This window comes from Candidatus Palauibacter sp. (assembly GCF_965208055.1).
Lineage (GTDB): Bacteria > Gemmatimonadota > Gemmatimonadetes > Palauibacterales > Palauibacteraceae > Palauibacter.
Window position 1 is genome coordinate 2758181 of the sequence record NZ_CBDBNY010000004.1, and the last position, 115343, is coordinate 2873523.

Annotated in this window: 104 protein-coding genes (2 of these 104 running past the window's edge); 54 read left to right on the forward strand and 50 right to left on the reverse strand. The window is 68.7% G+C overall.

Features of this window, described 5'->3' with window-relative positions; translation table 11 throughout:
• The 6 genes in view from sufU to sufC are tightly spaced (at most 49 nt apart) and all read right to left on the reverse strand, a layout consistent with a single transcriptional unit that may run on beyond the window.
• Positions 1–118, reverse strand: partial view of a Fe-S cluster assembly sulfur transfer protein SufU gene (sufU, locus tag ACOGXI_RS12240; RefSeq protein ID WP_419939125.1) — the 5' end (the start) only. Its footprint begins 380 nt before the window's first position; the window shows 118 of its 498 coding nt (coding positions 1–118); the start codon lies at positions 116–118; its stop codon lies beyond the left edge, outside the window.
• A gap of 4 nt (positions 119–122) precedes the next feature.
• Positions 123–1472, reverse strand: a complete 1350-nt coding sequence (locus ACOGXI_RS12245) for a cysteine desulfurase (protein WP_419939126.1) — start codon at positions 1470–1472, stop codon at positions 123–125.
• 29 nt (positions 1473–1501) lie between these two features.
• On the reverse strand, positions 1502–1813 hold the full coding sequence (locus tag ACOGXI_RS12250; RefSeq protein WP_310784786.1) for a non-heme iron oxygenase ferredoxin subunit: 312 nt from the start codon (positions 1811–1813) through the stop codon (positions 1502–1504).
• On the reverse strand, positions 1810–3141 hold the full coding sequence (gene sufD / locus ACOGXI_RS12255; protein WP_419939127.1) for a Fe-S cluster assembly protein SufD: 1332 nt from the start codon (positions 3139–3141) through the stop codon (positions 1810–1812). Before sufD ends, ACOGXI_RS12250 begins: the two co-directional genes overlap by 4 nt.
• A gap of 49 nt (positions 3142–3190) precedes the next feature.
• Positions 3191–4606 carry a Fe-S cluster assembly protein SufB gene (sufB, locus tag ACOGXI_RS12260; RefSeq protein WP_419939128.1) on the reverse strand — a complete coding sequence of 472 codons (1416 nt, stop codon included), beginning with the start codon at positions 4604–4606 and terminating at the stop codon, positions 3191–3193.
• Between the two features lie 32 nt (positions 4607–4638).
• Positions 4639–5412: a Fe-S cluster assembly ATPase SufC gene (sufC, locus tag ACOGXI_RS12265; RefSeq protein ID WP_419939129.1), complete on the reverse strand. Its 774-nt coding sequence runs from the start codon at positions 5410–5412 to the stop codon at positions 4639–4641.
• Between the two features lie 235 nt (positions 5413–5647).
• Between sufC and ACOGXI_RS12270 the strand changes: the two genes are divergently transcribed.
• The 4 genes from ACOGXI_RS12270 (at position 5648) to ACOGXI_RS12285 (ending at position 10465) form a co-directional block, all read left to right on the forward strand.
• A complete protein-coding gene (locus tag ACOGXI_RS12270) occupies positions 5648–6682 on the forward strand; it encodes a zinc-binding dehydrogenase (RefSeq protein ID WP_419939130.1) in 1035 nt (344 codons plus the stop codon).
• The gene (glpD, locus tag ACOGXI_RS12275) at positions 6679–8415 is read left to right on the forward strand and encodes a glycerol-3-phosphate dehydrogenase (protein ID WP_419939131.1); all 1737 of its coding nucleotides are present in this window, start codon (positions 6679–6681) and stop codon (positions 8413–8415) included. Before ACOGXI_RS12270 ends, glpD begins: the two co-directional genes overlap by 4 nt.
• A 543-nt stretch (positions 8416–8958) precedes the next feature.
• Positions 8959–9105, forward strand: a complete 147-nt coding sequence (locus tag ACOGXI_RS12280) for a hypothetical protein (RefSeq protein WP_419939132.1) — start codon at positions 8959–8961, stop codon at positions 9103–9105.
• A 103-nt stretch (positions 9106–9208) separates the two neighbouring features.
• Positions 9209–10465 carry a DUF3179 domain-containing (seleno)protein gene (locus ACOGXI_RS12285; RefSeq protein WP_419939133.1) on the forward strand — a complete coding sequence of 419 codons (1257 nt, stop codon included), beginning with the start codon at positions 9209–9211 and terminating at the stop codon, positions 10463–10465.
• Positions 10466–10524: 59 nt separating this feature from the next.
• Here the strand turns inward: ACOGXI_RS12285 and ACOGXI_RS12290 are convergent, their stop codons facing one another.
• From ACOGXI_RS12290 to ACOGXI_RS12305, 4 genes are all read right to left on the reverse strand, one after another.
• Positions 10525–11724 carry a hypothetical protein gene (locus tag ACOGXI_RS12290; protein WP_419939134.1) on the reverse strand — a complete coding sequence of 400 codons (1200 nt, stop codon included), beginning with the start codon at positions 11722–11724 and terminating at the stop codon, positions 10525–10527.
• A gap of 28 nt (positions 11725–11752) precedes the next feature.
• On the reverse strand, positions 11753–11989 hold the full coding sequence (locus ACOGXI_RS12295; protein ID WP_419939135.1) for a hypothetical protein: 237 nt from the start codon (positions 11987–11989) through the stop codon (positions 11753–11755).
• Positions 11990–12085: 96 nt separating this feature from the next.
• On the reverse strand, positions 12086–14794 hold the full coding sequence (locus ACOGXI_RS12300) for a DUF5916 domain-containing protein (protein WP_419939136.1): 2709 nt from the start codon (positions 14792–14794) through the stop codon (positions 12086–12088).
• 126 nt (positions 14795–14920) lie between these two features.
• On the reverse strand, positions 14921–15895 hold the full coding sequence (locus ACOGXI_RS12305) for a tetratricopeptide repeat protein (protein WP_419939137.1): 975 nt from the start codon (positions 15893–15895) through the stop codon (positions 14921–14923).
• A gap of 166 nt (positions 15896–16061) precedes the next feature.
• Here ACOGXI_RS12305 and ACOGXI_RS12310 point away from each other — a divergent pair, with 166 nt between their 5' ends.
• From ACOGXI_RS12310 to ACOGXI_RS12325, 4 genes are all read left to right on the forward strand, one after another.
• On the forward strand, positions 16062–16349 hold the full coding sequence (locus ACOGXI_RS12310) for a DUF4342 domain-containing protein (RefSeq protein WP_419939138.1): 288 nt from the start codon (positions 16062–16064) through the stop codon (positions 16347–16349).
• Between the two features lie 170 nt (positions 16350–16519).
• Positions 16520–16984, forward strand: coding sequence for a hypothetical protein (locus ACOGXI_RS12315; protein ID WP_419939139.1), 465 nt, complete (start codon positions 16520–16522; stop codon positions 16982–16984).
• Positions 16969–19188 carry a TonB-dependent receptor gene (locus tag ACOGXI_RS12320; protein ID WP_419939140.1) on the forward strand — a complete coding sequence of 740 codons (2220 nt, stop codon included), beginning with the start codon at positions 16969–16971 and terminating at the stop codon, positions 19186–19188. The genes ACOGXI_RS12315 and ACOGXI_RS12320 overlap by 16 nt, the downstream gene beginning before the upstream one ends.
• Before the next feature lie 3 nt (positions 19189–19191).
• Positions 19192–21393, forward strand: a complete 2202-nt coding sequence (locus ACOGXI_RS12325; protein WP_419939141.1) for a PQQ-dependent dehydrogenase, methanol/ethanol family — start codon at positions 19192–19194, stop codon at positions 21391–21393.
• A 27-nt stretch (positions 21394–21420) separates the two neighbouring features.
• On the opposite strand, the gene ACOGXI_RS12330 is transcribed toward ACOGXI_RS12325, so the two are convergent.
• The 8 genes from ACOGXI_RS12330 to ACOGXI_RS12365 form a co-directional block, all read right to left on the reverse strand.
• Positions 21421–21837, reverse strand: coding sequence for a DUF6941 family protein (locus tag ACOGXI_RS12330; RefSeq protein ID WP_419939142.1), 417 nt, complete (start codon positions 21835–21837; stop codon positions 21421–21423).
• 91 nt (positions 21838–21928) lie between these two features.
• A complete protein-coding gene (locus tag ACOGXI_RS12335; RefSeq protein ID WP_419939143.1) occupies positions 21929–22597 on the reverse strand; it encodes a zf-TFIIB domain-containing protein in 669 nt (222 codons plus the stop codon).
• Positions 22598–22613: 16 nt separating this feature from the next.
• Complete coding sequence (locus ACOGXI_RS12340) at positions 22614–23063, reverse strand: hypothetical protein (RefSeq protein ID WP_419939144.1); 450 nt, start codon at positions 23061–23063, stop codon at positions 22614–22616.
• A gap of 21 nt (positions 23064–23084) precedes the next feature.
• Positions 23085–24578, reverse strand: a complete 1494-nt coding sequence (locus tag ACOGXI_RS12345; RefSeq protein ID WP_419939145.1) for a sodium:solute symporter family protein — start codon at positions 24576–24578, stop codon at positions 23085–23087.
• Positions 24578–24802, reverse strand: a complete 225-nt coding sequence (locus tag ACOGXI_RS12350; RefSeq protein ID WP_419939146.1) for a hypothetical protein — start codon at positions 24800–24802, stop codon at positions 24578–24580. The genes ACOGXI_RS12345 and ACOGXI_RS12350 overlap by 1 nt, the downstream gene beginning before the upstream one ends.
• A gap of 88 nt (positions 24803–24890) precedes the next feature.
• Positions 24891–26054 (reverse strand): hypothetical protein, encoded by a 1164-nt coding sequence (locus tag ACOGXI_RS12355; RefSeq protein ID WP_419939147.1) that lies wholly within the window; start codon positions 26052–26054, stop codon positions 24891–24893.
• Between the two features lie 19 nt (positions 26055–26073).
• Entirely contained in the window at positions 26074–26313 is a 240-nt protein-coding gene (locus ACOGXI_RS12360) for a hypothetical protein (RefSeq protein ID WP_419939148.1), read from the reverse strand.
• Positions 26314–26392: 79 nt separating this feature from the next.
• Positions 26393–27670, reverse strand: coding sequence for an amidohydrolase family protein (locus ACOGXI_RS12365; protein ID WP_419939149.1), 1278 nt, complete (start codon positions 27668–27670; stop codon positions 26393–26395).
• 178 nt (positions 27671–27848) lie between these two features.
• Between ACOGXI_RS12365 and ACOGXI_RS12370 the strand changes: the two genes are divergently transcribed.
• Positions 27849–28379 (forward strand): nuclear transport factor 2 family protein, encoded by a 531-nt coding sequence (locus ACOGXI_RS12370; RefSeq protein WP_419939150.1) that lies wholly within the window; start codon positions 27849–27851, stop codon positions 28377–28379.
• A gap of 91 nt (positions 28380–28470) precedes the next feature.
• Here ACOGXI_RS12370 and ACOGXI_RS12375 read toward each other — a convergent pair whose 3' ends face one another.
• Positions 28471–32214: an FG-GAP-like repeat-containing protein gene (locus ACOGXI_RS12375; protein WP_419939151.1), complete on the reverse strand. Its 3744-nt coding sequence runs from the start codon at positions 32212–32214 to the stop codon at positions 28471–28473.
• Between the two features lie 133 nt (positions 32215–32347).
• On the opposite strand from ACOGXI_RS12375, the gene ACOGXI_RS12380 reads away from it, so the two are divergent.
• The 5 genes from ACOGXI_RS12380 (at position 32348) to ACOGXI_RS12400 (ending at position 36831) form a co-directional block, all read left to right on the forward strand.
• Positions 32348–32938 (forward strand): DinB family protein, encoded by a 591-nt coding sequence (locus ACOGXI_RS12380; RefSeq protein WP_419939152.1) that lies wholly within the window; start codon positions 32348–32350, stop codon positions 32936–32938.
• 47 nt (positions 32939–32985) lie between these two features.
• Complete coding sequence (locus ACOGXI_RS12385) at positions 32986–33480, forward strand: hypothetical protein (protein ID WP_419939153.1); 495 nt, start codon at positions 32986–32988, stop codon at positions 33478–33480.
• A 39-nt stretch (positions 33481–33519) separates the two neighbouring features.
• Positions 33520–34998, forward strand: a complete 1479-nt coding sequence (locus tag ACOGXI_RS12390) for an SDR family oxidoreductase (RefSeq protein ID WP_419939154.1) — start codon at positions 33520–33522, stop codon at positions 34996–34998.
• Between the two features lie 84 nt (positions 34999–35082).
• On the forward strand, positions 35083–36429 hold the full coding sequence (locus ACOGXI_RS12395) for an ATP-binding protein (RefSeq protein ID WP_419939155.1): 1347 nt from the start codon (positions 35083–35085) through the stop codon (positions 36427–36429).
• A gap of 48 nt (positions 36430–36477) precedes the next feature.
• Positions 36478–36831 carry a hypothetical protein gene (locus ACOGXI_RS12400; protein ID WP_419939156.1) on the forward strand — a complete coding sequence of 118 codons (354 nt, stop codon included), beginning with the start codon at positions 36478–36480 and terminating at the stop codon, positions 36829–36831.
• An 11-nt stretch (positions 36832–36842) separates the two neighbouring features.
• Here the strand turns inward: ACOGXI_RS12400 and ACOGXI_RS12405 are convergent, their stop codons facing one another.
• Both ACOGXI_RS12405 and ACOGXI_RS12410 read right to left on the reverse strand, forming a co-directional pair.
• A complete protein-coding gene (locus ACOGXI_RS12405; protein WP_419939157.1) occupies positions 36843–37229 on the reverse strand; it encodes a type II toxin-antitoxin system VapC family toxin in 387 nt (128 codons plus the stop codon).
• Positions 37230–37231: 2 nt separating this feature from the next.
• Entirely contained in the window at positions 37232–37468 is a 237-nt protein-coding gene (locus tag ACOGXI_RS12410) for a type II toxin-antitoxin system Phd/YefM family antitoxin (protein WP_419939158.1), read from the reverse strand.
• Between the two features lie 205 nt (positions 37469–37673).
• On the opposite strand from ACOGXI_RS12410, the gene ACOGXI_RS12415 reads away from it, so the two are divergent.
• Complete coding sequence (locus tag ACOGXI_RS12415; protein WP_419939159.1) at positions 37674–38180, forward strand: DinB family protein; 507 nt, start codon at positions 37674–37676, stop codon at positions 38178–38180.
• 33 nt (positions 38181–38213) lie between these two features.
• Here ACOGXI_RS12415 and ACOGXI_RS12420 read toward each other — a convergent pair whose 3' ends face one another.
• From ACOGXI_RS12420 to ACOGXI_RS12440, 5 genes are all read right to left on the reverse strand, one after another.
• A complete protein-coding gene (locus tag ACOGXI_RS12420; RefSeq protein ID WP_419939160.1) occupies positions 38214–38570 on the reverse strand; it encodes a hypothetical protein in 357 nt (118 codons plus the stop codon).
• A gap of 94 nt (positions 38571–38664) precedes the next feature.
• Positions 38665–39810: an amidohydrolase family protein gene (locus ACOGXI_RS12425; RefSeq protein WP_419939161.1), complete on the reverse strand. Its 1146-nt coding sequence runs from the start codon at positions 39808–39810 to the stop codon at positions 38665–38667.
• 58 nt (positions 39811–39868) lie between these two features.
• The gene (locus ACOGXI_RS12430) at positions 39869–40609 is read right to left on the reverse strand and encodes a creatininase family protein (RefSeq protein WP_419939162.1); all 741 of its coding nucleotides are present in this window, start codon (positions 40607–40609) and stop codon (positions 39869–39871) included.
• A 128-nt stretch (positions 40610–40737) separates the two neighbouring features.
• Positions 40738–41106 (reverse strand): BlaI/MecI/CopY family transcriptional regulator, encoded by a 369-nt coding sequence (locus ACOGXI_RS12435; RefSeq protein WP_419939163.1) that lies wholly within the window; start codon positions 41104–41106, stop codon positions 40738–40740.
• Positions 41107–41163: 57 nt separating this feature from the next.
• A complete protein-coding gene (locus ACOGXI_RS12440; RefSeq protein WP_419939164.1) occupies positions 41164–42768 on the reverse strand; it encodes a M56 family metallopeptidase in 1605 nt (534 codons plus the stop codon).
• A 249-nt stretch (positions 42769–43017) separates the two neighbouring features.
• On the opposite strand from ACOGXI_RS12440, the gene ACOGXI_RS12445 reads away from it, so the two are divergent.
• The 3 genes from ACOGXI_RS12445 to ACOGXI_RS12455 all read left to right on the forward strand — a co-directional run bounded on the left by ACOGXI_RS12445 (position 43018) and on the right by ACOGXI_RS12455 (position 50256).
• Positions 43018–46278 carry a VPS10 domain-containing protein gene (locus tag ACOGXI_RS12445; protein WP_419939165.1) on the forward strand — a complete coding sequence of 1087 codons (3261 nt, stop codon included), beginning with the start codon at positions 43018–43020 and terminating at the stop codon, positions 46276–46278.
• Positions 46279–46480: 202 nt separating this feature from the next.
• A complete protein-coding gene (locus ACOGXI_RS12450; protein ID WP_419939166.1) occupies positions 46481–49330 on the forward strand; it encodes a M14 family metallopeptidase in 2850 nt (949 codons plus the stop codon).
• 35 nt (positions 49331–49365) lie between these two features.
• Complete coding sequence (locus ACOGXI_RS12455) at positions 49366–50256, forward strand: glycosyltransferase (protein WP_419939167.1); 891 nt, start codon at positions 49366–49368, stop codon at positions 50254–50256.
• 4 nt (positions 50257–50260) lie between these two features.
• Here the strand turns inward: ACOGXI_RS12455 and ACOGXI_RS12460 are convergent, their stop codons facing one another.
• From ACOGXI_RS12460 to ACOGXI_RS12470, 3 genes are read right to left on the reverse strand one after another with little or no spacing between them, the layout of a single operon-like run.
• Positions 50261–51076 (reverse strand): glycosyltransferase, encoded by an 816-nt coding sequence (locus ACOGXI_RS12460; protein WP_419939168.1) that lies wholly within the window; start codon positions 51074–51076, stop codon positions 50261–50263.
• Entirely contained in the window at positions 51073–52023 is a 951-nt protein-coding gene (locus tag ACOGXI_RS12465; RefSeq protein ID WP_419939169.1) for a sulfotransferase domain-containing protein, read from the reverse strand. Before ACOGXI_RS12465 ends, ACOGXI_RS12460 begins: the two co-directional genes overlap by 4 nt.
• Entirely contained in the window at positions 52020–53708 is a 1689-nt protein-coding gene (locus tag ACOGXI_RS12470; RefSeq protein WP_419939170.1) for a hypothetical protein, read from the reverse strand. Before ACOGXI_RS12470 ends, ACOGXI_RS12465 begins: the two co-directional genes overlap by 4 nt.
• A gap of 161 nt (positions 53709–53869) precedes the next feature.
• On the opposite strand from ACOGXI_RS12470, the gene ACOGXI_RS12475 reads away from it, so the two are divergent.
• The 6 genes from ACOGXI_RS12475 to ACOGXI_RS12500 all read left to right on the forward strand — a co-directional run bounded on the left by ACOGXI_RS12475 (position 53870) and on the right by ACOGXI_RS12500 (position 61176).
• Entirely contained in the window at positions 53870–54796 is a 927-nt protein-coding gene (locus ACOGXI_RS12475) for a sulfurtransferase (RefSeq protein ID WP_419939171.1), read from the forward strand.
• Positions 54797–54856: 60 nt separating this feature from the next.
• The gene (locus ACOGXI_RS12480; RefSeq protein WP_419939172.1) at positions 54857–56398 is read left to right on the forward strand and encodes an FG-GAP-like repeat-containing protein; all 1542 of its coding nucleotides are present in this window, start codon (positions 54857–54859) and stop codon (positions 56396–56398) included.
• A 2-nt stretch (positions 56399–56400) separates the two neighbouring features.
• Positions 56401–56820 (forward strand): peptide-methionine (R)-S-oxide reductase MsrB, encoded by a 420-nt coding sequence (msrB, locus tag ACOGXI_RS12485; RefSeq protein WP_419940199.1) that lies wholly within the window; start codon positions 56401–56403, stop codon positions 56818–56820.
• Positions 56821–56860: 40 nt separating this feature from the next.
• Positions 56861–59149 carry a multicopper oxidase domain-containing protein gene (locus tag ACOGXI_RS12490; protein ID WP_419939173.1) on the forward strand — a complete coding sequence of 763 codons (2289 nt, stop codon included), beginning with the start codon at positions 56861–56863 and terminating at the stop codon, positions 59147–59149.
• A gap of 10 nt (positions 59150–59159) precedes the next feature.
• On the forward strand, positions 59160–59393 hold the full coding sequence (locus ACOGXI_RS12495; protein WP_419939174.1) for a ChpI protein: 234 nt from the start codon (positions 59160–59162) through the stop codon (positions 59391–59393).
• Positions 59394–59727: 334 nt separating this feature from the next.
• On the forward strand, positions 59728–61176 hold the full coding sequence (locus tag ACOGXI_RS12500; protein WP_419939175.1) for an amidohydrolase family protein: 1449 nt from the start codon (positions 59728–59730) through the stop codon (positions 61174–61176).
• A 66-nt stretch (positions 61177–61242) separates the two neighbouring features.
• On the opposite strand, the gene ACOGXI_RS12505 is transcribed toward ACOGXI_RS12500, so the two are convergent.
• Positions 61243–61659: a Fur family transcriptional regulator gene (locus tag ACOGXI_RS12505; RefSeq protein WP_419939176.1), complete on the reverse strand. Its 417-nt coding sequence runs from the start codon at positions 61657–61659 to the stop codon at positions 61243–61245.
• A complete protein-coding gene (locus ACOGXI_RS12510) occupies positions 61623–62051 on the reverse strand; it encodes a MerC domain-containing protein (protein ID WP_419939177.1) in 429 nt (142 codons plus the stop codon). The genes ACOGXI_RS12505 and ACOGXI_RS12510 overlap by 37 nt, the downstream gene beginning before the upstream one ends.
• Positions 62052–62361: 310 nt before the next feature.
• On the opposite strand from ACOGXI_RS12510, the gene ACOGXI_RS12515 reads away from it, so the two are divergent.
• Together ACOGXI_RS12515 and ACOGXI_RS12520 are read left to right on the forward strand one after the other, a co-directional pair.
• Entirely contained in the window at positions 62362–63522 is a 1161-nt protein-coding gene (locus ACOGXI_RS12515; protein ID WP_419939178.1) for a tetratricopeptide repeat protein, read from the forward strand.
• A 5-nt stretch (positions 63523–63527) separates the two neighbouring features.
• On the forward strand, positions 63528–64535 hold the full coding sequence (locus ACOGXI_RS12520) for an SDR family oxidoreductase (protein WP_419939179.1): 1008 nt from the start codon (positions 63528–63530) through the stop codon (positions 64533–64535).
• Between the two features lie 54 nt (positions 64536–64589).
• On the opposite strand, the gene ACOGXI_RS12525 is transcribed toward ACOGXI_RS12520, so the two are convergent.
• The 4 genes from ACOGXI_RS12525 to ACOGXI_RS12540 form a co-directional block, all read right to left on the reverse strand.
• On the reverse strand, positions 64590–64997 hold the full coding sequence (locus ACOGXI_RS12525; protein WP_419940200.1) for a type II toxin-antitoxin system VapC family toxin: 408 nt from the start codon (positions 64995–64997) through the stop codon (positions 64590–64592).
• A 5-nt stretch (positions 64998–65002) separates the two neighbouring features.
• Positions 65003–65245, reverse strand: a complete 243-nt coding sequence (locus tag ACOGXI_RS12530; protein ID WP_419939180.1) for a type II toxin-antitoxin system Phd/YefM family antitoxin — start codon at positions 65243–65245, stop codon at positions 65003–65005.
• A gap of 148 nt (positions 65246–65393) precedes the next feature.
• Positions 65394–67604 carry a DUF5916 domain-containing protein gene (locus tag ACOGXI_RS12535; RefSeq protein WP_419939181.1) on the reverse strand — a complete coding sequence of 737 codons (2211 nt, stop codon included), beginning with the start codon at positions 67602–67604 and terminating at the stop codon, positions 65394–65396.
• Between the two features lie 77 nt (positions 67605–67681).
• Positions 67682–68668, reverse strand: a complete 987-nt coding sequence (locus ACOGXI_RS12540; RefSeq protein WP_419939182.1) for a threonine ammonia-lyase — start codon at positions 68666–68668, stop codon at positions 67682–67684.
• A gap of 192 nt (positions 68669–68860) precedes the next feature.
• On the opposite strand from ACOGXI_RS12540, the gene ACOGXI_RS12545 reads away from it, so the two are divergent.
• From ACOGXI_RS12545 to ACOGXI_RS12565, 5 genes are all read left to right on the forward strand, one after another.
• Positions 68861–70210: a sodium-dependent transporter gene (locus ACOGXI_RS12545; RefSeq protein WP_419939183.1), complete on the forward strand. Its 1350-nt coding sequence runs from the start codon at positions 68861–68863 to the stop codon at positions 70208–70210.
• A 21-nt stretch (positions 70211–70231) separates the two neighbouring features.
• Positions 70232–71317, forward strand: coding sequence for a prephenate dehydrogenase/arogenate dehydrogenase family protein (locus tag ACOGXI_RS12550; protein ID WP_419939184.1), 1086 nt, complete (start codon positions 70232–70234; stop codon positions 71315–71317).
• A 145-nt stretch (positions 71318–71462) separates the two neighbouring features.
• Positions 71463–73907 carry a DUF1592 domain-containing protein gene (locus tag ACOGXI_RS12555; RefSeq protein ID WP_419939185.1) on the forward strand — a complete coding sequence of 815 codons (2445 nt, stop codon included), beginning with the start codon at positions 71463–71465 and terminating at the stop codon, positions 73905–73907.
• Positions 73908–73962: 55 nt separating this feature from the next.
• Positions 73963–75363 (forward strand): DUF1552 domain-containing protein, encoded by a 1401-nt coding sequence (locus ACOGXI_RS12560; protein WP_419939186.1) that lies wholly within the window; start codon positions 73963–73965, stop codon positions 75361–75363.
• Positions 75364–75399: 36 nt separating this feature from the next.
• Positions 75400–77367 (forward strand): ankyrin repeat domain-containing protein, encoded by a 1968-nt coding sequence (locus ACOGXI_RS12565; protein ID WP_419939187.1) that lies wholly within the window; start codon positions 75400–75402, stop codon positions 77365–77367.
• A 15-nt stretch (positions 77368–77382) separates the two neighbouring features.
• On the opposite strand, the gene ACOGXI_RS12570 is transcribed toward ACOGXI_RS12565, so the two are convergent.
• From ACOGXI_RS12570 to ACOGXI_RS12610, 9 genes are all read right to left on the reverse strand, one after another.
• Positions 77383–77736: a type II toxin-antitoxin system HicB family antitoxin gene (locus tag ACOGXI_RS12570; RefSeq protein ID WP_419939188.1), complete on the reverse strand. Its 354-nt coding sequence runs from the start codon at positions 77734–77736 to the stop codon at positions 77383–77385.
• Entirely contained in the window at positions 77733–77987 is a 255-nt protein-coding gene (locus ACOGXI_RS12575; protein ID WP_419939189.1) for a type II toxin-antitoxin system HicA family toxin, read from the reverse strand. Before ACOGXI_RS12575 ends, ACOGXI_RS12570 begins: the two co-directional genes overlap by 4 nt.
• A gap of 84 nt (positions 77988–78071) precedes the next feature.
• The gene (locus ACOGXI_RS12580; protein ID WP_419939190.1) at positions 78072–78479 is read right to left on the reverse strand and encodes a VOC family protein; all 408 of its coding nucleotides are present in this window, start codon (positions 78477–78479) and stop codon (positions 78072–78074) included.
• A gap of 37 nt (positions 78480–78516) precedes the next feature.
• On the reverse strand, positions 78517–79920 hold the full coding sequence (locus ACOGXI_RS12585) for a hypothetical protein (protein WP_419939191.1): 1404 nt from the start codon (positions 79918–79920) through the stop codon (positions 78517–78519).
• A 35-nt stretch (positions 79921–79955) separates the two neighbouring features.
• The gene (locus tag ACOGXI_RS12590) at positions 79956–80798 is read right to left on the reverse strand and encodes a hypothetical protein (protein ID WP_419939192.1); all 843 of its coding nucleotides are present in this window, start codon (positions 80796–80798) and stop codon (positions 79956–79958) included.
• Positions 80795–81709: a creatininase family protein gene (locus ACOGXI_RS12595; protein ID WP_419939193.1), complete on the reverse strand. Its 915-nt coding sequence runs from the start codon at positions 81707–81709 to the stop codon at positions 80795–80797. The genes ACOGXI_RS12590 and ACOGXI_RS12595 overlap by 4 nt, the downstream gene beginning before the upstream one ends.
• A 139-nt stretch (positions 81710–81848) precedes the next feature.
• The gene (locus ACOGXI_RS12600; protein ID WP_419939194.1) at positions 81849–82343 is read right to left on the reverse strand and encodes a hypothetical protein; all 495 of its coding nucleotides are present in this window, start codon (positions 82341–82343) and stop codon (positions 81849–81851) included.
• Positions 82344–82382: 39 nt separating this feature from the next.
• Entirely contained in the window at positions 82383–83651 is a 1269-nt protein-coding gene (locus ACOGXI_RS12605; protein ID WP_419939195.1) for an ImmA/IrrE family metallo-endopeptidase, read from the reverse strand.
• Between the two features lie 196 nt (positions 83652–83847).
• On the reverse strand, positions 83848–84135 hold the full coding sequence (locus ACOGXI_RS12610) for a thermonuclease family protein (RefSeq protein ID WP_419939196.1): 288 nt from the start codon (positions 84133–84135) through the stop codon (positions 83848–83850).
• Positions 84136–84451: 316 nt separating this feature from the next.
• Between ACOGXI_RS12610 and ACOGXI_RS12615 the strand changes: the two genes are divergently transcribed.
• From ACOGXI_RS12615 to ACOGXI_RS12630, 4 genes are read left to right on the forward strand one after another with little or no spacing between them, the layout of a single operon-like run.
• The gene (locus ACOGXI_RS12615) at positions 84452–85429 is read left to right on the forward strand and encodes an MBL fold metallo-hydrolase (RefSeq protein ID WP_419939197.1); all 978 of its coding nucleotides are present in this window, start codon (positions 84452–84454) and stop codon (positions 85427–85429) included.
• Positions 85426–87537: an amidohydrolase family protein gene (locus ACOGXI_RS12620; protein ID WP_419939198.1), complete on the forward strand. Its 2112-nt coding sequence runs from the start codon at positions 85426–85428 to the stop codon at positions 87535–87537. Before ACOGXI_RS12615 ends, ACOGXI_RS12620 begins: the two co-directional genes overlap by 4 nt.
• The gene (locus ACOGXI_RS12625; protein ID WP_419939199.1) at positions 87534–88298 is read left to right on the forward strand and encodes a cytochrome c biogenesis protein CcdA; all 765 of its coding nucleotides are present in this window, start codon (positions 87534–87536) and stop codon (positions 88296–88298) included. The genes ACOGXI_RS12620 and ACOGXI_RS12625 overlap by 4 nt, the downstream gene beginning before the upstream one ends.
• Positions 88299–88336: 38 nt before the next feature.
• On the forward strand, positions 88337–88849 hold the full coding sequence (locus ACOGXI_RS12630; RefSeq protein WP_419939200.1) for a TlpA family protein disulfide reductase: 513 nt from the start codon (positions 88337–88339) through the stop codon (positions 88847–88849).
• A gap of 3 nt (positions 88850–88852) precedes the next feature.
• On the opposite strand, the gene ACOGXI_RS12635 is transcribed toward ACOGXI_RS12630, so the two are convergent.
• Positions 88853–89197, reverse strand: a complete 345-nt coding sequence (locus ACOGXI_RS12635; RefSeq protein WP_419939201.1) for a peroxiredoxin family protein — start codon at positions 89195–89197, stop codon at positions 88853–88855.
• Positions 89198–89206: 9 nt separating this feature from the next.
• Positions 89207–89449, reverse strand: coding sequence for a hypothetical protein (locus ACOGXI_RS12640; RefSeq protein ID WP_310777596.1), 243 nt, complete (start codon positions 89447–89449; stop codon positions 89207–89209).
• A 146-nt stretch (positions 89450–89595) separates the two neighbouring features.
• On the opposite strand from ACOGXI_RS12640, the gene ACOGXI_RS12645 reads away from it, so the two are divergent.
• From ACOGXI_RS12645 to ACOGXI_RS12655, 3 genes are read left to right on the forward strand one after another with little or no spacing between them, the layout of a single operon-like run.
• Positions 89596–91071, forward strand: a complete 1476-nt coding sequence (locus ACOGXI_RS12645; RefSeq protein WP_419939202.1) for a serine hydrolase domain-containing protein — start codon at positions 89596–89598, stop codon at positions 91069–91071.
• A gap of 6 nt (positions 91072–91077) precedes the next feature.
• Positions 91078–92334, forward strand: coding sequence for a pyridoxal phosphate-dependent aminotransferase (locus tag ACOGXI_RS12650; RefSeq protein ID WP_419939203.1), 1257 nt, complete (start codon positions 91078–91080; stop codon positions 92332–92334).
• A gap of 23 nt (positions 92335–92357) precedes the next feature.
• The gene (locus ACOGXI_RS12655; RefSeq protein WP_419939204.1) at positions 92358–92885 is read left to right on the forward strand and encodes a rhodanese-like domain-containing protein; all 528 of its coding nucleotides are present in this window, start codon (positions 92358–92360) and stop codon (positions 92883–92885) included.
• A gap of 36 nt (positions 92886–92921) precedes the next feature.
• On the opposite strand, the gene ACOGXI_RS12660 is transcribed toward ACOGXI_RS12655, so the two are convergent.
• Both ACOGXI_RS12660 and ACOGXI_RS12665 read right to left on the reverse strand, forming a co-directional pair.
• The gene (locus tag ACOGXI_RS12660) at positions 92922–94457 is read right to left on the reverse strand and encodes a S10 family peptidase (protein ID WP_419939205.1); all 1536 of its coding nucleotides are present in this window, start codon (positions 94455–94457) and stop codon (positions 92922–92924) included.
• Between the two features lie 13 nt (positions 94458–94470).
• Complete coding sequence (locus tag ACOGXI_RS12665) at positions 94471–95319, reverse strand: aldolase/citrate lyase family protein (RefSeq protein WP_419939206.1); 849 nt, start codon at positions 95317–95319, stop codon at positions 94471–94473.
• A gap of 104 nt (positions 95320–95423) precedes the next feature.
• On the opposite strand from ACOGXI_RS12665, the gene ACOGXI_RS12670 reads away from it, so the two are divergent.
• Positions 95424–96524: a histone deacetylase gene (locus ACOGXI_RS12670; protein ID WP_419939207.1), complete on the forward strand. Its 1101-nt coding sequence runs from the start codon at positions 95424–95426 to the stop codon at positions 96522–96524.
• A gap of 156 nt (positions 96525–96680) precedes the next feature.
• On the opposite strand, the gene ACOGXI_RS12675 is transcribed toward ACOGXI_RS12670, so the two are convergent.
• Positions 96681–97721 carry a DUF933 domain-containing protein gene (locus tag ACOGXI_RS12675; protein WP_419939208.1) on the reverse strand — a complete coding sequence of 347 codons (1041 nt, stop codon included), beginning with the start codon at positions 97719–97721 and terminating at the stop codon, positions 96681–96683.
• A 29-nt stretch (positions 97722–97750) separates the two neighbouring features.
• Here ACOGXI_RS12675 and ACOGXI_RS12680 point away from each other — a divergent pair, with 29 nt between their 5' ends.
• On the forward strand, positions 97751–98170 hold the full coding sequence (locus ACOGXI_RS12680; RefSeq protein WP_419939209.1) for a DUF6165 family protein: 420 nt from the start codon (positions 97751–97753) through the stop codon (positions 98168–98170).
• Between the two features lie 51 nt (positions 98171–98221).
• Here ACOGXI_RS12680 and ACOGXI_RS12685 read toward each other — a convergent pair whose 3' ends face one another.
• Entirely contained in the window at positions 98222–100006 is a 1785-nt protein-coding gene (locus ACOGXI_RS12685; protein ID WP_419939210.1) for a hypothetical protein, read from the reverse strand.
• A gap of 89 nt (positions 100007–100095) precedes the next feature.
• Here ACOGXI_RS12685 and ACOGXI_RS12690 point away from each other — a divergent pair, with 89 nt between their 5' ends.
• From ACOGXI_RS12690 to ACOGXI_RS12755, 14 genes are all read left to right on the forward strand, one after another.
• Positions 100096–101376 (forward strand): branched-chain amino acid ABC transporter substrate-binding protein, encoded by a 1281-nt coding sequence (locus tag ACOGXI_RS12690; RefSeq protein WP_419939211.1) that lies wholly within the window; start codon positions 100096–100098, stop codon positions 101374–101376.
• Between the two features lie 62 nt (positions 101377–101438).
• Complete coding sequence (locus ACOGXI_RS12695; protein ID WP_419939212.1) at positions 101439–102617, forward strand: cytochrome P450; 1179 nt, start codon at positions 101439–101441, stop codon at positions 102615–102617.
• Between the two features lie 21 nt (positions 102618–102638).
• On the forward strand, positions 102639–102875 hold the full coding sequence (locus ACOGXI_RS12700) for a ferredoxin (protein ID WP_419939213.1): 237 nt from the start codon (positions 102639–102641) through the stop codon (positions 102873–102875).
• Between the two features lie 15 nt (positions 102876–102890).
• A complete protein-coding gene (gene panB / locus ACOGXI_RS12705; protein WP_419939214.1) occupies positions 102891–103757 on the forward strand; it encodes a 3-methyl-2-oxobutanoate hydroxymethyltransferase in 867 nt (288 codons plus the stop codon).
• 4 nt (positions 103758–103761) lie between these two features.
• Positions 103762–104574, forward strand: a complete 813-nt coding sequence (locus tag ACOGXI_RS12710; RefSeq protein WP_419939215.1) for an SDR family oxidoreductase — start codon at positions 103762–103764, stop codon at positions 104572–104574.
• A gap of 15 nt (positions 104575–104589) precedes the next feature.
• Positions 104590–105573: an NADPH:quinone reductase gene (locus ACOGXI_RS12715; RefSeq protein ID WP_419939216.1), complete on the forward strand. Its 984-nt coding sequence runs from the start codon at positions 104590–104592 to the stop codon at positions 105571–105573.
• Positions 105574–105576: 3 nt separating this feature from the next.
• Positions 105577–106809 carry a hypothetical protein gene (locus ACOGXI_RS12720; protein ID WP_419939217.1) on the forward strand — a complete coding sequence of 411 codons (1233 nt, stop codon included), beginning with the start codon at positions 105577–105579 and terminating at the stop codon, positions 106807–106809.
• Positions 106810–106952: 143 nt separating this feature from the next.
• Positions 106953–107294: a PadR family transcriptional regulator gene (locus ACOGXI_RS12725; protein ID WP_419939218.1), complete on the forward strand. Its 342-nt coding sequence runs from the start codon at positions 106953–106955 to the stop codon at positions 107292–107294.
• A complete protein-coding gene (locus ACOGXI_RS12730) occupies positions 107287–107991 on the forward strand; it encodes a hypothetical protein (protein WP_419939219.1) in 705 nt (234 codons plus the stop codon). Before ACOGXI_RS12725 ends, ACOGXI_RS12730 begins: the two co-directional genes overlap by 8 nt.
• Positions 107984–108733 carry a hypothetical protein gene (locus ACOGXI_RS12735; RefSeq protein ID WP_419939220.1) on the forward strand — a complete coding sequence of 250 codons (750 nt, stop codon included), beginning with the start codon at positions 107984–107986 and terminating at the stop codon, positions 108731–108733. Before ACOGXI_RS12730 ends, ACOGXI_RS12735 begins: the two co-directional genes overlap by 8 nt.
• A gap of 105 nt (positions 108734–108838) precedes the next feature.
• Positions 108839–111343 carry a DUF1592 domain-containing protein gene (locus tag ACOGXI_RS12740; protein ID WP_419939221.1) on the forward strand — a complete coding sequence of 835 codons (2505 nt, stop codon included), beginning with the start codon at positions 108839–108841 and terminating at the stop codon, positions 111341–111343.
• The gene (locus tag ACOGXI_RS12745) at positions 111343–112734 is read left to right on the forward strand and encodes a DUF1552 domain-containing protein (protein ID WP_419939222.1); all 1392 of its coding nucleotides are present in this window, start codon (positions 111343–111345) and stop codon (positions 112732–112734) included. Before ACOGXI_RS12740 ends, ACOGXI_RS12745 begins: the two co-directional genes overlap by 1 nt.
• The gene (locus ACOGXI_RS12750; protein WP_419939223.1) at positions 112734–114515 is read left to right on the forward strand and encodes an ankyrin repeat domain-containing protein; all 1782 of its coding nucleotides are present in this window, start codon (positions 112734–112736) and stop codon (positions 114513–114515) included. The genes ACOGXI_RS12745 and ACOGXI_RS12750 overlap by 1 nt, the downstream gene beginning before the upstream one ends.
• 73 nt (positions 114516–114588) lie before the next feature.
• A protein-coding gene (locus ACOGXI_RS12755) for an acyl--CoA ligase (RefSeq protein WP_419939224.1) crosses the window boundary here: on the forward strand, positions 114589–115343 show its 5' end (the start). The gene runs 778 nt beyond the window's last position; the window shows 755 of its 1533 coding nt (coding positions 1–755); its start codon is at positions 114589–114591; its stop codon lies off the right edge, out of view.

The following is a 115343-nucleotide window of genomic DNA, read 5'->3' on the forward strand; positions in this document are numbered from 1 at the left end:
GCCCCTTGTTACGAGGCTTCCGGTAGTGATCGAGGATGACTTCCTGGTACAGCTGGTTGAGCGACGAAGGGATCTCCCGGTCGATGGTCCCGGGCGTCCTCGAACGGGGTTCGATCATGGGTTCAGGCGATGCCGCCGAAGACTTCGGCGGCCAGGGCGAGGCCATCGCACAGCGCGTCGATCTCCTGCGGCGAATTGTAGAAGTAGAAGCTCGCCCGGGCCGTGGCGCTGATCTCGAAGTGGTCCATCAGCGGCTGGTTGCAATGATGTCCGGCCCGGATCGCGATGCCCCGCTGGTCGAGGATCGTGGAGAGGTCGTGCGGATGTACGTCGCCGTACGTGAAGGAGAAGACCGCGGTCCGCTCTTCGCGCGGGCCGTACAGGCGAAGTCCCTCGATCTCGTCGAGTCGCTCAAGAGCGGCGCGCTTCAAGGCGTCCTCATGCGAAGCGATCGCCTCCGACCCGAGGTCCGCGAGGAAACGGGCGGCTTCGCCGAAGCCCACGACGCCCGAAATGTTGGGCGTTCCGGCCTCGAACTTGTGCGGAACCTTCGCCCAGGACGATCCCTCGAGCTTCACCTCCGAGATCATCTCGCCCCCGCCCTGGTACGGAGGCATCTCCTCCAGGAGTTCGCGTCTGGCCCACAGCGCCCCGACGCCGGTGGGACCGCACATCTTGTGGCTGCTGAACGCGTAGAAGTCGCACCCGAGCTTCGCCACATCGGTGAGCATGTGGGGTGCGGCCTGCGCGCCGTCGATGAGCGTCAACGCGCCGGCGGCGTGCGCCCGGTCCACGATCTCCCGGACCGGATTGACGGTCCCCAGGCTGTTGGAGACGTGTGTACAGGCGACGAGCCGGGGTCGCGTTGCGAGGAGCCGGTCGAGGTCGTCCAGGTCGAGGGTGCCCTCGGGCGTTACGTCGACGAAGCGGAGATCGCACCCCGTACGGCCCGCGAGCAGTTGCCACGGCACGAGGTTCGAGTGGTGCTCCATCTTCGTGAGCACGATCTCGTCGCCCGCGCCGATGAACGCGTCCCCCCAACTCGCCGCGACGAGGTTCACCGCCTCCGTCGTGCCGCGCGTGAAGACGATCTCCGCCGGGTCCCCCGTACCCGCATGCGCCGCCACCGCGCGGCGCGCGCCCTCGTAGGCCTCCGTCGCCTCCGCGCTGAGTTGATGCACGCCGCGATGCACATTGGCGTGCTCCTCGCGCAGGTAGCGCTCGACCCGGTTCAACACGCGGAGCGGCTGCTGTGAACTCGCCGCGTTGTCCAGGTAGGCCAGGGGGTGGCCGTTGACGTCCCGCGAGAGAATGGGAAACTGTGCCCGGATCGCCGCGAGATCCCAGCCGCCATCCTCCGAAGCCTCACCCGAGTCGCCGCGGTCGGCGGCCGCGGAGGGACTCCCGGTCGCAAGCATGCCCGTCGCGTGCCTCGTGTCCGTCAGCGCCGCCGTCTCCGCCGTCTTCGCCATCGGGGCCCCGGTCCTCGGCTGGGTTCCGCTCAGCCGAGGTCGACCTGAATGTCGTCCCCGTCGATCCGCACATCGAAGCGCCGGACCGGCATGACCGCCGGGAGCGCCCTCGGCGCGCCGGTCGCAAGGTCGAAGCGCGCCCCGTGGAGGAGGCAGGTGATCTCGCCCGCCTCGACTTCGCCGTCCGAGAGCGGGAACTCCTCGTGGGAGCAGCAGTCCTCCAGCGCGTAGACCTCGCCCCCGCTCCGGATGAGGGCGATCGCCAGGTCTTCCGCCATCACGCCGCACGTTCCGTTCTCCGGCACGTCGTCAACCCTGGCCACCGTGACGAATCGGCTCATAGCCCGATCTTCTCCTCGATCGCTTCGCGCACGCGCGCTCGCACCCCCTCCATCGGAAGGCGCCCCAGCACCTCGTCGAAGAACCCGAACACGAGCAGGCGCTCGGCCTGGCGCCGCGTGAGGCCGCGGCTCATCAGGTAGAAGAGTTGCCCGTCCTCCACCTGTCCGATCGTGGCCCCGTGCGAGCAGCGCACATCGTCGGCTTCGATCTCCAGGTTGGGAAGCGCGGAGGCATGAGAGCGCTCGCTCAGCAGCAGGTTGCGGTTCGTCTGGTAGGCGTCCGTGAGCTGGGCGCCCTTGTCGACCCGGATCAGCCCGCGAAAGACGCTCGAACCCGCGTCCGTCAGGGCCCCCTTGAACAGCAGGTCGCTGTGCGCGTGCGGCGCCGCGTGATGCTGCAGCGTGTGGTGGTCGAAGTGCTGGTCGGAGTCGCCGAACCAGAGGGCGAGCATCTCGCTGTCGCTCCCGGGGCCGTCGAGACGGCTCGTGACGTCCGCCCGCGACAGGTCGCCGCCCAGCGCCACATTGAAGGTGACGACACGCGAGTCGCGGCCCGCGACGACGTGCTGCGTCGAGAACCGCTTCACGCCCCGGCCGAAGCGCTGGAGCGCGACGTAGTCGATGCCCGCGCCCCCCTCCCCCGTGATCGTCGCTCCGTGAAGCGAGACCGTCTCCGCATCGAGGTCGTCGGAGAAGAACTCGTCGATGACCGCGGCCCGGGCGCCCGACTCCCCGTACACGAACGAATGAGCCGAGGAGAGCGTCCCCGCCCGTTCGACGATGTGGAACGCGTGGATCGGCGCCGGCATCTCCACCCCGCGCGGCACGTAGAGGAAGTAGCCTCCGCCCAGGAGTGCGAGGTGCAGCGCCCAGAGCTTCTCCTCCGCGGGGCCCGGTTGCGCCTCGAGCAGCGCGCGCCTCAGCACCTCCGGATGCCGATCCGCCGCGTCCCGGATCGACGACAGGACCACGCCGCTCCGCGCCACCTCGGGTTCGAGTTCGAGATGCGCGACCCGCCCCTCCCGCAGCACGACGACGCCCGCGCGCTCGCCGGAGCGTCCGAGCACCTCGCGCACGTCCGCCGACAGCGTTTCCGCCGTTGCGGGCGCCGGGACCACCGGCGTGAGCGCTTCGAAGCCGACCTTCGTGAGGTCCGTGTACCGCCATTCCTCCGACTTCTTCGTCGGCCAGGGAAGGGAGGTGAACCGCGCCCATGCGGCGGCCCGCGCCGCCGCGATCACGTCCGGCTCCGTCAGCCCGCCGGAAAGCGTATCGAAATCCGCCGCGGCCAGCGTCGACTCCGCCGGCCCGGCCGTTATCGTGCTCATATCCTGAGAACCCCTCGTCGTCTGTGTCAGGGAGTGGGAGTCCGGGTCGCTATCCGACCGACCCTTCCATCTCCAGCTCGATCAGCCGGTTCAGTTCGATCGCGTACTCGAGCGGCAGCTCTTTGGCCACCGGCTCGATGAAGCCGCGTACGATCATCGCCATCGCCTCCGCCTCGTCGAGCCCCCGACTCATCAGATAGAAGAGCTGCTCGTCGCCGACTTTCGAGACCGTGGCCTCGTGTCCGATCGACGCGGTGTTCTCATCGATCTCGATGTAGGGGTAGGTGTCCGTCCGCGACCGCTCGTCGAGCAGCAGGGCGTCGCACTCGACGTTGGACTTCGCGCCCACGGCGCCGTCATACACCTTGCACAGTCCGCGGTAGGAGGAGCGCCCGAGGCCCTTCGAGATCGACTTCGAGGTGATCTGGGATGTCGTGTTGGGGGCGGCGTGGATCACCTTGCCGCCCGTGTCCTGGTGCTGACCGTCCCCCGCGTACGCGATGGAGAGGATCTCGCCGTGCGCCCGCTCTCCGACCAGGTAGCACGACGGATACTTCATCGTGAGCTTCGAGCCCAGGTTCCCGTCGAGCCACTCCATCTTCGCTTCCTCGTGCACGAGCGCCCGCTGCGTGACGAGGTTGTACATGTTGTTCGACCAGTTCTGGATCGTGGTGTACCGGAAGCGCGCGCCCTTCTTGACCACGATCTCGATGACGCCGGAGTGGAACGAGTCCGTCGAGTAGACCGGCGCCGTGCAGCCCTCGATGTAGTGGGCTTCCGCCCCCTCCTCGCAGATGATGAGGGTGCGCTCGAACTGGCCCATGCGCTCGGCGTTGACCCGGAAGTAGGCCTGGAGCGGGATCTCCACCTTCACCCCCTTCGGGATGTAGACGAACGACCCGCCCGACCAAACGGCCGAGTTGAGCGCGGCGAACTTGTTGTCATGCGTGGGGACGATGGTCGAGAAGTACTGCCGAAACAGATCCGGGTGCCTGGCGAGCCCATCCTCGATCGACTCGAAGATCACGCCCTGCTCCTCCCACTGCTCCTTCAGCGAGTGGTAGACCATCTCGGATTCGTACTGGGCCCCGACCCCGGCGAGCGCCTTCCGCTCGGCCTCGGGAATCCCGAGCTTCTCGAACGTGTCCTTGATCTCCTGCGGGACATCGTCCCAGGACCGCTCCATCTGGTCCTGCGGCTTGAGATAGAAGTAGATCTCGTCGAGCGTGTCCTCGAGCCTCGAGAGATCGCCGCCCCACTTCGGCATCGGCTTGGAGTAATAGACCTCGAGCGCCTTGAGTCGGAACTCGAGCATCCACTCCGGCTCCTCCTTGTGATGCGAGATCTGTCGGACGATGTCGCTGGAGAGGCCGGGGACGGCCTTGAAGACGGGCTTGTCCTCCGTGACGAATCCGTACTTGTACTCGTCGAGTCCGAGTCCGCTGATCGTCTCGTTCCGGGGCATGTCAATTCCTTCCTTTACGGGCCTTTACGGCCTCAGACCGCTGCCACCGCCCGGTGGAGCCAGTCGTAACCCTCGGCCTCCAGCTTGTCGGCGAGCGAAGCGCCGCCGCTCTCCGCGATGCGGCCCGCCATCATCACGTGTACTCGATCCGGCCGGATATAGTTCAGGATCCTCTTGTAGTGCGTGATGAGCAGGACCCCGAGCGCCTCGTCGGCTTCGGAGAGGCGGTTCACGCCGCTCGCCACGATCTTGAGCGCGTCGATGTCGAGTCCGCTGTCCGTCTCGTCCAGGACCCCGAGCGCCGGCCGAAGCACGGCCATCTGCAGGATCTCGTTCCGCTTCTTTTCGCCGCCGGAGAAGCCATCGTTCAGATACCGGGCGGCGAAGCCCGGATCCATCTTCAGCATCTCCATCTTCTCCGTGAGCGTGCGCTGGAACCCGAACACGTCCATCTCCTCGCCCTCGCCCAGCCGCGAGTTCACGGCGGTGCGCAGAAAATTGGCGATCGAGACGCCCGGAACCTCCGCCGGATACTGAAAGGCGAGAAAGATCCCCGCGCGACTCCGTTCGTCCGGCTCCAGCTCGAGGACATCCTCCCCCTCGAACAGGATCTCGCCGGCCGTCACTTCGTAGGCGGGGTGGCCGGCGATGACCTTGGCGAGCGTGCTCTTGCCCGAGCCGTTGGGGCCCATCAGCGCATGCACCTCGCCGCGCTCGAGATCCAGGTCGACGCCGCGGAGGATCTCTCCGTCCTCGCCTTCGACCTTCGCCCGGAGTCCGCGTATCGACAGAAGCGGTTCTGACATTCGTGTCCTCTTGTGTTGCAAAAGGCCGGTCACCCAGGGGCGCCGGCCTGGAACCACAGCGATCAATTCAAGATGAACCGATAACGATTATCGGCCGGACAACGTACGCGGCGCGCGGCCCCTTATCAAGCCTTGTTGAGACCCGTTCTCAACTGTTGCCCTTCCTGTCACCGTCCATTCCGGAGGGGTCGGCGGCCTCCTGCACCGGTCGCGGCGCGACCGTAGGTTGGCGGCCATGAAAGCGGCCTACTTCGAACGACACGGGGGACCCGACGTCATCCGCGTCGGAGACCTGCGCGAGCCGACGGCAGGCCCCGGCGAGGTGGAGATCCGCGTGCGCGCGGCGGGCCTCAACCACCTCGACCTCTGGACGCGGCGCGGCCTGCCCGGACTCACGCTGAAGATGCCGCACATCGGCGGGTCGGATGTGGCGGGCGAGATCACGGCGGTCGGGGATGGCGTGGAGGACTGGGACCCCGGCGACCGGGTCGCGGTGAACCCCGGCCTCTGGTGCGCCCGCGCCGACTGCGAGTGGTGCGTCCGTGGCGAGCATCCCCTCTGCGCTTCGTACCGCATCCTCGGCGAACACGTACCCGGTGGCTTCGCCGAGAAGGTTGCGATCCCGGCGCGCAACCTGGTCCGGCTCCCGGACGGTTTCCCGTTCGCGACCGCGGCCGTCGCCCCGCTCGTATACCAGACCGCGTGGCGCGGACTCTTTTCGCGAGGACGGCTGGCGCCGGGAGAGACGGTCCTCGTCACCGGAGCGTCGGGCGGTGTCTCGACCGCCGCGATCCAGATCGCGAAGCACCACGGGGCGCGCGTGTTCGCGGTCACGAGCGGACCCGCGAACGTGCGGCGCGTGGAAGCGCTGGGAGCGGACCTCGCCATCGACCGTCTCGAGGAGGACTTCTCGCGGCGGGTCTGGGCGGAGACGAAGAAGCGCGGCGTCGATCTCGTCCTTGACAGCGTGGGCGCGGCGACGTGGGAGGGGTGCGTTCGCGCGCTGGCGCGCGCGGGCAGGATGGTCGTCTACGGCGCCACGACGGGGCCGCAGGGCGCGCTCAACATCGCACGACTGTTCTGGAGTCAGACATCGATCATGGGGACGACGATGGCGACGCGCGCCGAGTTCGAAGCCGTGATGGGGCTCGTGCTGGACGGGACTCTCACGCCGGTCGTCGACGACGTGTGGCCGCTGGACCGGGCGCGCGAGGCCCACGAGCGGCTGGAGGCGGGGGGAGTCTTCGGGAAGCTCGTCCTCGAGCCGTGACCCCGGCGGCTCCGGGGCGCGCCGAGCGGTTCCGGACCCTCGCGGAGACCGCCTTCGACATCCTCGTCATCGGCGGCGGCATCTCCGGCGCGGCCGTCGCGCGTGACGCGGCCCGCCGCGGTTTTCGCACCGCTCTCGTCGAAGCCGCGGATTTCGCGTGGGGCACGAGCAGCCGTTCCTCCCGCCTCGTGCACGGCGGCCTGCGCTACCTGGAGCACTTCGAGTTCGACCTCGTGTTCGAGGCGAGCCAGGAGCGGCGGACCCTGCTTCGCATCGCGACCCACCTCGTCCGGCCGCTGGAGTTCCACTTTCCGATCTTCCGGGACGGTCGCATCGGCCGAAGGAAGCTGGACGCGGGGATGTGGCTCTACGACGCGCTCTCGCTGTTCCGGAACATCGAACGCCATCAGATGCTCGATGCCGAGACCATGCTCGCCCGCGAACCGGGGCTGCGCGCCGACGGGCTTCTCGGCGGCGCGCGCTACTTCGACGCCCAGGTCGACGACGCACGGCTCGTCGTCACGACCATCGTGGCGGCCGTCGAGGCCGGCGCGACCGTGGTCAACCGGGCCGAGGTCGTCCGCATCGACGCCTCGGACTGGCCGGGCCACCGGGCGCTGGTGAGAGATGCGGAGAGCGGACGGGAGGTGACAGTCGACGCCCTTGCGATCGTCAACGCCTCCGGCGCGTGGGCCGAACAGGTGCTCGACCGCGTCACCGCGGGCCTGCGGGGGGCCGGCCCGGGAGACGACCCGGCGTCCGCTGTGCGCATCCGTCCCTCGCGGGGAACGCACATCCACGTGGCGCGCGAACGAGTGGGGCACTCCGGCGCCCTGATCTTCGAGGCTCCCGGGGACGGCCGCGTGATGTTCATCCTGCCGTGGCGGGAGGACCTGACCCTCATCGGCACCACGGACGAGTTCTTCGACGGCCGCCCGCAGGACGTCGCCGCCACCCCCGGGGATATCGGGTATCTGCTCGAGGCCACCCGCCACCTGCTCCCCGCATCGAAGCTGGGACCGGAGGATGTGATCAGCGCCTGGGCCGGCCTGCGGCCGCTCGTCGCGCCGCCCGCGGAGGGCGCCGAGAAGGGCGCCGACGAGGGCGCCGTCTCGAGGGAGTTCGAGGTCCATCGGCATCCCCCGGGCGTCTTCACGCTGAGCGGTGGAAAGCTGACTTCTCACCGGCACATGGCCGAGGAGACGATGGATCGGGTGCAGGCGTTCCTTGCGCCGGCCGGCGTGAAGGCGCTTCGGAAGGTGGATACGGACAAGGTGCCGCTCCCCGGCGCGCGGTTCCGGGATCTGGACGCGCTCCGCGGCCGGATCCGGGCGCGTGCCCGCGCGCAGGGACTCGAGCGCGCTTCCGCCGACCGCCTGACGCGCGCGTACGGGACGAGAGCGAACCGGGTGCTCGACCTCGTCGAGCGAAACCCGCGCCTCGGCGAGAGGGTCATCGCGGAGAGGCCGCACCTTCTGGCCGAAGCGGTGTATGCGGTGCGGAGCGAGATGGCCCTTCACGTCGAAGACATTCTGTTTCGGCGGATGCGGGTCGGCCTCGAGACGCGCTCCGGGACGCCGGAGGCGGCGCGCCGCGTCGCCGAAGTCGTGGCCCCGGAGCTGGACTGGACGGGCGAACGGAAGGCGGAGGAAGTGAAACGGGCGCTGACATTCAGGGCGGTGGACGACGGCGCGATCCGCGAACTGGCGGCCCGCGCGCAGGGGGTCCGCTGAACGGGCCGCCTTTCCGGTCGGGCCGCACTCTTTCTCCGCTTGTGTGGCTCGCGGCGGCCTGCGCCCCGGCCGACGACATCTCCGATTCGTCCGCTGTCCCGCCGGATTCCGTGCCGCCCGACGCCGTCGCGGCGGTCGCGCCGCTCCCGGGCGAGGGCCCGACGCGCGAATACCGGATCCTCCTGGTCAATCCGCTCGAAACCGATGCGCACGTCTTCGCCGCCGCCGGCGCCGGGAGCGTGGTGCTCGATACCGTGCCCCGCCGCGATTCGGTCCGTGTGAACATTCGGGTGCGCGCCGGCCTCGTACGCCTCGAGGCACGTGATGCGGGAGGCCTGGTCCTGGCGGAGATCGACCTCGCGCTGGCACGGGACACCCTCAACCGCTGGGTCATCGACGGCGACGCCTCCGCCCGACCTGTCACCATCGGGCCGCAGAGTTCGTTAATCGGCAGGGAGGCCCTATATTGTGGGAGCGATCTGTGTCGGGATTCGGCGTTAGATGCGGCGTTAGGTGCAGGGACGATGGGGGAGGGGGGACGCCATGAAGAAGTTCAGGATCGCGCTGGCGCTCGTCGCGAGTATCGCGATGATCGTCGTCGGGCAGCGTCAGGTGGGCCAGAAGGAAGTGCGGACGCAGAAGGCCGACATCCAGGGAGTCGACTCCGACAACGAGGCCTTGTTCATCTAGCTGCTGGCCGACGGCCGGCGGCCTCGCCGGTCCTTCCGTCTGAAGAGCCGTCGGGCACTCTCGCGTCGGACGGTGACGGAGCATGACAGGTGCGAGGCGCCGGATGAGTCCAGCCAAGTGTAGTGTGGCCCGGCGGATCGGCCTGCGTCGTCGTGCGCTCCGAACCGCCCTGGTGCTCCCTGCGGTGGGGTTCGCCGCATGCACGGGAGAGAGCTTCGGCCCGCTGACCGGGTTCTCGAACTGCTCGCTTCCGCTCACGAACTTCACGGACGCCGGTGTCGAGCGCTCGAGCATTCCGGCGCTCACGAACCCGGAGGTCGCCACCAGGCTCATCGCGCCCCACGTCGGTTACGTCAATCGCAGCGATCTGGTGATCGGCCTCGAGTTCAACAGCCAGCCCCTCGCCATACCCCTGAAACTCCTCTGGTATCACGAAGTTCTGAACCTGCAGGCCGACGTCGACTCGACCGTTGCGGGTGCGACGGGAGAACGGCTCACGGTCACCTATTCGCCCCTTACGGGGTCGGTCAGCGTCTTCGATCCCGAGCCGAGCGGCACGCCCGACTTCGCCGTGTCCGGCTACGTGCTCGACAACAACCTCGTGATGGACGATGGCTCCGGGACGCTCTACCCTCAGTTGACGCGCTCCGCCACCTGCGGCCCGCAGGACGGCATCAGCCTGAAGCGCGTTCCGTATGAGTTGATGGTGTACGGGGCCTGGCTCCAGGTCTTCCAGGACACCTGGATCGCCACGCGCGTGACGGGGCACGACTTCCTGTACACCCTCTACCCGTACGGGAACTATCGGGACCCGGACAACGCATCGCTCTTCTATCCGACGTCCGCCCCGATCGACTTGCGACGAAGGCCCAAGGAGCGCGTGGTCGGAGTCCCGTCGGGGACCGGCGGCTACGCGTTCGCCATCTCGGACCTGAGAGAGGTGGCGGCGCGGGACCAGGAAGGGCAGAACTTCACTGTCTGGGCCGCGAGTGCCAGGGTCGGCGGCGAACCCGTGGTCGCCTTCTGGAACTCCATCGCGCAGAGCGCGCGGATCTACCATGCCCGCGTCAACGGGCGGTCTCTCACGTTCGAAGTCATCGACGGTCGCCGACAGGACGTGGAAACGGGGAGCGTGTGGAACTTCGGCGGCGAGGCCGTGGCGGGCCCGCTCGACGGAGAAAGGCTCGAGCCTCATCCCGAGGCGTACCACGCATTCTGGTTCGCCTGGGCGGCGTTCCAGCCGGACACGGAGGTGTGGGTTCCCCCGATTCCTCTCACCGGCTCCGCGGACTTCGTCCCCGCGGACGACGCGACGCTGCTGCCGCCGGATCCGGATCTGATGAGACGGCGGCCGCGCTGAGTCGCACGGCCGCCGCGGTCCTTCGAGGTCGGTGTGGCCCGCCGGTCAGCGCGTCCCGGTCAGCGCGTCCCGGGCAACGCGGGCATCGGATATTTCTCGAGCCAGGCGAAATCGAATTCGTCGCTTCGCACCAGGTAGGCGCTTGCCGCGCCGAAGGTGACGAGGCGCCGATCCTCGGGCAGTTCCACCCGGGCGACTCGCTGCCCGCCCGCGTCGAACACATCGTACAGGTGCGGCTCGCCCGCGGGCACATGACGCCGGACCCACGCCCGGCCTTCCCCATCGACCGCGACCGCCCCGGCCGGGATCACCGGCTTCACGTCGGGCCACTCGAAGTCGGAGGGATCCGCGGCGCTCGAGCCTGAAGGCGCACGGCTCATGGACATCCGCATCCCGCCGCCGTCGTCCGTGGCCTCGACGCGCAAACCTCCTCCGAGGCCCTCGATCCACTCATCCTGGTCCGCCCGGCGCACGCGTACCGGTTCGTAGGCGATCTCGGGCCCCCGCGTGACCCCGCCCGCCGGATCCATCCACTCGAGCCGGTAGCCGTCCGCGCGGGCGATCGCCACCCGGCCGTCCCAGGCCACGTTCCACGCATCCTGGTTGGAGAACGGCACGGGCCGGATGTTCACGCTGCGGTTGTTGGCGTCACCCGACTCCACCCGCGTCTGTTCCGCCAGCCGGACCCGGCCGGCCTCGGAAATCTCGCCGGAGGCCGGATCGAAGCGCGCCACGGCCGCCGAATCCGACGTGCCCGTCATTCCGTCGAGTCGCCGCTGGAAGTAGATCCCGCCGTCGCGGTCGGTCCCCACCGGAATCATCATCGTCATCCCGGTATTCGGCGCCCCGTGCGCGATGGGCCACGTCTCGCCGAAGCTGAGGTCCGCCTCGATGCGGGTGAGCCGGGCGTTGCCGAGGTCGACGAGGAGCGTCCCGCCGTCCGGAAGGGGGAAGAGACCGTCCGGCGTCCGATATTCCTCCGGACCCTGACCCGTATTGGTCAGCGTGTCCGCGCCGCTCCCGGGCATCCACACGATGACCGCGGCGCCGAAGCCGTCCGCTATGAGTACGCGCCCGTCTTCGAGTTCGCGCACGCCACGCATGGAGCCGAGCCCGTCCTCGAAGGTCGCGGTCGCCGTCCCGAACGAAACCTGCGGCGCCTCCTGTGCCGCGGCCACGCCAGCCGCCCCCACGCCGGCCGCCGCCGCCAGCGCCAGCCCGACGCGGACCATGCCGGTGTTCGCTGCCGTCTTTGTCATCGTATTTCCTGCGGGTCTGCGGGTCCTGTTACCAGTTCTCTTCGGGCTCGTCCCATGTCTGGGCCCAGAAGTCGTCCTCCTCGGCCCTGACCGCCTCGAGATCCACCGGTTCGACGTCCTCCGCGTCCACGCGGCCCACCGTCTCGATGCGCTGCACGATTTCGTCCGTCACGCCGCTCCGGGTCTCGCGACGCAGCCGGCTGCGAAGCCTCCAGCCGGTCACCGCCACCAGCACCGCAAGCGCCATGAAAATGTAACCGGTCACCGTTTCTCACCGCTCTCGATTGCCGGCAGACTGGTTGTGGCCCCGCGGCAATACCCCGGCTACGCGAGCGCCGATGCCTCCGTTCGCGGCACCGCGCTAGAGCCCCAGCCAGTGTTCGAACTTGACCAGGAAGATATTGGTGGAGGGAATCCGCGCGAGGTCGGTCAGGTCGTCGCCGAAGCGGAACGAGCCATCGTTGACGAACGACTGCTGGTCGCGGCTCCAGACCAGGAACACGGTCGAACCGGGCCGATACTGCCAGCGCAGGACCAGGTTGGAGCGGAACGACTTCACGTTGAAGTCGGGATCGGCGAAGCCGAAGTCCGCCTTTCCGTCCCGGTCGGAGTCGACCTGGTAGAGCCCGTAGCCGTTCGCCTCCACCCGCCGGATCTCGTTGTCGCCGTACGTCCGGAAACGGTCGGAGAAGGCGGAAGCCCGCGGATCATCGACCTCCATGAAGCGGTCGTAGCTCCCCGCGCTCACGAAGGGCTGGGCGTAGAACTGAAGGGAGAGGTCCGGGCTGAACGTGTAGTTCAGGCGGGTCGTGATCGAGACCGTCTGCTGGCTCAGGCGAGCGAACACGTAGTGCGTCCCGTCCGACGCGCCGGGCCGCGAGACGAACTGCCACGCCCGATCGTTCCACTGCAGGCTCGGGCCGAAGTTCAACTGGAGACGACTCGACGGCTGGAGCATCACGTTCGGCGACAGGCCCAGGCGGCGGGTTGCGGTGCTGTACTCTCCTCCCGCGTTGAATACGGCTCCGAATCGCACCGGCTTCCGGGAGTCCGTGAACACGCCGCCCCAACTGCTCCACTGGCTGGGCTGGTAGAGGGAGGGCCCTCCGCGCAGCGCCGTGGTGGCGATTCCCGCCCACTCCTGGTTGAATCCGGCGAAGCCGCGCCAGAAGTTCTTGAGCTGGAAATTCCCGTTCACGTTGCCGCCCGTGAACTGCCGTTCGCCGCCGAAGGTCCAGCCGGACCACGTCGCCGCGTTCACGCCCCAGTTCCGAAACGGCCCCTGTGGCCGGAACTGCTGGTAGTTCACCCAGGCCGCCCCGACCCGGTAATCCGCGTTCTGCTGGAATCCGAGATCGTTGGATTCGAAGCCGGGCGACCGGTTCTCGCCGAACAGTCCGTAGCGCCAGTTCCCGCCTCCGACCTTCGAGAAGCTGATCGTCGACGTGCTGCCCGAGAGACGCGTGCGGGTGGGATCCAGTCCGTGCCTCGAGTCCGGGCTCTGGAAGTAGTGGACGGAGGAACGCTGGATGCGCGCGATCGCCTCCGGACTCCCGCTCACCGTGCTGCCGATCACGTGACCGTCGATCTGATAGTTTCCGTTCCCGAACCGGTGCCGGAAGTCGATCCCTCCCGTGTACGCATCGTCCGCCAGGAAGGCGAGCGGCCCCCCGTCACCCAGGCGCCGGTTCGTGGCGGTGGCGATGACGCCGACGGCGCTCTCTCCGTCGCGGAAGTCCTTGATGACCCGCGCCACGGCGTAGTTGGTCATCGGCTCCACGAGTTGCGCGCCGGATGTGCCCCCCGGCGAAACGAAGCGTGCGCTCTCGTTCGAGGTGAGGGCATCGAGGAACCCGATCGACCAGCCGTCCGCCGTCTTCCCGGACAGCTTCGCCGCTCCGAGAATGCTCGTCGCCTCCGGCACGTCGCGGTAGGCCGCCGGGCTCGTCACGGACCCCTGGGGCGTCCGTCCGATCCGGCGGCTGTAGAAAAGCGACTCGTTGTTGTCATCGCCCGCCCCGAAGGAAAAACCGAAGATGTCCGATCCCTCCTGGAAGAACGGCCGCTTCTCGGGAAAGAACGTCTCGAACGCCGTGAGGTTCACGACGGACGGATCCGCTTCGACCTGCCCGAAGTCGGGGTTGACCGTCACGTTCAGCGTGAGGTTCTCCGTGATCCCGTACTTCAGGTCTCCCCCCACCGTCTGGCGCAGGGCCGTGGCCGCGTGGAAGGGATCGTCAGCCGAGCCCGGCGTCCGCGTGGCCGAGGAGAGGACGTAGGGCCGCACTTCCAGGTTGCGGCGCGGCTGCAGACCCTGAAGGTCGCGCAGCGTGCCGAACGCGGACACGATCCGCGAGCGGTCCTCCGGCAGGGGCGACCACGTGCTCAACTCCTCCAGACGGGCGATCTCGCGCAGGAAGTTGATGCCCCACGTACTTCCGGCGTCGTCGGACGATCCGGCGAACCGGAGTTGCGAGAGGGGGATCCGCAATTCGGCCGTCCAGCCCGTTTCGTCCGTGCGCGTCGCGCTCTCCCACACCGCGTCCCAATCGCCGTCCTCCTGCGTATCGGAGAACATCAGCGCGTCGCTCTGGACGCCCGCCACGCTGACGGAGAAGCGGAACGCCGTGCGGTGATCGAAGTAGCTGTCGAACGCGACGGAAAACGCATCCGTCGTCACCTGCTCGTCGCGGCGCGCGAGCCGGCGGATGATCCCGTCGGGGTCGCGGTCGTGCATCCGCGCGCCGATGTAGATGGCGTCGTCCATGTAGAGGACGCGGACCTCGGTGCGCTCGCTCGCCGCCGCGCCCGGGTCGGGCTGGAACTGAATGAAGTCGGTGGCAACCGACGCCCCGTTCCACGCGGGTTCGTCCAGCCGTCCGTCGATCTGCGGCGGCTCCGTCGCCCGGACGGCCTGGAGCGCCGGGGCCGCGGCGGCCCGCGCGTGCGTCTCGCCGCCGATCGTCGAATCCTGTGCCGCAAGCGGCGCGGCCAGGCCCATCAACAGCACGAAAGCCGCCAACCGGCGCAGCGGGGCGGCGGAATCTATCAAGAACGAGGAGAACCCCAAGATGACCTTCCTTAAGCAGCCCGAACCCTGAAATGTGCGAATTAGGACGCGTCGAGCCGTCGAAAGGTTGCGGCCCGTCGCGTTCCTGACGGGAACGATGCCGGTGAGGAAAAAGTTGCAGCGGGGTCAGCCGCCCGCGCCGGCCTCCAGGCGGGCGATCTCCGCCTCGGACGCGATGTAGCCGAACCCCGCCCATCCGGAACCGTCGAGAATGCGGCGGTACATCTCCGCCGCCTGCGCCTCGCGGCCGTTGTAGAGGTGCCAGGTCGCGACGCCGTAGGCGACCGCCACGCCCGCCGGATCTCCGCTCGCGGGATCCCACAGATCGTCGGCATCGAGTTCCCCCTTGTACATGAGGAGGAGCCGGTGATAGCTGGTGTTCTCGATGACGTCGAGGTCCGCCGTCACCGGTTCGAGGACCGCCGCAGCCTCCGCGTCGCGGCCCAGACGGCGGAGCGCCATGTACCACCAGTGCGAGATCGCCACGAGCTGGTCGGGGTTCGTCGTCACCGCCCTGTAGTTCTCGTAGGACGGCAGCGCCCCCTCGAAGTCGCCCTGGAGGTAGCGGGCCAGCGCCAGGTGGTAGTGGATGTTCGACTGCAGCGTGCTCGTCGGTATGCCGCGTGCGTTGGGCTGGCCGTCCGGCTCGACCTCGTCCTCCTCGCCCCGGACCAGGTCGGCGGCGTGCGAAAGGTCCTCGATCGCCCGGTCGAACTCGCGCACGCTGATCCACCGGTGCCCGCGATGACGATACATCCGCCCATCGCCCGGGTGCTTCTCGATCCCCTCCGAGAAGATCTCGATCGCGTCGCGAAAGGCCCCCGTGTACCCGACGCGCCGGCCGAGCCAGATGATCGCGTCGGCGTCATCCGGATTCGCGTCGTAGTCCGCCCGGGCGACGTCGATGTCGCGCGCCTGCTGCGCCGCGACCTCCGCCGCCGCGGGGGACGGATAGAGCGGTTCGCCCAGGAGCGAGATCGCCTCCGCCCCCTCCGGGAGTCCGTCGCCGCCGGATGTTCCAGCCTCGTCCGCCGGCTCGGCACAGGCCGCGAAGCCGAGCGCGAGCGCGAGAGCGCCGAGTTTCGTTCGACAGCGTTTCATCGATATTCCTCGCTATGCCTGGTTCTTCCTCCGGAGAGAGGTTGCCGCGGCTCGCAAAACCCGGACCGGATGACGAGCGTACGGCGGACTGCCAGGATCCAACATCAAGCCAGACTCGCGGGCGCGCCGCAAGAGCAAGGCCGCAGGAGCTGCAGGAGAGGTGGACATGACCGAGGAACACAGGGTGCCGGGCGAGAACCTCGTCCGGAAGATCAAGGAGATCATCCGGGAGGGGAACGTCCGCCGCATCTCGATCCGGAACGAAGACGGAAAGGAACTCATCGAGGTGCCGCTCTCCATCGGTGTCGTGGGGACGTTGCTGCTGCCCGCCTGGGCGGCGATCGGCGCCATCGCGGCGCTCGTCACGAACTGCTCGATCGTCGTGGAACGCGAAGAACCCGAGGCGGAAACGGACCAATACCCGGTATCCACCGACCCTGAGGACGGCGGATAGAGCGGAGCGAACGCCGGCTGCCTCACGGCCATCGGTCTCGGCAACGCATTACTTGTCGACTACCTTGAAGAAGTGGTGTCGCCGCAGGGGCGCCACTCAACTTTGCGAAACGTGGAGTGCCGGCGGGCGGGGCGATTGCCCGGCTCGTGTATCAACGCACAGGAGGATTCATGAAGAGGCGTCTGCTCATGTTGTTCGTGCCGGTTCTCGTCGCCACGCTCGTCGCGGGCTGCGGCGGTGACGACACGGTGGATCCGGAGCCGCCCGCCGCCGAGGGGCTGCCCGACCTCTCGGGCACATACAATCTTGTCTCCCTGTCCGGCGTCCTCACAGGGGGGATTACCCTGGCGCCACCGGTTGCCGTGGGGACGTTCACGTTGGTACAGAACCCGGCTTCCGGGGACACCGCGACAGGGACCCTCACGCTGAGCATCACGGTGACCAACCCGCTCGATGGCTCGGTGATTCCCATCGAGGACCAGGGGACGTTCACGGTGCGCGCGGACGGGACCTGGGAGCAGACGGGACAGTTGGCACAGAACATCGGAACTTACTCGCTGGCGGGGAACGTCCTGACCGTCACGGTGACGGAGCCCCCGCCCAACGTGGGGACGACCGTTTGGCAGCGGCAGTAGCGGCAGGTACCCGCCGACGTCTCGCGACAGGCACCGCGCTCGTCTTCTTCTACACGCGCGCGGTGCTCGCCTCCTTCTACGCACGGGTGGCGCTCGCCTCGTTCTACGCGAGCGCTCCGCTCGCCGCCCAGGCTCAGGATGTGGTGCGCGGCCGCGTCCTGGACGCGGAGACGGGCGCGCCGCTCGCCGGGGCCACCGTCCTCATCCGCGACACCCCGTTACGTACGACGACGCGGCCCGACGGGGGCTTCGCGATCCCCTCACCGTCCGATGGCGCCTATACGCTGATCGTCGTCGCGGATGGCTTCCGCGCCTCCGAACGCCGGATCGAGCCCGATACGCCCGGAGAACTCAGCATCCTGCTCGAGCGCCGGATGTTCGACGTGCCCGAGTTGACCGTAACCGCGAGCCGCTCCGCCGCCCGGTCCGGCGAGGCCCCGGTAAGTGTCGCCGTCATGAGCGGCGACGAACTCGGCAACCGCGACATCGTGACGCTCGACGAAGCGCTTCCGTTTGCGCAGGGCGTGATCTTCAATTCCGGCCAGATGGACATCCGCGGCGCCACCGGTCTGGCGCGGGGTGTCGGAAGCCGCGTTCTCATGCTCCTCGATGGCCACCGCGTGCTCTCCGGTGTGGGCGCTTCCATCGATTTCAGCGGTCTGCCCGTGCTGGACGTGGATCAGATCGAGATCGTGAAAGGTCCACATTCCACGCTGTGGGGGACGAACGCCCTGGGCGGCGTCGTGAACGTGATCACGAAACGTCCACCGGCCGAGCCCCAGACCATCGTGCGCGGGTACTTCGGCCTCTTCGACACGCCGGCCCGACATTCGTTCACGGATGAGAGCCTGAGCAGGGAAGGGATCGCGCTCCAACACTCCCGCCGCCTCGGCGATGTCGGCGCCACCCTGTACCTTGCGCGCGAGGAATCGGACGGGTTCCGGCAGAACGGCGCGCTGGAACGCTGGCGGCTGCGGCTCAAGACCGTCTTCCCGGCGGAGTCCTCCAATCCGTGGGAGATCTTCGTCAACTGGAAGCGGAAGGACGAGGAGGAGTTCTTCACCTGGCTGTCGGCGGAGCGTCCGCTGGAGGTCGATCCGGCCGAACTCGGAGACTGGATTCGCACCGACGATCTCGTCCTCGGGGTGACGGCCAATCCGATCGTCACCCCGAAACATCGCGTGCAGGTGCGGCCGCACGTCTACCACGCGAGATCCCAGAACTATTTTCACGACAACGAGGATTTCCACCGCTCGACGCGCATCGGCACCGATGTTCAGTGGTCCTTGTTCCCCAGCGGGTCGCATTCGCTGACGATCGGGAGTGAGGGCGCGCGGACGGGTGTCCAGTCCAATTTCCTCGACCCCGCGCCCGAGGTGACGGACCTGGCCGTGTTCGCGCAGGACGAGATCGCTTTCTCCGACCGGGTTCGCGGCTCGGTGGGCCTGAGGCTGGACTACCACGAGGCCACGGCGGCGATGAAGGATGTCGTGCTCAACCCGAAGCTCGGCGTCGTCTATCAGGCGGGCGAGCGGGTGAGCCTCCGAGGATCCTTCAGCCGAGGCTACCGGTCACCGAGCGTGTCCGAGCAATTCACGTCGACGACCCAGTTCGGCTTTCGAGTCATCCCCAACCTCGAGTTGCGGGGGGAATCGGCCTGGGCCCGGGAGGTCGGCGCGACCGTGACGCTCACCGACCGCATATGGCTCGATGCGGGGTTGTTCTGGAGCGACTACACCGACCTCATCGAACCTTCGCCGGCGCCCAACAACGTGTTCGTGTTCCAGTTCCGCAATGTCGCCGAAGCCATGGTGCGAGGCGTCGACGCGGGCCTGCGCATCGGGGTGATCCCGGATCGCCTGGATTTCAGCACGAACTACACCTTCCTCGACACGGAAGACCATCGGAGCGGGCGCGCGCTCCCCTACCGTTCGCGGCACAACTTCACTGCGACCGCCACCGGCTGGAGGGGCGTCGTCGCCGTCGACTTCCGTCACCGGAGCCGCGTGGAGCAGGTGCTCGCCTTCCCGCTCGATGAGCGAAACGCCATCAGCCTCGTCGACCTTCGCGTGCGCACCCGGATTCTGGGGACCCGCGTGCAGGCGAAGATCGAGAACCTGTTCCAGATCAGTTACGTGAATGTGCAGGAACGGAGTCCGGGACAGAGCCGGAGCTTTCGCCTCACCGTAACCCCCCGCTTCTAGCCGTTGATTCGGCTGATTCGGCTGATTCGGCTGATTCGGCGCAAGCCGGGCGCCCGGCTGTCGGCCAGCGCACTGCTCACCGTCTGCGCACTGTCGGCGTGCGAACCGCCGCCCACCGAGAACGCCGGGAGCGGAGCCGGCCGCGTCACGCGGGATCGACTGCTGGCGACCGACACGGTCCCGGCGGAGTGGCTGACTTCCGGCCGCGATTTCGGGGAAACCCGGTATTCCCCGCTCGGACGCATTCACGTCATGAACGCGGTTGCCGTGGGTCTCGCCTGGGAGTACGAGTGGCGATCCCATGTCGGCTCCGTGCACTGGGGGCTCGAGGCCACGCCCGTCGTCGTTGACGGCGTGATGTACTCGCCCGGCCCCTGGGGCAGCGTCGCGGCACTCGACGCGGCGACGGGAGAACCGGTTTGGCGCCATGACCCCGATGTCGACCCGAGCTACACGCGAAAGGGCTGCTGCGGCCCCGTCAACCGCGGCCTCGAGGTGTGGGAAGGCCGCGTCTACATCGGCACCTTCGACGGCTGGCTGGTCGCGCTCGACGCCTTGACGGGCGAGGAGGTGTGGCGCGCCGACACCTTCATCGACCGGTCGCTCTCCTACACGAGCACCGGCTCGCCGCAGGTCGCCGGCGATGTCGTCGTCCTCGGCAACGCCGGCGGCGACTTCGGCGTGCGCGGGTACATCACGGCCTACGATCTGGACACCGGCGAAGAGGCGTGGCGCTTCTTCACGGTTCCCGGCGATCCGGCCGCCGGCTTCGAGCACCCGGAGATGGAGGCGGCCGCCTCCACGTGGGACCCGGACTCGGCCTGGGAGGGAGGACTCGGGGGCACCGTGTGGGGCGAGATGGCTTACGACCCCGTGCTCGACCTTCTCTACGTGGGGACGGGGAACTCCTACCCGTACCCGATCTGGCGCCGAAGCCCGTCGGGGGGCGACAACCTCTACCTCGTCTCCATCCTCGCCATCGACCCGAAGGCCGGCCGCCTCGTCTGGCACTACCAGACCGTGCCGGGCGAGATCTGGGACTACACCGCGACGCAGAACATCATCCTGAGCACGGTCACGATCGACAGCCGGCCGCGCGATGTCCTGCTACAGGCCCCGAAGAACGGCTTCTTCTACGTGCTCGACCGCGCCACGGGCGAACTGCTCCAGGCGGAGGACTTCGTGACCGTCACCTGGGCGCACGGCATCGATCCCGTGACGGGCCGGCCGATCCCGAACCCCGCCGCGGACTATCGCGACGAACCGCGAGTCGTCTTCCCGTCCTCCGCGGGCGGACACAACTGGCAGCCGATGTCCTTCAATCCCGAGACGGGCATCGCCTACATCCCCGCACGCGAGCAGGCCATGCTGTGGCGTTCGCTGGACGAGTTCAACCATCGTCCCGAGGTCGCGTACGAAGGCTTCACGGCCTCCTGGCCTCCGTTCCCCGAGGAGTTCGCGCACCTCGCGGAGGGTCTCCCGGATATCGGCCCGAACGAGTTTCTGCTCGCGTGGGACCCGGTCGCGGGGCGCGAGTTGTGGCGGGTGCCGCGCGGGAGCATGTGGAACGGAGGCACCCTCGTGACAGGCGGGAACCTCGTCATCCAGGGGACGGCCGTCGGCACGCTCGACTTCCACCAGGCCGACACCGGCGAACGGATCCACAGCATCCATCTCGGCAGCGGCGTGATGGCGGGGCCCATGACATACGAGGTCGACGGCGTGCAGTACATCGCGGTCATGGCGGGCTACGGCGGGCCGAGGGGCTCCGCCTATCCGCTCGGCTCGGCGGCGTACGACTACGAGAGCACGGGACGGCTGCTCGTGTTCAGGCTCGACGGCGGGGAGGTGCCGCTACCGCCCGCGCAGGTCGTGCCGACGACGCCGGAACCGCCGGATCTCGCGCTCGACGCGGCCCGAATCCGGCGCGGGGCGGAACTCTTCGGGGTCCACTGCCGCATCTGCCACCGGGCCTCGGACGAACATCTCTCCGCCTATCCGGATCTGCGCCGCATGGACGGCGGCGCGTGGGAGAGCTTCGACGCCGTGGTGCTTGGCGGCGCGCTCGCCGTGAACGGCATGGCGGGGTTCGGCGACCTGCTCTCGATGGAGGACGCGACCGCGATCCGGCACTACCTCACGAGCGAGCAGCGGCGCCTGTGGGAGGCGGAGTCGGCCGCCGGTACCGCGCCGGACGGCCGCTGACCCGTCTGTCCTTCAGTCTTCAGTCCTTCAGTCGGGGGCCGGCCCGGCGGGTCCCTCCGCCTTCGCCACGTCGAGTTCGACCGTCCGCTTCAGGTCCCGGTTGATGAAGATCGGAAACGTGTACCCGCCGTATTTCTGAAACGTCAGGTTGTTGATGCCCACGACGTGATTGAAGGTGGCCGCCTTCCCCGGCGGGGCCTGGACGGAGAAGCCGCCCGTCACCTTGAAGAGTTCCTGTCCGTCTTCGTCCATGCACCGGATCTCCAGCGCGTGCTGCCGGTCGGTTTCGGAGGGCTCGGCCCGGATCCTCAGGACCAGTTGCATGGACGGGTGGGTCACCGGCATGGCCCCGGCGTAGAGCGTGTCGAAGAGGCCCATGAGATTGAGCTTGCCATCGCTCGAGGTATTGGCGGCGTCGGCCAGTGTGGCCAGCACGATTTCCATTCGGCGGTTCTCCAGGGGGCGCACGGGTGCAAGGGGTTCGGCGGACTGGAAGTGTAACGGTTGGGGCGCCTCGGCGAATCCGGGGCGGGTGTCAGCCGAAGATGCCTCCCACGATTTCGAGGATCGCCTCGAACACGCTCCCCGCCGCCTCTCCCACGGCCTCGAGCGCGGCGGGCGCCGCTTCCGCCGCGCCCGCCACGGCGTGACCGGCGACGTGCGCGCCCACGAAGACGAGATCCGGCGCCCAGAAGAGCGTCTCGAACAGGACATCCGCGCCGGTGTCCGCGGTGCGCGCGACCGCGCCGTCGCGCCCCCGCCGCGCGACGAGCCGGTCCCTCTCCATCTCCCAGATCGCCTCAAGTTCATGGTGGTCGAACCACACGCCCTTGCACCGCTTGCACACATCGAGCGTGAGCGACGACGGGCTCACCTGCAGCATTCGCGTGTCGCAGGCCGGACAGTTCAGCCGCGTCTTCGCCCCGCAGGCGGCGCATTTCGGCGCGTCACGGTCGACGAAGGCGCGACACGTATGGCACTGGGCCCGGTGCCGCTCCTCCCGCGCCGGAATCCGCGCCCACAGCGACTCGGGCCGCTCGGAACGGAGGCGCTGCACCTCCCCCAACTCGAACCACATGCCGCCGCAACGGGCGCAATGGTCGAGCGTCAGCGGACCCGAGGCGTCTCCGGCCCCGGTCCCCAGAGATGTCTTCTCCATCTTGACCCCGAGGCAGACGGGGCACGGCCAGCGCGTCTCGCTCACGAGCACGGCCCTCCCGTCACGGCTCCAGAAGCCCGCGGGCGGTTTCCTTCTCCGACAGGTGCCGCACGTCGTGGAAGGTGTACACGAGCAGGCCCGAATCGGTGATCTCGATCTCGGCCATTTCCCGCGCCATCAGTTCGTTCAGAAGCTCCTCGGCCAGCGTCGTCGGCACCGCGAGTTCCCCGGCGACCTCGACCGCCGTCAGCCGCCCGCCGTGTCGCCCCGCCATCGTGAGGATCTCGGCCTCGAGGGTGTCGCGGCGGAGCTCTTCCCGCCGGCCTTCGATGCGGCGTCCGACCCCGAAGTGGCGCGCGAGGAGGAAGCTGCCGCCGGCGGCGGGCAGCCCGGCCGCGATGAAGAGCGCGAAGAGCGTCCTCAGCGCGAACGGATCGCTCGTCCGAAGGAACCCCACGAACACGAACAACGCCAGCGCCAGCAGAGCGACGCCTCCCACGCGGCCGCCCACGGCGTCAGCCCCCGACCGCGCTCACGCGGGGTCGCCCTCGTACACGAAGCGTTCGACCGCGCCGTGGATCCGCGACACGGTCACGTCGCTCGGCGGGAGCGTGAACCGGCTCACGACCCACGTCACGACGAAGTTCACCAACAGTCCCCACACGCCGCCGTGCAGGCCCAGAGGGTGGGGCACGAGGATGAGCGTGACGCACAGCGTCGTGAGGCCCGCCCCGATGCCCGCGATGACCCCGGCCTTCGTCGTGAGACGGCGGCTCGGGAAGCAGACGCCGAGGATCGCCGGCATCAGTTGCAGCGCCCCCGAGCCCGAGAGCGCCACGAGTTGCACGAGGAAATCGAACGTGCGCACGGAAAGGAAGTACCCGACGGCCAGGAGGGCCACGACGATGAGCCGGCCGATGAGGATGTAGTGATTCTGGCTCGCGCCGGTGCGAATGTAGCGCTGGTACACATCGCGCGTCAGCACCGTCATGTTCGCGTGCAGCATCGAGTCGAGCGTGGACATCGCCGCCGCCGTCGCGCCCGCCAGAATCGCGCCCGTGAGCCAGGGCGGGGCATACGCGAAAAGCATCTCCGGGAAGATCCGGTCGGGGATCGCGATGTCCGGCATCACGAGCGCGCCGCCCAGACCCACGAGCGCCGCCGGGATGTAGAGCGTCATGAGGTAGATCGGCGTCGTCGCGCCCAGCAGCTTGATCGTGCGGGCCGAAACCGCGGTGTAGTACCGGATGAGGAGGTGCGGCTGGAAGATGATCCCGAACGAGAGCACGACGATCATCCCGAACCACATCCCCGGCGTGAAGAAGCCCTCCGGCCCCGGCAGTGTGAGGAGGCCGGGGCGCTGTACCGCGACCTGCCGCCACAGCTCGAACGGTCCGCCGAAGAGCTTGAAGGCGAGGACCAGAGCGCCCGCCCACACGGCGATGTACATCCACACGCCCTGGATCACATCCGTCCAGTAGACCGCCCGCAGACCCCCCGCGATGAGATAGCCTGCGGCGACCACGAGCAGGATCAGCGTCCCCAGTTCGAACGAGATCCGATCGCCGGACGCGACCGACAGGATGTATCCCAGCCCCACCGCCTGGACCTGGATGTAGAGGATGGTGAACAGGACCGACACGATGGCGGTCACCACCCGCACCGCATCCGACTCGTAGAAGTCCGCCAGCAGGTCCGCCGGCGTGATGTAGCCGAACGTCTTCCCCAGCGCCCAGATCCGGCTCCCGAGCACGTAGGTGATCGCGCCGACGAGCACCGTCCACGCGCCCGCCGCCCAGAACCCGATCCCGTGCGTGTAGAAGAAGCCGCCGGAACCGAGGAAGGCGAACGCCGAATGGTAGGTGGCGACGACCGTCAGGTAGAGGACGATGAACCCGGCCTTGCGTCCGTAGAGGAGGAAGTCCTCCAGGTCCACGGACATGCGCCGGTTCGCGATCGCCCCGAGCACGATGGTCGCGAGCAGGTAGACGAAGATGAGGCCGGTCGCAACGACCCAGGCCTCCATCAGAGACCCCGCCTCTGCACCCGGATCAGAACGCCGATGAGAAGGACGTAGAAGACGAGCAGGTACACGTAGAGGAAGGGCATGCCCCCGATCCACGGCTCGACGCGGTTGCCGAGCCAGTACACGAGCGGTGGCTGCGTGAACGCGAACAGCACCAGAAAGAGGACGACGAGCCGGCGGCCCGTCGGCGTTCGCGGCAGAAAGTGCGACCGGAAGCGTGTCATGACCGCCAACCTAGCAGCCCGCTGCGGGGTTTTGCCACGGGCTGCCGACCGCTCGCCTGCGCCAGCGGCCAGCCGTGCGGGGCCGGCGTCAGCGGCCGGCGTCCTCGCCGACGATCGTCACGTCGAACCGGTCGAGCACGAGGTCGATCGGGTTCGCGATCGTGAGCCGGCCGTCGCCGGCGAAGAGCAGGGCGACCGGCTTGCGGTCGTCCGCGCCCGCGTTCCCGTCGCGGTCCAGATCGCGCGCCACGATCAGGGAGCCGGAATCGCCGCCCTTGCTGAAGTTGCAGCAGACCATGATCTGACCGACAAAGCGGGCCACCTGCGAACCGGCCGACCCGTAGGTCACGTTGATCGACGCGTTGACCGCCTCCACTTCCCCGACCGTGAGGCGCGTCGTCCGCCCGTACTTCTGGACCTGCAGCCCCGGCTTCGCCGCCATCGTCGTGCTTCGCGGCGACCCGTAGCCCCCCACCGGCGTCTCCGGCAGCACCTCGTCCGTGCGCGCGATCGCCGCATCGATCCGGTTGGACGCGAACGGCGACAGAGACACCGGCTCGAATGCCGCCAGCGTGGCGATCGCGTCTCCGGGATCCGCGCCGCCGTCCACGGGGCCCGGTTGCAGGAGATTGTCGCCCACCTGTCCCTCGCCGCCCGGCACGAACACGTGCCAGTTGCTGAGTGCGTATCGGCGCTCGCCATCGGTCACGACGGCGCCGATCGTACCCGCCGTGGAGCGTGTGTGCCCCGTGGACACGCCCATGGGCACCGGCCGATCGAAGCGTCCCGTGGGTACCGGTCCGTCGTCTCCTTCGTCCGCCGCCGTCGGAGCGACGGGTTCCGGCGGCAGAACGCGGAACGGGCCCGCCGGCGCGACGGCGACGGGGAAGAGACCGATCGCCTCCGGGATACTCTGGAGGCCACTGGGCCCCGGGGATGCGGCGGGGTCGACGAAGACCTTGATTGTCGGCATCCCCGCGTCGGTGAAGCCGATCCCCACGCCGACCACGCCCGGGACGGCGAGGAGCGTCGATTCGTAGTCGCTCTGAACCTGCATGGCGGCGGCGAGCAACTCCTGAGCGGAGAGGCCCGGGGGACGCAGCGGGGGCTGCGGCGGACGCGTGGGAAGTCGCGGGGGCGGCAGCGTCGGGGGCCGTACCGGCCAGGACGTCAGCGTCCAGTGAACGCCGACCCCCACGCACGTGACGACCGCGATGGTGATCGCAAGAACGAGGTTCCGGCGCGGGGTCATCGCCCGTCCTCTCCGCCCGTCACGCGCTGCCGGCCGATGGTAGCCCGTTCCCCTGCGTCCGGAACGGGCCCCCGCCGACCACCCGCACCGGGTGTCCGTCGTAGCGGTCCGGGATCGATTTCCGGGAAGAGGACCCGGAGAGGTAAACCTTCAGGCACGGGTCTCCGTTGTCGGCTCCGATGCCCACGGCGGACACGTCCTTGCGCGAAAGCAGCTTCTCGGCGAGTCGCTGCTGCGCATCTTCGATCGAGCGTTTCATGCGCCTCCTTACGAGAGCCTGGCTCCCGGAGTGTCGCTGTGACCGCAAATCGTCGCGCCGGCGGCGAAGGATCGCCGCTTCACGGAGTCTTCGCGAGCGGTCGGTGCCGGTAGACGATCCCGCCACGCATGACGAGCACCACATGCTCAAGGGCGCCGATATCCGCCGTCGGATCGCCCGCCACCGCGATCACGTCGGCTTCGAACCCCGGCGCGAGCGTGCCCACCGTCTCCTCGAGCTCCAGCGAAGCCGCCGCCAGGCTCGTGGCCGAGACGATCGCCTCCATCGGGTCCTGCCCGCCCTCACGCACCCGGTACGCCAGTTCCGTCCAGTTGCGCCCGTGCGCTCCGGCTACGGCGTCGGTCCCGAACACGATGTCGAGCCCCTCGACGTCGAGGGCCTCGCGGAAGGCGCCGAGCGCGGTCGGCACCGCCGCGCGCATCTGGCGGAACCCGTCTTCCGTGTAGTTCCCGATGCCCAGGTAGCGGTCCTGGTTCGCGAAGTAGTTCTCGAAGATCAGGTGCGTGTGCGGATCGTAGTAGAGACCGCGTTCGGCCAGGAGTTCGAGCGTCTCGCGGTCGAGAAGGGCGCCGTGCTCGATCTGCCGGCAGCCGGCGAGGGCCGAGCGCTGCGCGCTCTCGGGGCCGTGGGCGTGGACCACGGCGCGCAGTCCGTGCTCGCGGGCCCGGCCGCAGGCGGCGTCGAGCTGCTCCTGGCTCAGCGTGGGCGCGCCCCCGACCCTGATGCTGGCGGACCCGAAGATCTTGATCACGTCCGCGCCCGCCTCCGCCAGCGCGTCCACGCGGGCCCGGATCTCCTCCGGTCCGCCGCTCCCGGACGTGATGGGCCGGATCGAGGTCAGGACCCGCGGTCCCGGCAGCGATCCGCGCGCGATCGCGTCCCGGACCGGCACGTCCTCCGGTCCGCCCAGGCTCTGCACCGTCGTCACGCCGCTCGCGAGCATGTTCCAGGCGTTCTCCGCCGCGTACAGCACGCGATCCTCCGCCGTGTCCGTCGACTCCGCGCTGTGCAGCCGCCCCGTCTCCGCGTCGAAGTGCCAGCCGAGATGGACGTGGGTGTCGATGAGCCCCGGCAGCACGGTCGCCCCCGGGAGTTCATATACCACGGCGCCTTCCGTGGCCCCCTCGTCGGCGACGGCTTCGATCCGCCCGTCGCGCACCACGAGTTCCCGGCCCGTGAGCACGGCGCCGCGCCCGTCGAGGATCCGATCCGCACGGATCACCACCGCGTCGTCCGGACCCGCCGGCCGGAGACTCGAGGCGTCCTGTCCGGCCTCCGTCGCGCACCCGCTCGCGCCCGGGATCGCGAGGACCGCGATGGCGGCCGCTCGGGCCATCAGGGCCCTGTGGCTTCGCGTCGAATCAGTGGCGCATGGGGGCATGACATCCTCCGGAGCGTGAACAGGACACAGGATTCGAAGTCCCGGAGCGGGTTCAGAACACTAGTTGCTCGCGGTCGGCGCAGGTAGGATCACGCGACACCCACGGCCCCAGCCGCCCGACCCCGAGGAACCCATGTTGAACGTGATGAACAACTCCGGCCGCCGGCCGCGTCCCCCCCTGGCTCGCCTCGCCGTCTTCGTTTTCCTCATCGCGCCGACGCTCCCGGCCGCGCCCCTCGCCGGGCAGGATGACGCCCGGTCCGAAGTCTCCGCGATCCTCGATGCGCTCCACGACGCGGCCTCGGAGGCCGACTTCGACCGCTATTTCAGCCTCTACGCCGGCGAGTCCGTCTTCCTCGGCACCGACGCGACCGAGCGCTGGACGCGCGAAGAGTTCATGGACTACACGAGGGCCAGGTTCGACGCGGGCACGGGCTGGACCTACCACATGCTGGAGCGCCACATCGCCATCGCCCCCGGTGGGCGCACCGCCTGGTTCGACGAACGTCTCGAGAACGCCAACCTCGGCGAGACGCGCGGCAGCGGCGTGCTCGTGATGGAAGACGGGGGTTGGAAGATCGCGCAGTACAACCTCACGATCCCGATTCCCAACGAGATGGCGCGCGAGGTTGCCGAGCGGATCCGGGCGCTGACAGGCGGATGAGGCCGGCTCGAGCGGGACGGCGCCCGGGTCGTACGGGGCAGCCCCGCCCCGGCGGGCGGCTCCGGCTTCTACCGGCGGTCGGCTCCGGCTTCTACCGGCTACCGACCAGCGCGCCGCTGGCATCGATCGCGACCTCCAGCGGCGTCGGGGCTCCGAGAGGGGTCACCGTTTCCGAGCCGTTCGGCCAGCGCACCCACACGGCCGTCGGACTCGAGGCCGGATCCGCGGCGAGCCCCATGACCTGCACCGGGTCGTCCTGCGACCAGTAACCTCCGCCCGCGCGGACCTCGCGCAGCGGCCCGCGCCTCTCGCCGTACTCGATCCGGATCGCGCTGCCGATGGCGGCCGGATTCTCCTCGCTCCCTCTCAGCCGGACACGCAGCCCGGGCTTCGCGCCCCGGTTGCGGTACAGCTTCGTCCCGGCCCCGTTCTGGCTGATGAGCACGTCCACGCGCGCGTCGCCATCGTAGTCCGCGAAGGCCGCTCCACGCTGCTCGCCGTACACCGCGATGCCAGACCGCTGCCCCGGGACCGGCGTCAGCGCCCCCGTCCCGTCGCCTCGCAGCCACAGGCCGCGGCCCCCGTCGTTCCGGGCCGCTTCGCCGCGTAGCGCGAACAGGTTCTGGCTCAGGAAAACATCCTCGTGTCCGTCCCCGTCCAGGTCGGCCACCCCCGCGTGAAACGCCGGCGCCAACTGTGCTTCGCGCGGCAGCTCGAACGCCTCGAACGACCCCCCCTGGTTGATGAACACGGTGTGCGCCAGCGTCGTCGCCTCGACCGTCGGCAGGAGGTCCGCGGGCTGTTCCAGGATCTCGTTCACGCCCAACTGCCCGTAGTGCTCGAATCCCTGGATGCGGCCGCGAAGGAAGGGGAGGCTGCCCGCCAGCGTGAGGAGTCCCCGCACCGGCACCATCGAGCGCGTGAACTCGTCGTAGCGCGCTTCGATCACATCGCGGAAGCCATCGTTGTCCAGATCGGCGTGATAGGCGGTCGCCGGATGCTCCGGACTCGCGGTGAACTGCGAGTTGAGTCCCCGGTTGGAGGCGATGAGATCGGGCAGCCCGTCTTCGTTCAGGTCTCCCGTCGTCACCCCGTTCCACCACCCGGTCCGGGATTCGAGTCCGAAGGCGGCCGTCGCGTCCTCGAATCTTCCGTCGCGATTGAGGAGGAGCCGCACGGGTCCCCACTCGATGGCGAGCAGCAGATCCTGGTCTCCGTCCGCGTCCACATCGCTGAACACGGCGCCGGACACGAGGCCCACGTCGGTCAGGGCCGCCGCGTTCGATTCGTCGAGAACGTAGCGGCCGCCCTCGTTGAGGAAGAGGCGGGAGGTCGCCGCGGCCGGATACTGGCCGGGGATCACGCGGCCGCCCGCGAAGAGGTCGACATCGCCGTCCCCATCGTAGTCCGCCGCCGCGAGCGGGCCGGTGCTCGCCTCGGCCCCCGCGAGAGTCTGCGCCTCGCGGAGCGCCGTGCCAAAGGCCCGCAGGACCGTGGCCGAGGGGGCCGCCCGGTCGGCGCCGTCGTACGTCGCGGTCCCGACGATCACCGTGGCGCCGGCCCGGCCGGGGAGGACGAGGAGGCCCGTCTGGTCGCCCGGGGATGGCGCCGGCCCGGCCGCCCCGCCGCTACGCGCTCCCCGGTCCGGCGAGAACCCGCCCTCGCCGTCGCCGCGGAAGACCGAGAGGCCGGCGCCGCCTCCACCGCCGATCAGGGCCTCCGCGTCTCCGTCACCGTCGAGATCGCCCCACGCGACGCCCGGGCCGCCCTGTCCCAGGCGCCACGTGATGAGCGGCTGCTGCGCGAAGTCGTCGAACGCGTTCTCCCGGTGACGGTGCTCGAGCAACTCGGACACATCGTCGAACAGGGGCGTATCCGACTCCGCCGCCTTGGAAGCCGCCGCCGAAGCCGCCGCCGTGCCGCCGGCCGCCGGTTCCCGGATCTCGTAGATGCGGTTCGCGCGGACGCCCTCCACCCGGCTCGTCGTGCCGTCCCGCCAAACGACCTCGAGCGTCAGTTCCCCGTCGCCCGCCGCGAAGCTGGCCATCGCCTCCGAACCGGAGAGATACAGGCCTCCCGCGACGATCTCCTTCGTCTGCGCCGGCAACTCGCCCCCCGACAGGCGGACCCGCGCGCCGACCCCTGCCGTGTTGGGTCCCCGGCCGACGAGCCGCACCGCCACCCGCGGCGCCCGTCCCTGGTTCCGGTACACGCCCGCCGGCGCCAGCAGCCGGTTCGTGACGATGTCCAGGTCCCCGTCCCCGTCGAGATCCGCCGCGGCCATCCCGTGCGAGATGTCTTCGTCCCCCGCGAACCCCCACGCCTCTCCCACCTCCTCGAAGGTCAGGTCTCCGCGATTGCGGAAGGCGATGTTGGAGAGGCGCAGCGAAGGGAAGCCGAGGATCCGCTGCCGCCAGTCCATCGATCCGACGCGCTGCGCCGCGTCCTTGTCCATTGCGTCGTAGAAGTGGCCCGTCCCCACGAGCAGGTCCTCGTAGCCATCGAGATCCACGTCCACGAACGTGCTCCCCCACGACCAGCCCGACGCGTCGAGGCCCGCGAACTGCGCCGCTTCCGCGAAGGTGCCATCCCCCCGGCTCAGGTAGAGCGTGTTGCGCGGCGTCTGCGGCCGGTTATCGAACCGCCCCGCGAACTGCGGGTCGGCCTCCCCGCCGACCATCTGCTTCATGCGCAGTCGCTGCTCCCGGCTCAGCATCTCCACCACGAAGAAGTCCGTGAACCCGTCCCGGTCCACATCCGAGAAATCCACGCCCATGGAGGCGAAACTCGTGTTCCGCATGGCGAGCGGCGCGAGCATCCGGAAACCCCCGTCCCCATCGTTGATCCAGACGTGATCGGGGCTGTGAAAGTCGTTGCAGACGTACAGGTCCGGATCTCCGTCCCCGTCCATGTCCTGGAAACGGGCTGCGAGTCCCCATTCCATCGGCTCGGACTCCAGCGGCCGGCCCTCCTCGTCGAGGAACGCGCCCTCCGTCCACGGCACCGGCGTGAACCGTCCCGTCCCGTCGTTCAGGTAGAGCCGGTCGGGCTCCGCCAGTTCGAGCCGGGGGACCATCCCTTCCTGGACCTCTCCGAGCGTGAAGTGCTCCCGCCACTCGGGGAGAAGCTCGAACCCGTCCTCCGTCTGCCGGTAGATGTTGCTCGGCTGGAGGACCTCGGGCGGGAAGAGATCCTGCACCGTCGCGACCTTGTTGTTCACCACGTACAGGTCGAGGTCCCCGTCCCCGTCGATGTCGGCGAGCGTCATCGACATGCTCCCGAGCGTCGAGGTGAGCCCCGCCGCCTCCGTCCCGTCCGTGAAACGTCCCGTCCCGTCGTTCAGGTAGAGCGCGTTCGGCCCCCCGAGCGCGTTGACGAGCAGGTCGAGATCTCCGTCCCCGTCCACATCCGCGAACACGGCTCCCGTCGAGAAGCGGTCCGCCGCCGCGACCCCCGCCTCCTCGGCGATGTCCTCGAAGCGCCAGCCGCCCAGATTCCGGTAGAGCCGGTTCGGCCCGTCCATCCCGGCGAAGTAGAGATCGACGCGGCCGTCGTCGTCCACGTCCCCCGCCGCGACGCCGGACCCGTTCAGGTAGTGGCTGTTGTCGATGTACTGCTCTTCGGTCACCACGTTCTCGAACGAGATCCCGGTTTCCGAAGGGTCGAGTCGCTCGAACCCCGGCTCGTCCTCACCCGACACCCGAAGCTCGGCCCAGCGGTATCCGCCCTCCTCGACCCAGTCCGGCGCTCCCGGTCCGCACCCGCCGAAGAGCGCGGCGGCCGCCAACAGCGCGACGCGGAGGAAGGGCCGGTCGTCGTGATGAGTGTCGGGCATGCGCCTCGCGAGGGTTCGGGATCGACTCGCTCCGTCCTGCACCAGACACAACGCGCGAGCGGGCTGTATCATATCACCTGCAAACGTCACGGGAATGCGCGGCGGCCGCCGCCAACCGGAGGAGGATCGTCACATGAAGCCGAGGTTCATCGCCGCTCTCGTCGTCGCCGGAGTGCTGGCCCCCGCAGGTCTGTTCGCCCAGGATGGCGGCGTCTCGGATGCCGGCGGGATCCACGAAGCGCCGCCGGTCCCCGCGGGGACGGATCCGATCACCATCCGGGACGAGATTCTCGACCATTTCCAGCGCTCCAGCCGCAAGATCTCGGAACTCGCGCGCGTGATGCCCGCCGAGAAGTTCTCGTGGGCGCCCGGCGAGGGGGTGATGCAGGTGGGCGAAGTCTACATGCACATCGCCCGCTACAACTTCATGTACCTCGACGAGAACCTGGGGATCGCGCCCCCGAACGGCTTCGACTACGCGGACATCGAGTCGATCCGCGACAAGGACAGGGTGCGCGAGATCCATGAGATGTCCGTCCGCCATGTCATGGAGCAGGTGGGCGCGCTCACCGAGGCGAAACTCGACGGGCAGACCGAACTCTACGGCCGCACCGTGCAGGGCTGGGCCGTGCTCCTGCAGCTGGTCTCGCACATGAACGAACACGTGGGGCAGTCCGTCTCCTACGCCCGCATGAACGGCATCGTTCCCCCGTGGTCCCGCTGACGATACGGCGGGGTCTCGACGGGGGGCGCATGGAGTAGTCATAGGCCATGATCAACGCGATTCGCCGCAGTTCGAGGGCGGCGGTCCCGGTCGCCGTGCTGGCGGCGCTCGCTGGCTGTCGGTACACGACGGATCCGGCCGACATGCCCGTCACGGGGAACTGGCTCGGCCACATCCCGCGCCTCGATGGCGGGCTGGCCTGGGAGTTCCGGCTGCATGAGGACGGGTTGGGCAACGTCTCCGGCACCGTCAGCCGAACGGATTTCGTCCGGATCCCCGCGCCGAGCGAAACCGTATCCCCCGGCACCGTGGAAGGCGTCCACGCCTCGTCCGAAGTCAGGCTGATTCTCGACTACGGATCGTATTCCGAGGCCTATGAGGGGCGCTTCCGGTCCGACGACCGCATCGAGGGCTTCATCGTTCGCGGCACGGTCGTGCGGAATATCGGCACCCTGGAACTCAGACGGATCGCTCGGGGCTCCGACGATACGGCCGACGGCGCCACAATCCCCGCCAACGGGGGTATCACGTCGGGCAACTGAACACGTGACCGCGCGACCCACACCGCACGGGTTTCTCGCATGGACCGTCAGCACTGTTCAAATCGGACGATTCTCGTCACCGGGGCGAGTGGCTATGTCGGGGGCCGCCTCGTCCCGGCGCTCGAGGAGCGCGGCGAACGGATCCGCTGTCTCGCCCGTAACCCCGGGTACCTCGCCACCCGGTTCTCGAGTCGGACGGAGGTCATCGCGGGCGACGTGCTGGATCCCGATTCGCTCGTCGCGGCTCTCACCGGCGTAGATGCGGCCTACTACCTCGTCCATTCGATGGGATCGCGGGCCGGCTTCGAGGAGCAGGACCGCATCGGCGCCCGCAATTTCGCCCGCGCCGCGCGGGAGCGGGGCGTACGCCGGGTGATCTATCTCGGCGGTCTGATCGGCGACGGCGAGTTGTCGCCCCACCTCGCGAGCCGTCTCGAAGTCGGCCGCATCCTCGCGTCCGAAGGGCCGCCGACGCTGGAGTTCCGCGCCTCCATCATCATCGGATCGGGGTCGCTCTCCTTCGAACTGCTGCGGAGTCTGGTCAACAAGCTGCCGGCCATGGTCACGCCGCGGTGGGTGCGGACGCCGGCGCAACCCATCGCGATCGATGATGTCATCGCCTACCTGACCCGCGGACTCGATCTGGACGACGAGGGCAGCGCCGTGTTCGAGATCGGCGGGCCCCGGCAGGTCACCTACGGCGAGTTGATGCAGGAATACGCTCGCCAGATCGGTGTCCGCCGCGTCATGATTCCGGTTCCCCTCCTCAGTCCGCGGCTCTCGAGCCTGTGGCTCGGCCTTGTGACGCCCGTGTACGCGCGCGTGGGCCGGAAGCTCATCACCAGCCTCCGCAACGAGACGGTCGTTCGCGACGACGCGGTTCTGGAGCGCTTTCCGGTTCGTCCCCTTGGGGTGGGCGAGGCGATCGCCCGCGCGCTGCGAGACGAAGACAGGGAGATGGCCCGGACCCGTTGGAGCGACGCCGTGTCTTCGAGTGGCCGGGGACCGCTCTGGGGCGGAAAACGGTTCGGTTCGCGGATCGTTGACCGGCAACAGGCCGAGGTCCCGGCCGAGGCGGCGCGTGCTTTCGCCCCGATCCAGCGCATCGGCGGCTCCCGGGGGTGGTACTTCGCGAACTGGCTGTGGGGGCTGCGGGGCGCCGCGGACCTGCTCGCAGGCGGCGTCGGCATGCGCCGCGGCCGGCGGCATCCGGTCGACATTCGGCCGGGAGACCCGCTCGATTTCTGGCGCGTCGAGGCCTTCGAGCCCGACCGCCTCCTGCGTCTGCAGGCCGAGATGAAGGTGCCCGGCCGCGCCTGGCTGCAGTTCGAGGTGGAACCCGCGGGGGACGGAAGCCGCGTCACGCAGACCGCCGTCTTCGACCCCCTCGGTCTGGGTGGATTGCTCTACTGGTACGGCCTGTACCCCATCCACTGGCTGATCTTCCGCGGCATGCTGCGGGGAATCCTGCGGGCGACCGGCGTCGGCTGGCAAAACTTGCAATCAGCCGACGGGTAAACTTGCAATCAGCCGGTAAGTAACCTTACAATTAGCCGACGTCAAAACTTGCAATCAGCCGAAGTCGTGCGCCCGGATTCCGCGATGCCCGAACCGACCTTCTATCCGCGACTCATCGAACCCCGCCTCGCTGAGGCGCTCGAGGACTCGCCGGTCGTCCTCATCCACGGCCCCCGGCAGTGCGGCAAGACGACACTTGCCCAGTACCGCTATGCGCCAGCGTATCTCACGTGGCGCGGCGAAGAGCTTCATTGGCGCGGAAAGCCGCTGAGTTGGGGAGTATCACCCGAACACCGGGACTACGTATACATCAGCTTCGATGATGACATCGCGAGGGCGGGTGCGCGGTCGGATCCCGCCGGGTTCGTTGCCGACCTCCCGGAGCGCGTCATTCTGGACGAAATCCAGCTCGTTCCCGAACTGTTTCCTGCCATCAAGCTCGATGTCGACCGCAACCGGGTCCCCGGCCGATTCATACTTGCCGGCTCCACCAACGTTCTGCTCCTGCCGGCACTCTCCGAGTCCCTCGCCGGTCGGCTCCAGATCGTCCGACTCCATCCTCTGTCCCGGTATGAACTGGCGGCGCGGCGCTCCCTCGTTGAACCGGATCCGGGGAGGCGGTTTCTGCCCGCCCTGTTCGAGGGTGGGTTCAAGATCCTTCAGGCCGAGCGGCTCGGTTCGCGACTGGCCGAACTCATCGTCGCGGGCGGGTTCCCACGGGCGCTGGCGCGGCCCACCCCGCGTCGACAGGCCAACTGGTATCGCGACTACGTTGAGACACTGGTCCAGCGCGATGTCCGCGACCTTGCCCGCATAAGATCGCTTGAGACCCTGCCGCCACTACTGCGCGCCGCCGCTTCGCAGACGGCCCGACTCTTCAATCTCGCCGACTTGGCCGCGCCGTTCCAACTCAGCCGCCCCACGATCGGGGAGTATGTGACCCTGCTCGAGCGCCTGTTTCTGCTCGAGACACTCTCGCCCTGGCACAGCAATCGTCTGAGCCGACTGGTCAAGACCCCAAAACTCCACCTCTGCGATACCGGCGTCGCAGCGGCGCTTCTCGGCCTCGACCCCGAGCAGTTGAACAAGGATCGGCCCCTTCTGGGTCAACTCCTTGAGACCTTCGTCCTCCAGGAGCTGCGAAGGCAGAGCAGTTGGCAGGACGCACCCATGGAGTTCTACCATTTCCGGGATAGAGACGGCGTAGAAGTGGACATCGTGATGGAACAGGGCGCTCACGCCATTTCCGGGGTGGAAGTCAAGGCAGCCGCGACGGTCAGGAGCAGCGATTTCCGCGGGCTTCGAAAACTGAAGGGCGTCACGGGAGACCGCTTCCGTCACGGAGTCGTGCTCTACGACGGAGAAACCACCGTCCCGTTCGGAGACGGCCTCTACGCTGTCCCGATCCGGAGGCTCTGGGCTACGAACTGACCCCGTTGAACCTCGACCGAATGCCCGGATGAACGACCAGGAGTCCGTATGACCGACCGCTCCGAAACAGACATCATGACGCTGATCGCCCGCGCACCGTGGCGAGAGGCGGTGACGTATCGCGACACGTGGCCGCACCAGTACGTCGTCAGCAAGAAGCACGGGCAGCAGGAACTCCTCGCTGCCTTCTGCAAACGGATCGGGCGGGGCGAGGGCGTCACGTGTCATTTCTTCCATCAGACACGCCAGTACCTGTTCCTGGGCGAATACAAGTACTGGACGATGACGGAATGCGCGGACATCGACCCGGACGGTGACTACGTCCTGAACCGCGCTCTTCTCTACCGGGACCGCCGCGATTTCGCGATCCGGCACGGCGACACCGGCAAGCGCGATGAGTGAGGCGGCGGCTGCTACGGGAGCCGGTTAACCCCCCAGCCGTCGAATACGGCGTCGGTCGATACAATCGACAGGTCGCGCCGGAGGGCCTGCGAGGCGAGCATCCGATCGAACGGATCACGATGTGGTCCGGGCAGATGTCCGGCTCGCGCGGCGTCGGCAACGCTGATGGCCATCTCTTCAAAGCCCTGTGCGACGATGTGACCGGCGATGTCGAGCGCTATGGCTTCGCACCCCGGCAACCTTCCGATCCGGTACTTCGTGGCGATTTCCCAGGCCGATGCCGCGCTGACCAGGATCCGGTTGTCCTCGTCGGCGATGCGCGAGCGTGCCGTGTCGGACAGCCGCTCGCTGTCCGAGATCCACCACAGGAACGCATGCGTGTCCAGCAGGAGACGCACCGCTACCTGCCTTCCCAGGCCGCCAGCTCCTCTTCCGGCAGCGGGTCGAAGAAGCTGTCGGGAACGGCGATTGTGCCCTTCAGCACATCCGGCTGGCGCTTGCCGGGGGGCTTGCAGGCTACGAGCCGCGCCACCGGTTCGCCGCGCCGGGCGATCACGACATCCTCGCCCGCCTCGACCTGCGCCAGCAGTCTCGAGAGCTGCGTCTTGGCTTCGTGGACGTTCACAACGCGCGTCATCTTTCCCCCGGAACCGGTGTCTTAGCTAGAAACTTAGCTATATCGCGATGGCGGTCAAACCTCCCCGGTGTTCCGGGAAACCGGGCGAGGGTCGGCCCCGCGTGGGGTCGAGCGTGGTTCCCTCCACGGGGCGGACCTTGCAGGTTGCTCCGCCCATCGGGCATCAACGCCCGGAGGCGGATTACACACTCACCCGGAGTTTCTCATGATTGCTCAACAGACCCTCATGCAGTTCGACCACATCGTGACGGGCTGTCGCGCCACGCTGGAAGCCGTGCCGGATGACCGCCTCGACTGGCGTCCGCACGAGAAGTCGTGGACCCTCGGCGAGTTGGCGACCCACGTCGCGATGATCCCGAACTGGACTGTGGCGTCGCTGACCATGTCCGAGTTCGACGTCGCTCCGGAGGGCGGTGGCCCGCCGCAGAATCCCGTACTCACGTCTTCGGCCGAACTCGTTGCGGCGCTCGACCAGAGTGCGGCCGCGGCCCGGGAGACGATCGAGGCCACTTCGGACGAGACCTTCGCCGGGACGTGGACGCTGAAAGTGGCGGGCGAGGATCGCTTCACGATGCCCAAGGCGGTCGTGGTCCGGAGCTTCGTCCTCGACCACCTGATCCACCACCGGGCGCAACTGGGCGTCTACCTTCGGCTTCTTGACGTGCCGGTGCCCCAGATGTTCGGGCCCACGGCGGACTATCCGGATATGTGACGGGAAGGAGCGGCGCCACGGGCGGCGGCGCGGTCAGTCCAGCAGCTTCAGCCAACTCCGCAGTTCGCCCGCCTTGTCGGCCTGGCGGCTGATCGACTCGCGGTTCACGTCGTTCAACTCGGTGGGACCGCGAGCCGGCATGGCCCCCAACTCTTCCGCGACGGCGTACGCCTCCTCGGCGTTCTTGAGGGCATCGACGAAGGCCCCGGCCGCCCGGTGTACCAGGGCGGCGGCGTCCGCCTTCGATTCCCGGGCCACGTCCAGCCGCTCCTCCGCCCTCTTCACCGCGAGCGTGGCGTTGGCCAGCGCCCGGTACGCCGCGTCGTACGCCTCTTCCCTGGACATCGCCTTCCTGTAGGCGTCGAGGGCCCTCTTCGCCGGATCCTTCATCTCGCGTCCCCTTTGACGGTGCCGCCTGCGACCGGACCACCGCGGGGAAGATAGCGCGCGAACTCGGCCGGCGGACACCTCCAAGCGGAGTTTTCTACCGGAACCGGCTTCGGTCGATGCCGGGGATGACGCGGAGCGCGTTCTCGAAGTACACCTTGCGCAGGACCTCATCCGGGAGGTCGAGGCCGTACATGCGCCAGAAGGCGTGGTACTTCCGGTAGTAGGGGAAGTACTCGTCCGCGGTCTCCAGCACACGGAAGTACGTGGGGTACTCGTCCGGCGCCCAGGAATCCTTCCCCATCAGAATCCGGTCCCGGTACTCGATGAAGAACTCGCGGGCGAAGCGCGGCTGTCGGCCCGGCTCGTAGATCACCGCCCCCAGCCCGACGTTCATGTTGGGGATCTCGTCCAGTAGGCGCCCGAGACGGCCGAGATCGTGGCCGAGCCACGCGAGGTGGGCGGCGATGAAGGTCGTCTCCGGATTCCGGCGGAACATGTTCAACTGTTCGCCCAGCACCTGTTCGAAGGAGGGTGGGCCGCTCTGCCGGCGGCGGGGCCGCAGGCGAAGCTCGAGCCAGCGCTCGTTGCGCTCGTCCATCGGCTCCCAGAACTCCGCCGGGTCCGCCGAGTGGATGAGGACGGGGATGCCGAGTTCCCCCGCCTTCGCCCAGATCGGATCGAGACGGGCGTCGTCCACCGGGACGCGCTGTCCGGCCGCGTCGGTGATCCACAGTCCGAGGCTCTTGAAGATCTTGAGGCCGCGAGCGCCGGCTGCGACATCGGCCTCGAGACGGGCCGCGGCGAGCGCCCCGAATTCGGGGTCCGCGATATCGCTGAAGTCGACGTTCGCGAACACGACGAAACGGCCGGGATACGCCGCCTCGAAGGCCTCGACCTGCCGCGCGAGCTGCGTGCCGGACCCCCCGCTCAGATTCACGCCGACGGCAAGGTTGAGTGCGTCCATGTCGCGCACGAGCTGATCCATCTGAGCTCGGGGCATCAGCCCGTTGAGGTGCAGGTGGACGTCCACGAAGGGGAAGGCGGCGCGCGAGACCGGGTTTTCCGGCACGACGAGCGTCGAGCGAGGGTCGTACGCCTCGACGGTCATCGGCGGGGATGCGTCGGGGGGTACGGGCGGCGGGCCGCGCCGCGCCTGGGCCTCGACCACGGCCGGGGTCCCGACTGGCCACACGCCGCCCAGCATGACCGCGATCAGCGCTGCCGTTCGTCCATCCCTCATCCCTGTATCTCCATCCTGTATCTCCTTCTCCGGAGCCGAGCCGGAATCCGCCGCGTCGCTACCTCGCGAAATGCGCGGCCATGCGGTCCGACAGCGCGGCGATCATCTTCTCGCCGAGTCGAGCCGTCGCGCCACGGGCATCGCCCAGGATGCCGTTCGGCGTCACGCTTGCGAATCCGTCGCTCAGCACGCGCCGGATGAGTTCCGGTTCCTCTTCCGGCGTCGTCAGGCGCCCGCATTCGGCCAGTTCCTCGCGGACGGTCCCGTTGTGCATGGCCATCATGATCGAGGTCTCGGCGATGTCGGCGTGGCCACCCACGCGGGCTCCGAGACCCGCCTCCCCCTCCGCGACGCGGCGCCAGATCCCGATGACCTCGGCGAGGTCCGCGTACACATCCACGGAACAGCCGGGCCCCGCGGCCTCGTTGAACGCGTCACGCGCCTCGGCGAGCGGAGCGAAGTTCCCGCCGTGCGAGGGGACGAAGCAGACGCGCCGGAAGCCGTGGTGCGCGAGGCTCGAACAGTAGTCGCGGCAGACGGCGAGGAAGGTCTCTCTCTCGAGCGTGACGGTGCCGGGGAACGCCATGTGGTGCGCCGACCAGCCGACGCGGATCGTGGGAGCGACGAGCGCGCCACCGAGCCGCCGGGCGATCTCGACCGCGAGCCGGTCCCCGTGCTCGGCGTCCATGAACAGCGGCAAATGCGGCCCGTGCTGCTCCACCGCCCCCGCCGCGACGACGACGGTGGTGACCCCGGCCTCGATCGCCGCCCCGATCTCGGGCGAGGTCATCCGTTCCATCCGTATCTCGGCAGACATGGGTGACGCTCCGGCTCGCTGGAGGGGAGAGAATCTCCGTTCGCGTGCAATATCGCGCCGAAGATCCGGCGATCCGGAGGTCTACGCTACCCTGAGTCGGATCAGATCCGTCATCCTTCGTCCAGGATCGTCCGCAGGCGCTCGATCTCCTCCGGGGCAAGTTTCTCGTCTTCGATCAACTGCGTGATCATGGGGACCAGCGAACCGCCCGTGATGCGGTCGGCCAGCGCCTCGAGCCGACCGGATGCGTATTCCTCGCGGCTGACGCGGGCGGAGAAGAGCTGGGTCCCGAGGCTGGCGTCGCGGTGGACGAATCCCTTGTCCTCCAGCCGCTGCAGGAGTCGCTGGATGGTGCCGTGCGCCGACCTCGTGGCGTCCGAATAGAGCTGTTCGCGGAGCCGACGGGCCGTGAGGCGCCCCTCCTTCCAGAGTTGCTCCATGACCGCGAGTTCGGCGTTGGCCAGACGCGGCGTCGTCATGTGGGTCCCTTTCTTGATCGGCTTCGGTCTGGGGCGTTGGGCGCTCGACCCCCCGCACTATCCCTTGAGGCGAAGCTTACCTTGGCTGGTTACCGCCTCTTCACACGTCATCGTGCGGGCGACGAGTTCGCCCTCGGAAGAACTCACGCTCGTCGAGCCGCCGAGCGTTACGACCGGTCGGCCTTCCGCACCGGTACATTCGAGGTGTATCCCACTCAGGAACCTGTTCGATGTGAGCAAGCGTACGCGCAGGTGGCTGGCCAGTTCGGCCTTCACCGCCGCCGCTCGCGGCGAGAGCCCGGCCTCCAATCGAAGGCCCGCAAGGTCCAACTCAACGACCTTGGGGTCTCCCGCCCCGCCGTCCGGCGTCACGACCAGGAACAGGTCGGCAGGGGTACGGTCGGAGAGGGCCGCCTCCCCGGCGGCGCGCACGGCCTTGACGACGTCGACCGGGAGTGCGTACTCCGTTGCGAGTGCCTCAAGCTGGTCGCCGAACGTGCGCAGCTGGGGTCGGTCCGCAGCCGGAACGCGTTCGAGGAGCAGCCCATCGCCGTCGAAGTAGACGACTTCACCGTCCGGGGTCGGCGAATCGTCGTCCGGAACAGTGGACTCGCTCACCGACGGGGCCAGCGCCGGGTCGATGGAGGTGAGATCCGACTGATCGGTGCAGTAGATGAGGCCGCCCGCGAGCAGGCACACGGCGCTGCACCGCAGGGCGACGCGGAGCCAGCGCGGGGTGTGGGTCGGGGTTCGGTTCGTCATGATCACGCGAAATCTCCTTTCAAGCCGCGACGCTCGGCCGCAGCGATTGATCGTGCTCGCGAAGGACAGCGGGCCCGGGGTCCGGGCCGCGGACATGAAGTCGATCACCCGGAGCAGCGCCCCGGCGTAGGCGCGGGGTTCGGCCCCGGTCGCGGCGACGGCGAGCGCGTCGCAGCACAACTCTTCGGACGCCCGCAATCGCCGCCGGGCCCACCACGCGACCGGGTTCCACCAGAAGGCCGCGCACGCGAGCCATTCGAGCCAGCGCACGACGTGGTCGCGCCGCCGGACGTGGGCGAGTTCGTGCGCCAGGATGCAGCGCAGTTCGGCCGCGTCCATGTCGGCCAGCAGCTCCGAGGGGAGAAGGATCCGGACCTTCCCGCCGGCCCACCACACCATGGGGGATAACTGCGCGCGCGTCGCGTAGACGGTCGGGGCCGCGCCGAGTCCGAGCCTGTGGGCGACCTCCCGCGCGAGGCGCTGGACCTCGGGCGGCGCGGTTTGCGATGCTCTCACGAGCGAGCCATGGAACCGCAGCGTGCGCACGAGCGTCCAGCCGAGTACGGAAGCCGTGCCCACGAGCCAGAGCCAGACAAGCGCGTCCTTGCCGTGACCGCCGAGCCAACCGAGCAGGATGGCCCCCGCCGATGGCGTCGGTTCCGCCTGCGGAAGGCCGGTCACGGCCGCGGGCCCGACCGGATCGACTCCCGCAGACCAGACCGGAATGGAGACGAACGGCGGCACGAGCAGGACCGCGAGCGGCAGCAGCCACAGCCCGTGCGCCAGCGGAGGGCTCCCGAAGCGCCGCGCCACGATCCGCGCCGCGATCCACGCCACTCCGGCAAGGCCGATCGAGATCGCCAGCTTGCTGGCCCCGATCTGGAGAATCACGTCCGTCATCCGTCTCCCGCTCGACTCGAAACAGCCGTGTCACGACGATATGTCGTCAGTTTACGACGTGATGTCGTATCGCGTCAAGCGAAGCACGCGGAGGCTTCCTCGCACGCGAGGTCGCCGGAGACCCCCGTTTCAGATTCCGATGGGTTCATCTATTGTATTCGGGCTGTATGGTCGGGTGGGGTGGCCGGTGTCGGTTCCTTCGCCCGTGCCCTCCCTCCCGCAGGACCCCCGTCGAACGAGGTAAGGAACATGCGTACGCGCTCAGGGCTCCCGGTCGCAGTGTCTCTCCTCGCGGTGCTCGCCCTCACCGCTGTCCCTCTTCCCGCTCTGGCCCAGGACGCCGATCTGCAAGCGGCCGTCCAGGCGCTCGAATGGCGTGAAATCGGCCCCACGATCATGGGCGGCCGCATCGCCGACATCGCGGTCGACGAGGCCGATCCGTCCACGTTCTATGTCGGCGTGGCGACGGGCGGCGTGTGGAAGACGATCAACGGCGGGTCGACCTTCGAGTCGATGTTCGACGACCAGCCCATGCTGTCCGTCGGGGACATCACTCTTGCCCCGTCGAACCCGAACGTCGTGTGGGTCGGGTCGGGCGAGCCGCAGAACCGGCAGTCCTCCCCATGGGGAATGGGCGTGTTCCGGTCGACGGACGCCGGCCGCACCTGGACCCACCTCGGGCTCGAGGCCACGAACCACATCTCCCGCATCCAGGTCCATCCGCGGAATCCGGACGTGGCCTACGTGGCGGCGATGGGCCGCCTGTGGGGCGCGAACCCCGAGCGCGGCGTGTACCGGACGATGGACGGAGGCGAGACGTGGGAACTCGTCCTCCATGTCGACGAGCACACGGGCGCGATCGACCTCGCCATGGATCCGGGCGACCCGATGACGCTGTTCGCGGCCATGTACCAGCGGCAGCGGACGCTGTGGGGCTTCAACGGCGGCGGGCCGGGCGGCGGCATCTACCGAACGATGGACGGCGGCGACAACTGGACCAAGCTCGCGGGCGGTCTGCCGGAGGGCGACGTCGGCCGCATCGGGCTCGACATCTACCGCCGGGACGGCAACGTCGTGATGGCGATCGTCGAAGCCGACGCCCGCGCCCCGGGTGGGGGCGGCGGTCCGCAGGGACCCGGTGATCCCGAGCGCAAGACGGGGACCTACAAGTCGACCGACCGCGGCGAGACGTGGGTGCAGACGAGCACGACCAACAACCGTCCCATGTACTACAGCCAGATCCGCATCGACCCGAACGATCCCGAACGGATCTACCTGGGCGGCTCGAGCCTGTACCGCTCGTCCGACGGCGGGAACAACTTCACGCCCGACGCGGCCTCCGAGGTCCACTCCGACCACCACGCGCTGTGGATCGACCCGGCGAACTCCGATCACCTCATCCTCGGCGGCGACGGCGGCGTCTCGATCAGCTGGGACCGCTCGGACAACTGGCGTCAGCTGACGAACCTCCCGCTGGCGCAGTTCTACGAGATCGGCGTGGACAACCGTGATCCCTACCATGTGTGCGGCGGTCTGCAGGACAACGGCTCGTGGTGCGGTCCCTCGGACACCTGGTCCAACCAGGGGATCCGGCCGCGCGACTGGTACAACATCGGGAGCGGCGACGGCTACTTCACCGTCCTCCACCCCAACGGCGAGACGATGCTCGCGGAGTCCCAGAACGGGAACCTGATGCGGACGAACCTCAAGACGGGCGAGCGCCTGCGCATGCGGCCGCTGGGACGCCCCGGGGAGGATGAGGAGGATCCGCCGGACTACCGCTGGAATTGGGACACGCCGGTCGAGGTCTCGCCGGGCGACCCGAACACGGTCTACTACGGCGGAAACGTGGTGTTCAAGTCGACGGACTACGGGCAGACGTGGGAGCAGATCTCCCCCGACCTGACGAAGGCCATCGACCGCCAGACGCTGGAGATCATGGGCGTCCTCGGCTCCGAGCCGATGATGTCGGCCAACGACGGGACGTCGACCTTCGGCAACATGATCTCGATCGAGGAATCGCCGCTCGATCCGATGGTCGTCTACGCGGGCACCGACGACGGGAACCTGCAGGTGACGCGGGACGGCGGCGCGACGTGGACGAACGTGGCGCCGAACATGCCGGGCGTGCCGGATCAGTTGTACATGACCCGCATCGTGGCTTCGCACGCCGATGCGGGCACGGTGTGGGTGGCGGGGGACAACCACCGCAACGACGACATGGCCCCGTACCTGTACGTCTCGAACGACTTCGGCGGGACGTGGCGCGCGGTCAGGGACGGGATCCCGGACGGCTGGTCGCTGAACGCGCTGGCGCAGCACCCGCGCGCGGCGAACCTCCTCTTCGCCGGCAACGAGATCGGCACCTACTTCTCGATCGACGCCGGCAACTCGTGGCATCCGCTGCTGCGGAACATGCCGCCCGCGCCGGTGGACGACATCAAGATCCAGGAGCGCGAGAACGACCTCGTCATCGGCACGCACGGGCGCGGGATCTGGATCATGGAGGACATCACGCCGCTCGAGGAGCTGAGCCAGGCCGTGCTCGCCTCCGAGGTGCACCTGTTCTCGACGCAGTCGGCGGTCGCCTACAACCCGTACACGCCGCAGGGCTGGACGCCGGGCGTATGGGAGGCGGAGAACCCGCCCCAGGGCGCCCGCATCCGCTACTGGCTGGGCAGCGACCTGCCGGAGGCCCCGATGGCCGACGAGGAAGGCGGCGAGACCGGCGAGCGGATCGTGACCTCCGGCGGTCCGTCCGCGAACGGCGATGACCCGGCGCCGATGTCCGCGATGGCGGGCAAGGCGACGGTCGCGATTCTCGACTCCGACGGCTCCGTGATCCGGGAACTCGAGGGCGGCGGCGACCGCGGCCTCAACGAAGTCATCTGGGATCTCTGCTACGAGCCTCCACCGGCGCCGCCGGGCGGTGGCGGGTTCTTCTTCCGCGCCGGCAGCGTGGCGCCGAAGGTCCTCCCGGGGACGTACACGGCCCGGCTGGAAGCGGCCGGCCAGACGATGGAGACGTCGGTCACCGTGCGGCTCGACCCTCGCGTGAACATCAGCCGGAGCGATCTCATGGCGCGGCAGGAAGCGCTCATGAGCGCCTACGCGCTGGCGAAGCCGACCAACGAGGGACTGCAGGCGCTGAACCGGATGCGCGAACACCTGTCCTCCATCGAGGACCAGCTCGAGGACCACGACGTGTCCGAGTCGCTGACGGCGGAAGTTGAGGCCATGGGCGAGGAACTCGACGAAATCGGCGAGGAACTCGGGACGGCCCGGGCGGGCGCCGGAGTGTCCGGCAGCCTGTCCGGCTACCACACGGCGCCGACGGCGGACATGCTCTACCAGCTCGAGCGGGGGTGGGGCGCGCTGCCCGGCGCCGTCGACCGCCTCAACGCCGTCATAGAGGACCGCATGCCGGCGCTCTACGCCGCGCTGCAGGCGGCGGGGGTCCGTCCGGACCTCGGCGATCCGGTGGAAGTTCCGATGCCGCCGATGCGCTGACGCAGCCGCCGGACTGCCGGGGCCGGGCGTTGAACCCGGCCTCAGCCGAAGCCGCCCGCCGCGAGCCCGGAATTCGGTCTCGCCGGCGGGCGGCGGCGCTTCCGGCCGGGAGGACTTTGGCTTCCGGCTACACCATCGCCATAATGGGCGCCGAAACTCTGCACACGATTCGCGCCACGATTCGCGCAAGGAGAGTCCGCAAATGTCGTTTTTCGCCCCCCATCAGGCCTTCGCCCGCGAGGTCCTGCCGGCCGTCGCGATCGTCCTCGGAGTCCTGGTCGCCCGACCCGGCGTCGCGCAGGAGCTGACGACCCCGGAGGCGTTCTTCGGGCACCCGATCGGCGCCGACTACGAACTCCCGGATTACGGCGATCTCACCCGCTACTGGGAGACGCTGGCTGCCGAGTCGCCGCGCATGACGCTGCAGTCGATCGGGACGACGGCCGAAGGCCGCGACCAGCTCATGGCGATCGTCACCTCGCCCGAGAACCATGCGAACCTGGATGAATACCGGGAGATCTCCGCCCGCCTCGCGCTTGCCCGGGGCGTCTCCGAGGAGGAGGCGCGCGCCCTTGCGCGGCGCGGCAAGGCGATCGTGTGGATCGACGGCGGCCTCCATGCGACGGAGGTGCTGGGCGCGCAGCAGCTGATGGAGACGCTGTGGCAGTTCGTCAGCGGGACCGACGACGAGACGATGCGGATCCTCGACGATGTCATCATCCTCTTCGTCCACGCGAACCCCGACGGAATGGACCTCGTCTCGAACTGGTACACGCGGATCGAGGAGAAGACGGAGCGCTCCACGCGCGGGATCCCCGTCCTCTACCAGAAGTACGTGGGCCACGACAACAACCGGGACTTCTACACGTCCTTCCAGCCGGAATCCGAGAACATGAACCGGCAGATGTACCGGACGTGGTATCCCCAGATCGTCTACAACCACCACCAGACGGGCCCCACCGGGACCGTGCTCTTCGCGCCCCCGTTCCGCGATCCCTTCAACTACAACATCGACCCTATGGTCATCACCGGGATCGATCTCGTGGGATCGGCCATGCACTCCCGCTTCACGGAGGAGGGGAAGCCGGGGGCGACGCGGCGGCGCGGCGCGAACTACTCCACCTGGTGGAACGGCGGCCTGCGCACCACGCCCTACTTCAAGAACATGATCGGGCTCCTCACCGAAACGATCGGGAACCCGACTCCGATGGAGATCCCGCTCATCCTCGAGCGGGTGCTGCCCAACGACAATCTGCCCGCCCCGATCGAACCCCAGCCGTGGCACTTCCGACAGTCGGTCGACTACTCGGTGACCGCGAACAAGGCGGTGCTCGACGTCGCCTCCCGCTATCGCGAGACGTTCCTGTATCGCATCTGGCGCATGGGGATGAACTCGATCGAGCGCGGCAGCAAGGACAGCTGGACGATCCACCCCAGGCGCGTCGACTGGCTGCGCGACGAAATGCAGGCCGGGCAGGGAGAGACGGACTTCGCCCGCAACGTCGGCGGTTTCGGGGGCAGCCGCGGCACGCGCGCGGACTATGAGAAGCTGTTCGACCCCGACCTGCGCGATCCCCGCGGGTACATCCTCCCCTCGGACCAGGCCGACTTCCCGACCGCGACGAAGTTTGTCAACGCGCTGCTCGAAAACGGCGTGATCGTGGAGCGGGCGACCTCGGACTTCAGTGTCGAAGGGAAGCAATATCCCGCGGGCTCCTACGTGGTGCGGGCCGCGCAGGCCTTCCGGCCGCACGTGCTCGACATGTTCGAACCGCAGGACCACCCGGACGACTTCCTCTTTCCCGGGGCGTCCCCGACGCCGCCGTACGACAACGCGGGGTGGACGCTCGCGACCCAGATGGGAGTGGCGTTCGACCGCATTGCGGAGGGCTTCGACGGGCCGTTCGAGGAGATCGCGGAGTGGAACGCGAGTCCGATGCCGGGGACCGTCGCCGACGCGGACGGAGCGGACGGGTTTCTGCTCAGCCACGAAGCGAACGACGCGTTCACCGCGATCAACCGGCTCCAGGCCTCGGGACACGAGGTCTACTGGCTCACGTCGCCGCTGCGCGAGGGCGGGCGGATGCACCCGGCCGGCACCTTCTACGTGAAGAGTCGGCGTGGTACGACGGACGAGGTCGCGTCGCTCGCCGCCGATCTGGGTGTCGACTTCCGGGGGCTGGCGAACGATCCGGACGCGGAGGCCCTGCGCCTGCGGGCGCCCCGGATCGCGCTGTGGGACACGTACGGCGGCTCCATGCCGTCCGGCTGGATTCGCTGGATCCTCGAGCAGTTCGAGTACGCGGACTTCGAACTCGCCTTCCCGCAGCGGCTCAACGCGGGAGATCTGAGCGACGACTACGATGTCATCATCTTCCCGCAGGGCGCCATCGGGTCGCAGTTCGAGGAGGTCTTCGCGGGCGTTCCCGACTCCGTCCGGCAGCGAATGATGCGCCAGTTCGGGTTCGGCGCGCCGGATCCGGAGACGATTCCCGAGGAGTACCGGGACCGGCTGGGCCGGGTCACCCCCGATGCGACGATGCCGGCGCTGATCGAGTTCCTCGAGGACGGCGGCTCGATCGTCACCATCGGCGGTTCCACCTCTCTCGGACAGGGGCTGGGACTCCCGCTGCAGGACCACCTCGTGAAGGATGGGCAACCGCTGGGCCGGGAGGAGTACTACGTGCCCGGATCGATCCTGGAGGTCACGGTGGACAACTCGCGGCTCGTCGCCACGGGGGTTCCGTCGACGCTCGCGGTCTCGTTCAACAACAGCCCCGTGTTCAGCGCCTCGGCGCTGGCCGCGGGGAACGGCGGAGCGGGCGGGGTGACGCCGCTCGCCTGGTTCGACACCGACGAGCCACTCGTCAGCGGCTGGGCGTGGGGCCAGGAGTACCTCCAGGGCGGCGTGACGATGGCGGAGGCGGAGGTGGGCAACGGGCATGTGTACCTGTTCGGTCCGCTCATCACGCGTCGCGCGCAGCCGCACGGCACCTTCAAGTTCCTGTTCAATGCGATCGCGCTCTCGAACGCCGAGCCCGCGCGACCGTAGCCCCCGCGAGACGCGGCGCTGGACGTCGTTCGGAGGTGGCTGGCCGCTTTCCCCCCACGCCGTCCTTTCTCTCCATCATCCTCAGCACGTACAACGCGGCGGATGAACTGGAACGCACGCTCTGGGGCTACTCGGCACAGACCTGCGAGGAGTTCGAGGTTGTCGTGGCGGATGACGGCTCGGGACCGGGGACGCGCGACCGGATCGAGCCCCTGCGGGCCTCGACCGGGCTCTCGATCTCCCACGTCCGGCAGAAGGACGACGGGTTCAGGAAGTGTCGCATCCTGAACCGCGCGATCGCCGGGGCCCGTGGAGATTACCTCATCCTCAGCGACGGTGACTGCATCCCGCGAGAGGACTTCGTCGAGACGCACGCCCGGCTCGCCAGGCGAGGGCACTTCGTCTCCGGCGGAAGAGTTCGCCTCGCGCGCCACGTCGGGTCGCGGATCCGGAAAGACGATGTGCTCGGAGGCGCGCTGTTCGAGCCACCGTGGCTCGATGAGAGACGGGCGCTGATCCGGGGGCGCGACCGCCGCAAACTCACCCGCTCACCGCGCCGCGCCGGGTGGCTCGACCGCCTGACGACGACCCGGGCGACGTGGAACGGGCACAACGCGTCGGCCTGGAAGACCGACCTCCTGCGCGTGAACGGCTTCGACGAGCGCATGACGTACCCGGTCGAAGACCGCGAACTCGGCGAGCGTCTCCGCAACGCGGGCATCCGTCCGATACAGGCTCGGCACCGGGCGGTCTGCGGCCACGTCGAGCACGACCGACCCTGGCTCGATCCCGAAGCGCAGGCGACGAACGAACGGCTGCGCGCCGAAACCCGCGGCGTGCCTCGGTCGCTCCGCGTTTTCCAGGGTTTCGCGCGCGGTCGCGACTGGACGGAGCACGGGATCCACAAGGGCCCGCGACCAGGTTAGCCAGCTAGTTGTCGATGCCCCGTTCGGCGCGAACCCGGTTGGAGCGGAGCCGGCGCTCAAAGCGTTCGCGACTGTCGGGATCGGGCGGGCGCGACTCGTGCCAAAGGTGCAGAACGGGGACGGCGCAGCGGCCTTCCTTGCGTCTTACTCCGTTCCGGATGAGGCGTACGACGAGATCGTTGTCCTCGAAGCCCCAGCCCCGGAAGGCCTCGTCGAACCCGTTCACCGCCAGAAAGTCCGAGCGCCACAAGGCGAGATTGCAGCCTTTGACGCCACGCCACTGTCGCGGTGACATCCGGCGCAGGGGTCCCAGCGGCACGCGCAGCAGCGGGGCGAACCGGTCCACGCGTCCCCGGAGCCATTCTCCGAGCCAGCGGGCGGCGCTCCAGCGCCCGATTGCGGGTCCCCGCTCGATCGCGACCCGCGAGAGTCCGGGCTCGAGCCTCACCCGGCTGCCGTGGACGAGGTGTCCCGGCTCGGCGAGCCGCGCGTGCCGCTCCACGTAGTCCGGGCGCACGAGACAGTCGCCGTCGAGGAAGATCAGGTACGGCTGCTCGGTCGCGGCGGCGGCACGGTTTCGGATCGCGGCCAGACGATACCCGCGGTCCTCCTGCCGGACATGCCTCACGCGGGGGCCGATTTCTTCGGCCCGGCTCGCAACGAGTTCGCGGGTCTCCGGGCCGGAACCGTCGTCGGCCACGACGATCTCGAACCGGCGGTACGTCTGCTCGGCGAGACTCCGCAGCACCGCGTCGAGAGCGTCGGGCCGATCGTAGGTCGAGACGATGACCGCGATGCCGAAACCGTCGGATGCCCTCACAGGAGGTAACCGGCGCGCTCCATGACGGGGCCGAACGCGGCTTCGATCCGGGCCGCGTCCGCCGGGTCCATCTCATCCTTCCAACCGTCGGCCCGCCCCCGGCGGATGAAGCGTCCCTCGCCACGGGCGCGCCCGGCGTAGGCCTCCGCGCCGTGGCGTCCCTCCATCTCCCGCATGGCCTCGAACGAACCGCGCGCCACCGCCCGGGAAAGTCTCGCGGACGTTCCCGCGGGAACGTCTCCCGCAGAAACGTCTCCCGCAGGAACCGCTCCGATGAAATCGGCCACGCCCCGCAACGCCGTCTCGCGGTCGGCCACGAGGTCCTCGTAGCGCACGACGCGGACCCTCTCGCCGCGTTCCGCGCGTCGGAGCGCGGCCCCGACCTGCCGATCCCAGCGCCCCAGGTGCCGGTGCCATGCGTCGAACGGCGCGGCGCCCGACAGGTATCCGTCGACGAACCTCGCAAGGGTCGTGTCACGGTCGTCGAACATCGTCGCGAACATGTGCCAGAAGGAGACCAGGACCGCCCGCGGATCGCGCACGAGATACACGGTGCCGGGATAGCGGCACGGATGGCGGGGATACTCGTTCCGGAACACTCTCGGATCCGGGAGGTGGCCGTACGCGGCGATCGCGTGGTCGTGACCGTGCACGAACGGGACGTAGTCGCCGACGTTGTACAGGTTCACGTCTCCGCGGCGATCATCGGACAGAAACACGGCCAGCATGTAGGCGAGCCAGGTGTTTCCCGATTTCGGATGACCGACGAGGAAGACATCGGTGGATCTGAGGGACCGGAGAAACCGGGGTTCGAGGAGCCGATTCTTCAGCCCGTCGCGCAGCCGGTAGTAGCCCATCCGGCGTTTGGCGCGTCCGAACCAGCGCGTGAGGGCCGGGACGGGGTGTTGCCGAACCCGGGGCGGGTCGAGCCTCGGCGACCGGTTCACCGTGCCCACGGGACCTGTCGTCCGATGAGTTCCGAGACTTCGTCCGCGTCGAACGCGTATTCCCGTTCGAGGTGATCGCGCACCCAGTCCGGCATGGGGAGCGGAGCCGAAGCGTTCACCGGCGTCCGCAACGATTCTGCGTCCGCGACCGCGACCGACGCCTCGAGAAACCCCAGCAGATCGCACATAAGGTCCCCGGGACGCTCCCGGATCTCGTCGAGGAAGCCGAAGAAGAAGTGCTCGCGCGGGAAGTGCCCGAGCCAGGCGCGCAGGCAGGTCGCGTAATCGCTGCGTCGGCGGACCGAATCGCTGTCGAAGAACGACACGAGTTCGTCGCGGCCCACGGACTCCAGGGGTCTGCCGCGCCACCGCGGAAAACCGTTTCGCGCCTGCGACCAGGCGCGCTCGATCGGGTCACGCATCATGAAGATGAGCCTCGCGTCGGGCATCCACTCGGCGACGCGCCCGATGACCTCCGGCTCGAGCGCCGCATACGCGGGTGTGATCTCGCCCCGGATCCGGCCGCCGCCCCGCCCACGGACGAAGCGGGCCAGATAGCGGAGCTTGTTGATTCGATCCCGGGCGGACCCGCTCGCGCCCGGTGCTCCGAGCTTGCGGTCGAAGAAGTGGATCTCCTTGCGTCCCATCCGGATCTGGGGATGCGCCGCAAGCTGCGCCGCCACCCAGCTCGTGCCCGCGCGCGTGGCGCCGATCCCGAGAAAGCGCGGCATCCAGGCCGACACTCCGTTCTTGCGCGCCGGACGCTTGCCCGCTGGCGACGTGCCTGGCCGCCCCACGCGCGATTCGCGTCGCCCGCCTGGCTCGCGGGGCCCCGCCGCCTTGATCTGGTCGTCGAGGAAGGTGGCGGGGAGGCTGTGAACCGCGCCGTCCGCCCGACCCTCGCGCAGCCGCTGAAACGAGGCCCATTCCCGCCGCTTGCGGGGCGACGGAAACTCCGTCGTCGACCAGTGATCGAACTCTCCCTCCTCCAAGAACTTCAGTTCGTAGAAGCAGACGGGCGCGAAGTGGTGCGTGCGGAGCCAGCGGGGGCGAATAAGCTGCTCCCAGTGTTGGCGCTTGTGGAACCTGACGGGATAGCCGCAGGGCGCGATCCGCACCTCCCGGTTCACCTCCCCGCGCGGAGCCAGAAACGACCCGTTGGGCGTCCGATACACCGTTCGTCCGGCGAGAGACCAGGCGGCGGGCCATCCGCCTCCGAGTTGGGCGAGGAGGCCGGCGAAAGCGCCCCGCTGCTCACGGGCGAGCACCATGTCCGCGTCCCACTTGCAGGCGTAGCGCCGGGTGCAGCGCGACAGCGCCCAGTTCGTAAAGTAGACCAGGGAGTGCACCGAATCGTGCGGAGTCCGGTCGTGTTCGGGCCCGAACCGCCCCAGCGCAAACGGATAGGAGTGAAGGCGGACCTTCGCCCCCCCGTCGGCGGACCGCTGGACGCGCCGCACGATCCCGGCCGTTTCGTCGCGGCTGCCGTTGTCGATGACATGGATCTCGTCGAACACGGGGAGGATCGAGCGCAGGCAGTACTCGATCTTCGTCCCCTCGTCCCTCGCCCGCACGAAGGCGCTCGTCCCCGGCGCGCGATTCCGCCGCGGGAGGGAGAACGCGTACTCCTCGTTCCCTTCCCCGTTTCGAAACTCCATCCGGCTGGGGCGTGGCAGAATCGGCATGAACTCGGGCTCGGGCGAGGGGTACCTGCCACCATCCGATCCGCTCCGGGAATCCCTGTCAACCCGAGAAAGGACCACGTTATGCGTTGCTCCCCTGCGGCCTGCGGGAATATGCTCCCTCCGTGTTGAAAGCGAGTCGAACGCGAGCGAAGAGACAACCGATGTCAAGTTCCAGAAAGATCCTCATGCGAGGCGCGGCGGTCCTGGCGATTGGGCTGGCCGCGCTGGCGGTTTCGGTACAAGGTGGCGCCGCGCAGGCGAATCCCGACATCCTCGTGAGCGGCAACTGGCTTGCCGAGCATCGTGACGATCCGGACATCGTCGTGCTGCATGTGGGGATGGCGAGTATGGGACGACCCCTTGAGGAATACGTGCAGGGGGCTCACTACCTCGACTACCACGATATTGCGCTCGACCGGAACGACCTCATCACCGAACTCGCGCCGGTTGAGGATCTCGTGGAGGTGTTTCGCGCGGCGGGCGTCTCGAACGACAGCCGCGTGATCGTGGTGGGAGACCCGGGTCTCCATGCGGCTCGCGTCTTCATGACGCTGGACTACCTCGGACACGGCGGCCGCACCTCGGTACTCGACGGGGGCCTGGCGGCGTGGAAGGCGGCGGGGGGTGGAGTCGCCGCGGAGCCGGCCGCGCCTGCGCGCGGCGATTTCGAGGCGGACGTCCGGGAAGACATGCTCGTCACCGCGGAATGGATCCACGAGCGTCTCGACGACCCCGGCACGACCCTCATCGACGCGCGGCCCGAGAACGAGTACACGGGGGAGCGGCCGGGTCGGGACTTCCTGCGGGGCGGCCATATCCCCGGCGCCTACAATCTCTACTGGCAGGACCTTACGGGTGACGATCCACCCACGCTGATCGACCTCGCCGAGGTGGAGGCCCGTTTCGAGGAGGCCGGGGCGAAGAAGGATGGCGTCGTCGTCAGCTACTGCCTCATCGGCATGCGCGCGAGCTACACCTACATGATTTCCAGATATCTCGGGTACGAGACGAAGTTCTACGACGCCTCGTGGAACGACTGGGGCCGGCGGGAGGATCTCCCGCTCGTCACCGGCCGTGCCCGCAGATAGCTTGCGGGCTTCACGTCCGCTGTCGGATCGAAGGCGCAGCAAGCTGCAGGAGGTTGTAAAATGAAGACCCTCTCCGGAGTAGTCGCCGGGCTCGTCATCTCTGCTGGCGCCGTGCTCATCCTCCTCGGCACGAACCGCGGCGAAGCGGCCGCGACGGAGGCCGCCCCGCCCGTCGTCTCCGCGGCTCCCTCGTCGGCTCCCGTGTCGCTTGTCTCGCCGGCCCCGCACTCGATCGAAGCGGGTCCCGAGTCGCCGGTCGAGCTCGTGCTCACGCAGCCGCTCGATCCCGCCGGGTTCGACCCGTCGGCGCTGTCCGTGTTCGGTCGCTGGAGCGGCGTGATGAGCGGCTCGGTGGAGTTGTCCGACGATGGCCGCCGCATCCGCTTCGAGCCGCGAGATCCCTTCCAGGCCGGCGAGTCGGTCACGGCCTCGCTCCGCGCGGGAGAGAAGCTGGCGACCGGAGGCGCAATGGAGACGGGGTTCGCGTGGAACTTCTGGATCCGACCCCGCGCCGGTTCGCTCGATATGGTCGACCGCGGCGCGCGGACCGTGCTCGACGACGGCGAGAAGCACGTCCAGCCGTACGGGGCCTACGCCGGCGACTTCAACGGCGACGGCTATCCCGACATCGCGATCCCCAACGAGGTCTCCGCGGACGTGCGCGTGATGTTCAATGACGGCAAGGGGGATTACAACGAATTCCGCGTCCTCGACATCCCGGGCGGGAGCTGGCCGAGCCCCAACGAAGGGGCGGATTTCAACGGAGACGGCCTCACGGACTTCGTGGTCGGGAACGCGGGGAACGATCTCGTGTCCGTCTTTCTCGCCGACGGGAACGGCTGGTTCGAGCTGGGGAGCAACATCGAATCCGGACAGAACGTCCGCGGCGTGTGCATCGGCGACTTCGACCAGGACGGCTGGCCTGACGTGGCGGCGGTGAACATGTCCGTCGGTCCCGAGGAATCGCGCGGCAACGTGGCCATGCTGCTCAACAACGCGGACGGGACGGGCAGCCTGCGGCGCGCCTCCGAGATCGCTTCGCCGGGCCAGGGCGAGAAGACGTGCGCGACGGCCGACGTGAACAACGACGGCCTGCCCGACCTGCTTGTCGGAGCCTACTTCACCGACGAAGTGCTCACTTACCTGGGCGACGGGCGTGGCAACCTCGAACTGGGCACGCGCGTGCGCGCCGGCGGCAAGCCGTGGATGATCGTGTCGGGCGACATGAACGGCGACGGGAACGTCGACGTGATGTCCGCGAACCGCGAGGGGAACAACGTGGCGGTGCTCATCGGCGACGGCGCGGGCGGCTTCGCGGATCCCGTCGAGTACGAGACCGGCGACGCCCCGCTGGCGGTCGACGTGGGCGACATCGACGGCGACGGGGACCTCGATGTCGTCACCAGCGACTTCGAGGGCAACAGCTTCACCGTGCACGAGAACGCCGGCGACGGAACGCTCGCGAACCCCCGGACGTATCCCGCGAGCACGAATGGTTCGTGCGTCGTCATCCACGACCGGGACCTGGACGGGGACCTCGATCTCACCGGCGTGGATGAGACGGACGACAAGATCTTCATCCTGGAGAACCCCGGCCGGTGATCATGAAGTCGAAATCCACGAAATCGAAGCAGTCGAAGAAGGCATGGCGGGAGGCGCTTCCCGAGCAGGCCTACAAGGTGCTGTTCGAGGAAGCGACGGAACGGGCGGGCACGAGCCCCCTGAACGACGAGAAGCGTTCCGGCACGTTCGCCTGTGCGGCCTGCGGTCAGGCGCTGTTCACGACCGACATGAAATACGACAGCGGTACCGGGTGGCCGAGCTTCTTCGAGACGCTGCCCGAGGCCTTCGAGACGAAACGCGACTTCAAGCTCATCCTCCCGCGTACCGAGTACCACTGCTCCGGCTGCGGGGGGCACCACGGCCACGTCTTCAACGACGGCCCCGAGCCCACGGGCAAGCGCTTCTGCAACAACGGCGTCGCGCTCCGGTTCATCCCGGACGACGACCGGCAGGACGACTGAGCCGGTCGCCCGGGAGGGGCGTGGCGGCGGATACGGGGCCGTGCGCGCCCTGATCCGGCGCCCGGCGCCGGCGCTGACGGCCGGAGCGTTCGGCCTGCTCGCGGCGGCGTCCGGCGTGCAGGGCCAGCTTCCGGGCTCCAGCGGAGCCTGCGAAGCCCGTGGCGCGGAAACTCGCGCCGCCGGAGCCGCCGGGGCGCTCACGGACACGTCGACGGGGCGGGTCGCGGCCGACCTCCACTGCATCAGCCTCTACTCCACGGCGCGCGGCGGCGACGCGCAGGGGTTCGTCGAACTGGGGCGGGTGCCGTCGCCGTTCGGCGTCACGGTGACGCCGTCCGGCCACCATGTCCGCGCGTTGACCGCGCACATCGAGGGCCTCCCGCCGCCCGGAAGCCTGGGGCCGTTCACGGTCTACATGGCGTGGGCGACGCCGCTCGAGCTGGCTCCCGTGGTGCCGCTGGGCCCGGTCGACAACGGCGAACACCGGCTGGGGCGCGTCGCGTTCAACAAGTTCCTCGTGATGGTCAGCGCCGAGGCGTCGGCCGACGTCACGACGCGCGAGGGACCGCTCGTACTGCGCGGCCGTTCGCCGTCCGCGCTCATGGAGGCGCACGACCTTTTGGCCCTGGCGCCGTCGGCGACGCGGCGCGCGGCCGACCGGGCCCCGACGCGCTGGGACGCGCCCCCGGCGTACCCCGGCATCGCCATGCTGCCCGGCGTGATGGACCTGGAGCCGCGCGCCCGCCCCGCGAGCCTCGGAAGCGCGGCGGACCTGCCACCGTGGGAAACGCTCCCCGAGGCAACCGAGCGTCAACTGGTCGACCTTCCCGACGGGGGCACGCTCGACCTCGAGGCGACGATCGTCCGGCGCGAGATCGAGGGCCGCCGACTCGCCATGCTCGCCTTCAACGGCCAGCACCCGGGACCCCTCATCCGGGTCCCGGAGAAATCCACCATCTTCGTGAACTTCACGAACCGCACCCCGTACCCCACGGCGGTGCACTGGCACGGCATCCGACTCGACAACGACTTCGACGGCGTCCCCGGCCTCACCCAGGACCCGGTCGAACCCGGCGGCTCGTTCCAGTACCGGGTCTTCTTCCGCGACGCGGGCATCTACTGGTACCACCCGCACCACCGCGAGGACATCCAGCAGGAACTCGGCCTGTACGGGAACCTCCTCGTCGACCCCGCGGCCGCGGACTACTACGGTCCCGCGAACCGGGAGGAGGTCCTCATGCTGGACGACATCCTGCTCGACGCGGACGGACTGGTGGACTTCGGGGCGGAATCGGCGAACTACATGCTCATGGGCCGCTTCGGGAACCGGGCCCTCGTGAACGGCGAGCCCGGCTACAGACTCGAGGTCGACCGCGGCGAAGTCGTCCGCTTCCACCTCACGAACGCCTCCAACACGCGCACCTTCAACCTCTCCTTCGTCGACATCGAAGGCGGCGGACTCCCGGATCCCGATCAGCGCGTCGCGGACCCCGACGTCGAGGATCCCCACCGTCTTCCGCTGAAGGTCGTGGCCTCCGACGTGGGCCGCTTCGAGCGGGAGGAATGGGCCCGGAGCGTCGTCCTCGCGCCGGCGGAGCGCTACGTGATCGACGTCCGCTTCGACCGCCCCGGCTCCCACGCGCTCGTCAATCACGTCCAGGGGATCAACCACCGCCAAGGCGTGTTCCGCGCCGAATTCCGGACGCTCGGCACCGTGAGCGTCGCGTCACGGCCTGCGGCCCGGGACCACGGGCCGGCCTTCGAGACGCTGCGCGAGCACGCCGACGTGATCGCGGATATCGACCGCTACCGGCCACGCTTCGACGACGAGCCCGACCGCGAACTCGTGATGACGCTGGAGACCGAGGACCTCCCGCTCTCCATCGAACGATCGATGGCCTACGACTGGGTCTACTTCAATCCGGTCGAGTGGACCGGGACGATGCCGCGCATGAACTGGGCCACGACCGGAAGCGAGGTTCGCTGGGTGCTGCGCGAGACCGCAACCGGGCGCGAGAACGACGAGATCGAGTGGAACTTCGCGGTCGGGGACGTGGTGAAGATCCGCGTCATCAACGACCGCGGCGCCTTCCACGCGATGCAGCACCCGCTGCACATCCACGGCCAGCGCTTCCTCGTCCTGTCGCAGAACGGCGTGCCGAACCACAACCTGGCGTGGAAGGACACGGTCCTGCTGCCCGCCGCATCGACGACGGACATCCTGCTGGAACTGTCGAACCCCGGCCGCTGGATGATCCACTGCCACATCGCGGAACACCTCGAGTCGGGCATGAAGATGGTGATGAACGTCGCCGACGCCCCGCCGTGACGGGCATGTTATGAAGACAGTGATTTCCCTCCCCGACGAACTGTTCGCCTCGGCCGAGGCGCTCGCAAAGCGGATGAGGGTCTCGCGAAGCGAACTCTACGCGACCGCGGTCGCCGAATTCGTGGCGAAACATCGTGACAAGGACATCACCGAGCGGCTGGACGCCGCGTACGCCGACCTGTCTGGCGACATCGATCCTGCGCTCCGCCGGACGCAGGCCCGATCCGTCGCCGAAGAGTGGTAGCGCCGGGTCGAAGCCGGACTGCGGCTCGTCCTGGATCTGTAGAAACGGAAACAACCGTCAAATAAACATCTCGTTATTTGTCAATCAGTTACGACGATTGCGCCTGATCCGGCGGGTTTCCGGTCAAATAAAATCCGCCCCAAACCGGAGCCCCGTGCGACCCTCCCCCCGGCCATGTAGGCGTCCCCCAAGCGGAGTCTCCGTGTGGCCCGCCGTGTCGCGGACTGCCGCCACCCGGTGCTGTTGCCCGCCGCATCGACGGGGAGCATGATGCTTGAGCCGTCGAACCCCGGCCAATGAACGATCCACGGCCACGTCGCGAAAGGACGCCTCGATGACCGCCGCCCGCCTCCACCGCGCCCCGCTCCTCGCGCTCGCCGCGACCATCCCGTGCCTCACGGTCGGCCTGCCCTCCGGCGCTCGGGCGCAGGAAGCGATGGAGGATTTCATCGCAGTGCAGGCGCCCACCGTCGCACTCGCCAACGTGAAGGTGATCGATGGGACCGGAGGCCCCGCCCTCGAGGGGCAGACGGTCGTCATCCGGGACGGCCGCATCGCAGACATCGGCCCCGCCGACGAGGTCGCCGACCGGATCCGGAACGCGCAGGTCCTCGACCTGGAGGGCCACACGGTCATTCCGGGTCTCATCGGACTCCACAACCACAGCTACTACACGGGCGGGAACGGACGTGCCGCGCAGCTCTCCTTCTCGGGGTCACGGCTCTACCTCGCTTCGGGCGTGACGACGATCCGGACGACCGGCGCGCGCGCACCGTACGAGGAGATCAACCTCAAGCGCGCGATCGACGAGGGGCGCGCCATCGGCCCCAACATGTTCACGACCGGGCCCTACCTGACGGGGCAGGAGGGCGCCCAGTCGATGGCGCAGCTCGAGGGGGCGGAGCAGGCGCGCCGTCTCGTCCGTTACTGGGCCGAGGAGGGCGTGCCCTGGTTCAAGGCGTACACATGGATCAGCCGCGAGGAACTCGGCGCGGCGATCGACGAGGCGCACCGCCACGGCGTGAAGGTGACGGCCCACCTCTGCTCGGTCGGATACCGGGAGGCGGTGGCGCTCGGGATCGACAACCTGGAACACGGCCTGCTCGCGAACAGCGAGTACTTCCCGGGGAAGGAGCCGGACGACTGCCCGTCCGGGTTCCGGAACGGCTACGCCGACCTCGATGTGAATTCCGAGGACGTCCAGGAGACGTTCCGCATGATGATCGAGAACGACGTCGCGATGACCTCGACGCTCGCGGTCTACGAGATCTCCGTCCCCGGCCGGGGTCCGATCGACGAGCGGATCTACGACATCCTCGCCCCGGAAATCGCGGCGGAGGTGCGAGAGATCGCGGACCTGCGGCGGAACGCGACGCTCGACTCCGGGATCGGGATCCACCCCGACATCTACCGGAAGGCGCTCGAGTACGAGTACGCCTTCGTGCAGGCGGGAGGCACGCTCGCGGCCGGCGTCGACCCGACCGGATACGGGGCCGCTCCGCCCGGTTACGGCGACCAGAAGAACTACGAACTGCTGCTCGAGGCCGGGTTCACGCCCGCCGAGGTCGTGCGGATCATGAGCGCGAACGGCGCCAGGGTGCTCGGCATCGACGACGAAACGGGGACGATCGAGGTCGGCAAGATCGCGGACCTCGTCGTGCTGGAGGGCGACCCGGAAGCGGACGGGCACATCCGCGAGACGCGCATCGTGTTCAAGGGCGGCGTGGGCTGGGACGCGCCCGGGCTCATCGAGTCGGTCCGCGGCATCGTCGGCATCCGCTGACGACGGTCCGGGAGCCGCCGCTCGACCCTCGCGGGTACCCGGGGCCGGCCGTGGAGTAACGGCTCGTCATGCGCACGCCGCGCAGCGACCGAACAGAATCATCTCGTGGCGGTCGACCTCGAAGCCCTCGGGCGCCAGTCCCTCGACTTCATCCGGGCAGCGATCGAAGTCGAACGCCTGATCGCAGGAGCCGCAGAGGAAATGGTGGTGATGCGGTCGGTCGGCCAACTCGTATCGAAGCCCACCGCCCGGAAGCTCCACTTCACACAACCACCCTTCACGCGCGAGGATCTTCACGTTCCGGTAGACGGTGGCCAGCCCGAGCGACGGCACGATCCGTTGGCCGTGCTCGAGGACCTCGTCCGGCGTGAGAGGCCGTCCGACGCTCATGAACACGCGGCGGATCGCCCGGCGCTGACGGGTGTCTCGCTTGGCGGTGGTCGTTGTCAGCCTCCTCGATCCGGGTGCTCTTCGTCGGCGCATACCGAGCACGCGCCGGCCTGGCATAGGCGGGCACTCTGCACGAGGGCGCCCGCGAGGGTCAAGCTGCCGGCCGTCGACGTCAGCGTCTCCGGCAGCGGCGCGAGCCAGCCGGCAAGGGAAGCGGCCCAGAGCACGGCGCCCCCGACAAAGGTGAGGACCAAGGCTGCCTTCCTGCGGGCCGGGCCCGCCGCGAGCGTCACCGCACCGAGGAAGGCGGTTCCGACCCACACGGCTCGTTCGACGCCTTCGGAGAGCGCGAGCGCCGGTGTTGCCAGGACCAGAACCGGCGTGAGGGCGCAATGCAAACCGCACAGGGCCGCGGCGTACGCGGCAAGTCGCGACCCGGAAACCAGATACGCGCTCGACGGGACGGTTGCGAAAGAGTCCTTCATTGCGGCGCCTCGAGAGCGGTGGCAGTTGGTCACGTGAGCATTCAACCTAACTGATAATGAGTTGTCGATACCGTGTCATCAAGGTGCTGCGGGTTTGCCCTTATCCGCTCTCCCGCGCACTGTCGATGGCGTCACATCGGCGGCAGGAACGGAGCGAGGACGAGAGTGTCTGGCCCCAGCGATGAAGCGCACTGATCTCCCGGCCAGCGGCGGCCCCGGTCACGATCGACGAGAAGCCTCTGCGGTAGCCTTCGGCGTCGGCGGGTGCCGCGGCTTTCGCGGGCTGATTCTGCGTCTCGCGGCGGCATGCATGACTCTGGGAGCTGTCACGGTTCCGTCCGCATCGGCCCAGGTCAGCCAGGTGGATTCGGCCGCCGTGCTGGTCGCAACCGCTGCCGACTTCGAAGCGCGGGGCGCGCTGGAGGTCGCGCGGGCGCTGTACCAGGAGGTCGTGCGCCGATACCCGAATACTCCGGGGGCGGAGAGGGCCCGTGCCCGGCTGGAGGCGTTGGAGGCGTCGGCGGACCTGGCGCCGGCGGACCCGGCGCCGGCCGCCGCCCCGCTCGACCGGCGCGGCGACACGGAGTTCCGCGTGTGGTCGACGCTCTACGGACTGTGGCTGGGGGTCGCGGTGCCGATGCTCGCGGATGCGGAGGGCTCCGAGTCCTACGGCGCGGGTCTGCTGCTCGGCGGGCCGACAGGCTACCTTGCCGGACGCGTGTTCTCGCGTTCCCTCTCGGTGGGACGGGCACGCACGATCAGTTGGGCCGGCACGTGGGGCACCTGGCAGGGCTTGGGCTGGGCGCACACCCTGAATCTGGGCGGCGAGCCAGGCTGCGAGTTCTGTGCGGGCGAGAAAGAGGTCGTGGCTACCGCACTGGCCGGCGGCCTGGCCGGCATCGTCACGGCCGGCCTCCTCTCACGCGACGTCACGGAGGGAACAGCCGCGGCGACCTACCTGGGCAGCCTGTGGGGGACGTGGTTCGGCGTCGCGGGGGCGACCGTGCTGGATCTGGACGACGAGGCGGCGATGTGGGCGAGTACGCTGCTTGTGGGCAACGCGGGCCTGATCGCCGGAGCGCTGGCCGGGAGCCGCTTCGACCTTTCCTCCCATCGTGCGCACATGATCAGCCTCGGAGGTCTCATCGGCGGTTTCGGCGGGGTCGGCATCGCGCTCATCACGAAGCCGGACGGCACCGGGGCCGCGTTCGCGATTCCGCTTGCGACGAGTCTCGCGGGTCTGGGCTTCGGGGCCCTGTTGACCGGGGAATCGGAGGGCGCGCCTGCGGGAGAGTCCAGCGCTGCCCGCGCGGCGTCCGGTTCGGCGTCGCCGGCTCTCCTGAACTGGTCCGCGGGAGCACCGCTTGCGGTGGGCCTGCCGCTGCCGTTCCCGACCACCGTCCCCGATCCCGAGCGGAACGGACGGCGGTACACCGTCTGGAACGTCCCGCTCCTCCGCCTGCGCTTCTGAAGCGCATGCCGGACCGCCCGCTGAAAGACCGGGTGGCCCTCGTCGCCGGTGCGACGCGCGGCGCCGGCCGCGGCATCGCCCGCATGCTGGGCGCGGCGGGCGCCACCGTCTACTGCACCGGCCGCAGCGTCCGGGGCCATCCCGCCACGCCGGGGCGGCCCGAAACCCTGGAGGAGACCGCGGAGTGGGTGACGGCGGAGGGGGGCCGGGGCATCGCCGTCCGCACGGACCACACGATCGAGTCCGAGGTCGAACGACTCTTCGCCCGCGTGCGCGACGAGGCGGGGCGTCTCGATGTGCTGGTGAACGACATCTGGGGCGGCGACGCGCTGACCGAATGGGGAAAGCCCTTCTGGGAACTCTCCATCGCGCAGGGACAGAGTCTGCTGGAGCGGGCGGTCGACACTCACATCATCACAAGCCGGCACGGCGCCCCGCTGATGGTCGAGCGCAACGCCGGACTCATCGTCGAGGTCACCGATGGCGACACGTTCGGCTACCGCGGCAACCTGTTCTACGACCTCGCCAAGAACGCCGTCGTTCGGCTGGCTTACGCCATGGCGGCCGACCTCCAGGCCCACGGCGTGACGGCACTGGCGATCACCCCCGGATTCCTGCGTTCCGAGGCGGTCCTCGACCATTTCGGCGTCGCCGAAGCCGACTGGCGCGACGCGATCGAGAAGGACGAGTACTTCGCGGAGTCCGAGACGCCGTGTTTCGTGGGGCGCGCGGTCGCCGCCCTCGCCGCCGACCCGAAGGTGGCGGCCAAGGCGGGCGGGCTGTTCTCGAGTTGGGGATTGGCGAAGGAATACGGCTTCACTGATGTCGACGGACGCCAGCCGGACTGGGGCACGTTCTTCCTGCGCAAGGTGCGGGAAATCCTCGAACGGGACGCGCCGCCGGACGAGATGGACGCCTTCGTCGTTCGCAGCCGGCTCCACCAGGCGGAACTCGATCCGTCCGCCGCCGCGGAAGCCGAACGCCTGCGCGCCTGGCTCGCCCGCCACGAGTAGCGGGCCTCGGACCACGTTCCCGCGGGAACGCGGCGGAGCCCCTTCCGAATCCGGCTACGTGACGGTCGGCACTTCGAGTCCCGCCGCCCGGGCCGCCTCGCCGAGCGCCCGATCCAGCGTGGCAAGCGGCAGTCGCATCCGGCTGGCCAGTTCCAGATACGTGGCATCATAGACGGAGAGCCCGTGCGCGTGAGCGGTGTCGAGGACGGTTCCACGGATGCGGGACGTGGAAACGGGATCGATCGTGAGCGGCAGAGCTTCGAGATTTCGCCAGATCCGCGGCCAATCGGTCTCGGCGATCCGGCTTCGCCGCGTAGCGACGAGCAGCACGTTCGCGACCTCGATCGGCCACAGGGCCGGAACGAACGCTCGCCCGTCCCTGAGCGCATCCCGGAGTCGAGCCGTCTCCTCGGTGGCCTCATCCGGAAATACCCAGGCCATCGTGACCGAACAGTCGAGCACGAACGTCAATGCCGGCGACCTTCCTGGATCATGTCCCGAACGGAGAGCCCGCCGAGACTGTGTGTCTCCTGGAACGCCTTCAGGTCGTCGATCGCCGCCTGAACCCGGGCGGGGTCGGTCCTTCGGAAGGGGATCAACTCGGCAACGGGACGGCCGTGCCTCGTGATGACGAAACGCTCCCCCGTCTGCACGCGCCGCAGGAGGCGGGGGAGGTGGGTCTTGGCTTCAAAGGCGCCGACGTGCGGCATGACGTGCTCCTCGCCTGGAATCGAACGCGGGAAGTTTCAACTAGACTGATACTAGTCTAAACGGAGAATCTCACGCAACAGCTTCCGACAGCGGGGGACGACAGCCGGGGGAAAACGGCGCGGGGCTCGGCGATCCCGGGAGAGCGGCTCAGAAGCCGATGGACTTCGACACCTTCGCGGCGAGGACCCGCTCGACGGTCATGCCGGCGTCCAGGTCGCGCCGCTCGGTGTAGACGAGGAAGATGTCGCTGAGGGGCGAATACAGGTAGTTGAAGCGCACGTTCGTCACGAACTGGTCCTCGGCCGCATTGTACTGGACGAAGGCGCTCGCGAAGAGCTTCGTCGAAAAGCCGTAGTCGATCCGCCCTCCGAACACGTCCGCGGTAAAGTCGCCGGTCGGGAGCGAGATGTCGTTGTGGTTCGCCGACAGATCGACGGAGAGGTGATGGTTCGGCCGCCACATGAGGCCTCCCGACAGCGACGTCAGCGTCCCATCGAAGAAACCGCCGCGTTCGACCCGAACAAATCCCGATAGAATTCGCCCGGGCGCGGACCGATACTGCAGCGAACCTGAACCAAACCCGAAACGGCCGACGGGGATCGTCGCGTCCCTCGAGACGCGAAACGGTTCCCGCAGGAGCTCGAACCGGTCCGTGTAGTTCAGCGTGAGTCCGCTCCCGTTCAGGAACGACACTCCGAATCCGGCCGTCCGCGTCCGCGTTACGAGGACGGACTCGAGATCCTGGACGTAGTCGATCTCGATGTACGGATTGACCTCCTGAACACCGGGCACCGGCGGTCGCGGGTGGAGACCCACCGTGGCGTAGCTCTGCCGGATGTCGCGCCGGCGCACGAAGCCCACCGTCGGGTTGAAGTCCTCCCCCACGTGGCGCCACAGCGCCGATACATCCCACAGTTCGTCCCGCCACCCCGCCCACATTCGTCCCGCGAAGGCGTCCCCATCGGTATCCGGCGAGCGCGTCCAGGCCAGGAACGGCGCGAAGAGCAGCGACGGGAGCGGCCTCAGGTTCGCGTCGAAACCCACGCTGCGGTTGAAGTCGGGGTATCCCGCGATGTCCGAGCCGGTCGCTTCCCGATTGACGAAGATCGCCCCCATGTCCGACGTCCCGAACACACTCCGGCGCGCCCGCATGACCGAGAAGTTCTCGGCCGGCAGGCCCCGCCCGGAGCGGGTCTGGAGGTTCATGAGGCCGACCTCGAAGCCTCCCGTCCGGCCCGTGAGTCGCGCCCCCCCGAGGATGGGGATCGGTTCCCCCGTCCCCCGGAGGCCGATGCGCCGCGAGTGAAAGAGCGTGAAGTCGCGCAGCGAGACCCCGGTCCGGTAGCTGCGCTCCGACTGGTCGCCGAAGGCGAACGTGCCGGAGTTCTCGACGAAGAAGTCCCGTTTCTCGGGGAAGAAGAGCGGGAAGCGGGTCAGGTTGACCTGCTCCTGGTCCACTTCGACCTGCGCGAAGTCCGTGTTGTACGTGAGGTCGAGCGTCAAGCCGGGCGTGACCCCGTACTTGACGTCGAACCCGATGTCGGCCTGCGTGCCGCCGCCCCCTTCCCGGATCAGCGTGCCCGTCTGGTCCTGCGCGAGCGCGTAGGGCTTCACCCGCAGGTTGAGCCCCGGTCCCACCCCCCGGAATCCGGTCAGCGTCCCCGCCTTGGACATCTTGTGGATCTGGTCGCGACGGTCGAGCGGCGCCCAGAACGTGTCCTCCGCCTTGCGCCGGATGCGCCGCAGGATCTGGAGTCCCCAGGTCTGGTCCTCCTCCGAGGGATTGAAACGGAGCGTGGAGAAGGGGATCTCGATCTCCACCGTCCAGCCCCCGTCGTTCCTGGTGGTCTCGACCCGGATCGGGCCCTCCCACGCCTGGTTCTCGGAGCGGCTGTCGTCGAAGATCTGCACGTCCTTGAGCGCGCCTCCCGGATTCACGAGGAACATGAACCCGTTCCGGCGGTCGAGGTACGTGTCCAGCGTCACGCCGAAGACGTCGGATGATCCGCTGTTGAAGTCCTGCTTGAGGCTGGAGATGAAGTAACGGTCGGGCTCCGAGTCGTGGCAGATCGCGCCGATGTAGAGGGCGCGGTCGTCGTACAGGAAGTAGACGACCGTCTCCTCGCTGGCGGGCGCGCCGGTGTCGGGACGGGACTGCACGAACCCGGTCAGGGGCTGGGCCTGCTGCCAGATGGGCTCGTCGAGACGGCCGTCCACGGTGGGCGGCGCGTCCGTGCGCAGGGCGGCGGCCGTCGGGCGGGGCGCTGACTCGACCGCGATCCGGGCGGGTCCCTCCCGAGCCGGCTCCTGCCCGGTGGCCGCCGAAGGGACGAGCGGCGGGAGCACTGCGGCGAGCACCAGAATGTGCAGAGTGTGCCGGAGCTCGCGCCCTGCCGCGGGGCCGGACGTGCGGGGATTCCTCAGCGGCGACCCTTTCAGTTCCAGCTCAGCCCCCGCAACTGTTCCACGTCGAGGTTCCCGCCGCTCAGAACACACGCGACCTTCGTCCCGGCCGGCGCGTCGATGAGGCCGTTGAGGACGGCGGCGACCGAAGCGGCAGCCGCACCCTCGGTGACGAGCTTGGCGCGCGTCATCAACCACAGCATGGCGTCAAAAATCTCCTCGTCGGGAAGCGTGACGACGCGCTCCACGAAGCGGCTCACGACGGACGCCGTGTTGTCGCCGACCCGCATCACCTTGAGTCCGTCGATCGCGCAGTCCACGGTCTCGAGGGTGATCATCTCGCCGGATTCGACCGTCCGCTTCATCGCGGGCGCCCCCGATGATTCCACCCCGATCACGCGGATATCCGGGTTCACGCTCTTCAGCGCCATCGAATTGCCGGAGATGAGGCCGCCTCCGCCGATGGGGATGACGACGAGTTCGACCTCCGGCCAGTCCTCCAGAATCTCGAGACCGATCGTCCCCTGGCCCGCGATCAAACGCGGGTTGTCGAAGGGGTGCACATAGGTGAGTCCGCGCTCCTCGACGAGTTCCAGCGCGCGCTCGTTGGCCTCGTCCCAGATCGACCCATGAAGGACGACCTCGGCGCCGTAGCCCTCCGTGGCCGCGACCTTGGCCGGAGTCGCGTTCTCCGCCATGACCACGACGGCCGGGATCCCGTACAGGCGGGCCGCCAGCGCCACACCCTGCGCATGGTTCCCGGCGGAGGAGCAGATGATGCCCCGTGCCTTCTCCTCCTCGCTCATATGCGCCATCACGTTCAGCGGACCCCGCACCTTGTAGGAACCCCCGCGCTGGAAGAGTTCGGCCTTGAGCCGGATGTCGAAGCCGGAGGCCTCGCTCAGCGAGCGCGAGGTGAGGAGCGGAGTGTGGTAGACGTGCGGCGCGACGTGCTTCCGCGCGCGCTCGAAGTCCTCGCGCGTCAGCGTGAGTCCGGGGATCTCGACGTGTGGCGTCACTGGGGCCGTCTCTCTCGGCAGGGCGGTCGGCTGGCGGCCGGATCCACGTCCAGGTCCGCAGAAGCGTGGTCGATAATCCCCGGAACGGGAAGGCCACGCAACGGGAAGCGGCGGTCGCCTTGCGGCGGAAGGCGTCGGTCGGCGACACTCAAGCCTCCTCCCCGCACGGACATCCGGCCGAGGATCCGCCACTTGAACCAGCCTCAAGATTCACCGAAATCCGCACGCGAGCGCTTCGGCACCCGTGCCGGGTTCGTGCTTGCGGCAGTGGGGTCCGCCGTCGGGCTGGGCAACATGTGGCGCTTTCCGTATCAGACGGCGGAGGGCGGGGGCGCCGCCTTCCTCGTGGCCTACGTCTGTATGGCGTTCCTCATCGGCGTGCCAATGATGCTGGCGGAGTTCGCGGTGGGGCGGCGCGCCCGCCAGTCAGCCATCGGAGCGCTGCGGTCGGTCGGAGGCCGGCGCTGGGCCGCAATGGGCCTCCTCTTCCTGGCGACGTCGACCGTCATCATGGCCTACCTGTCGGTCATCACGGGCTGGGCGCTGCGATACGCGCTCGATGGTCTGGCGACCGGCTTCCACGCCGACGCGGCGGGACGATACGAATCCATCGCCTCCGGCCCCTCGGCGGTCGTCTTCCACCTCGTGTCGATCGCCGCGACGGTGGGGATCGTCGTGTTCGGCGTCCGCAAAGGGATCGAGCGGGCCAGCATGCTGCTCATGCCGGTCCTCTTTCTTCTCCTCATCGGCCTCGCGATCTGGGCCGCGACGCTGCCGGGCGCCGCGGAGGGATACCGGTTCTATCTCTCGCCGTCACTGAACGAGTTGTTTGATCCGGTCGTGCTGCAGGGCGCGGCCGCCCACGCCTTCTACTCGCTGAGCGTGGGGATGGGGATCATGGTCACCTATTCCTCCTACCTCTCGAGAAGCGCCAACCTCGGTCGAGAAAGCGCCGTGATCGCGCTCTCGGACTTCTCCGTCGCCTTCGTGGCGGGGCTGGTCGTGTTTCCCATCGTCTTCGGACTCGGGCTGTCGGAGGACGTGGGGGAGAGCACCCTGGGCGTCCTCTTCATCTCGCTCCCGAGCGCCTTCGCGCAGATGGAGGCGCTGGGCCGCGTCGTGGGTACGGCGTTCTTCATCGCCGTGATCGTGGCGGCCATCACCTCGGCCGTCTCGCTGCTCGAGGTGGCGGCCTCGATCCTCATCGATGAATGGGGCTGGACGCGCCGGCGGGCGACGCTTACTTCGGGGTTCCTCATTGCGGCGGTCGGGATCGTGCCGGCGCTTTCCCTCGGGGCACTGGGCATCATGGATCAGGTGGCGGCGGAACTGCTCACGGTGCTGGGCGTCCTCGCGATCGCCGTGCTCGTGGGTTGGGTGATGAAGCACCCGGAGGAGGAACTGCGGATCGGGGCCTCGCCCGGGTTCGCGCGCCTGATTCCGGTGGCGCGGTTCCTGATTCGCTATGTGGCGCCGCCTCTGCTGGCGTACGTGAGCTGGATCGCGCTGCGTCAGACGATCCGCGTGATCGCCGGCGGCTAAACCGGACCTCCGGAGCAAGACGTGTCCAACCTCGATCGACTCAGAGACGAACTCGCGCGCATCGACCGCGAACTGCTCGAACTCGTGGCACGGCGGCAGGCAGTATCCGCGAAAGTCGGGGAGCGAAAGCGCGCCTCGCAGATCCCCCCGCGCGACTACCGGCAGGAAAAAACCGTCATCGAGCGGGCCCGCGCTGCCGCGAGCGACCTCGGCCTCCCGCCGCGGCTGGCCGAGGATCTCGTCCTCTCACTGATCCGTTGGTCGCTCACCGTGCAGGAACGGGGCAGCGTGGCCGCGGCCGCGAGAGGAGGCGGGAAACGCGCCCTCGTCATCGGCGGTTCCGGGAAGATGGGGGGGTGGTTCGTCCGCTTCCTCGCCTCGCAGGGGTTCAAGGTGGAGAACGCGGACCCGGACGGGGGGGATCACGCGGACTGGACCGCGACGCCGCTGGACCACGACCTGATCGTGGTGGCGACGCCCATGGTCATCGCCAACGAGATCCTCGCGCGGCTGGCGGAGATCGGGCCGCCGGGCCTGGTGTTCGATATCGGCTCGCTCAAGAGTCCGCTGCGCTCCGGCCTGCTGGCGCTGTCGGAAGCCGGGGTCCGCGTGACGTCCGTCCACCCCATGTTCGGTCCCGACACCGAACTCCTTTCAGGGGAACACGTGATCTTCGTGGACGTCGGCTGTCCCGACGCCACGGAAGGGGCGGAAGCTCTCTTCGCCTCGACCATGGCGACGCGCGTGCGCATGGACCTGGAGAGCCACGACCGGGTGATGGGATTCGTGCTCGGGCTCTCGCACGCCCTCAACATCACCTTCTTCACGGCGCTGGCGCGCTCCGGCGAAACGACGCCGCGCCTGGCGGACGTGTCGAGCACCACGTTCGAGGCCCAGCTGGACGTGGCGCGCGCGCTGGCCGGCGAGAACCCGCACATGTACTTCGAGATCCAGTCCTTGAACGAGTACGGAGACGCCGCGCTGAGAGAACTCGTGGCGGCGGCGGAGAGGGTCCGCGACGTGGTCGAAGCGGGGGATGAGGCCGCCTTCGTCGCCCTGATGTCCGCGGGCCGCGACTACCTGGAGTCCCGCGGTTCCGCGGAATAGCCCGGGCCCGGTTCGACTGGCGTTGGGGCGTCGATAATCCCTATCTTGCACAGGCTGGATGCGGGGAGGGTGAATTGCGTCCAAACGCCGCGCTGGGTCGCGGTGTTTGCCCGGTAGCAGTCGGGCGACAGCCGGTGAGGTCCACATGAAGAAGTTCGCGATCGCGGCTCTGGGAACGGCGGCGCTGTATCTCGCCGTTACGGGCAAGGATGCGCCGCTCGGCGCGCCCTCGCACGCCCTTGCGGTCGCCCCCGCCCCGGACACCGTCGCGAATTCGGTCATCCAGACCGTGTGCACCCGCTGTCACAACGACTCGCGCAGGGCGGGCAACCGCTCCTTCCTCGAGTTCGACGCCGCCGCGCCGCAGGCCGACCCCGAGACCGCCGAACAGATGATCCGCAAGCTTCGCGCCGGCATGATGCCGCCGCCCGGCATCCGGCGTCCGGAAGAGGCGACCCTGACGGCGGTGGTCGAGGAACTCGAGACGCGCATGGACGCGGCGGCGCGCGCGAATCCGAACCCGGGGACGCGGACCTTCCAGCGCCTCAACCGGGCGGAGTACCGCCGGGCGGCCCGGGATCTGCTCGACCTGGACGTCGACATGGAGGCGTTTCTCCCGACGGAAACGATCAGCGACAACTTCGACAACATCGCCGATGTCCAGATGATGTCCGCCACGTTGATGGAGGGCTATCTGCGGGCGGCGAGCGAGATCAGCCGCATGGCGATCGGCGATCCGGACGCGGGCCCGCGCCAGGTCACCTACAAGGTGCCCAAGACGGCGTCGCAGGCGGTTCGCGCCGAGGGCGCGCCCTTCGGCACGCGGGGCGGGATCTCCGTCATCCACGTCTTCCCCGCGGACGGGGAGTACGTGTTCAAGATGGACATGCACCCGGGTCCGACGGGGTTCCTGTACGGCATGACCGCTCCCGATGAGAAGATCGAGGTCTCGATCGACGGGGCACGCGTCGCGCTGCTCGAGATCGACCCGTTCATGTCGGAGTCGGACCCGCAGGGGATGGTGATCGAGACCGAGCCCATCCATGTGCGGGCGGGTCCACAGCGGGTCACGGCGGCTTTCCTCCTCAACGCCGAGGGGCCGGACAACGACCTCATCAAGCCGATCGACTACAAGCTGGCCGACTCGAACATCGGCAGCGCCTACGGCGTGACGACACTCCCGCACCTGCGCGACTTCCTCGTCACGGGACCGTTCGCGGTCACCGGCATCTCGGAGACGCCGAGCCGCAAGCGGATCTTCTCGTGCCGGCCCACGGCGCCCGAGGAGGAGCGGCCCTGCGCCCGGCAGATCATCAGGACGCTGGCGGCCAAGGCCTATCGCCGGCCGCTGGAGACCGACGATGTCGAAGACCTTCTGGTGTTCTTCGACCTCGGCGTCGAGGAGGGCGGGTTCGAGATCGGGATCCGCACCGCGCTCCAGGCGATCCTCGCGAGTCCCCACTTCGTCTTCCGTCTCGAGGAGATGCCGGCGGACGTGGCGCCCGGGGAGATCTACCGTCTGAGCGACGTCGATCTCGCCACGCGGCTCTCCTACTTCGTGTGGGGCACGCACCCGGACGAGGAACTCGTGGCGCTGGCCGACGGCGGACGCCTCTCGGATCCGGCGGTGCTGGAGGCCCAGACGCGACGCATGCTCGACGACGCGCGGGCGGAAGCCATGGCGACGCGCTTCGCCTACCAGTGGTTCCGCCTGCAGGACCTGGAGAAGATCCACCCCGACGCGCTGCTCTACCCGTACTGGGATCACCGGCTCGTCGAGGCGATGCTGCGGGAGACGGAACTCTTCTTCGAGCATCTCCTGCGCACGGACGCGCCCTTCTTCGAACTGCTGACCGCGGACTACACGTTCGTGAACGAGCGGCTCGCGCGGCACTACGGGATACCGGGCGTGACCGGGGAGGAGTTCCGCCGGGTCGCGATCCCGGACGAGGCGCGCCGCGGGCTGCTGGGCCACGGGAGCATCCTCACGCTGACCTCGCACGCGGACCGAACATCACCCGTCCTGCGCGGGAAGTGGGTGATGGAGGTCCTGCTCGGGACGCCCCCGCCCCCGCCCCCGCCCGACGTGCCGGATCTCGAGGCGACGGATGAGGCGGAGGAGGGGCGCTTCCTCACGGTGCGCGAGCGGCTCGAGATGCACCGCTCCAATCCAGCCTGCCGGTCGTGCCACCGGGTGATCGACCCGATCGGCCTCGCGCTGGAGAACTTCGACGTCACCGGGGCGTGGCGGATCAAGGACCAGGGCCGGACGGTGGACACGTCGGGCGAACTCTACGACGGGACGCCGATTCTGAGCGCCCCGGACCTGCGGGCCGCGCTGCTCGAACGCGAGGACTCGCTCGTCCGGACCTTCATCGAGAACCTCATGGCCTATGCCCTGGGCCGGCGGATCGAGTACTACGACATGTCCACCGTGCGGGAGATCGCGCGCGTGGCGGCAGCTGACGATTACCGCATGACGTCGTTCATCCTCGAGGTCGTGAAGAGCGCGCCCTTCCAGATGAGCGCCGTCGAGATGGTGGCCGAAGACGATATCGACGCGGGCGGCGGGTCGGGCGACGAGCACTGACCGGACCGCCCGCAGTCCCGGAACTGCTTGGGAGAACAAACCAGGAGGAGTGAGCATGGAACTCATCACGGGTAAGCACATGTCCCGCCGCACGGCCCTGAAGGGCCTGGGTGCGACGGTGGCGCTGCCGTTCCTGGATGCGATGCTGCCGGCCGGCCGACTGTGGGCCTCCACGAAGTCGCTCACGGACGTGAAGCGGTTCGTGGGCATCGAGATGGTGCACGGCGCCGCCGGCTGCAACGAATGGGGCGCGTCGCAGTTCATGTGGTCGCCCGAGAAGGTGGGGCGCGACTTCGACCTCTCGCCGAGCAGCCTGAGCCCGCTCGAGCCGTGGCGCGACTACCTGACGATCATCTCGAACACGGACGTCGAGAACGCGGAGGCGAAGACGCCGAAGGAGATCGGCGGCGACCACTTCCGTTCCAGCGCCACCTTCCTCACGCAGGCGCACGCGAAACAGACCGAGGGCTCGGACGTGTTGGTCGGCACCTCGATGGACCAGTACTACGCGCAGCGCTTCGGGCAGGACACGCCGATCCCCTCCATGCAGCTCTGCATCGAGAACGTGGACCAGGCGGGCGGGTGCGCATACGGCTACGCCTGCGTGTACACGGACACGATCAGCTGGGCGTCGCCGACGGAGCCGCTGCCCATGATCCGTGACCCGCGGGCCGCGTTCGACCAGTTGTTCGGGGCCGGCGGCACGTCGGAGGACCGGGCCGCGCGCCGGCGCACGGATCGGAGCATCCTCGACTGGATCGTGGGCGAGGTGAGCGGCCTCAAGCGCGCTCTGGGGCCCACGGACCAGAGGCGGCTGGACCAGTATCTCGACAATATCCGCGAGATCGAACGCCGCATCGAGCGCATCGAGGCGTATAACAGCAGCGGTGAGACGCGTGAGATCCCCGAGGCCCCGCCTGGCGTTCCGGATGACTTCGCCGAGCACGTCCATCTCATGTTCGACCTGCAGGCCCTGGCCTTCCAGTCGGACCTCACGCGGGTGTTCTCGTTCAAGCTGGGCCGCGATGGGTCGGGCCGCGTGTATCCGGGCAGCGGTGTGGACGCCGGCTTCCACCCGGCCTCGCACCACGGCGGCCGCGAAGAGCGCGTGCGGGACTACGAGAAGATCAACCGCTACCACGTGAGCATGATGCCGTACCTGCTCGAGAAGCTGGCCAGCATCGAGGAGCCGGACGGAAACCTGCTCGACAAGACCATGATCCTGTACGGCTCGCCGATGGGTGATTCGAACCTGCACAACCACAAGCGGTGCCCGCTGTTCGTGGTCGGCAAGGCCGGCGGCGAACTCGAGGGCAACATGCACATCAAGGCGCCGGACGGGACCCCGATGGCGAACGTGATGCTGAGCCTGATGCACAAGCTCGGCCTGGAGGACATGGAGAGCTTCGGCGACAGCACGGGCGACTTCTCGTTCTCGGCGGTCGCGCAGGACTGAGCCGCGAGACCGGGCGGAGGGTCGGAGGCAAGATCGATGTTGAAGAGAACCGGCAAGGCCGGTCTTCGGGCGGCGGTCCTCGTCGCCTTCTGTGCGACCACCCTGTGGGCGGCCGCGGCGATGGACGCACCGGTAGCGGAAGCGGCGGCACGCGGAGACCTGGAGTCCGTGCGGACGCTCCTCCGCGATGGGGCGGACGTGAACGCGGCCCAGGGCGACGGCATGACCGCGCTCCACTGGGCGGCTCTCAGGGGCGACGCCGAGATGGTGTCCGTGCTCGTCTACGCCGGGGCCAACGTCGCGTCGACCACACGCCTGGGCGCCTACACGCCACTCCACCTCGCGAGCCGGGACGGCCGGGCCAAGGCGGTCACCCTCCTCATCGAGGCCGGCAGCGACCCTGACGCGGCGACGACGACCGGCGTTACGCCCCTGCACTTCGCTGCGGCGGGCGGGGACGTGCCGACCCTCACGAGCCTGTTCGAGGCCGGGGTCGAGGTCGACGCGCGAGAGAACTCCAACGGGCAGACGCCGCTCATCTTCGCGGCTGCCGCCGGGCGTCTCGACGCCGTGAAGGCGCTGATCGCACACGGGGCGGACGTGTCGATCGCCTCGCGCGTGCTGGATTTCGTCGAGAAGGCACGCACCGACAGCGAGGCCCGGGGCCGGCGGCGGGAAGTGCTCACGGCGATTCGGAAGGCCGAAGCCGAGGCTCGCGGCGAAACCGCCGAGGTCGGAATCACGCGCACAGACACGCCGTCCGGTCAGGAACCGACCCGGCGCGAAGCCGCCGACCGGGCGGCTCGGGACCAGACGGGCACGGCTCCCGCGACGCAGGGCGCCGGCGCGACCCCCGGCCAGGAACCCGCGGCCGCCGCGGCCGACGAGACGCCGGCCGAGGAGCCTGACGAGGCCCAGGGCGAGGATCCCCCGGAGGGCGAGGATCCTCCCGAGGCTGAAGAAGAGGCCGAAGACGCCGAAGCCGCGAAGCCTGCGCCGCGGCCATTGGGCTATTCCGACATCGTCGGCAAGCAGGGCGGCATGACGGCGCTCCATTACGCGGTTCGCGAGGGTCACTTCGAGACCGTCAAGTCGCTCCTGGAGGCGGGTGCGGACATCGACGGGAGGACCGGGGGGGACGAGAGCACGCCGCTCGTCGTCGCCACCGTGAACGGACACTACGACCTTGCCGCGTGGCTGCTCGAGCAGGGAGCGGACCCGAACCTCGCCAGCGAGGACGGCGTGGCGCCCCTCTACGCGACGGTCGCCAACCGCTGGGCGCCGAAGGCGCTCTATCCGCAGCCCACCGCGTTCCGCCAGCAGGAACTCGACTACATGGAGCTGATGGAGATGCTCCTCGCCGCCGGAGCGGATCCGAACGCACGCGTGAATACGCACATCTGGTATTCCGCCTACAACTTCGACCTGCTCGGCGTGAACTTCAGCGGCGCGACCCCGTTCTGGCGGGCGGCGAAGGCGCTCGACATCCCCGCCATGGAGATGCTCGTGGCCGCTGGGGCCGATCCGCACATGCCGACGAGGAAGGCTCCCGAGCGCCGGCGCCGTCGTCCCGCGGACGATGAAGAAGAAGAGGAGGATCCCAGCGGACTGCCGCCGGTCGAGGTCGGGGGTCCGGGCATCCCGCCCCTCGTGGCTGCCGCCGGTTACGGCTACGGACGCTCACGCACGGGCAACCAGCACCGGCATCGGCCCGATGAATGGATGGCCACGGCCAGATACCTCGTCGAAGAGTTGGGTGCGGACGTGAACGGCCGCGACTCGGACGGGTTCGGCGCGCTCCATTACGCTGCGGCGCGCGGCCACAACGAGTTGATCGAGTACCTCGTCGGCAAGGGCGCGGATCCGTTGATCGTGGCCCGCAGCGGCCAGACGACGGTCGACATGGCGAACGGCCCGATCCAGCGCGTGCAGCCGTTCTTCGAAACGATCGCCCTCCTCGAGGGCATGGGCGCGAAGAACAACCACAACTGCCTCAGCTGCTGAGGCCGAACGGCTCCGTCAGTCGTTGTTGGTCTGATACGGAGCGTTCGTCCGTTCGCGCACGGCGTCGACGATCCAGGAGTTGATGCTCGTCCGGTGCGCCGCCGCCGCTGCGGCGACCGTCGCGTGAAGCTCCGAGCCGAGGCGCAGGTTCAGCTTGCCGGAGAAAGGCCGCTTCGGCTCGACCCCGTCTTCCTCGCACCAGGCGAGATACTCATCGATGGAGCGGTGAAACTCCCGGCGCAGTTGCGACGTGTCCGTGGCTTCGAACGTCGCGATCGGATACGGGCCGCTGTTGATGACCCGCCCATGGAGCACGTTGATCGAGTCATCGAACTCCACGGCCGCCTGATATCCCTTGTATTCCATCATGGCTCCACTCCCACTGCTCGTAGGAAGGCCGCAATGTCTCGAACGGTCTCCCGGCCCACGACGGGCCTGGGATGGGGTCGGTGGATTACGACCCTCTCGTTGTCTTTCTTCAGGCCGACCCGCGATCCGGACCGCTCCTGAACCTCGACGCCGCAGGCCTCCAGCATCGCCTTGAGCTGATCCCACCGGATATCTGGCGGCGTCGGCTTCCCGTGGACTCGCGCCAGAGTCTTGCGGTGCTTGGTTCGCATGGATCACCAGGATAACCTGATTCTGGTACCATGTACAGTACCATCTAGAATGCCACGCATGTGGAGAGTGGGTGAAGCCCTGGACTACGATTCGCTGCCGGAGATGCGCTGGGAGACGGAGATCGGGTAGCCGTCGGGGTCCCGGAGGGTGAACTCGATCGAGCGGGCGTTCGGGTTCTCGTGCGGTTCGTCGAGGCAGTCGGCGCCCATGGCGCGGGCGCGCTCGAACACGGCCTGCGCATCGTCCGTGTAAAAGTAGAGGAGGACGCCTCGGCCGGGCGTCCCTTCGCAGGGGTCCGTCATTCCCGGGTGGGCCTTGAACTCACGGTGGTGCAGCATCAGTTCGATGCTTCCGTCCTGCCCCAGGAGTCGCTCGAAGTGATGGCCGCCGCGTCCGCTCACGAAGCCGAAGAGTTCGACGTACCAAGCTGAACTCGCCGCCACGTCGCGGACGACGAGCATGGGCGTGAGGCCTTGACCGGTCGCGGCCAACGGTCCGTATCCCCCGCGCCCGTCTTCCGGCTGTCGGCTAGTGATTCGAGTGGTTCGTTGCCGCCTTGGCGGCCCGCCTCGCCTCCTCGCGCGTGGCGACGAGCGCCTCGAACTCCGCGGGATCGAGGTACGTGACGTCCACCCACAGGTGGGCCATCTCGTCCACGGTCCGGTCCCCGTAGTCGACCCACTGCTCGTGGTCCGGGTTGTTCGGGTTCTCGGGCGTGTTGTCGTGCCAGGCGGTGATGACGAGGGTGGTGCCCGCGGGTAGGAGCGGGGCGGCGTCTTCTTCGTAGATGTAGTTGATGTGCCAGTTCCACTGGAAGTTGTCGACCTGGTTGATCAACTCCTTGCGGCCATCCGGGTAGATCGCCTCGAGCGACATCGCCTTGCCGCGCATGTGCATGTGCGGCTGGAAGTTCTCCAGGCGGGCGGGCCAGCGCAGCGTATGGAAGTCCTGCGTGACCGAAATCTCGCCCGGCGGGATGTCGAGGCCCGTCCGGCCCGTGGCGTTGTAGAACATGAGCCGGGTGCGGTTCCTGGGCTCCTCCCCCTTCGGATAGAACCAGACGCCGAGTTCCACATAGCTGTCCTCGACGAGCTTGCCCATGGCGTGGAGGTGGACCTCCCAGCGGATCCGCGAGCCGGGGAGCATCACCTTGCCCGCGCCTTCGGGGAAGATCTCGCCCTCCTTGCCCACGGCCCACTCCATGAACAGGCCCGGGCCGCCCATCGCGCCGCCGCGGGTGCTCGCCTCGACGATACCGGCGCTCATGGGGCTCTCCTCCTCGTCCTGCTGGAGGAAGGCGAGGACGTGATGCGTAATCGTGCGCGCGTCGTTGCCGGCCGGCTTGATCTCGATCGCCTTCACCCAGCGGGGCTCCGTGATCCCGGTCGGCGTCACGGGCCGCCACCACTTGTCCATCGTCTCGGCTTCGAGCGTGTAGGGTTCGGACGCGATGACGAGGTCGGGCTCGCCGAACTCATCGAGGAGGCGCCATTCGTTCGGATCGGGGAACTCGGCGGGAGGCGGCAGATCCGCGGGATCGCCTTCCACGCGGCCGCCATCGATCCACGCTAGGACGGTCTCGATCTCTTCGCTCGACAGGCTGCGGTCATTCCTGAACTCCTGGATCCCGACAGTCGGGTCGAGGTGCCACGGCGGCATGACGCGGTTCGAGACCTTCTCGCGGATCCCGGAAGCCCAGCGGTAGGCGTCCCGGTAGGTGAGGAGCGACATGGGGGCGATGGAGCCCTCCTGGTGACACTCCTGGCAGTTCGCCTGGAGGATCGGCGCCACGTCCCGGTTGAAGGTCACCTCCCCGGGACCGTTCTCCTGCGCCTGCGCCGGTCCCGCAGCGCCCAGGGCGCCGAGTGCCGCGCCGAGTACCGTGCCGACTGCGATGGCGGCTCGCTTACGGGAGATCGGTAGCTGTCTCATGGCTTGATCCTCCAACCTGACTCGGAAAGCTCGCGTCACGGATTGACCATGACCCGAACGAACCCGTTCGTCCAGCAGCATTGGGCGTGCCCGGCGGCGGCGACGCCCGATCCGTCGTTCGCCCGCACGCGCAGGATGTATTTGCCTGGCTCGCTGAAGGTGACCGGCGTGATGGCTTCGGCTCCACTGGCCGGGACGCGGGCGGTCGGCTCGGCGAACTCGGCATCGCCCGGACCCTGGTGCTTGAACCACGTGAGGTTGACCGGCGAGCCGTCGCGACTCCCCGCGACGAAGTGACTGCGTCCCACACCGTCGTCCCGGACGTGGACGCTCACATTGAGCGGTTCCCCGACCCGGGCCGCGAGGGGGCCTCCCCAGGCGCCGGCCGGCCCCGCGCCTTCGTCGCCGGCTCCGAAGCGAAGGACGGGAGGCGTGTTCCCGTCACCGGCTTCGCCCTTGAGCGCGTCAATCTGCCAGTCACGGTGCAAATGGCCCGGGACGCGAAGGGTCTGTCCGCGCATCGTCAGCGTCCAGTACATCTTCCTCTCGCCGAAGTCCGCCGGGACACGGACGACGAACACGCCGTAGTGGCGCCGCGGCGCAAAGGACGTGGGCTGGACGCCCTGGAACTCCGCCGGCTCGATCAGGTTCTCGGGCCCCAGCGCGACCTCGATCGTCTCGTCGAAGTTGCGGTTGAAGTAGCCGAACGACAGGGACAGCGTGCCGTCCGCGTTCGGATACCAGCCCTCGTAGGCGGGAGTCACCGTCTGCCCGCGGCCGCTGGGGTTGCCGAGGGGAATCTGTGCCGCGAGCGGCAACGTCTCGGCGCACAGCGCCGCGATGACCGCGGCGGACACCAGGATCCGGGCAGGTCTCATCGCCCCGCTTCCGCCATGCTCGCCTCGATCGAGGCCCGGATCGCCTTCACCGTCTCCTCCACCCGGAAGCGGAGCAGCTTCTTCCCGGTGGCGATCGCCTCCTCCTTCGGGGCGATCGAGACGCCGTTGATGCTGGCCCGGCCGGCGGCCACGCGCTCGTCGTAGCGCACCATGGCCGGGTCCTCGACCATCATGATCGCAGTGATGACGAAGTCGTCGTGGATCCCCTCGGGGTCGGTTTCGAAGATGCCGAGTTCGTCATTCATCCACTGGTGAACGTCGCGATAGCGGTAGAACTCGGGGATGAAGTGCGCCTGCCCGTCGTACCAGCGCTCGTTCAGGCGGGCCGCGACCGCCTCCATGCCCGACTGGTTCCCGCCGCTGTCGCCGAACAGGATGATATGCTCGAACCCGTGCGCTTTGAGGCTCGACGCCACGTCATCGAGCACCGCCTCGAATGTCTCCTGGCGAAGGCTGATCGTGCCCGGATACCGCATGTGGCCCGACGGCTCGTCGATGTCGCCTTCGGGGACGAGCTTGACGATCGGCGCGCAGAGCGCGTTACCGAGTTCGCGGGCCACGCCCTCGCAGGCGCCCTGCAACACGTAGTTGTGCTTGCCGGTGGCGAGGTACGGCCCGTTCTGCTCGATGCCGCCCGTCGTGATGATCGCGGTGGTCTTGCCGGCCGCCATCGCGTCCCGGACCTCCATCCACGTCATCTCCTCGATCCACACTGTGTCGAAGGCCTCGATGGGCCGCTCCGACACGAGTTCCTCCTGGGTGCGGCGCTCGCGCTCCGCCGCCATCCGGGCGCGCTCTTCCGCCGTCATGTTCCGCTGCTGGCCCGCGAGCGCCGAGGCCGAAACCGCAAACAGCGCGAGCAGGGGAAGGATCGATCGGGACTTTCTCATGGCACACCTCGTTTCCGCAGCGTGGGCGATCGGCGATAACTTTCAACGCTAGCATGTCCCTTCCCATCCCGACCAGTCCGGCTCGTGGTTTGGTAGCGGAAGCCCTGCACGAAACCACTTGAGTGGCCAGAAGGGGGTCTCAAGGCATACAGTCGGAGAACGACTCGAAATCCATTCGGAAACGGCTCCTCTCGAGAGCCGCCTTCAGTGCATCGGCCTCCGGAACGGTGATGATCTCGCTGCGGATGGCACGGACAAGTATGCCCGCCGTCGTAAGGATACGTCCCTCGCCGACGCGTTCAACGGCAATGCGACGCACCCGGCGACGCTCATCGCACGCGAAGAGCCAGCGGCGGTATTCCGCCGCCGCTAGGCAAGCCGCCTCTCCGCGGCCCATGATCCGCTCATGCCCCACGGACAGCAGTAGTTCTGCAGGGTGCGGTGATGGTGCGGGCCTAACGAATCCCGCCGCTATGGCCTGGGAGAGAATCTCTCGCTGTTTGGATCGCGTGACTTCTTCATGCACTCGAGCGAGCACCATGAACCGGTGTTTGGGAAGCCTGCCGAGGAGGTCGCAGCGCTCAAGGATAAGAAAATTGATGAGGACGCTGGCGTCGACCGCTACGTGGTGCATGCGCTGCGGCGGGTCGATGTTTCCGCAGCGGCATCCACCCTACAGGGGTTCATGGTCGCCGACCATCACAGGCAGCGATTCCGGCTCGGCGAGACCAGCATCCTCGAGGATGCTGTCGGGGTCGGCCTCCTCATCGATCAGGCGCACGAGTTCCCGCCATTTCCCGGTCGAGATGTCCTCGCGGCGGTACGCTTCGATTGCGAGGGACAAGAAGCGGGATCGAGACTGCTTCCGAGCCTCGGCGTGGTCCGGCTCCGGCAGGCTGAGGGTCGCCCTTAGCTGCTTGGTCCGTCCGGCGAGGTCTTCTTGGGCGAGCTTGGCGCGTTCCTGTTCGCTGATGAGACGCAAAGCTTTGAGACGATAAAGCATCGCGGCACAGCTCACGCGAAACCGATGGGCGAGGCGAACGACATCGTACAACTGCAGCCGCTGGCTCCCGGGGGGCGTGCGCCCCTCGACGCTAAGTGCCGAGTCCTCATCGAAGATGTCTGCCCGGTTGCGACTCGCATGGCCCTTGGCGAACCGGTGGATCATGGAACGGATGCCCGCTTCCGGCATAAGAAAGGCCGCGGCGAAGGCGTTGGCGCGAACCTCCTCGAAGCTGTCCCTTTCGCTTGCCCGGCTTACCGTCCCCCGTCCCTCGCGGTCGCACAGGACATGGGCGTATTCGTGGGCAAAGGAAAACCGCCGCCGGAGAAAATGATGGTCGACGTTGACGGCGGTCAGGACGCCATGTTCGGGGTCGATCAGGGTTAGCCCGGAAACGTCTTCCGGGAGGCTTTCCTGCGCAGCGACGATACCTTGGTCCTCAAGAAGTTCCGCCACGTCCGGAAGCGGGGCTTCGCCCAAGTCTAGGCGGCGGCGTTCGTCCGCTGCGGCTCGCGAGCCTTGACGCACCGCTTCCCATTTCGTGTCCGGCGTGGAGAAGGCATAACTGGGCGTGCCGAGCGATGCGCGGCGGACTCCGAGAAGTCCCTCCAGATTCGCGACTTCCCGCCCAAGTACGACGCACCTGCGCAGGGCCTCCAGCGTGGCTTCGTCAACCGAGGACTCCTGGTGTCGGCGGAACAATGCGGTGATCGGCTCGCGCTCTACGAACTCGTCGGTCAGGAGTTCCTCTAGGTCGCGCCCGTACAGATAGGCGAGCCGATGCAGCTCGAGCCCGGACACGCGGCGACGCCCCGTCTCGATCTCCGTGACCGCCGATCGCGCGATGCCTACGTACTTTGCGACCGCCGCCTGGGTCATGCTGCAGCTCTCTCGAACCTCACGGAGACGGCGGGCAAGCTCCTGATGGTCGATTGCCATGAGCTGAGCCTCAGTTTGACATGAATCTACGCGATGCACGTTGTCCAGAAACCGTCAAGCAGCCAAAAGCCAATGCCGACAAACGTACAGTTCGCGCCTGCGACCAAGATCGGGGAGGCAGATGCACGGCTCCGTCCTGCCACAAACACTCCAGTGTTGGTCGAACGAGAGCCGTCACCTGCCCAACCGTGTGCCACTAGACCGGCTGCTTGCTGTACCGTTTCATAGCTTGGTTGACGCTACGACCATCGACCCAGACCTGAGCAACACGACGGCCGTAAATGTCGCGCGCCTTGGTCTCGATGTCCACGAACCGGTCGAGGATGAGTCTCTTAAGTGCTGCCTTCGCCTCCAAATACCCAGGCTCACCCTGCTCGGGCGTGTCGACCCCTTCTAGCCTGACGTCGGGGAGGCTGCTGCTCGTCTCAAAGGTGTCGCCGTCGAGAACGTTCGTGACGTATTCCTTCGTGCGATTCGTACTCATGAGTTCTCCTTCGAGGAGTGGTTGATCGGAGGCGTGTGTCACCTCCGGCTCCCCTCGCGCGACTCCTCTGCGCCTCAAGGTATCAAAAAGATAGCTATGCGGACGGAACACGGCAATATATGCCATTAGATGTCGCTTTATCCATCAGATCGGCGTTTGTCAAATCACCACCGAAACGGCGAGTGCCGCGTCGCTTTCGTTCCGAGAAACGCTCCGGCATGTTCAGAAGAGCCACGAGCGGTCTAGTCCAGGGGAACGGGCGGTGATCATCGTTCGGGGGAGTGTCACAAGACGGCGCGATACCGGAGGGTGATGAATGATGAATCAGCGGCGGATTCTGTGCTGGCTACTGGTCGTGTCGGCGGGCGGCTGCGGCACGTCGCAGGAAGCTTCGTTAGGTGCCACACGGGCGGGGCCGGCGACGTCGGATCCCTACGCGCACGGGTTCACGGACGCGGACTATCCGCGCGTGATCGAAGTCGCGGACGACGTCTACGCCTACGAGCAGATCCATGCGGCCGGGGGCGAGATCATCACGACGGTGAGCCTCATCGTCATCACGCCGGAAGGGGTGCTCGTCGCGGACGGTCAGGAGAATCCCGAGGAGACCCAGCGGCTCGTCGACACGATCGCGGGCATGACGGACCGGCCGATCACGCACGTCGTGGTCGCTTCGGATCACGGGGACCACACGGGCGGGAACTCCGCCTTCCCCTCGGAGGCTCGCTTCCTTGCGCACCCCACTTCCGCGGCGATCCTGGAGGCGAGCGCGGCGGACCCGAACCGGCCGGCGGAGGCGCCCCCGGTCATCGTCCCGACCGAGGTCGTGGGCGACGATACCGTGCTCGAACTCGGCGGGCGCGAGATCCGGCTCCTTCATCTCGGCCGCGCGCACACCGGGGGGGACCTTGTCGTGTACGTGCCCGAGGGGAAGGTGCTGTTCATGAGCGAGACGTACCTGAAGCACATCTTCCCGGCCATGCGGTCCGCGTATCCCTCGGAGTGGGTGGCGATGCTGGACCGCGCGCTCGAGATGGACGTGGATGTCTACGTCCCCGGACACGGGGTGATGGAGTCGCCGGAGATTCTCGAGGCCGGCCTCGTGTCGTTCCGCGCTGCGGTGCAGCAGGTTGTGGAGGAGGCGACGCGATTCCACGGCGAAGGGATGAGCGCCGAAGAGGCCGCCGAGGCGGCGATGTTCGGCGCCATCGAGGAATGGTCGCTGCGAGACAGCCAGAAGCCGCGCGCGATTCAGCGCGTCTACATGGAGCTGAACGGAGAGTTGCCGGGATGAGCGAGATCAGCGCGCGGATGAGGCGAAGGCTCGGGCTCCTCGCCGTCGCGGTGGGCTTCGCGCTGGGCGTGGGCGGAGTCCGGGGGCAGTCGCACGTAACCGTGGATATCGGGGCCCGGGATCCCGCGTTCTCGCCGGACGGGTCGACGATCGCGGTCTCCATCCTGGGGAAGATCTGGACGCTTCCCGCCGAGGGCGGCACGGCGCGCCAGCTCACGGACGGGGCCACGTGGGACACGCGGCCCGCCTGGTCGCCGGACGGCCGCTTCCTCGCCTACGCCGCGAGATCCCGCCAGGGGGCGGACATTCTCGTCCGCAACATGGCCACGGGGGGCGTCCGCTTCCTGCATGGCGTCCCGGGGTCGGTCGGGCACATGCAGTTCCACCCGGACGGAAGCCAACTCTTCTTCGTGGACGACCGCTCGCAGTACGAGGCGCACGTGTGGCGGATCCCGCTGGCGGGGGGCGAGGCGGAGCAGATCACGCACACGCAGAGCTGGCACGAGTGGTCGTTCGCCCTCTCGCCGGACGGGAACCGGATCCTCCTCGAGACGGGGCGCTTCGACGGCACGGACCTGTACGAACTCGACCTGGAGGAGATGTCGCTCGAGCGGGTCACGGACACGCTGGAGCGGGAGATGGCCGTAGCGTGGGCCCCGGACGGGACGCGGCGGGCGCACGTCATGACGCACAACGGCGCCGATCAGCTCGTCGTGTCGGTGCCGGGATGGCGGAAGCTTTTCCTGAGCGCCTTCGACCAGAAGCAGCTCGCGTTCCATCCCTCCGGCGAGTGGCTGCTCGTCCTCGGGGGGCGGCGGATGCAGCGGCTGGACCTGGAGAGCGGAGAGTTCACTCCGATTCCCTTCGAGGCTCGCTTCTCGATCGCCGAGGATCCCGCGGACGATCTGCTGATCACGAACGTCCGCCTGTTCGACGGCACGGGCGACGAGGCGGTCCCTGCGGCGGCGGTCCTCGTCCGGGACGGGAGGATCGCGGACGTGCGGATGGGGGAGGATGGCGGGATGCCCGACATCGGGCCGGACACGCCGGTCATCGACGGGGGCGGTCGCATGCTGCTCCCGGGGCTGATGGACAACCACTACCACTACTGGCAGCCCCTCGCCGGGGCGGATCTGCTCGCGGCCGGGGTCACGGCGATCCGCGATCCGGGCTCGGCGATCCAGGACGCGATGGACTTCAAGGATGCCGTGCGGATGGGCGTGCTGGCCGGCCCCGACGTGTACACCGCCGGCCCGCTGATCGACGGCCCCGCCGGCTACCACCCCCTGGTGGACGTGAGCATCGACGACCCCGCCGCCGCCCCGGCGCTGGTGCGCGCGCTCAAGGAACAGGGCGTCGATCTGCTCAAGGCGTACTTCCTCCTCGACCCGGATGTGCTTGCGGCCGTCGTGGCCGAGGCGCGCGTGCAGGGACTGCCGGTTACGGGGCACATCGGGGTTCGCACGAGTTGGCGGCAGGCGATCGAGGCCGGGATCAGCGGTTTCAACCACATTCGGGTGTGGCGCGACTTCCTGCCCCCCGAGATCCAGGCCGACGGTCGCGACATGTCGCTCGACGGCGGACGGAACCCGGTCGGGCGCATGCAGGCCGACTGGCGGGAGATCGATCCGGAGAGCGCCGAGGTCATGTCGCTCCTCGAACTCATGGCCGAGACGGAGACCGCACTCGACCCCACGCTGTTCATCCAGGAGATCGACGACGGCGACCGCACGCGCTTCTCGCTGGAGGAGTTCCACAACGGACGGCAGGCCTACGAGCGCATGGGCGAGTTTGTCCGGCGCGCGGTGGAGGTCGGAGTCCCGCTGCTCGCGGGCACGGACAACGTCGGGCTGTTCAACGAACTCGAGGCGTACGCGAAGGCCGGTGTGCCGAACGCCGACATCCTGCGGGCCGCGACCGCGAACGGCGCGCGCTGGCTCGGGAAGGAGGACGACTTCGGGACGGTGCAGCCGGGGCGCCGGGCGCACCTGATCCTCGTGGACGGCGACCCGCTGGAAGACATTGCCGACCTGCGCAACATCGATCTCGTGGTGAAGGACGGCGTGATCGTCTTCGGCGGTCCCCCGGCGGAGCCGCTGGTCCCGTGATCGACCCGGCCATAACCGGCGCCGTCGAAGCCGTCTCCCTCGCGGCCCTGCAGGTGGAGCCGGCGGGCGGGCTCCTCCCGGCGCTCTCCGACAACCCGTTCCTCGCGCTCGGCGCGCTCTTCGGGGCGGGCGTGCTCACGAGCACGAACCCGTGCATCTGGCCGATGATCCCGATCACGTTCTCCGTCATCTCGGGGACGGCGGGCGAGGACCAGCCGCGAAAGCGCACCATCGGACTCACGCTCACGTATGCTCTCGGGCTCGCGCTCCTCTATTCACTGCTGGGTGTCATCGCCGGCCTCAGCGGTACCGTGCTCGGCTCGATCGGGGCGAGCTTCTGGGCGCTGTTCGCGACCGGCAATCTCCTTCTCTTCTTCTCGCTGTTCATGCTCGACGTGTTCCCCGTCCCGGTGCCGAAGCGACTCCTGGCCTGGGCGAGCAGCCACGGCGGCGGGTCCTACCGGGCCGTGTTCCTGCTCGGCGCGACCTCCGGCATCGTGGCCGCGCCGTGCGGCGCTCCCGCCTTCGCCGTGGTCCTGACCTGGGTCGTCGCCGAACAGGCCGGGCTCATGGGGTTCGTCTACCTGTTCACCTTCTCGATCGGCATGACCGCCGTGCTCATCGCGGTGGGTCTCTTCTCGGGAACGGTCGCGGTGTTGCCGAAGTCGGGAACGTGGATGATCTGGATGAAACGGGCCGCCGCCGCCATCATGATCGGGATGGCGCAGTTCTACCTCATCCGGGCGGGATATTTTCTGTGATCTTTGAATCTGCGAACTCTGAATTCAGGCGGATCGCGTTGCCGGCGATCGTTGCGTTGGTCGCGCTTGCCGGTCCCCTGAGCGGTCAGGCGGGCGCGGGGCAGGTGAGCCTCGCCACCGGCACGGCGGGACCCGACGCCGCGCTGGAGGATCTGGACGGAAACGCCGTCCAACTCCTCGACTACGCCGCCGGCAAGCCCACGCTCATCGAGTTCTGGGCCGCGTGGTGCGAGCAGTGCGAGGGCCTCCAACCCGAGATCGACGAAGTGGTGGCCGACTACGGGGAGCAGGTGAACGTCGTCGCCGTGGCCGTGGCCGTGGCCCAGTCGCTGCGGCGGGTGAGGCGACACGCAGAGGCGCACGGGGCGGGATACCCCTACCTGTGGGATGCCGAGGGCGAGGCGGTGCGCGCCTACTCCGCGACCACGACCTCGATCGTCGTGATCCTCGATGCGGAAGGGAAGGTCGCCTACACCGGCGTCGGCCCCGACCAGGACCTCGTCGGGGCCGTCACCGGAATCCTCTCCGCTCGGCAAGCGGGAGAGGATTAGTTCCTACGGGTCCACAGGCTCGGGCGTCACCTCGTCGATGATGGCGGCGAGTTCGTTGTAGGCGGCCGGGTCGACCTGGTTGAAGCTCGGAATGACGCCCGCCACACGGCCATCGGGCCCCACCACGATCACGGCGCGGCTGTCCACCGCGTTGCTTTCCCTCAGGCCTCCGCCGAAGGCGACGTACGTCCCCCCCTCATTGTCCGCGTCGCTCCCGAACAGGAAGGGGAAGTCCTCGTCCTTCAGCCATGACGCGAGTTCGTCGACCGGGTCGTTCGAGATGCCCACGAGAACCACGTTCCGGCCCTCGTTGAATACGCTTGCGTACTGATCACGGTACGCTCTCATCTGAACCGTTCAGCCACGCGTCCTGACTCTGAAGAAGAAGGCGAGGACGACGGTCTCGCCCCGGTAGTCGCTGAGCCGGATCGGGTTCTCCAGCGCCCCGTACCGGGTCGCCCCCGGCAGCGCGAAGTCCGGCGCCATCTCGCCCACGGCGAGCAGTTGCGAGTCCTGCGCGCTCACCGGGGCCGCGCCTCCGATGGCGAGCGTTCCGGCCAGGCCCAGCGCGAGGGCTGCGGCCAGGACAAGTCTCCGCATGTCTCGGTCCTTTCGTGCGGGTGGAAGAACGGTGGAAGAGCCATGCCGAAGGGTGGCGCGCCCCCCGCGTTCGCGCCAGAGTTGAGCAACGCCTCGCCGCCGGAGGCCGAACTCAGATTCCGACCCTGCCCTCAAGGAGGCGCCTCATGACCCATCGATTCCGAGGCCGTCCGTGGCGTCGCGCCGCCGCCTTCGTCGTCGCCGTCGTGCTCGCGGCTCCCGCGTCCGGGTGCGCCCAGGGGAACGGCGATCCCGTGAACGATCCGCGCTTCGAGCAGGCGGTGGCGCTGTTCGAGGCGTGGCTCGACGCGAAGATGGCGTACGAGAAGATCCCCGGCGTGTCCGCGGCGCTCGTGCACGACCAGGACCTCGTCTGGGCCCGGGGCTACGGGTACGCGCACCGGGAGACCGAGGTCCCCGCGACCCCGTCGACGATGTATTCGGTGTGCTCGATCTCGAAGCTCTTCACCTCCATCGGCGTGATGCAGCAGCGGGACGAGGGCAAGCTGGGTCTCGACGACCCCGTCTCCACGCACCTTCCGCGGTACGACCTCGCCCAAGTCTATCCCGACGGTCCGAGCGTGAGCGTGGAGGGAATCCTCACCCACTCCTCGGGACTCCCGCGCGAATCGGCGCACCCCTACTGGACGGGTCCCGACCATCCCTTCCCCACCGCGGACGAGATCATCGAAGGGCTCGCGGAGCAGGAGACGCTCTACCCCGGACGCCGCTACTTCCAGTACTCGAACCTGGGCATGGCGCTGGCGGGGCAGTTGGTCGAGCAGGCTTCGGGGATGGGGTACGACGAGTACATCCGGAGCCGGATCCTGGAGCCGCTGGGGATGTCGGACACGTACCCGGACATTCCCGTCGAGCACAGGGGCGGCCGCTACGCCACCGGGTATTCGCGGCTCGAGCGGGACGGCCAACGGGCCGAGGCCCCCTTCTTCCAGGCGCTGGGGATGGCGTCCGCGGCGGGGTTCGCCTCCACCGTCGAGGATCTGGCGCGCCTCGCCTCGTGGCAGTTCCGGCTGCTGGAGAACGGGGGGACGGAGATTCTCGACGCGAACACGCTGAGGGAGATGCACCGCGTGCACTGGGTCGACCCCGACTTCGACACGATGTGGGGGCTCGGGTTCGCGGTCTCGCGCCGCGACGGGGAACGCGCGGTGGGCCACGGCGGGAGTTGCCCGGGCTTCCGCTCGACCTTCCAGCTCATTCCGGCGAAAAAGCTGGCGGGCGTGGTGATGATGAACGCCCTCGCCAACCCCACCGACGTGTGGACGAAGATGATGGCGACGCTCGGCGCGGCGTTCGAGGAAATCCGGAGCGACCCGGGCGGCGGCACCGCGCGTCCGGCATCTCTGGCGGAGTACGAGGGACTGTACCAGTCCACGTGGGGAGAGACGGTCATCCTCCGATGGGACGATGGTCTCGCGGCCCTCGGCGTCCCCTCGAACGATCCGCTCGAAGCGATGACGAAGCTGCGGCACGAGGGTGGCGATACATTCCGGCGCATACGGGACGACGGCGAACCGGGAGAGGCGTACATCTTCCACCGGGAGGACGGCGCCATCGCCCGGTACAGCGTCCACGGAAACTTCTCGAACAAGGTCCGGTAGCGGACGATGACGACGGCGACGACAATTTCCGGTGCTTCCGGCAGTCTCATACCCGAGGCGGCGACGCGCGAAGGGAACGACCCGATCTTCGCCCTGCACGGGGAGGCGGTGCGGCGGGCCGCGGCGGGCGAGTCGATCCTGAACTCGACGCTCGGGGCGCTGATGAACGACGACGGGAGCCTCGCGGTGATGCCCGCGGCCGCCGAGGCGCTGGCGCGGGTGCCGCACGCGCGGGCCGCCGGCTATGCGCCGATCTCGGGCGACCCTCCGTACCTGGCCGCGGTGATCGCGGACCTCTGCGGGGACGGCGGTCTGGCCGGACAGGCGGTCGCCGTCGCCACGCCGGGGAGTACCGGGGCGATCCACCACGCGATCCTCAACTTCCTCGAGCCGGGACAGGCGGCGCTCACGCCCAGCTACTACTGGGGTCCGTACCACACGATCTCGACCCATTCCGGTCGCGCGATCGAGACCTTCAATACGTTCGATGCCGCGATCCGCCTCGATCTGGATGCGTTCAAGGCGGCGCTCGAAGGCCAGATCGAGCGGCAGGGGCGGTCGCTCGTCCTGTTCAACTTCCCCTGCAACAACCCCACGGGCTACTCGCTCGACGAGTCGGAGTGGGAGGCCGTGGCGGAGATCGTGCGGGAGGTCGGCCGCCGGGGTCCCGTCGCGTTCCTCCTCGACCACGCGTACGCGAAGTTCGGCGACGAGGCGTCCAACCGCTGGATCGACTACATCCCGCGGATGCTGGAGTCGGCGACGGTTCTCGTGGGCTGGACCGTGTCGAAGTCGTTCGCCCTCTACGGCGCGCGGGTGGGCGCGCTCGTGGCGCTCCACCGGGAGGCGGAGGAGCGGCGGCGGATCTCGAACGCGCTCGGGTTCTCATGCCGCGCCACGTGGTCGAACTGCAACCACCTCGGCCTGCTCGGCGCCACCGAACTCCTCACGGATCCGGAACTGCGCCGGCGCACCGATGAGGAGCGCGCCGGGATGATTCGCCTCCTCAACGAGCGCGTCGCGGTCTTCAACGAGCTTGCCGGGGGCGCGGGGCTGTCCTACCCCCGCTACGAGGGCGGCTTCTTCGTCTCGGTGTTCACGCCGGACGCGGAGGTGACGGCCGCAACCATGCGCGAGGCCGGGGTGTATGTGGTGCCGATGGGGGGCGCGGTGCGGATCGCGCTGTGCGCCACGCCGGCGCACTCGATTCCCCGGCTGGTCAAAGCGCTGGCCGAGGGCATCGCGACCGCCCGCGCCGCCTGAACGGTCCGTCCGGGAGAACGACGATGGAACGACACAAGACAGCTCTGGTGCTGGCTCCGGCCCTCGTGCTCGTCGCCGCCGCGGCCGGTTGCGCCGGCCAGGCGCCGCTGACGGATGCCGAGAAGCTCGCGCGCGTGGAAGAGATGGTGGAGGAAGTCGAACGGCGCTTTCCGGAGGTGGAAGCGGTCACGGTCGAAGAGGTGGGGCGGCTGCTCGAGTCCGGAGGCGTGGTGCTCGTCGACGCCCGGGCGGAGCGTGAGCGCGAGATCTCCTGGATCCCGGGCTCCATCACCTCCGAGGAGTTCGAGCGGGATCCGGACCGCTACGCGGAGCTGACTGTCGTGGCGTACTGCACGATCGGGCACCGGAGTTCGGAGTACGCGAAGCGGCAGAACGAGGACGGTCGGCGCGTCCTCAACCTCCGGGGCAGCCTCCTCTCGTGGACCCACGCCGGCGCGCCGCTCGTGGGCCCGGACGGGCCGACCAACCGCCTCCATGTCTACGGGAAGACCTGGGACCTCGCCCCCGAACGCTACGAAACGATCTGGTGAGGACGGCGAAGGCCGCCGCCGGTCCGCGCGGTCCCGCTAAGGGACCAGATTCCCCCCGGCCGTCCGCGTGATGAACCCCGCCAGCGTTTCGCGCCACTGCGGGAGCAGGCTCTCTTCCACGTACATCATGTGTCCGGCGGCGAAGTCCGCGCGGGTGATGTTGTCGCGCAGCTCCGGCGGCAGGCCGAGTTGCTCCAGCGACCAGACGATGGGGAAGTACGGCGTCGCGAAGTCGTAGATCCCGTTGATGAGCAGGACGTCGAGGCGCGGGTTGCGTTCGATCGCGTGCGCGAGGTCGGGTCCCACGTTGAGCGCCGAGCCGCCGAACGGTCCGCGGCGGCCCCCCTGTCGCTCCCAGTTCCACGGGCGCGCCATCCCGCTGGGCCAGTACTCGCGGTCGCCGTCGTAGCCGAGTTCGTCCCGCACGTAGGTGTTGAAGAGGGAGGTGTAGGCGGAACTGATGGCCGAAGACTGGGCGTCGTGGTCGGGGGTCAGGTCGAGCAGGTCGCCCGTCGGCCCGGTGAAGCGCGTGTCCAGTCGCGCGAGCGTGAGCCGCCGGTCCCGCAGCAGTTCCTTCTCGAACTCCGGGGCGGAGACGCGCAGATCGGCCTTGTCGAGGTACTCCATGCTCAGCCCCGTGTACTCGTGCATCTGCCGCAGCACCCGCGCGCGCTGTTCGGGATCCACGGCGGTGCCGGCGAGCAGCGCCTGCGCGTAGTCGGTCAGCGCCCACGCCTCGACCTCCTTCATGAACGTCTCGAGGTCGTCCGGGCGCCCGCCCGGCAGCATGTCGTGGTACTCGGCGGCGACCGCGAAGGAGGGGACGTTCGTGATGAAGCCGATGTGGGAACCGTCCGGGAACTGGAGCGTGTTGAAGTCGATGACGGCGGAGACGAGGACGACCCCGTTCAGGTCGATGTTCGCGTTCTGCAGGTGCCGGGCCAGCAGCACGGACCGCGTCGTGCCGTAGCTCTCGCCGAGGATGTAGCGCGGCGAGTTCCAGCGCTGGTTCTCGCTCAGGAAACGGCGGATGAACTGCGTGAGGGAGGCGGCGTCCTCGTCCATCCCCCAGAAGTGGGTCCCGTCGGTGTCGCCGGCGGGCCGGCTGAACCCGGTCCCGATCGGGTCCACCATCACGACGTCCGCGATGTCGAGCACCGTGTATCCGTTGTCGACGAGCGGGTACGGGGGCGGCGCCTGCTGGCCCACGTTGGGCGTCACCACGCGGCGCGGCCCCATGATCCCCATGTGGAGCCAGAAGGAGGCCGAGCCGGGCCCCCCGTTGTAGGCGAAGATGATGGGGCGCGTGGAGGGGTCTCCGCCGTTCGTCCGGAAGTATCCCGTGTAGAAGAGTTCCCCGGTCGCGTTCTCGTCGTCGTCCCGGAGGATGACGCTGCCGACGACCGCCTCGTATGCGACGGTCTCCCCGTTCACGACGATGGAGTGGTTCGACTCCCAGCGCGAAGGCTCGACCTCGTCCCGGCCTCCGTCGCCGGAGCTTTCCTGCGCGAGCGCGCCCGCGGGCATGAGGCCGAGCGCGACGACCGGGGCGATCAACATGAGCGACTTCATCTTTCCTCCTGCGCTAGCGGCCGGCGGCGGCCATTCCGAGGGCGACGGCTTCCGGCTGCGTGACGATGATCACGCGGAACCCCTGCTCGATCCGCATGGCGATGTCGTCCACGCCCGCCGTGACCCCGCACGGCACGTCGAATTCGAGACAGGCGGCGAGCACGATCTGGATCGCCTCCTCCACCTTCTCCATGTCTCCGTCGTAGACGCGCCGCAGATCGCCCGGCCCCGGGGAGACGGCGCTCACGCCGGGGGTGGAGACGATCTCCCGCACGTTGTCGATCCCGACCTGGTCCTCGATGAGGAGGAAGCTGATCAGGTGGCCGTCCGGATTGCCGGGCCAGGCGGCATCGCCGAGCGCATCCACCGCGAGGGCGGCCTCCTCCGCGGTCTCGACGTGGGGGTAGACGATCCCCGAAACGCCCGCCGCCAGTCCCTGCGCAGCACGGTCCCGCGCCTCGTCGTGCCCGTCCCGGATCGGCGGGATCCGCAGCAGCATGGGATGGGGCATCTGGTGCCCCGAGGCCTCCGACATCCCGGCGGCGTAACTCTCGAGCGCGGGGATGTCGAAGGGGCCGGATTCCAGCGAGTAGAACACGAAGTCGAGCGGACGGTTCGCAGCCATGGCGGCGCCGGCCTCGGGCGTGTGATCGCCGGAGAAGAGTCCGAAGATCGCGTCCCCGGCGGCGAGTTGATCCACCATCCGCGTGTCGGCGGCCTCCTCGGGCTCGGCCATCGCTTCGGTCTCCTCCTCTCCCGGGGCTCCTCCGCAACCGTCGAGCAATACCATGCCTCCGGTGACGCTCCCCAGCAGGAGGAGGGTGCGGAGAGAAGGGTTCCTGCGCGTGTTTCCGGCGGCCATGGGATACCTCGGGGTTGGGGCAGGCCGGTTCGAACCCTGGCGACAGACTCTCGCGACCCGCGTCGGGCTTTGATTAGTCTACTTTCCGGAAAGGGGGTCCCGCCATGCGCACGCCGAGAGATTTCGCCCGCACACGCGCCCGCACACGCAGGAAGTTCGTCGAGGAGGCCGCGCTGGGGGTCGCTGGACTCGGCCTGCTGCCCGCCACCGCCTGGTCCTGCCGGGAGGCCCCCGATTCGGGGGCGTCGGAGGGTGCCTCGAGCGACGCGGCTTCGAGCCCACCTTCCAGCCCCGCGACGGGGACCGGGCTCCTCTCCGATCCGCGCTACCTGGACCACGTCCTGATCCGCCCGGACGGCGGGCGCCCCCCGGAGATTCCCGACCGCCTCGTACGCATCCGGGAGGAACTCGTGGCGCGCGGGCTGGATGAGGCCACGGTGCCGCTCGCGCCGGCCGCCGAGGCCATGTCGCACATCGAGGCGCACCACACGCCGGAGCACGTGGCATCGATCCGCGAAATCGAAGTCTCCGGGGCGGTCGCGGAACTCGCCGTGTCGGGCGCGCTGACGGCGATCGATGCGGTCGTGGCGGGGGAGGTGCGAAACGCCTTCTGCGCGATTCGGCCACCGGGTCACCACGCGAACAACACCGGCGCCGAGGAAGGGTTCTGCTACTACAGCAACGCCGGCGTCGCGGCGAAGTACGCGCAGCAGGTCCACGGGTTCGAGCGCGTACTCGTCATCGACTGGGACTACCACCACGGGAACGCGACGCAGAACAACTTCTACGATGATCCGTCGGTCCTCTTCTTCTCTGCCCACGACTGGGCCGCCTACCCGCAAACGGGCGACCCGGCCCTCACCGGTGAAGGCGAGGGGACCGGATTCAACATCAACGTCCACCTCGACTGCGGCGCCACCGACGCAGACATGCTGGGCCGCTGGGACGACATGCTCTCGCCAGCCGTCGCCGCCTTCGATCCCGACTTCGTGATCCTCTCGGCGGGTTTCGACAGCCGGGTCGACGACCTCCTGGGCTGCTTCGCACTCACGGACGACGCCTTCCGGCGCATGACCCGGATGGCGATGGACTACGCGGACAGCTGCTGCGAAGGGCGCGTCGTCTCGCTGCTCGAGGGCGGCTACAACCTCGACGGCACGGCGCTCGCGACCGCCGCCCACATCGAGACCCTGCTCGACGGGTAGCGCCACCACCCAACGTTCCTGTTGCTTGATCTCGTTCGCTGCGCGTTTTAGCTTGCGTCTAACACCCCCTGTGGTTTCGATCGCAGGGCGCGGGGCCTCCTTCGGGGGCCCCTGCTTCTTTTAAGGGAACCTGCGATGCGGGGGTGGCTGCCCGGGTCAGACGTTGAAGCGGATGTGGAGGATGTCGCCGTCCGCGACCACGTAATCCTTGCCTTCGACCTGCATCAGGCCGGCCTCCTTCACGGCCCGCTCCGAGCCGTACTTCGCGAAGACCTCGTAGGGGATGACCTCCGCGCGGATGAAGCCGCGCTCCATGTCGGAGTGGACCCGGCCCGCCGCCCGCCTGGCGCGCGTGCCGCGCCGGATCGTCCATGCACGGACTTCGACCGGCGCGGCGGTGAAGAAGGAGATGAGATCGAGGAGCCCGTAGGCCGCGCGGATGAAGCGGGCGAGCGCCGGTTCGCGCAGGCCGAGCGCCTCCACGAAGGCTGCTCGATCCTCCGGGTCGAGGTCGGCGATCTCCGCCTCGACGGGCGCGGACAGCGCCAGGCCGCCGGCCCCCATCCCAGCGAGTCGCGCGGCGAGCGCCGGCGGTAGCGCCTCCCCTGCCCGGTCCTCGCTGCGGTTCAGCACGGTGAGCAGCGGACGGTCCGTGAGAAGGCCGTAGCCGCGGAACGGCGCGCGGTCCAGTTCCGCCCGGGGCACGGTCCGCAGCGGCTGCTCGCCTTCGAGTGCGTCAAGCGCGCGTTCGAAGGCGGCGATCTCGACCGCGTCCGCCCCCTCGCGACGCGCCCGGTCCAGCCGGCGCTCGACGAGGTCGAGGTCGGAGAGCAGACATTCCGTGGCGAAGGCCTCCAGTTCGCCTTCCGCGTCCGGCGGGTCCGCGAGCGCGGGGTTGTCGAAACCGCGGAGGACGAGGCAGAGCGCTTCCTGATCGCGGATCTGCTGGAGCCCGCGCGGCGACAGGCCTCTGCTCGCCGCGCCGTATTCGCCCGGGATGTCGCAGAACCGCATCTCCGCGTACGTCGTCCGGCGCGGGGAGAGGCGGGCTCTGAGGGCATCGATTCGTTCATCCGGGACCCGCACCGTACCCAGCCGCACCTCGCCGCCGAACCCGACCGGGACGCCGAGCCCCGTCATCGCGTTGAATACCGTCGTCTTCCCCGAACCCGCGAACCCCACGAGTCCTATCTTCACCGCGTCCCCTCCCCGCTTATCTTCGGTGCGTGAATATCGAAATCCCCGTCTCCGCCGGCGAACTCATCGACCGGATCACCATCCTCCGGCTGAAACAGGCCCGGATCCGCGATCGCCGGAGGCTCGCAAACGTCGTCTCCGAACTCGGGCGCCTCGAGGAAATCTGTGAACGGACCATCGGGCCGCTCGAGGAGGCCCCGCTCCGCGTCATGGAACGCGTCGGGGAACTGGAAGCCGTGAACCGGGGCATCTGGGATGTCGAGGATAAGTTGCGCGCTCTCGAACGTGCCCGCGAGTTCGGCTCACCATTCATTGAAGCGGCGCGGCAAGTCTACCGCCTCAACGACGAACGCCACCGCCTCAAGCGCGCCCTCAGCGAGGACTACGGCTCCGGTATCCTCGAAGAGAAGTCACACGCGACCGCGGACCCGGAGACCAGCTCAAGATAGTCGCAGGTTTCGGGTCGTCGGGGGCTCCGGGGAGTCGCGGGCTCGGCTCGGTCAGGCGCAGAACGGGTCCAGGCGGTCGGCCACCGCGGCCAGTCCGTCCACGGGAGAGGCTTCGCTCCCGGCCACCTTCGAGATGCGGATCGCGACGATGCCGTTGGGGAAGAGGACGACCCGGTGGCCGCCCCAGCCCGACATGCGCGTGAGGTCGACGACGCAGCCCCCTTCACCGACGTAGTTCTGGTGCCACAGTGCGAGGTAGTAGCTGGGCTGCCCGATTTCGGCGGGCGGGCCGAAGGCGGTTCCGCGGACGTCCGTCCGGTAGAGGACCTCGGCGGTCAACTCGGGGTGCAGCAACGGTTCGCCCTCGTGTACGCCGCCGTTCTGCAGGAGGCGGGCGATCTTCGCGAGGTCGTCCACCGTCGGGTAGTAGCCCTGTGACATCTGGGGCAGCGTGAGCGAGCCGTCCGCCTCGACGAGCCGATTCGTCGGTGCGTGCGGTACGCCGATGGGGCGGTAGACTTCCTCCTCCAGCATCTTCCAGAGGTCCGCCCCGTCTCCGGCTCGATGCTTGAGGTAGGCGTCCATCGCCGCGCCGATGAGGAACGCGTCCTGGTCGCGGTAGCGGACGACCTCCCCCGGCCCCCACGGGTGGTTCGAGGCGCGGAACACCTGGCGAATCCGGGCGTCCTTCGAGATCGCCGTGTACCAGTCGTCGTAGCCGATCAGGTAGCCGTCGCCCGTGTTGTTGGGGTCGATTCGCGTCGATCCCTCGCCCACGCCGGTGGCCATGTTGAGGACATCGCGGAAGCGGACGTCATCCCAGCCGTCGTGGTCCGCCGTCACATCGAGGTGGTCGGCGACCCGTTCGTCGAGGACGCCGCGCCCGTAACGCTGCGCGAGGCGGAGGGCGGCCACGGTGTTGCCGGTGGATTTGGTGACGGACCAGATCCCGAAGCGTTGCTCCCGGCAGAAGGGAAGCTCCCCGAACGGCGTCGGGCAGGCGGCGACGTAGAGGGTGTCCCGCACGAGAAAGGCCGCGGTGACCATGTTCTCGACATTCATGTCTCCGTGCATGGCGTCGAACGCGGTGTCTCCCACCCGTGGGCGCAGGTCGGAGATCGGGCGCAGGGGCAGACGCCGCGCCTTCTCGGCGGCGAAGGCCTCGATCACCTCCGCCGGCGCCGGGCCCGGCGTGTACTCCGCGGCGAGCTGACCCCACATCAGCCGCCGCTGCACGAGGAAGTAGGGCCGTCCCTGGGTCACGGTCTGGAAGCGGACGCCCGACACCTCCCGGTCGTTGAAGGCGAAGGTCGCCACGCCGTTGTACGTCTCGTTCTCGACGGAACTCGCGAGTTGCAGCGGGAATGCCGCCCGCGACCACGTCTCGCCCGGTTCGGACCACACGGTGCCGGGTCCGACCAGAACGTCCCAGTAACTCCCGGCCTCGGTGCGCGTGCCGGACACGATGAGGTTGCGATCCCACGGAATCAGGTCGCGGCCATCCGCCACGAATCCCAACGGCACGTCGGGGAAGCGCTTCGTGTCGCGACCCATGACCCGGCGCGGATCGAGTTCCGCGGGTTCCGTCTTCATCTCCGCGCCGGTCAACGCGATGGTGCCGGAGAAGGCATGTCGGGCGGCCTCCGCCTCGGACGAGGGAAGGAAGCGGTCGTTGGCGAGCATGGCGGGCGGCGCCAACGCTCCGCGCGCGAGCTCCGCCAGGGGAACCCCCTCTCCCTCGCCCGATCCCACCCCGTTGCAGGCACCGCACAGGAGACTCACGCCGAGACTCGCGGCAAGGCCCGCGACGAGTGGGAGCGGTCGATCTTGAGCCATCATGAACACCCCTTCGATGTCTTGGAGGCGCCGTTGCCCCCGCGTAGCTTGCGGTAAAACAACTCGACCTGTCACGAGGAGAGTGTGAAATGGGTCATCGAATCGGGGCTGTGCCGCGCAGGCGGGTCCCCGCGCTCGCGGCGACACTTGCGGCGGCGCTTACGGCTTCGTGCGACGGGAGTACCGGTCCATCCAGCTTCGAACCGGGACCGCTGGGGACGGTCACGGTGCTTCGCGGCGAGGCGGTGAAGATACGGTCGCTCCTGGCGATGAGCGGGGCTCCTTCCCTGGGGGAACCCGCGCGGCGCGGGATCGAACTCGCGGTTCGCGACGTCGCCACGATCCGCGGACGCAGCATCCAGTTGGGCGAGCCCGTCGACTCGGGGTGCTCACCGGAGGGCGGGAGCGCCGGCGCCCGGGAAATCGTGGCGGATCCACAGGTCGTCGGCGTCATCGGTACGTCCTGCTCGGCGGCGGCTGTGGCCGCCTCGCCGGTGATCAGCCAGGCCGGTTTCGCAATGGTCGCGCCGAGCACCACGTCCCCGTTGCTGACCTCGGACCTCGCCGGCAACCCGAACCCCGCCTATCACCACGGCTACTACCGCGTCGCGAACAACGACCTCTATCAGGCGCGGGCCCTTTCCGACTTCGCCTACAACGAACTGGGTCTGCGGCGGATCGTCACGCTCCATGACGGCGATCCCTACACGACGGCCCTCGTGAACGCCTTCGGGGCCGCGTTCGAGGCGCTCGGCGGTGAGATCCCCGTCGCCACCGGAATCCGGAAGGGCGAGACCGACATGACGCCCGTCCTCTCGGAGTTCGCGGCGGCGGGTCCGGACGGGATCTTCTTCCCTCTGTTTCGGGCGGAAGGTTCGCCCTTCGCGGCGCAGGCGCAGAGCTTCGACGGCCTCGATGGGGTGACGCTCATCTCCGGCGCGGCGCTCCTCGTGTCCGAGTTCCTCGCGACGCCGCAGTCCGAGGGGATCTACTTCGCGGGCCCGGAGTCGGACTACGGCGGCAACGTGAACGAAGTGACCGGGACGAGCGCCGACGACGCCATCGCCCGGTACGAATCCGAGTACGGAGAGCGGCCCCAGTCTCCCTACTGGGCGCTCGCATACGATGCCGCGACGCTCCTGCTCAGCGCCATCGAGTCCGCCGCGGTGGAAGAAGGCGGACGACTCTACATAGACCGTGCCACCCTCCGCACGCGGATCGAAGCGGCCCGATTCGGGGGTCTCGTCGGGCCCATCTCCTGCGACACCTACGGGGACTGCGGCACCGGACGGCAGAACATTTACCACCACACGGACTCGAACGTCACGGACGTATCCCGACTGCCTGTCGTCTACCGGTTCACGCCCTGATCCACGCCTCGAATCGCGGCGCCGTCGCCGCGCCGGAACTGGACGATCTCTTCGCCGAAGAAGTGATCGCGCGCCCGTACGCCCATTTCGCGCGGCTGCGGGAGCGCGACCCCGTCCACTGGAACGAGAAGTTCGGACTCTGGGTCGTGACGGGACATGATCCCGTCGTCTGGATCCTCCGGCACCACGAACTCTTTTCCTCGGCGGTGATACGAGGCGTGGAGGGGGCGCCGTATCCGCCGGTGCTGCCCGAGGACGCGCCGCTGTTCGAGGAGGTCAAGGCGTTCCGCGCGGACCAACTCGTGGAGCAGGACCGGCCCGAACACCTCGAGCAGCGGAAGACGGTTCACTCGTTCTTCACCCCGACGGCGATGGAGGGCTGGCGACCCTTCGTGCGCCGGGCCGTGGACGAACTCCTGGACGAGTTGCGGCCCCGGGGACGCATGAATGTCGTCACCGACCTGGCCGCGCCGCTCCCGGTGCGGATCATCGCGCGGTTGATGGGCGTCCCCCGCGAGGACATGGACACGCTCCGGGGGCTCGCGGACAGCATCCTCCACCTGAACCGCGGCGAACCCGACCGGCTGCGACCCCTGACGGAGGGGATCCGCGGGATCGTGGAGTACGCCCGCCCGTTCGTCGAGGAGCGGATCGAGAATCCCGGCGACGACCTGATTTCGGCTCTGGCGCGGGGGGAGACCGACGGCGTCTTCACGCGGCACCAGGTACTCGTGAACACGGGACTGATGCTGTTCGCGGGACACGAGACGACGATGAACCTGATCTGTAACGGTCTCCGCGCCTTCATCGAGCATCCGGCGCAATGGGACAGGCTCAGGGCGGACCCCAACCGCTTCGCGCGTACGGCGACCGAGGAGTGCCTGCGCTTCGACCCGCCGGTGAAATCGACCCAGCGCATCGTCGCGCGGGAGGCCGAACTGTGCGGGAAGACGCTGTCGCCCGGCGAGCGGATCCGGTGGATCATCGCGGCGGCGAACCGGGACCCGTCCGTGTTCGAGGATCCGGACCGGTTCGATATCGGGCGCCAGCCGAACCCTCACCTGTCGTTCGGGTCGGGGATTCATTACTGCCTCGGCGTCGCGCTCGCGCGCATGGAAGGGCAGGAGGTCTTCCGCGGGCTGGCGCGCCGCTTCGAGCGGTTCGAGCTGGAGACGGATGAACTGCGCTACCAGCCGAGCATCCAGTTCCGCTCCATCGAATCCATGCCCGTGACCTGGTGAGGGCCGCAACGTGAGCGTGACATGGTGAAGATCGACGTCGATCGCGGACTCTGCGTCGGCAACGCGATGTGCGTCGCCACCGCGCCGGGCGTGTTTGCGCACAACGAGAACCGCCAGTCGACGGTCGTCGATTCGAAGGGCGACCCGGAGTCGCTCGTCCTCGAAGCGGCGGCCAACTGCCCCGTGAGCGCAATCCGGGTGGTGGACGGCGGGACGGGCCGGTCGTTGTTTCCGCCCGGGCCGATGGTCCGAGGCTGACCACAGGATGACCCAGTGACGCGAACCATGAGCGTGCCGGGGGGAGGCTCCGGCGGACGCAGGGTGACGACGTTCGACCTCGTCGGGATGAAGGCGCGCGGCGAGAAGATCGTCGCGATCACCGCCTACGACGCGCTCTTCGCGTCGCTCGTGGACGCGGCGGGCGTGGACCTGATCCTCGTGGGCGACTCGCTGGCGAGCGTCCTGTGCGGGGAGGAGACGACGCTCTCCGCCACGGTGGAGCAGATGACGTACCACGGCCGGATCGTGGCGCGGGGAGCGTCGCGCGCGCTCGTCGTCGTCGACATGCCCTTTCTCAGCTACCAGGTCTCGCCCGCGGAGGCCGTGCGGAACGCGGGGAACATCCTCAAGCACACCGGCGCCGGCGCCGTGAAGCTCGAGGGCGGGTTCCAGATCGTCGATGCGGTGAAGGCGATCGTCCGCGCGGGAATTCCCGTGATGGGCCACCTTGGGTTCACGCCGCAGTCGGTGCATGCGCTCGGGGGACACCGAATCCAGGGGAAGGACGACGAGGCGGCGGCACGTCTGGTTGAGGAGGCCGTCGCCCTGGAGGCAGCGGGTGTCTTCTCCATCGTCCTCGAGTTGATGCCGGCATCCGCGGCCCGTCGAGTGACGGAGGCCGTCTCCGTGCCAACGGTGGGGATCGGTGCCGGTCCGGACTGCGACGGACAGGTGCTGGTCCTGCATGACATGCTGGGCCTGAACGAAGGGTTCAGCGCCCGCTTCCTGAAGCGATACGCCGAACTCGGGAACGCCGCGCGGGAGGCTGTCGCCCGTTACGCCGAGGAGGTGCGGGCGGGAAGCTACCCTGCGGAGGAACACGGCTACGACGCGGCCGGGTCCGAACGGGACGGAGACTGACGACGTGTCCGCGCACGCAGGCCGACGGGTCGTCATCACCGGCGCCGGGGCGGGAATCGGCCAGGCGATCGCATTGGCCTACGTCGACGAGGGGGCACGGGTGCACGTCTGCGACCGGGACGCCGACGCGCTCGAAGACCTGGTGCGTTCGGCGGAGGGCGACCTCGCCGGAACGGTGGCGGACGTCAGCGCCGAGGCGGACGTGGAACGGCTGTTCACCGAGGCGCTCGCGGGGCTGGGCGGCCTCGATGTCCTCGTGAACAACGCGGGGACGGCCGGCCCCACCGGGCCCGTCGAAACGCTCGATCTCGATGGCTGGCGGCGGACGCTGGCGGTCAACCTCGACGGCATGTTCCTCTGCGCCCGGGCCGCCGTCCCGGCCCTGCGGCGGGTGGGAGGCGGGTCGATCGTGAACCTCTCCTCGACCGCCGGACTGCACGGCTATCCGTTGCGCAGCCCTTACGCAGCGGCGAAGTGGGGCGTGATCGGCTTCACCCGCACCCTGGCCATGGAACTGGGTCCGGCCGGGATCCGCGTGAACGCGATCTGCCCGGGCAGCGTCCGCGGCGACCGCATCGACCGCGTGATCGCGGCCCAGGCGGCGACGCGGGGAGTGTCCGAGGAGGCGGTCCGGCAAAACTGGCTGCGGCAGATTTCGCTCCGGCGCTTCGTCGACGCGGAGGACGTGGCCGCGCTCGTGGTCTTCCTCACGTCCGACGCGGGTGCGAAGATATCCGGGCAGGCGCTCCCCGTGGACGGACACACCGAGGGCCTGAGTTCCGGCGCGGACACGAGCAGCGACCCCAGCGGCGCATAGCGGGAGAACGAAGACATGCGAGCAGCATGGTACACGAAACTGGGATCGGCGGACGACGTGCTGGAGGTGGGTGAGCGGGAGACGCCGGTGCCCGGCCCGGGCGAGGTTCGGGTCCGCGTCCGCGCCTCCGGAATCAACCCGGTCGACGTGAAGCGGCGCGCCGGCGGCCGCGGCGCGCTCGCCTCCACCCTCGTGGTGCCGCACTTCGACTGCGCCGGGGTCATCGACCAGGTGGGCGACGGCGTCGATGCCGGCAGGCTCGGCAACCGCGTGTGGGTCTACGAGGCGCAGTGGGGGCGGGACCTCGGTACGGCGGCGGAGTTCACCGCCGTCCCCGAGTCCCGGGCCGTCCCGCTTCCCCCGAATGCGACGTTCACGGAGGGTGCGTGTCTCGGCATCCCCGCCCTGACCGCGCATCGCTGCGTGTACGCCGACGGTCCCGTCGAGGGGCAGACCGTACTCGTGACCGGCGGCGCGGGCGCGGTCGGCGCCTACGCGATCCAGTGCGCCAGGCTGGGAGGCGCCCGTGTCCTCGCCACCGTGAGCAGGGACGAAAAGGTGAGGATCGCCCGAGCGGCGGGCGCGGACGTCGTCATCAACTATCGTGAGGAGGATGTCGCGGCTCGCGTCTCGGAACTGACCGAGGGAGAAGGGCTCGACCGCATCGTCGAAGTCGAGATGGGCGAGAATCTCGACGCCTCGATCGAGATGTTGAAGGCAAACGGGGTGATCTCCGCCTACGCCTCGGAGGGCGAACCCCAGCCGGCTGTCCCGTTTTACACGCTCCTCTACAAGAACCTCACGGTGCGCTTCGAACTCGTCTTCCTCATGCCCGAGGAGGCGAAGCAGAAGGCGGTGGAGGACCTCACCAAGTGGCTCGCCGAAGGGGAACTGCGCCACACGGTCGCGGAGCGCTTCGCGCTCGAGAACATCGTGGCCGCTCACGAGGCCGTGGAATCCGGTCCCGTCGGGAAGGTCCTGCTCGACCTCGGTCTCTGAACCGTGAGAACGGTCGCACTCTCAACCTCGTGGCGCGTCGCGGCCGTCCTGTCGGGCTCGGCGTTCGTCTCGTGCGGAGGCGTCCCGGGCGGAGGCGACCCCGAGGCGCCGCTCGACCTGGGGACCTCGGCCATCGAGATGGAGGGCACGTCGGACTCCCTCGCGGTCGTCCGGGACCTCGAGGTGCTGGCCGACGGCTCCGTCTGGGTTCTGAATTCGCAGGAGCCGTACTTCATGGGATTCGGTGCGGATGGCGGGTCCCTCGGCGCTCACGGATCACCCGGAGGAGGACCCGACGAGTTCCCGATGCCCTCGGCCTTCGTCGCGGGAGGTTGGGAGGGCGAGGCATGGGTCCTGGACCTCCTGCACCACGCGCTGATCCGGATCTCGGGGCCCGCAGCGGAGTGGGAGCAGTTCTCCCTCGCGTCGACGTCGGTCCCCCGGGGCAGCGTGCGAAGCGGGATGAGCATGCTGGATGCCTCGGTGCGAACGGCGAGACTCGGCCGCGAGATCATCGTGCCTCGCTCGACCGTGACCATGCAGGGGGGTGTGCTGCAGTTCCGTTTCGGGCTCCTGGGAGCCGACCTGATGGCCGTGGATCCGGAGACCGGCGAAACGCGGATGTTCGTGGCGCTCGGCGAAGCCCTGGAAGATCCGTCCGCGGGCTTCATCGCGAGCGACGGCGGTTTTCCCCTGTGGTACCGGCTGTGGGCTTCCTGCGGCGAGAATCTCGTGCGCGTCCACGACAGGGTCAGGAATCAGCTGCGCGGGTTCGATGGATCCGGCGCCGAGGTGGATCCCATCGACCTTCCGCCGGTGCCCTTCACGGAGGTCGATCCGCGACAGTTTGCCGGAGCCGTGTTCGCGCTGAGGCAGGCCGAAGTGACGGGAGATGTCGCGACCCGGCTCAGTGAGGCGGACAGCCTGCGGCTCCTGAATCAAATGGCGTCGATGGTGCAGGGGGCTCCGCACGAACTCGCGAGCTACCTGCCCCGGTACGTCGACTTCCGCTGCGGTGAAGACGGGACGATGTGGCTGCAGCCCCTCGATCTGGGTGCGGGCGGATTGGCCGGCGGTTCCCTGTGGCTGCGTATCGCCCCCGACGGCGCCACGCGCGACGTGCGACTGCCGGAGCGGTTCGACGCGCTTCGCTTCACGACTTCCCGGATTTGGGGCGTGTACCGGGATGAGTTCGATCGCCCCTCCGTCGCATCGATCCCCCTTCCGGCGCGCTGACGACACCTGCCACGCGTTCCCGCGGGAACGCCGATGGAGACTCCTTGCACGACACCGCAAACCTGTACATTGTACTGCGGGGTACATTGTACCTCATAGTATCAGTACTTCACGGTATCGGGTCCTGAGCACGGAGTGTCCGGATGAAGAAGCCCGTCTACAAGGAGCTGGTGGCCGCGTCGTCTCGCCCGATGGTGCTCTCCATCCTCGCCGGAGGAGAGACGTACGGGTACGAGATCCTCAAGCACGTGAAGCTGCTCTCGGGCGGCGACCTGGAGTGGTCCGACGGGATGCTCTACCCCGTCCTCCACCGGCTGGAACGGGACGGCCTCATCGCCGGCCGCTGGGAACTCACCGAAGAGGGACGGCGTCGCAAGTACTACCGGCTGACCGCCCGCGGAAAGCGCCAGCTGGCGACGGACCGCGAGAGTTGGCAGGCCGTGTACGGGGCCCTTCGGATGTCCTGGGGAGGCACCCATGCTTGAATTCGAGGGGGACATCAGAAGTTGGCGCACGCAGGTGGAACGAAGGTCCTCCCTCTCGCCTCGCGAGCTGGATGAACTCGAAGATCACCTGCGCGCAAGGGTCGATCTGGAGCTTGATCTCAACCCGGCGCTGACGCCCGCCACGGCGTTGAGATCCGCTCTTGAAGGACTCGGCGAGCCCTCCGCCATCTCGAAGGAGTTCGCCAAGGCAGGGCAACGTCGATCGCGGCGCCTGCTGCTGGCGGGCTGGGCCCTTTACGCCGCGTCGTTTCTCTTCCCGGCCTATGCGTATGCCGGCCCCCACTTCGATCGGACTACCTACGGCTACGAAATCGTCCCTGAACTGGTTCGGGTTACCGGCAGCGGGCCCGCTCTCGCGATCGCCGGTCTGTGGCTGCCCAATCTGATCTTGCTGACGACCCTTTCGGCGTGGCGGCACCGGCGTCCGTCTCGCAGAGGGTGGACAGCATGGATCGTCGGGGCGACGGGTGCTCTGCCTCTTGGTCTCGGTCTACTCCGTTTCGGCGACCCCGGCGCCCCGTTTCATGCCGGGATTGGCTTCTGGATGTGGTGCGCATCGTTCATCGTTGTGGCGACCGCCCTGTGGCTCCGCAGCCGCGAATGGGCCTCCGTCCAGCCGCACACGGCCGGCCTGCCTTCGAAGCTTGGTCTGTACTCCGGAGAAAACCATGTTTGAACTGGAGACCGAAGTCACAGGGTGGCGCCGGAAAGTGGAGCGCAGCTCTTCGCTTTCTCCGCGCGAAGTCGACGAATTGGAGGACCACCTCCGCGCGCGCTTCGAGCTGGAACTCGAGATGACGCCCGAGCAGTCCCCGGCCCGAGCCTTCAACACCGTCTGCGCTGAACTGGGTGAAGCAGCCGCGCTTTCGAAGGAGTTCGCGAAAGCTGGACGGCAAAGGTGGCGGCCCGTGCTGCTGGCCGGGTGGGCGATGTTCACGGCCTCGTTCTTTCTCCCACTCTCTCGAACAGTCTGGGTTGAAGCCGGATCGCTCCACCCTGACCTCGTGGCCTTCGTCGGATCGCAACGCCCATATGAGTTCCTGCGGGAGCTGATGACGGCGCTGGTCACGATGGGAGACGTGGTGTCGATGGTGTGGATCGGCGCCGCGGTGCTCCTCCCCAATCTGCCGATCCTCATGACCCTCCCGGCGCTGCTGGGCTCCCGGCGACCCGACCGGCGGTGGCTCCGGTGGATCCTCGGCGGCATGGGCGTAGCGAACCTGGGGCTGGGGATGTCTCGTGTCTTCAGTCCGGCGCCCTTCCCGTACGAGGAGGCTGCCGTTGCGCACCAATACCCCGGCGCTGGCTACTGGCTGTGGTCCGCTTCGTTCGCTCTTGCGGCAGCCGCCCTCTGGCTCCGGGGCCGGAACTGGGCCGCGAGCGGATCGGCGGAATCGGTGGCCGAGAGGGCGGTCTAGCAAAACCTTCGGCTGGCCGGGCGCTCTGCGTCGATGGTACATTTTACAGTTGGTGTATCCTTGCGCCCCGCGGGGCGCGGCGCGTTGCTGGAAGAGGCCTCGGACATGCGAACATCGCTTCTCCTGCTGGTCGCAGCGGGTGTTCTCCCGAGCCCCGTCGTCGGTCAGGAGGCTGACGGCGCGAGGGGGCCCGAGCATCCTCCGGCTACCTGGCCGCAAGCGGTCACGCGACTGACCGGCCCAACACCAACGCCCGCGGTCGACACCCTCTCCGTCGAGGTCGCGCAGGGGGTCGTCGCCGGGACGTGCATGCGCTGCCACAACCCGCGCCGGGTCAGCGGGGGCATGTCGCTCGAGACCTTCGAGGTGGCTTCGGCCGCCGACAACGCCGTGGTCGCGGAGCGGATGGTGCGAAAACTGCGGGCCGGCATGATGCCGCCGGTCGGAGTGCGCCGCCCGACGCCCGACAGCCTGCGGACGCTCGCGGCCGTCCTCGAGTCCCGGCTCGACGCCGCGTGGGACGCCGACCCGAACCCGGGACGGCGGACCTTCCAGCGGCTGAACCGGGCCGAGTACTCGCGCTCGATTTACGATCTCCTCGACCTGGACATCGATGCCGGCGACTACCTGCCGTTGGACACGAAGAGCGCGAACTTCGACAACATCGCCGACGTCCAGTTGCTCTCCCCGACGCTCATGGACGGATACCTGCGCGCGGCGAGCGAGATCAGCCGGCTCGCGGTCGGCGACCCCGAGGTCACGCCGAGCGAGGCGACGTTCCGGGTGTCGCGCTGGACCTCCCAGGCGGAGCACGTCGAAGGCACGCCGTACGGGAGCCGGGGCGGCGTGGCGGTGGACCACAACTTCCCGGCCGACGGGGAGTACGTCTTCCGCGTCTCCTTCCATCACGAGACGACCGGCGCCCTGTTCGGGAACGGCAAGGGCGCCCTGCACACGACCGACGAACCCGAACGGATCGAGGTCTCGATCGATGGCGAGCGGGTCGCGCTCCTCGACATCGACCGCTGGATGCATGTCTCGGACCCGGACGGCGTGAACCTTCGGACGGAGCCCGTCTTCATCGAGGCGGGTCCGCACCGGGTGGCGGCGGCCTTCATCCGCACCTTCGAGGGGCCGTCGCAGGACCTGATGTCGCCGCACGACTGGTCGATCGCGAGCACGAGCATCACGGACGCGTACGGGTTCACGACGCTGCCGCACCTGCGGGACCTCGCGGTGACGGGCCCCTTCGCTCCGGCGGGGATTTCCTCCACGCCGAGTCGCGAGCGCGTGTTCTCGTGCCGCCCCTCGGCGCCGGAGGAGGAGACGCCGTGCGCGGAGGCGATCCTCTCGCGGCTGGGGACGAGGGCCTACCGCCGGCCGCTGACGGACGAGAACCTCGCCGCGCTCATGAATCTCTACCGCGCCGGGGCCGAAGCGGGCGGTTTCGAGGAGGGGATCCGGCTCGCGGTGGAAGGGATTCTCGCCAGTCCGCACTTCGTCTTTCGGTTCGAGGAGCGACCGGCGCGGGAAGCGGACGGAGTGTACGCGCTGGACGACTACGATCTCGCCTCGCGACTCTCCTTCTTCCTCTGGGCCACGGGTCCCGACGACGAACTGCTGGAAGTCGCCGCGGAGGGCCGGCTCTCCGACGCGGCGGTGCTCGACGCGCAGGTGCGCCGCATGCTGGCCGACCCGCGCGCCGAGGCGCTGGCCACGCGCTTCGCGGGACAGTGGTTCCGGCTGCAGGACCTCGAGGGCATGAACCCCGATGTCCGCCTCTATCCGGATTTCGACCAGCAGCTCAAGGAGGCGATGCACCGCGAGACGGAACTCCTCTTCCACACGCTGGTGCAGGAGGACCGGAGCCTGCTCGAACTGCTGACGGCCGACTACACGTTCGTGAACGAGCGCCTCGCGCGGCACTACGGCATCCCGGGCGTGACGGGAACGGATTTCCGGAGGGTCGAGATCCTCGAACCCGAGCGCCGTGGCGTGCTGGGGCACGGCAGCATCCTCACCCTCACCTCGCACGCGAGCCGGACGTCCCCCGTCCTCCGCGGGAAGTGGGTGATGGAGGTGCTGCTGGGGACGCCTCCGCCTCCGCCCCCGCCGGACGTCTCCGACCTGGAGGCGACGCCGGAGGCCGAGGAAGGACGCCTGCTCACGGTGCGGGAGCGACTGGAGATGCACCGGGCGAGCCCGGCCTGCCGTTCGTGCCACCGCGTGATCGATCCCATCGGTCTCGCGCTGGAGTACTTCGACGGCACCGGGGGGCGGCGCATCAAGGACAGCGGGATGCCGATCGACGCGCAGGGCGAACTCTACGACGGCACGCCGGTGACGAGCGCGGCGGATCTGCGCGCGGCGCTCCTCGCCCGGCCGGTGCCGCTCGTGCGCGCGTTCACCGAGAACCTGCTCGCCTACGCGCTGGGCCGGCGGGTCGAGTACTACGACATGCCGACCGTACGGTCCATCGCCCGGCAGGCGGCCGCACGGGACCACCGAATGTCCGCGTTCATCCTCGGCGTGGTCAACAGCCCGGCGTTCCGATTGAAGGGGACCGAGGCCGTGGTCGACGACATGCAAGCGGGATCCCAGGAGGACTGATGGAGTTCATCACAGGGAAACACCTCTCTCGCCGGACCTTCCTCCGGGGCGCGGGGGCGACCGTCGCTCTGCCGCTGCTCGATGCGATGGTGCCGGCGGGCCGGCTGTGGGCGCGGGAGGTCGCGGATCCGACGCGGCTGGTCTGCGTCGAGATGGTGCACGGCGCGGCGGGAAGCAGCGGGTTCGGGGCGGCACAGAACTACTGGTCGCCGGCGGCCACGGGCCGGGGATTCGACCTGTCGCCGACCGCGTTGAGTTCGCTCGAGCCGTACCGGGACTATCTCACGATCATCAGCGACACGGACGTCGAGACGGCGGAGGCGACGAAGCCGAAGGAGATCGGGGGGGACCACTTCCGGTCGAGCGCCACCTTCCTCACGCAGTCGCATCCGAAGCAGACCGAGAGTTCGGACGTGTTGGTCGGGACGTCGCTGGACCAACTCTACGCGCACCGATTCGGGCAGGACACACCGATCCCGTCCATGCAGCTCTGCATCGAGAACGTCGACCAGGCGGGAGGCTGCGCGTACGGGTACGCGTGCGTCTACACGGATACGATCAGCTGGTCCTCGCCGACGCAGCCGCTCCCGATGATCCGGGATCCCCGGGTCGCGTTCGACCAGCTGTTCGGGGCCGGCGGGACGCCGGAAGCGCGCGCGGCGCGACAGCGCTCGAGCGCAAGCATCCTCGACTTCCTCACCGGTGAGGTCGCGAGCCTCAAGGGGCGGCTCGATCCCTCCGACCGGCAGCGCATGGACCGCTATTTGGAGAACGTCCGGGAGATCGAGCGTCGCATCCAGCGGGTCGTGGCGCGCAACGAGTCGGGCGAGCGCCGGGACCTGCCGGAGGCGCCGGCGGGGGTACCGGATTCGTTCGACGAGCATGTGAAGCTGATGTTCGACCTGCAGGCGCTCGCCTTCCAGGCGGACATGACGCGCGTGTTCTCGTTCAAGATGGGGCGGGACGCGTCGGGCCGGGTCTATCCGGAGAGCGGAATCGACAAGGGCTTCCACCCGGCGTCGCACCACGGCGACAACGAGAACAACATCACGGACTTCGCGCAGATCAACCGCTATCATGTCGGGCTCGTCCCGTACTTCCTCGACCGGTTGAAGGAGTCGATGGAGGGGGACACGCACCTGCTCGACAAGACGATGATCGTCTACGGATCGCCGATGGGGGATCCGAACGTGCACAACCACAAACGGTGCCCGCTCTTCGTGATGGGGGGCGCGCAGGGGAGGATCGAAGGCAACCTGCACCTGCGGGCCGCGCCGGGGACGCCGATGGCGAACGTGATGTTGAGCCTCATGCACCGGCTGGGGATGGAGGACATGACGAGCTTCGGGAACAGCACCGGAGCGTTCTCGTTCGCGGAGACGGCGGACTGATGCGGCGCGCGCGATCGGTCGCCTTCGCGGCCGCGGCGCTGCTCGCGCTCGGGGCGGCGGCGCCGGTCGGGTCGCCGGACGGGCCGGCCGGGCCGGATGCGCCGGTCGCCGACGCGGCCATGCGCGGCGACCTGGACGCCGTGCGGTCGCTGCTCGCCGCGGGCGAGGACGTGAACGGCGCCCGGGGCGACGGAATGACGGCACTCCACTGGGCCGCGATGAAGGGGCGGCTCGACGTGGCCCAAGTGCTGATCGAGGCGGGCGCGGACCTTGGAGCGGGCACGCGGCTGGGCGGGCACGCGCCGCTCCACGTTGCGAGCCGGGCGGCGCACGCGCCGCTCGTCGAAGCGCTGCTGGAGGCGGGAGCCGACGCCCTCGCCGCGACGTCGACCGGCGCGACCGCGCTGCACTTCGCCGCCGCCGCCGGGTCGCCGGAGGCGGTCGCGGCGCTGCTGCGCCACGGCGCCGATCCGAACGCCCGGGAGCCCGAATGGGGTCAGACGCCGCTCATGTTCGCCGCGGCGGCGGGCCGGGCCGGCTCGGCGAGTGCCCTCGTCGACGCGGGGGCCGACGTTTCGCTCACCGCCTACGTGCTCGACATCGTGGCGCGCGACGCGTGGGACCAGCTCGACCGCCGCGAGCGCAATGCCCGCGTGGCCGCGCTCCGGGCGGGCCGCGCGCCGCCGCCCGCGAACGAGCGTGAACCGGCCCCCGGGCCGACCGCCGCGCCCGGCTCCGGCCCCCAGCCCGTGCGGCTGGCGGACCCGGAGGAGCCGGCCTGCTCCGGCTGCCTGGGCAACTATGCCGACCTCGTGGGTACGCACGGCGGGCTGACCGCGCTGCTGCTCGCCGCCCGCGAAGGCCACCGCGACGTGGCGCTGGCCCTGCTCGACGAGGGTGCGGACATCGACCAGCGGAGCGCCGCGGACGACACGACCCCGCTGCTCATCGCGATGATCAACGGGCACTTCGACCTCGCGATGGAACTCTTCGCGCGGGGCGCCGACCCCACCCTCGCGAGCGATGCCGGCGCCACCCCGCTGTACGCGGCGCTCAACATGCACTGGGCCCCGAAGGCGCGGCATCCGCAGCCCACGGACGTGCACCAGCAGGAATGGTCGTACCTCGACGTCCTGCGAACGTTGCTCGAAGCGGGCGTCGACCCCAACCCGCGGCTCAAGAAGTCGCTCTGGTTCACGACCTACAATCGCGATCTGCTCGGGGTCGACCGCACCGGCGCCACGCCCTTCTGGCGCGCCGCGCACGCGCTCGACATCGACGCCATGAAGCTGCTCCTGGAGTACGGGGCCGATCCCGCGATTCCGACGGCGAAGGTGCCGGAGCGGCGTTACGGCCGGGGCGGAGACGACATCGATCATTCCGGTCTCGACCCGATCCCCGTCGGGGGACCGGCCGTCCATCCGATCCATGCGGCGGCCGGCGTCGGCTACGGGCAGGGCTTCGCCGGCAACTCGCACCGCCATGTGCCGGATGGCTGGCTACCCGCCATGAAGTTCCTTGTCGAGGAACTCGGCGCCGACGTGAACGCGCGCGACCACAACGGGTACACGCCCGCCCACCACGCCGCCTCGCGCGGCGACAACGAGATGATCCTCTATCTCGTCGAGCGGGGCGCCGACGTGACGCTCGTGGCCCGTAACGGCCAGACCACGGTGGACCTGGCGAACGGACCTGTGCAGCGGGTGCAGCCGTTCCCGGAGACGATCGCCCTCCTGGAGAGCCTCGGCGCGAGGAACAACCACCGCTGCGTCTCCTGCTGACCGCGAGCCGTCGACGACTCGTGACGAGAACCCATCAACAAGACCGGCGAACTCGGGCCGGCCTGACCTGACCATGCCGGATACCGCTACTGTCTGGGAACTGCTCGCGGGCGGTTCGGGGGAGAGTCCCGCCATCGCCGCCCCCGACCGCCAACCTCTCGACTTCGCGGGCCTCTGCCGACACGTCGAGACGACCGTCGGCGCCCTCAACGGCTTCGGCATCGGGCGGGGCGATCGCGTGGCGATCGTGCTCCCCAACGGTCCCGAGATGGCTTCCGCCTTCGTCTCCGTGGCGTGCGCGGCGACGGCCGCCCCCCTGAACCCGGCCTACCGGCAGCCCGAGTACGAGTTCTACCTCTCCGACCTGAGCGCGAAGGCGCTCATCCTCGAAGCGGGCAGCGACTCCCCGGCGCGCACCGCGGCCGCCGACATCGGGATCCCGATTCTCGAGTTGCACGCCGACGCCGAAGCTCCCGCCGGGACGTTCGAACTCGTGCGGCAGGGACCCGGGGAGGACGGATCCGCCGCCGCGAATTCGGGGCTTGGGACGGCGGATGACGTCGCACTCATCCTTCACACCTCCGGAACGACATCGCGCCCCAAGATCGTGCCGCTCTCCCACCGGAACGTCTGCGCCTCCGCGGGCAACATCCAGCGCACGCTGCGGCTCACGGCTGAGGATCGCTGCCTGAACGTGATGCCGCTGTTTCACATCCACGGACTCATAGCGGCCGTGCTCGCGCCGCTCGGCGTCGGAGGCTCGATCTTCTGCACCCCCGGCTTCAACGTGCTCCGCTTCTTCTCGTGGCTCGACGAAGCGCGGCCCAC

Bases quoted from the DNA above. Each gene is read 5' to 3' on its own strand.
- ACOGXI_RS12410 (WP_419939158.1), bottom strand. From the start codon at position 37,468: ATGACGCGCGTTGTGAACGTCCACGAAGCCAAGACGCAGCTCTCGAGA.
- ACOGXI_RS12565 (WP_419939187.1), top strand. From the start codon at position 75,400: ATGTTGAAGAGAACCGGCAAGGCCGGTCTTCGGGCGGCGGTCCTCGTC.
- ACOGXI_RS12380 (WP_419939152.1), top strand. From the start codon at position 32,348: ATGAAGCCGAGGTTCATCGCCGCTCTCGTCGTCGCCGGAGTGCTGGCC.
- sufB (WP_419939128.1), bottom strand. From the start codon at position 4,606: ATGCCCCGGAACGAGACGATCAGCGGACTCGGACTCGACGAGTACAAG.
- ACOGXI_RS12560 (WP_419939186.1), top strand. From the start codon at position 73,963: ATGGAACTCATCACGGGTAAGCACATGTCCCGCCGCACGGCCCTGAAG.
- ACOGXI_RS12285 (WP_419939133.1), top strand. From the start codon at position 9,209: ATGAGTCCAGCCAAGTGTAGTGTGGCCCGGCGGATCGGCCTGCGTCGT.
- ACOGXI_RS12350 (WP_419939146.1), bottom strand. From the start codon at position 24,802: ATGACACGCTTCCGGTCGCACTTTCTGCCGCGAACGCCGACGGGCCGC.
- ACOGXI_RS12620 (WP_419939198.1), top strand. From the start codon at position 85,426: ATGAGCGAGATCAGCGCGCGGATGAGGCGAAGGCTCGGGCTCCTCGCC.
- ACOGXI_RS12315 (WP_419939139.1), top strand. From the start codon at position 16,520: ATGAAGAGGCGTCTGCTCATGTTGTTCGTGCCGGTTCTCGTCGCCACG.
- ACOGXI_RS12740 (WP_419939221.1), top strand. From the start codon at position 108,839: ATGCGAACATCGCTTCTCCTGCTGGTCGCAGCGGGTGTTCTCCCGAGC.
- ACOGXI_RS12530 (WP_419939180.1), bottom strand. From the start codon at position 65,245: ATGCCGCACGTCGGCGCCTTTGAAGCCAAGACCCACCTCCCCCGCCTC.
- ACOGXI_RS12595 (WP_419939193.1), bottom strand. From the start codon at position 81,709: ATGAGAAAGTCCCGATCGATCCTTCCCCTGCTCGCGCTGTTTGCGGTT.
- sufD (WP_419939127.1), bottom strand. From the start codon at position 3,141: ATGAGCACGATAACGGCCGGGCCGGCGGAGTCGACGCTGGCCGCGGCG.
- ACOGXI_RS12715 (WP_419939216.1), top strand. From the start codon at position 104,590: ATGCGAGCAGCATGGTACACGAAACTGGGATCGGCGGACGACGTGCTG.
- ACOGXI_RS12660 (WP_419939205.1), bottom strand. From the start codon at position 94,457: ATGAAGTCGCTCATGTTGATCGCCCCGGTCGTCGCGCTCGGCCTCATG.
- ACOGXI_RS12305 (WP_419939137.1), bottom strand. From the start codon at position 15,895: ATGAAACGCTGTCGAACGAAACTCGGCGCTCTCGCGCTCGCGCTCGGC.
- ACOGXI_RS12480 (WP_419939172.1), top strand. From the start codon at position 54,857: ATGAAGACCCTCTCCGGAGTAGTCGCCGGGCTCGTCATCTCTGCTGGC.
- ACOGXI_RS12430 (WP_419939162.1), bottom strand. From the start codon at position 40,609: ATGGAACGGATGACCTCGCCCGAGATCGGGGCGGCGATCGAGGCCGGG.
- ACOGXI_RS12375 (WP_419939151.1), bottom strand. From the start codon at position 32,214: ATGCCCGACACTCATCACGACGACCGGCCCTTCCTCCGCGTCGCGCTG.
- sufC (WP_419939129.1), bottom strand. From the start codon at position 5,412: ATGTCAGAACCGCTTCTGTCGATACGCGGACTCCGGGCGAAGGTCGAA.
- ACOGXI_RS12650 (WP_419939203.1), top strand. From the start codon at position 91,078: ATGACGACGGCGACGACAATTTCCGGTGCTTCCGGCAGTCTCATACCC.
- ACOGXI_RS12700 (WP_419939213.1), top strand. From the start codon at position 102,639: ATGGTGAAGATCGACGTCGATCGCGGACTCTGCGTCGGCAACGCGATG.
- ACOGXI_RS12440 (WP_419939164.1), bottom strand. From the start codon at position 42,768: ATGACGGACGTGATTCTCCAGATCGGGGCCAGCAAGCTGGCGATCTCG.
- ACOGXI_RS12510 (WP_419939177.1), bottom strand. From the start codon at position 62,051: ATGAAGGACTCTTTCGCAACCGTCCCGTCGAGCGCGTATCTGGTTTCC.
- ACOGXI_RS12555 (WP_419939185.1), top strand. From the start codon at position 71,463: ATGAAGAAGTTCGCGATCGCGGCTCTGGGAACGGCGGCGCTGTATCTC.
- ACOGXI_RS12345 (WP_419939145.1), bottom strand. From the start codon at position 24,578: ATGGAGGCCTGGGTCGTTGCGACCGGCCTCATCTTCGTCTACCTGCTC.
- ACOGXI_RS12385 (WP_419939153.1), top strand. From the start codon at position 32,986: ATGATCAACGCGATTCGCCGCAGTTCGAGGGCGGCGGTCCCGGTCGCC.
- ACOGXI_RS12330 (WP_419939142.1), bottom strand. From the start codon at position 21,837: ATGGAAATCGTGCTGGCCACACTGGCCGACGCCGCCAATACCTCGAGC.
- ACOGXI_RS12500 (WP_419939175.1), top strand. From the start codon at position 59,728: ATGACCGCCGCCCGCCTCCACCGCGCCCCGCTCCTCGCGCTCGCCGCG.
- ACOGXI_RS12745 (WP_419939222.1), top strand. From the start codon at position 111,343: ATGGAGTTCATCACAGGGAAACACCTCTCTCGCCGGACCTTCCTCCGG.
- ACOGXI_RS12635 (WP_419939201.1), bottom strand. From the start codon at position 89,197: ATGAGAGCGTACCGTGATCAGTACGCAAGCGTATTCAACGAGGGCCGG.
- ACOGXI_RS12395 (WP_419939155.1), top strand. From the start codon at position 35,083: ATGCCCGAACCGACCTTCTATCCGCGACTCATCGAACCCCGCCTCGCT.
- ACOGXI_RS12640 (WP_310777596.1), bottom strand. From the start codon at position 89,449: ATGCGGAGACTTGTCCTGGCCGCAGCCCTCGCGCTGGGCCTGGCCGGA.
- ACOGXI_RS12400 (WP_419939156.1), top strand. From the start codon at position 36,478: ATGACCGACCGCTCCGAAACAGACATCATGACGCTGATCGCCCGCGCA.
- ACOGXI_RS12585 (WP_419939191.1), bottom strand. From the start codon at position 79,920: ATGAGACAGCTACCGATCTCCCGTAAGCGAGCCGCCATCGCAGTCGGC.
- ACOGXI_RS12390 (WP_419939154.1), top strand. From the start codon at position 33,520: ATGGACCGTCAGCACTGTTCAAATCGGACGATTCTCGTCACCGGGGCG.
- ACOGXI_RS12280 (WP_419939132.1), top strand. From the start codon at position 8,959: ATGAAGAAGTTCAGGATCGCGCTGGCGCTCGTCGCGAGTATCGCGATG.
- ACOGXI_RS12310 (WP_419939138.1), top strand. From the start codon at position 16,062: ATGACCGAGGAACACAGGGTGCCGGGCGAGAACCTCGTCCGGAAGATC.
- ACOGXI_RS12590 (WP_419939192.1), bottom strand. From the start codon at position 80,798: ATGAGACCTGCCCGGATCCTGGTGTCCGCCGCGGTCATCGCGGCGCTG.
- ACOGXI_RS12365 (WP_419939149.1), bottom strand. From the start codon at position 27,670: ATGGCCCGAGCGGCCGCCATCGCGGTCCTCGCGATCCCGGGCGCGAGC.
- ACOGXI_RS12750 (WP_419939223.1), top strand. From the start codon at position 112,734: ATGCGGCGCGCGCGATCGGTCGCCTTCGCGGCCGCGGCGCTGCTCGCG.
- ACOGXI_RS12250 (WP_310784786.1), bottom strand. From the start codon at position 1,813: ATGAGCCGATTCGTCACGGTGGCCAGGGTTGACGACGTGCCGGAGAAC.
- ACOGXI_RS12420 (WP_419939160.1), bottom strand. From the start codon at position 38,570: ATGAAGGATCCGGCGAAGAGGGCCCTCGACGCCTACAGGAAGGCGATG.
- ACOGXI_RS12505 (WP_419939176.1), bottom strand. From the start codon at position 61,659: ATGCGCCGACGAAGAGCACCCGGATCGAGGAGGCTGACAACGACCACC.
- ACOGXI_RS12445 (WP_419939165.1), top strand. From the start codon at position 43,018: ATGCGTACGCGCTCAGGGCTCCCGGTCGCAGTGTCTCTCCTCGCGGTG.
- ACOGXI_RS12600 (WP_419939194.1), bottom strand. From the start codon at position 82,343: ATGCACCACGTAGCGGTCGACGCCAGCGTCCTCATCAATTTTCTTATC.
- ACOGXI_RS12360 (WP_419939148.1), bottom strand. From the start codon at position 26,313: ATGAAACGCTCGATCGAAGATGCGCAGCAGCGACTCGCCGAGAAGCTG.
- ACOGXI_RS12605 (WP_419939195.1), bottom strand. From the start codon at position 83,651: ATGGCAATCGACCATCAGGAGCTTGCCCGCCGTCTCCGTGAGGTTCGA.
- ACOGXI_RS12610 (WP_419939196.1), bottom strand. From the start codon at position 84,135: ATGAGTACGAATCGCACGAAGGAATACGTCACGAACGTTCTCGACGGC.
- msrB (WP_419940199.1), top strand. From the start codon at position 56,401: ATGAAGTCGAAATCCACGAAATCGAAGCAGTCGAAGAAGGCATGGCGG.
- ACOGXI_RS12425 (WP_419939161.1), bottom strand. From the start codon at position 39,810: ATGAGGGATGGACGAACGGCAGCGCTGATCGCGGTCATGCTGGGCGGC.
- ACOGXI_RS12245 (WP_419939126.1), bottom strand. From the start codon at position 1,472: ATGGCGAAGACGGCGGAGACGGCGGCGCTGACGGACACGAGGCACGCG.
- ACOGXI_RS12495 (WP_419939174.1), top strand. From the start codon at position 59,160: ATGAAGACAGTGATTTCCCTCCCCGACGAACTGTTCGCCTCGGCCGAG.
- ACOGXI_RS12355 (WP_419939147.1), bottom strand. From the start codon at position 26,054: ATGACCCCGCGCCGGAACCTCGTTCTTGCGATCACCATCGCGGTCGTC.
- ACOGXI_RS12730 (WP_419939219.1), top strand. From the start codon at position 107,287: ATGCTTGAATTCGAGGGGGACATCAGAAGTTGGCGCACGCAGGTGGAA.
- ACOGXI_RS12575 (WP_419939189.1), bottom strand. From the start codon at position 77,987: ATGCGAACCAAGCACCGCAAGACTCTGGCGCGAGTCCACGGGAAGCCG.
- ACOGXI_RS12615 (WP_419939197.1), top strand. From the start codon at position 84,452: ATGATGAATCAGCGGCGGATTCTGTGCTGGCTACTGGTCGTGTCGGCG.
- ACOGXI_RS12655 (WP_419939204.1), top strand. From the start codon at position 92,358: ATGGAACGACACAAGACAGCTCTGGTGCTGGCTCCGGCCCTCGTGCTC.
- ACOGXI_RS12450 (WP_419939166.1), top strand. From the start codon at position 46,481: ATGTCGTTTTTCGCCCCCCATCAGGCCTTCGCCCGCGAGGTCCTGCCG.
- ACOGXI_RS12690 (WP_419939211.1), top strand. From the start codon at position 100,096: ATGGGTCATCGAATCGGGGCTGTGCCGCGCAGGCGGGTCCCCGCGCTC.
- ACOGXI_RS12665 (WP_419939206.1), bottom strand. From the start codon at position 95,319: ATGGCCGCCGGAAACACGCGCAGGAACCCTTCTCTCCGCACCCTCCTC.
- ACOGXI_RS12290 (WP_419939134.1), bottom strand. From the start codon at position 11,724: ATGACAAAGACGGCAGCGAACACCGGCATGGTCCGCGTCGGGCTGGCG.
- ACOGXI_RS12415 (WP_419939159.1), top strand. From the start codon at position 37,674: ATGATTGCTCAACAGACCCTCATGCAGTTCGACCACATCGTGACGGGC.
- ACOGXI_RS12475 (WP_419939171.1), top strand. From the start codon at position 53,870: ATGTCAAGTTCCAGAAAGATCCTCATGCGAGGCGCGGCGGTCCTGGCG.
- ACOGXI_RS12270 (WP_419939130.1), top strand. From the start codon at position 5,648: ATGAAAGCGGCCTACTTCGAACGACACGGGGGACCCGACGTCATCCGC.
- ACOGXI_RS12735 (WP_419939220.1), top strand. From the start codon at position 107,984: ATGTTTGAACTGGAGACCGAAGTCACAGGGTGGCGCCGGAAAGTGGAG.
- ACOGXI_RS12725 (WP_419939218.1), top strand. From the start codon at position 106,953: ATGAAGAAGCCCGTCTACAAGGAGCTGGTGGCCGCGTCGTCTCGCCCG.
- ACOGXI_RS12670 (WP_419939207.1), top strand. From the start codon at position 95,424: ATGCGCACGCCGAGAGATTTCGCCCGCACACGCGCCCGCACACGCAGG.
- ACOGXI_RS12520 (WP_419939179.1), top strand. From the start codon at position 63,528: ATGCCGGACCGCCCGCTGAAAGACCGGGTGGCCCTCGTCGCCGGTGCG.
- ACOGXI_RS12435 (WP_419939163.1), bottom strand. From the start codon at position 41,106: ATGACGACGCCGCGTCTGGCCAACGCCGAACTCGCGGTCATGGAGCAA.
- ACOGXI_RS12515 (WP_419939178.1), top strand. From the start codon at position 62,362: ATGACTCTGGGAGCTGTCACGGTTCCGTCCGCATCGGCCCAGGTCAGC.
- ACOGXI_RS12685 (WP_419939210.1), bottom strand. From the start codon at position 100,006: ATGGCTCAAGATCGACCGCTCCCACTCGTCGCGGGCCTTGCCGCGAGT.
- ACOGXI_RS12645 (WP_419939202.1), top strand. From the start codon at position 89,596: ATGACCCATCGATTCCGAGGCCGTCCGTGGCGTCGCGCCGCCGCCTTC.
- ACOGXI_RS12470 (WP_419939170.1), bottom strand. From the start codon at position 53,708: ATGCCGATTCTGCCACGCCCCAGCCGGATGGAGTTTCGAAACGGGGAA.
- ACOGXI_RS12570 (WP_419939188.1), bottom strand. From the start codon at position 77,736: ATGATGGAATACAAGGGATATCAGGCGGCCGTGGAGTTCGATGACTCG.
- ACOGXI_RS12370 (WP_419939150.1), top strand. From the start codon at position 27,849: ATGTTGAACGTGATGAACAACTCCGGCCGCCGGCCGCGTCCCCCCCTG.